This window comes from Paenibacillus sp. FSL E2-0151 (assembly GCF_037993015.1).
GTDB classification, from domain to species: domain Bacteria; phylum Bacillota; class Bacilli; order Paenibacillales; family Paenibacillaceae; genus Paenibacillus; species Paenibacillus amylolyticus.
In genome coordinates, this window is the sequence record NZ_CP150308.1 from 749,730 (window position 1) to 865,072 (window position 115,343).

98 protein-coding genes, 2 rRNA genes, 1 pseudogene and 2 riboswitches (2 of these 103 cut by a window edge) are annotated in these 115,343 nt (G+C 47.0%); of the genes and pseudogenes, 75 read left to right on the top strand and 26 right to left on the bottom strand.

The annotated features are described in order from the left end of the window. The 7 genes from MHI55_RS03595 to MHI55_RS03625 all read left to right on the top strand — a co-directional run. On the top strand, nucleotides 1-1,292 hold the 3' portion of the coding sequence (locus MHI55_RS03595) for a methyl-accepting chemotaxis protein (RefSeq protein ID WP_340388852.1). It extends 454 nt beyond the left edge of the window; only the last 1,292 of its 1,746 coding nucleotides appear in the window; its start codon lies off the left edge, out of view; its stop codon occupies nucleotides 1,290-1,292. 207 nt (nucleotides 1,293-1,499) lie between these two features. Then, entirely contained in the window at nucleotides 1,500-2,177 is a 678-nt protein-coding gene (locus MHI55_RS03600; protein WP_340388854.1) for an NAD(P)H-dependent oxidoreductase, read from the top strand. Between the two features lie 161 nt (nucleotides 2,178-2,338). Beyond that, entirely contained in the window at nucleotides 2,339-2,782 is a 444-nt protein-coding gene (locus MHI55_RS03605) for a MarR family transcriptional regulator (protein WP_340031798.1), read from the top strand. 166 nt (nucleotides 2,783-2,948) lie between these two features. Next, entirely contained in the window at nucleotides 2,949-3,530 is a 582-nt protein-coding gene (locus tag MHI55_RS03610) for an NAD(P)H-dependent oxidoreductase (protein WP_340388856.1), read from the top strand. Between the two features lie 114 nt (nucleotides 3,531-3,644). Continuing rightward, a complete protein-coding gene (locus MHI55_RS03615; RefSeq protein ID WP_017690814.1) occupies nucleotides 3,645-3,956 on the top strand; it encodes a helix-turn-helix transcriptional regulator in 312 nt (103 codons plus the stop codon). A gap of 159 nt (nucleotides 3,957-4,115) precedes the next feature. Further along, nucleotides 4,116-5,150 carry an LLM class flavin-dependent oxidoreductase gene (locus MHI55_RS03620; RefSeq protein ID WP_340388858.1) on the top strand — a complete coding sequence of 345 codons (1,035 nt, stop codon included), beginning with the start codon at nucleotides 4,116-4,118 and terminating at the stop codon, nucleotides 5,148-5,150. 308 nt (nucleotides 5,151-5,458) lie between these two features. Further along, complete coding sequence (locus MHI55_RS03625; RefSeq protein WP_036614215.1) at nucleotides 5,459-6,619, top strand: AI-2E family transporter; 1,161 nt, start codon at nucleotides 5,459-5,461, stop codon at nucleotides 6,617-6,619. A 151-nt stretch (nucleotides 6,620-6,770) separates the two neighbouring features. Here the strand turns inward: MHI55_RS03625 and MHI55_RS03630 are convergent, their stop codons facing one another. Further along, a complete protein-coding gene (locus MHI55_RS03630; RefSeq protein WP_036614212.1) occupies nucleotides 6,771-7,142 on the bottom strand; it encodes a metalloregulator ArsR/SmtB family transcription factor in 372 nt (123 codons plus the stop codon). Between the two features lie 227 nt (nucleotides 7,143-7,369). Between MHI55_RS03630 and MHI55_RS03635 the strand changes: the two genes are divergently transcribed. From MHI55_RS03635 to MHI55_RS03665, 7 genes are all read left to right on the top strand, one after another. After that, the gene (locus tag MHI55_RS03635) at nucleotides 7,370-9,718 is read left to right on the top strand and encodes a heavy metal translocating P-type ATPase (protein ID WP_340388860.1); all 2,349 of its coding nucleotides are present in this window, start codon (nucleotides 7,370-7,372) and stop codon (nucleotides 9,716-9,718) included. 175 nt (nucleotides 9,719-9,893) lie between these two features. Then, nucleotides 9,894-10,280 (top strand): SdpI family protein, encoded by a 387-nt coding sequence (locus MHI55_RS03640; RefSeq protein WP_340388862.1) that lies wholly within the window; start codon nucleotides 9,894-9,896, stop codon nucleotides 10,278-10,280. Between the two features lie 191 nt (nucleotides 10,281-10,471). Beyond that, nucleotides 10,472-10,924, top strand: coding sequence for a MerR family transcriptional regulator (locus MHI55_RS03645; RefSeq protein WP_101315043.1), 453 nt, complete (start codon nucleotides 10,472-10,474; stop codon nucleotides 10,922-10,924). Nucleotides 10,925-11,154: 230 nt separating this feature from the next. Then, nucleotides 11,155-12,375: an MFS transporter gene (locus MHI55_RS03650; protein WP_036614180.1), complete on the top strand. Its 1,221-nt coding sequence runs from the start codon at nucleotides 11,155-11,157 to the stop codon at nucleotides 12,373-12,375. Between the two features lie 18 nt (nucleotides 12,376-12,393). Beyond that, nucleotides 12,394-12,816 carry a universal stress protein gene (locus MHI55_RS03655; protein WP_340388864.1) on the top strand — a complete coding sequence of 141 codons (423 nt, stop codon included), beginning with the start codon at nucleotides 12,394-12,396 and terminating at the stop codon, nucleotides 12,814-12,816. A 246-nt stretch (nucleotides 12,817-13,062) separates the two neighbouring features. Continuing rightward, entirely contained in the window at nucleotides 13,063-14,487 is a 1,425-nt protein-coding gene (locus MHI55_RS03660; RefSeq protein ID WP_340388866.1) for an aldehyde dehydrogenase family protein, read from the top strand. Nucleotides 14,488-14,856: 369 nt separating this feature from the next. Continuing rightward, nucleotides 14,857-15,669, top strand: coding sequence for a TipAS antibiotic-recognition domain-containing protein (locus tag MHI55_RS03665; protein WP_340388868.1), 813 nt, complete (start codon nucleotides 14,857-14,859; stop codon nucleotides 15,667-15,669). A 151-nt stretch (nucleotides 15,670-15,820) separates the two neighbouring features. Here MHI55_RS03665 and MHI55_RS03670 read toward each other — a convergent pair whose 3' ends face one another. Further along, nucleotides 15,821-16,318 (bottom strand): GAF domain-containing protein, encoded by a 498-nt coding sequence (locus MHI55_RS03670; RefSeq protein WP_340388871.1) that lies wholly within the window; start codon nucleotides 16,316-16,318, stop codon nucleotides 15,821-15,823. 185 nt (nucleotides 16,319-16,503) lie between these two features. Between MHI55_RS03670 and MHI55_RS03675 the strand changes: the two genes are divergently transcribed. From MHI55_RS03675 to MHI55_RS03685, 3 genes are all read left to right on the top strand, one after another. Next, nucleotides 16,504-16,800 carry a hypothetical protein gene (locus MHI55_RS03675; RefSeq protein ID WP_036614170.1) on the top strand — a complete coding sequence of 99 codons (297 nt, stop codon included), beginning with the start codon at nucleotides 16,504-16,506 and terminating at the stop codon, nucleotides 16,798-16,800. Between the two features lie 198 nt (nucleotides 16,801-16,998). After that, nucleotides 16,999-17,571, top strand: coding sequence for a GNAT family protein (locus MHI55_RS03680; protein WP_340388873.1), 573 nt, complete (start codon nucleotides 16,999-17,001; stop codon nucleotides 17,569-17,571). A gap of 272 nt (nucleotides 17,572-17,843) precedes the next feature. Further along, nucleotides 17,844-19,349 (top strand): MDR family MFS transporter, encoded by a 1,506-nt coding sequence (locus MHI55_RS03685; protein ID WP_340390569.1) that lies wholly within the window; start codon nucleotides 17,844-17,846, stop codon nucleotides 19,347-19,349. A 424-nt stretch (nucleotides 19,350-19,773) separates the two neighbouring features. On the opposite strand, the gene MHI55_RS03690 is transcribed toward MHI55_RS03685, so the two are convergent. Continuing rightward, nucleotides 19,774-20,235, bottom strand: coding sequence for a MarR family transcriptional regulator (locus tag MHI55_RS03690; RefSeq protein ID WP_017690799.1), 462 nt, complete (start codon nucleotides 20,233-20,235; stop codon nucleotides 19,774-19,776). Nucleotides 20,236-20,582: 347 nt separating this feature from the next. Between MHI55_RS03690 and MHI55_RS03695 the strand changes: the two genes are divergently transcribed. The 8 genes and pseudogenes from MHI55_RS03695 (at nucleotide 20,583) to MHI55_RS03730 (ending at nucleotide 28,362) form a co-directional block, all read left to right on the top strand. Continuing rightward, complete coding sequence (locus MHI55_RS03695; RefSeq protein WP_340388875.1) at nucleotides 20,583-21,914, top strand: MFS transporter; 1,332 nt, start codon at nucleotides 20,583-20,585, stop codon at nucleotides 21,912-21,914. Between the two features lie 207 nt (nucleotides 21,915-22,121). Continuing rightward, on the top strand, nucleotides 22,122-23,471 hold the full coding sequence (locus MHI55_RS03700; RefSeq protein WP_340388877.1) for a hypothetical protein: 1,350 nt from the start codon (nucleotides 22,122-22,124) through the stop codon (nucleotides 23,469-23,471). Nucleotides 23,472-23,520: 49 nt separating this feature from the next. Further along, entirely contained in the window at nucleotides 23,521-24,822 is a 1,302-nt protein-coding gene (locus tag MHI55_RS03705) for a hypothetical protein (protein WP_340388879.1), read from the top strand. A 151-nt stretch (nucleotides 24,823-24,973) separates the two neighbouring features. Next, complete coding sequence (locus MHI55_RS03710) at nucleotides 24,974-25,237, top strand: AbrB family transcriptional regulator (RefSeq protein ID WP_340388881.1); 264 nt, start codon at nucleotides 24,974-24,976, stop codon at nucleotides 25,235-25,237. Continuing rightward, a pseudogene (locus MHI55_RS03715) lies at nucleotides 25,234-25,575 on the top strand (type II toxin-antitoxin system death-on-curing family toxin). The gene MHI55_RS03710 and the pseudogene MHI55_RS03715 overlap by 4 nt, the downstream one beginning before the upstream one ends. Nucleotides 25,576-25,865: 290 nt before the next feature. Continuing rightward, nucleotides 25,866-26,597: an ABC transporter ATP-binding protein gene (locus tag MHI55_RS03720; protein ID WP_036614152.1), complete on the top strand. Its 732-nt coding sequence runs from the start codon at nucleotides 25,866-25,868 to the stop codon at nucleotides 26,595-26,597. A 21-nt stretch (nucleotides 26,598-26,618) separates the two neighbouring features. After that, a complete protein-coding gene (locus tag MHI55_RS03725; RefSeq protein WP_340388883.1) occupies nucleotides 26,619-27,866 on the top strand; it encodes an ABC transporter permease in 1,248 nt (415 codons plus the stop codon). A 112-nt stretch (nucleotides 27,867-27,978) separates the two neighbouring features. Beyond that, nucleotides 27,979-28,362 carry a hypothetical protein gene (locus MHI55_RS03730; protein ID WP_051447349.1) on the top strand — a complete coding sequence of 128 codons (384 nt, stop codon included), beginning with the start codon at nucleotides 27,979-27,981 and terminating at the stop codon, nucleotides 28,360-28,362. Between the two features lie 142 nt (nucleotides 28,363-28,504). Here the strand turns inward: MHI55_RS03730 and MHI55_RS03735 are convergent, their stop codons facing one another. After that, nucleotides 28,505-29,773, bottom strand: a complete 1,269-nt coding sequence (locus MHI55_RS03735) for an NAD(P)/FAD-dependent oxidoreductase (RefSeq protein ID WP_338707706.1) — start codon at nucleotides 29,771-29,773, stop codon at nucleotides 28,505-28,507. A 195-nt stretch (nucleotides 29,774-29,968) separates the two neighbouring features. Here MHI55_RS03735 and MHI55_RS03740 point away from each other — a divergent pair, with 195 nt between their 5' ends. From MHI55_RS03740 to nadE, 3 genes are all read left to right on the top strand, one after another. Then, complete coding sequence (locus tag MHI55_RS03740; protein WP_340388885.1) at nucleotides 29,969-31,663, top strand: ATP-binding protein; 1,695 nt, start codon at nucleotides 29,969-29,971, stop codon at nucleotides 31,661-31,663. Nucleotides 31,664-31,885: 222 nt separating this feature from the next. After that, entirely contained in the window at nucleotides 31,886-32,320 is a 435-nt protein-coding gene (locus tag MHI55_RS03745; protein WP_017690788.1) for a BrxA/BrxB family bacilliredoxin, read from the top strand. A 135-nt stretch (nucleotides 32,321-32,455) separates the two neighbouring features. Further along, the gene (nadE, locus tag MHI55_RS03750; RefSeq protein WP_017690787.1) at nucleotides 32,456-33,265 is read left to right on the top strand and encodes an ammonia-dependent NAD(+) synthetase; all 810 of its coding nucleotides are present in this window, start codon (nucleotides 32,456-32,458) and stop codon (nucleotides 33,263-33,265) included. A gap of 159 nt (nucleotides 33,266-33,424) precedes the next feature. Here the strand turns inward: nadE and MHI55_RS03755 are convergent, their stop codons facing one another. Further along, nucleotides 33,425-34,240, bottom strand: coding sequence for an alpha/beta fold hydrolase (locus MHI55_RS03755; RefSeq protein ID WP_282319487.1), 816 nt, complete (start codon nucleotides 34,238-34,240; stop codon nucleotides 33,425-33,427). Nucleotides 34,241-34,490: 250 nt separating this feature from the next. Between MHI55_RS03755 and acpS the strand changes: the two genes are divergently transcribed. Together acpS and mutY are read left to right on the top strand one after the other, a co-directional pair. After that, the gene (acpS, locus tag MHI55_RS03760; RefSeq protein WP_076216711.1) at nucleotides 34,491-34,889 is read left to right on the top strand and encodes a holo-ACP synthase; all 399 of its coding nucleotides are present in this window, start codon (nucleotides 34,491-34,493) and stop codon (nucleotides 34,887-34,889) included. Nucleotides 34,890-34,918: 29 nt separating this feature from the next. Then, on the top strand, nucleotides 34,919-36,286 hold the full coding sequence (mutY, locus tag MHI55_RS03765; protein WP_036668232.1) for an A/G-specific adenine glycosylase: 1,368 nt from the start codon (nucleotides 34,919-34,921) through the stop codon (nucleotides 36,284-36,286). Nucleotides 36,287-36,596: 310 nt separating this feature from the next. On the opposite strand, the gene MHI55_RS03770 is transcribed toward mutY, so the two are convergent. Next, on the bottom strand, nucleotides 36,597-37,208 hold the full coding sequence (locus MHI55_RS03770) for a superoxide dismutase (RefSeq protein WP_339189937.1): 612 nt from the start codon (nucleotides 37,206-37,208) through the stop codon (nucleotides 36,597-36,599). Between the two features lie 420 nt (nucleotides 37,209-37,628). On the opposite strand from MHI55_RS03770, the gene MHI55_RS03775 reads away from it, so the two are divergent. The 8 genes from MHI55_RS03775 to MHI55_RS03810 all read left to right on the top strand — a co-directional run bounded on the left by MHI55_RS03775 (nucleotide 37,629) and on the right by MHI55_RS03810 (nucleotide 44,685). Then, complete coding sequence (locus MHI55_RS03775; RefSeq protein WP_017690782.1) at nucleotides 37,629-38,054, top strand: GNAT family N-acetyltransferase; 426 nt, start codon at nucleotides 37,629-37,631, stop codon at nucleotides 38,052-38,054. 325 nt (nucleotides 38,055-38,379) lie between these two features. Then, nucleotides 38,380-38,985 (top strand): signal peptidase I, encoded by a 606-nt coding sequence (gene lepB / locus MHI55_RS03780; RefSeq protein WP_340388887.1) that lies wholly within the window; start codon nucleotides 38,380-38,382, stop codon nucleotides 38,983-38,985. A 171-nt stretch (nucleotides 38,986-39,156) separates the two neighbouring features. Then, nucleotides 39,157-41,037 (top strand): tRNA epoxyqueuosine(34) reductase QueG, encoded by a 1,881-nt coding sequence (queG, locus tag MHI55_RS03785; protein ID WP_340388890.1) that lies wholly within the window; start codon nucleotides 39,157-39,159, stop codon nucleotides 41,035-41,037. A gap of 15 nt (nucleotides 41,038-41,052) precedes the next feature. Then, complete coding sequence (locus tag MHI55_RS03790) at nucleotides 41,053-42,084, top strand: HD domain-containing phosphohydrolase (RefSeq protein ID WP_017690779.1); 1,032 nt, start codon at nucleotides 41,053-41,055, stop codon at nucleotides 42,082-42,084. 165 nt (nucleotides 42,085-42,249) lie between these two features. Next, entirely contained in the window at nucleotides 42,250-42,513 is a 264-nt protein-coding gene (locus MHI55_RS03795) for a YneF family protein (RefSeq protein WP_017690778.1), read from the top strand. A gap of 239 nt (nucleotides 42,514-42,752) precedes the next feature. Continuing rightward, nucleotides 42,753-43,346 carry a GTP cyclohydrolase I FolE gene (gene folE / locus MHI55_RS03800; RefSeq protein ID WP_036614134.1) on the top strand — a complete coding sequence of 198 codons (594 nt, stop codon included), beginning with the start codon at nucleotides 42,753-42,755 and terminating at the stop codon, nucleotides 43,344-43,346. A 189-nt stretch (nucleotides 43,347-43,535) separates the two neighbouring features. Next, the gene (locus MHI55_RS03805; RefSeq protein WP_340388892.1) at nucleotides 43,536-44,390 is read left to right on the top strand and encodes a lipoate--protein ligase family protein; all 855 of its coding nucleotides are present in this window, start codon (nucleotides 43,536-43,538) and stop codon (nucleotides 44,388-44,390) included. Nucleotides 44,391-44,460: 70 nt separating this feature from the next. Then, on the top strand, nucleotides 44,461-44,685 hold the full coding sequence (locus MHI55_RS03810) for a hypothetical protein (protein ID WP_036614132.1): 225 nt from the start codon (nucleotides 44,461-44,463) through the stop codon (nucleotides 44,683-44,685). Nucleotides 44,686-44,832: 147 nt separating this feature from the next. Here the strand turns inward: MHI55_RS03810 and MHI55_RS03815 are convergent, their stop codons facing one another. Next, nucleotides 44,833-46,113, bottom strand: a complete 1,281-nt coding sequence (locus MHI55_RS03815) for a Fe-Mn family superoxide dismutase (protein WP_340388894.1) — start codon at nucleotides 46,111-46,113, stop codon at nucleotides 44,833-44,835. Between the two features lie 197 nt (nucleotides 46,114-46,310). After that, the gene (locus MHI55_RS03820) at nucleotides 46,311-47,336 is read right to left on the bottom strand and encodes an alpha/beta hydrolase (RefSeq protein WP_340388896.1); all 1,026 of its coding nucleotides are present in this window, start codon (nucleotides 47,334-47,336) and stop codon (nucleotides 46,311-46,313) included. A 359-nt stretch (nucleotides 47,337-47,695) separates the two neighbouring features. Here MHI55_RS03820 and MHI55_RS03825 point away from each other — a divergent pair, with 359 nt between their 5' ends. Both MHI55_RS03825 and thiC read left to right on the top strand, forming a co-directional pair. Beyond that, the gene (locus MHI55_RS03825) at nucleotides 47,696-48,439 is read left to right on the top strand and encodes an IclR family transcriptional regulator (protein ID WP_017690772.1); all 744 of its coding nucleotides are present in this window, start codon (nucleotides 47,696-47,698) and stop codon (nucleotides 48,437-48,439) included. 149 nt (nucleotides 48,440-48,588) lie between these two features. Then, nucleotides 48,589-48,702, top strand: a riboswitch (TPP riboswitch). Nucleotides 48,703-49,086: 384 nt separating this feature from the next. Next, nucleotides 49,087-50,904 (top strand): phosphomethylpyrimidine synthase ThiC, encoded by a 1,818-nt coding sequence (gene thiC / locus MHI55_RS03830; protein WP_340388898.1) that lies wholly within the window; start codon nucleotides 49,087-49,089, stop codon nucleotides 50,902-50,904. Between the two features lie 531 nt (nucleotides 50,905-51,435). Here thiC and MHI55_RS03835 read toward each other — a convergent pair. The 4 genes from MHI55_RS03835 to MHI55_RS03850 all read right to left on the bottom strand — a co-directional run bounded on the left by MHI55_RS03835 (nucleotide 51,436) and on the right by MHI55_RS03850 (nucleotide 54,785). Next, nucleotides 51,436-52,125: a hypothetical protein gene (locus MHI55_RS03835; RefSeq protein ID WP_340388901.1), complete on the bottom strand. Its 690-nt coding sequence runs from the start codon at nucleotides 52,123-52,125 to the stop codon at nucleotides 51,436-51,438. Between the two features lie 182 nt (nucleotides 52,126-52,307). Beyond that, nucleotides 52,308-52,475, bottom strand: a complete 168-nt coding sequence (locus tag MHI55_RS03840) for a hypothetical protein (protein WP_017690769.1) — start codon at nucleotides 52,473-52,475, stop codon at nucleotides 52,308-52,310. A 467-nt stretch (nucleotides 52,476-52,942) separates the two neighbouring features. Then, on the bottom strand, nucleotides 52,943-53,761 hold the full coding sequence (locus MHI55_RS03845; RefSeq protein ID WP_100526784.1) for a zinc ribbon domain-containing protein: 819 nt from the start codon (nucleotides 53,759-53,761) through the stop codon (nucleotides 52,943-52,945). 73 nt (nucleotides 53,762-53,834) lie between these two features. Further along, nucleotides 53,835-54,785, bottom strand: a complete 951-nt coding sequence (locus MHI55_RS03850; RefSeq protein WP_340388903.1) for a YafY family protein — start codon at nucleotides 54,783-54,785, stop codon at nucleotides 53,835-53,837. Between the two features lie 84 nt (nucleotides 54,786-54,869). On the opposite strand from MHI55_RS03850, the gene MHI55_RS03855 reads away from it, so the two are divergent. The 5 genes from MHI55_RS03855 (at nucleotide 54,870) to MHI55_RS03875 (ending at nucleotide 58,420) form a co-directional block, all read left to right on the top strand. Next, nucleotides 54,870-55,565: a response regulator transcription factor gene (locus MHI55_RS03855; RefSeq protein ID WP_036614121.1), complete on the top strand. Its 696-nt coding sequence runs from the start codon at nucleotides 54,870-54,872 to the stop codon at nucleotides 55,563-55,565. After that, complete coding sequence (locus tag MHI55_RS03860) at nucleotides 55,558-56,646, top strand: HAMP domain-containing sensor histidine kinase (RefSeq protein WP_127550881.1); 1,089 nt, start codon at nucleotides 55,558-55,560, stop codon at nucleotides 56,644-56,646. The genes MHI55_RS03855 and MHI55_RS03860 overlap by 8 nt, the downstream gene beginning before the upstream one ends. Nucleotides 56,647-56,744: 98 nt before the next feature. Next, the gene (locus MHI55_RS03865) at nucleotides 56,745-57,608 is read left to right on the top strand and encodes a M15 family metallopeptidase (protein WP_340388905.1); all 864 of its coding nucleotides are present in this window, start codon (nucleotides 56,745-56,747) and stop codon (nucleotides 57,606-57,608) included. A 28-nt stretch (nucleotides 57,609-57,636) separates the two neighbouring features. Next, nucleotides 57,637-58,197 carry a VanZ family protein gene (locus MHI55_RS03870; RefSeq protein WP_340388907.1) on the top strand — a complete coding sequence of 187 codons (561 nt, stop codon included), beginning with the start codon at nucleotides 57,637-57,639 and terminating at the stop codon, nucleotides 58,195-58,197. Nucleotides 58,198-58,210: 13 nt separating this feature from the next. Next, nucleotides 58,211-58,420 (top strand): hypothetical protein, encoded by a 210-nt coding sequence (locus tag MHI55_RS03875; RefSeq protein ID WP_036614116.1) that lies wholly within the window; start codon nucleotides 58,211-58,213, stop codon nucleotides 58,418-58,420. Between the two features lie 140 nt (nucleotides 58,421-58,560). Here the strand turns inward: MHI55_RS03875 and acnA are convergent, their stop codons facing one another. Continuing rightward, nucleotides 58,561-61,275, bottom strand: a complete 2,715-nt coding sequence (acnA, locus tag MHI55_RS03880) for an aconitate hydratase AcnA (RefSeq protein WP_036614112.1) — start codon at nucleotides 61,273-61,275, stop codon at nucleotides 58,561-58,563. A gap of 362 nt (nucleotides 61,276-61,637) precedes the next feature. Here acnA and MHI55_RS03885 point away from each other — a divergent pair, with 362 nt between their 5' ends. The 14 genes from MHI55_RS03885 to MHI55_RS03950 all read left to right on the top strand — a co-directional run bounded on the left by MHI55_RS03885 (nucleotide 61,638) and on the right by MHI55_RS03950 (nucleotide 77,812). Further along, on the top strand, nucleotides 61,638-62,657 hold the full coding sequence (locus MHI55_RS03885; protein WP_047841417.1) for an amidase domain-containing protein: 1,020 nt from the start codon (nucleotides 61,638-61,640) through the stop codon (nucleotides 62,655-62,657). Between the two features lie 137 nt (nucleotides 62,658-62,794). Beyond that, a complete protein-coding gene (locus tag MHI55_RS03890; protein ID WP_036614110.1) occupies nucleotides 62,795-63,895 on the top strand; it encodes a D-alanine--D-alanine ligase in 1,101 nt (366 codons plus the stop codon). Between the two features lie 30 nt (nucleotides 63,896-63,925). Next, nucleotides 63,926-64,249: a hypothetical protein gene (locus MHI55_RS03895; RefSeq protein WP_036614107.1), complete on the top strand. Its 324-nt coding sequence runs from the start codon at nucleotides 63,926-63,928 to the stop codon at nucleotides 64,247-64,249. 155 nt (nucleotides 64,250-64,404) lie between these two features. Beyond that, complete coding sequence (gene uvsE, locus MHI55_RS03900) at nucleotides 64,405-65,406, top strand: UV DNA damage repair endonuclease UvsE (RefSeq protein ID WP_074093415.1); 1,002 nt, start codon at nucleotides 64,405-64,407, stop codon at nucleotides 65,404-65,406. Between the two features lie 98 nt (nucleotides 65,407-65,504). Then, entirely contained in the window at nucleotides 65,505-66,377 is an 873-nt protein-coding gene (locus MHI55_RS03905; RefSeq protein WP_036614103.1) for an inositol monophosphatase family protein, read from the top strand. A 24-nt stretch (nucleotides 66,378-66,401) separates the two neighbouring features. Continuing rightward, nucleotides 66,402-66,692 (top strand): hypothetical protein, encoded by a 291-nt coding sequence (locus tag MHI55_RS03910; protein WP_340388909.1) that lies wholly within the window; start codon nucleotides 66,402-66,404, stop codon nucleotides 66,690-66,692. A 202-nt stretch (nucleotides 66,693-66,894) separates the two neighbouring features. After that, entirely contained in the window at nucleotides 66,895-68,217 is a 1,323-nt protein-coding gene (locus tag MHI55_RS03915; RefSeq protein WP_340388911.1) for a stalk domain-containing protein, read from the top strand. 250 nt (nucleotides 68,218-68,467) lie between these two features. Next, complete coding sequence (locus tag MHI55_RS03920; RefSeq protein ID WP_076254942.1) at nucleotides 68,468-70,255, top strand: histidine kinase; 1,788 nt, start codon at nucleotides 68,468-68,470, stop codon at nucleotides 70,253-70,255. Beyond that, nucleotides 70,230-71,783 (top strand): response regulator transcription factor, encoded by a 1,554-nt coding sequence (locus MHI55_RS03925; RefSeq protein WP_047841421.1) that lies wholly within the window; start codon nucleotides 70,230-70,232, stop codon nucleotides 71,781-71,783. The genes MHI55_RS03920 and MHI55_RS03925 overlap by 26 nt, the downstream gene beginning before the upstream one ends. Nucleotides 71,784-72,003: 220 nt before the next feature. Next, on the top strand, nucleotides 72,004-73,287 hold the full coding sequence (locus MHI55_RS03930) for a sugar ABC transporter substrate-binding protein (protein ID WP_339189914.1): 1,284 nt from the start codon (nucleotides 72,004-72,006) through the stop codon (nucleotides 73,285-73,287). Nucleotides 73,288-73,426: 139 nt separating this feature from the next. Beyond that, nucleotides 73,427-74,329, top strand: coding sequence for a sugar ABC transporter permease (locus MHI55_RS03935; protein ID WP_047841423.1), 903 nt, complete (start codon nucleotides 73,427-73,429; stop codon nucleotides 74,327-74,329). Nucleotides 74,330-74,331: 2 nt separating this feature from the next. After that, the gene (locus MHI55_RS03940) at nucleotides 74,332-75,171 is read left to right on the top strand and encodes a carbohydrate ABC transporter permease (protein ID WP_017690747.1); all 840 of its coding nucleotides are present in this window, start codon (nucleotides 74,332-74,334) and stop codon (nucleotides 75,169-75,171) included. A 72-nt stretch (nucleotides 75,172-75,243) separates the two neighbouring features. Next, nucleotides 75,244-76,485 (top strand): rhamnogalacturonan acetylesterase, encoded by a 1,242-nt coding sequence (locus MHI55_RS03945; protein ID WP_340388912.1) that lies wholly within the window; start codon nucleotides 75,244-75,246, stop codon nucleotides 76,483-76,485. A gap of 910 nt (nucleotides 76,486-77,395) precedes the next feature. After that, nucleotides 77,396-77,812 (top strand): sensory rhodopsin transducer, encoded by a 417-nt coding sequence (locus MHI55_RS03950; protein WP_340388914.1) that lies wholly within the window; start codon nucleotides 77,396-77,398, stop codon nucleotides 77,810-77,812. A gap of 86 nt (nucleotides 77,813-77,898) precedes the next feature. Here MHI55_RS03950 and MHI55_RS03955 read toward each other — a convergent pair whose 3' ends face one another. From MHI55_RS03955 to MHI55_RS03970, 4 genes are all read right to left on the bottom strand, one after another. After that, the gene (locus tag MHI55_RS03955; protein WP_340388916.1) at nucleotides 77,899-79,056 is read right to left on the bottom strand and encodes a Ger(x)C family spore germination protein; all 1,158 of its coding nucleotides are present in this window, start codon (nucleotides 79,054-79,056) and stop codon (nucleotides 77,899-77,901) included. Further along, the gene (locus MHI55_RS03960) at nucleotides 79,053-80,522 is read right to left on the bottom strand and encodes a spore germination protein (RefSeq protein ID WP_340388918.1); all 1,470 of its coding nucleotides are present in this window, start codon (nucleotides 80,520-80,522) and stop codon (nucleotides 79,053-79,055) included. Before MHI55_RS03960 ends, MHI55_RS03955 begins: the two co-directional genes overlap by 4 nt. Beyond that, nucleotides 80,503-81,609 carry an endospore germination permease gene (locus MHI55_RS03965; RefSeq protein WP_340388920.1) on the bottom strand — a complete coding sequence of 369 codons (1,107 nt, stop codon included), beginning with the start codon at nucleotides 81,607-81,609 and terminating at the stop codon, nucleotides 80,503-80,505. Before MHI55_RS03965 ends, MHI55_RS03960 begins: the two co-directional genes overlap by 20 nt. Before the next feature lie 220 nt (nucleotides 81,610-81,829). After that, a complete protein-coding gene (locus MHI55_RS03970; RefSeq protein WP_340388923.1) occupies nucleotides 81,830-82,765 on the bottom strand; it encodes a DMT family transporter in 936 nt (311 codons plus the stop codon). Between the two features lie 159 nt (nucleotides 82,766-82,924). Here MHI55_RS03970 and MHI55_RS03975 point away from each other — a divergent pair, with 159 nt between their 5' ends. Then, complete coding sequence (locus tag MHI55_RS03975; protein ID WP_340019191.1) at nucleotides 82,925-84,319, top strand: PLP-dependent aminotransferase family protein; 1,395 nt, start codon at nucleotides 82,925-82,927, stop codon at nucleotides 84,317-84,319. Nucleotides 84,320-84,458: 139 nt separating this feature from the next. Here the strand turns inward: MHI55_RS03975 and MHI55_RS03980 are convergent, their stop codons facing one another. Together MHI55_RS03980 and MHI55_RS03985 are read right to left on the bottom strand one after the other, a co-directional pair. After that, entirely contained in the window at nucleotides 84,459-85,778 is a 1,320-nt protein-coding gene (locus MHI55_RS03980) for a glutamate-1-semialdehyde 2,1-aminomutase (RefSeq protein WP_340019192.1), read from the bottom strand. A gap of 130 nt (nucleotides 85,779-85,908) precedes the next feature. Further along, on the bottom strand, nucleotides 85,909-86,952 hold the full coding sequence (locus MHI55_RS03985) for an LCP family protein (RefSeq protein ID WP_036614081.1): 1,044 nt from the start codon (nucleotides 86,950-86,952) through the stop codon (nucleotides 85,909-85,911). 212 nt (nucleotides 86,953-87,164) lie between these two features. Between MHI55_RS03985 and MHI55_RS03990 the strand changes: the two genes are divergently transcribed. Genes MHI55_RS03990 through bcp form a run of 4 tightly spaced genes read left to right on the top strand, consistent with a single transcriptional unit; the run spans nucleotide 87,165 to nucleotide 90,308 of the window. Beyond that, entirely contained in the window at nucleotides 87,165-88,211 is a 1,047-nt protein-coding gene (locus MHI55_RS03990) for an ABC transporter ATP-binding protein (protein WP_036668210.1), read from the top strand. Between the two features lies 1 nt (nucleotide 88,212). After that, the gene (locus MHI55_RS03995) at nucleotides 88,213-89,007 is read left to right on the top strand and encodes an ABC-2 family transporter protein (RefSeq protein WP_036614077.1); all 795 of its coding nucleotides are present in this window, start codon (nucleotides 88,213-88,215) and stop codon (nucleotides 89,005-89,007) included. Between the two features lie 5 nt (nucleotides 89,008-89,012). Further along, entirely contained in the window at nucleotides 89,013-89,798 is a 786-nt protein-coding gene (locus MHI55_RS04000; RefSeq protein WP_036668209.1) for an ABC-2 family transporter protein, read from the top strand. A gap of 45 nt (nucleotides 89,799-89,843) precedes the next feature. After that, complete coding sequence (gene bcp, locus MHI55_RS04005) at nucleotides 89,844-90,308, top strand: thioredoxin-dependent thiol peroxidase (protein WP_340019193.1); 465 nt, start codon at nucleotides 89,844-89,846, stop codon at nucleotides 90,306-90,308. Nucleotides 90,309-90,399: 91 nt separating this feature from the next. On the opposite strand, the gene MHI55_RS04010 is transcribed toward bcp, so the two are convergent. The 6 genes from MHI55_RS04010 to MHI55_RS04035 form a co-directional block, all read right to left on the bottom strand. Continuing rightward, nucleotides 90,400-91,527: an endospore germination permease gene (locus MHI55_RS04010; protein WP_340388925.1), complete on the bottom strand. Its 1,128-nt coding sequence runs from the start codon at nucleotides 91,525-91,527 to the stop codon at nucleotides 90,400-90,402. 99 nt (nucleotides 91,528-91,626) lie between these two features. Further along, the gene (locus tag MHI55_RS04015) at nucleotides 91,627-92,751 is read right to left on the bottom strand and encodes an endospore germination permease (RefSeq protein WP_340019195.1); all 1,125 of its coding nucleotides are present in this window, start codon (nucleotides 92,749-92,751) and stop codon (nucleotides 91,627-91,629) included. 18 nt (nucleotides 92,752-92,769) lie between these two features. Further along, complete coding sequence (locus tag MHI55_RS04020; protein WP_340019196.1) at nucleotides 92,770-93,006, bottom strand: hypothetical protein; 237 nt, start codon at nucleotides 93,004-93,006, stop codon at nucleotides 92,770-92,772. A 6-nt stretch (nucleotides 93,007-93,012) separates the two neighbouring features. Then, nucleotides 93,013-94,215 (bottom strand): Ger(x)C family spore germination protein, encoded by a 1,203-nt coding sequence (locus MHI55_RS04025; protein WP_282319462.1) that lies wholly within the window; start codon nucleotides 94,213-94,215, stop codon nucleotides 93,013-93,015. Nucleotides 94,216-94,235: 20 nt separating this feature from the next. Then, nucleotides 94,236-95,750 carry a spore germination protein gene (locus MHI55_RS04030; protein ID WP_340388927.1) on the bottom strand — a complete coding sequence of 505 codons (1,515 nt, stop codon included), beginning with the start codon at nucleotides 95,748-95,750 and terminating at the stop codon, nucleotides 94,236-94,238. 133 nt (nucleotides 95,751-95,883) lie between these two features. Beyond that, a complete protein-coding gene (locus MHI55_RS04035; protein WP_100526765.1) occupies nucleotides 95,884-96,531 on the bottom strand; it encodes a DedA family protein in 648 nt (215 codons plus the stop codon). A 240-nt stretch (nucleotides 96,532-96,771) separates the two neighbouring features. Between MHI55_RS04035 and MHI55_RS04040 the strand changes: the two genes are divergently transcribed. From MHI55_RS04040 to MHI55_RS04070, 7 genes are all read left to right on the top strand, one after another. Next, the gene (locus tag MHI55_RS04040) at nucleotides 96,772-98,073 is read left to right on the top strand and encodes a polysaccharide deacetylase (RefSeq protein WP_340388929.1); all 1,302 of its coding nucleotides are present in this window, start codon (nucleotides 96,772-96,774) and stop codon (nucleotides 98,071-98,073) included. A 102-nt stretch (nucleotides 98,074-98,175) separates the two neighbouring features. After that, entirely contained in the window at nucleotides 98,176-99,165 is a 990-nt protein-coding gene (locus tag MHI55_RS04045; protein ID WP_076217185.1) for a MoxR family ATPase, read from the top strand. Next, nucleotides 99,162-100,427, top strand: coding sequence for a DUF58 domain-containing protein (locus MHI55_RS04050; RefSeq protein ID WP_340388931.1), 1,266 nt, complete (start codon nucleotides 99,162-99,164; stop codon nucleotides 100,425-100,427). Before MHI55_RS04045 ends, MHI55_RS04050 begins: the two co-directional genes overlap by 4 nt. Continuing rightward, nucleotides 100,414-102,777: a transglutaminase domain-containing protein gene (locus tag MHI55_RS04055; RefSeq protein WP_340388933.1), complete on the top strand. Its 2,364-nt coding sequence runs from the start codon at nucleotides 100,414-100,416 to the stop codon at nucleotides 102,775-102,777. The genes MHI55_RS04050 and MHI55_RS04055 overlap by 14 nt, the downstream gene beginning before the upstream one ends. 379 nt (nucleotides 102,778-103,156) lie before the next feature. Beyond that, nucleotides 103,157-104,695 (top strand): glutamine-hydrolyzing GMP synthase, encoded by a 1,539-nt coding sequence (gene guaA, locus MHI55_RS04060; protein WP_036668199.1) that lies wholly within the window; start codon nucleotides 103,157-103,159, stop codon nucleotides 104,693-104,695. A gap of 306 nt (nucleotides 104,696-105,001) precedes the next feature. Further along, the gene (locus MHI55_RS04065) at nucleotides 105,002-106,660 is read left to right on the top strand and encodes a reverse transcriptase domain-containing protein (protein ID WP_340388935.1); all 1,659 of its coding nucleotides are present in this window, start codon (nucleotides 105,002-105,004) and stop codon (nucleotides 106,658-106,660) included. Next, nucleotides 106,657-107,442, top strand: coding sequence for a hypothetical protein (locus MHI55_RS04070; protein ID WP_340388937.1), 786 nt, complete (start codon nucleotides 106,657-106,659; stop codon nucleotides 107,440-107,442). Before MHI55_RS04065 ends, MHI55_RS04070 begins: the two co-directional genes overlap by 4 nt. 371 nt (nucleotides 107,443-107,813) lie before the next feature. Here the strand turns inward: MHI55_RS04070 and MHI55_RS04075 are convergent, their stop codons facing one another. Then, a complete protein-coding gene (locus MHI55_RS04075) occupies nucleotides 107,814-108,674 on the bottom strand; it encodes a hypothetical protein (RefSeq protein ID WP_340388939.1) in 861 nt (286 codons plus the stop codon). 652 nt (nucleotides 108,675-109,326) lie between these two features. On the opposite strand from MHI55_RS04075, the gene MHI55_RS04080 reads away from it, so the two are divergent. The 4 genes from MHI55_RS04080 to MHI55_RS04095 all read left to right on the top strand — a co-directional run. Beyond that, complete coding sequence (locus tag MHI55_RS04080) at nucleotides 109,327-109,578, top strand: hypothetical protein (RefSeq protein ID WP_340388940.1); 252 nt, start codon at nucleotides 109,327-109,329, stop codon at nucleotides 109,576-109,578. 401 nt (nucleotides 109,579-109,979) lie between these two features. Continuing rightward, nucleotides 109,980-110,079: riboswitch (purine riboswitch) on the top strand. Between the two features lie 171 nt (nucleotides 110,080-110,250). Continuing rightward, nucleotides 110,251-111,627, top strand: a complete 1,377-nt coding sequence (locus tag MHI55_RS04085) for an NCS2 family permease (protein ID WP_076320372.1) — start codon at nucleotides 110,251-110,253, stop codon at nucleotides 111,625-111,627. 770 nt (nucleotides 111,628-112,397) lie between these two features. Next, a 16S ribosomal RNA gene (locus tag MHI55_RS04090) occupies nucleotides 112,398-113,950 on the top strand. Between the two features lie 306 nt (nucleotides 113,951-114,256). Beyond that, nucleotides 114,257-115,343: ribosomal RNA gene (locus tag MHI55_RS04095) — 23S ribosomal RNA — on the top strand (it continues 1,839 nt past the right edge of the window). The 16S and 23S rRNA genes sit together here, the layout of an rRNA operon.

Consider the following 115,343-nt stretch of genomic DNA (forward strand, 5'->3'; position numbering starts at 1 on the left):
ACGATAGTGAAGAGAGAGGAAGAATTAACAAAAGCAGTACAGCGATTGTGGAGACGATCACCCTTTTGAGTGCGCATAACGAAGAAGAGTCAGCCAAGCTCTATGCGGATACACAGGAAGTAATTCAGCAGCGAGCATTGGTGCTCGGTTCGGTTCTTTTGTTTTCACTCGCATCACTCATTCTGATTTCATTTGTAGTGATTCGCAGTATACGCCAACGAATGAAAGCTATCACCCGTTATTGTGAAGAAATAACACAAGGCAACTTAACGGCATCCCTAGATCCGCATCTAACACAGGGAAATAATGAGATAAGTGTCATCGCACGAGCTATTCGTACAATGAGCGATTCCACAACAAATGTCATTCGTGGTGTAGTTCAGGAATCTCATCATATCAACCAGGTTAGCGATCTTACCAACCAGAACATGGCTGGTCTGAATGAACGGATTCGTGAAGTATCAGCTACAGTTGAAGAGCTCTCGGCTGCAATGGAAGAGGCTTCAGCCCATACGGAAAATATGAATCATTCGGCAGCTGAGATGCAACAGGGAGCTGAATATATATCGGAACAGACATCTAAACAAGCAGAATCCGCCTATGTGACCAGCACGAAGGCTGAAAAGTTGAAGCAGGAAGCCCGCGAATCGAGCCGAGCAGCCATAGACATGTATGATCATACGAGTAAGAAGATGACAGAAGCGCTGGAACGTGCAACAGCTGTAGATCAGATTGGTATATTATCTCAGTCTATTTTGGATGTTACGGCGCAGACTAATCTGCTTGCACTCAATGCATCCATTGAAGCTGCAAGAGCTGGAGAAGCAGGCAGAGGTTTTGCGGTTGTAGCAAGTGAGATTCGAAAGTTGGCTGATGATTCCAGACAGGCTGCCGATCAAATTCAGCAGGTCACGGAAGAAGTTATGCAGTCTGTAACCAATCTGTCCTCAAATGCCAAAGAGTTGCTATCCTTTATGTTCAATCAGGTTGGCAAAGATTATAAATTATTGGAGGATACAGCTGAACAGTATTATGTCGATTCTCTTGATCATGCCAATGCCGTTAAAGATCTCAATGCAACCTCACAACAAGTGACTGCCAATATTAAAATACTAGTGGGCTCCATTCACGAAATTGCATCAGCCAGTGAACAATCAGCCGCATCCAGTCAGGAAATCGCAGGACACATGGTCGCTTCTGCTACGCAATCTGTGGAAGTAGTTAAACAATCTGATCAAGTGAAGGATAGTGCATTAAATCTGAATAAGCTGGTTCAAGATTTCAAGATTTAAAAGAAAAGAGTTATAGATAATCCACTAGGCATGTAAGTGCCCAGTGGATTATTGCTGTCTTTCATCCAATACTTACTTTTATAAACCAAGAAACAATAATGTGCGTACTTTTAATTTATACACATAGGTCCTAAACTAATACTTGAGATGAAACCACTTTAACATTATTGTTCAACATAAAAAAAATATAAAAGGACGTGGAGCTCCATGGAAGTTACAGCAAAGTCAAAGACAAAGGAAGACATCTTAAAGGCGTATCATTTCCGGCATGCAACAAAGATATTTGATGATACACGCAAAATCTCGGATGAGGATTTCCAATTTATATTGGAAACAGGCAGATTATCTCCAAGTTCCATTGGACTTGAACCGTGGAAGTTTCTAATTGTACAAAATCCGAACCTGCGTAAGCGTCTGTCCGAAGTCTCTTCCGGCGCTCAAAAGCAATTGGCTACAGCAAGCCATTTTGTTGTTATTTTGGCCCGATCAGATGCCAGTTATAATTCTCCCTATGCGGAGTACATGTTGAAGGAAACAAAGGGAATGCCAAATAACGTATTTGAGCTAACAAGTGAGGCTTATGGAAAGTTTCAAAATAACCAGAAGATTCTGGATAATCCACGATCATTATTCGACTGGGCATCTAAACAAACATATATTGCACTCGGCAACATGATGACGGCGGCAGCTCAGATCGAGATTGATTCTTGTCCAATCGAAGGTTTCAGCCGTGAGGGCGTCCACCTTATTATGGAAGAAGAGGGCTTGCTGGAAAATGGCGTATGGGGCGTCTCTATGATGGCAGCCTTCGGTTATCGGGCAGAGGAGCCCCAGCGTGAGAAGTCCCGACAATCCGTTGAGAAAATCACGCAATGGATTAACTGAATTCAGCATGAATCCAACATGAATTCAAAAAACGATTAGCTAAGATCTAACATTATAGATCAGGATCAAAGTAGAATCGAAACAGCCCGATATTTTCCACATGTTAGCAGGATGGAAAGGGCTGTTTTTCTTTTTTATAAAAAGAACTTGAAAATACATAGATGTCTATGTATAATGAGGTCATGCCTAAATACAACGCAATTGCACTGATTGCAAGAATCAGAGACCATGTCAACAAACGGATTGTACACGAATTGGAACAGCATGAGGTAACAGGGATTGTTCCTTCTCATGGAGATGTATTGATGTTCTTGTACCGGGAAGAGACGCTGTCGATCAAGATGTTGGCTGAACGTGTTCAACGCACGCAACCAACGGTAACGGTACTGGTCAACAAGCTGGAGAAGCTTGGCTATGTTGAACGCAGCAAGAGTGCCGAAGATAGCCGAGTGACGATGATTCGCCTAACCGAACAGGGGAAGCGACTCGAACCGATCTTCCATCAGGTGTCAGAGCAGATTAATGACATCATCTATAGTGGTTTGTCCAATGAACAGTCGGAGCAATTGGAGAGCTTGCTATCCATTATTGTCCGAAAGTTATAATGAATGAACTCTTCTGTCTGCAACCCTTCCAGATTTGACTGGGGTGGAGGCAGAGGAGACCAAATATTTTTTTAATCATATACATAGATATCTATGTATATGGAATGTATCAATGTAACCCCATTTTCGCAATCTAACTCAAACCAAACCTGGAGGGATTCACACCATGAAACATCTTATCGTATATGCTCACCCGCACACAGACAGCTTGAATAACGCAATCCTCAATACTGCTGTAGAAGCTCTCGAAGCTCAAGGCCATGAAGTGGTTGTCCGTGACTTGTACAATCTTGGATTCCAACCCGTACTGACTGAAGCTGACACAGCTTCCATGCGTGCAGGAAAGACACCACAGGATATTGCAACAGAGCAACAGTTTGTTACGGATGCAGAAGTTATCACATTCATCTATCCGATCTGGTGGACAGGTCTTCCTGCCATTATGAAAGGATATGTTGACCGTGTATTCGCCTATGGTTTTGCATATGCAGCAGGTGAAGCGGGAATCGAGAAATTGCTGACAGGCAAAAAAGGACTCATCATCAACACACATGGTACACCAAGTGAAATTTATGACCAGATTGGCATGACTGCTGGACTGAAATTAACTTCAGACGTAGGTATCTTCGATTTTGTAGGTATTGAAGCCGTAGATCATCTGCTCTTCGGTAGTATTGGATACCTGGATGCACCCGCATATCAAGCCATGTTGGATCAGGTTAAACAGACGGTAACGACCAAATTCTAAAATAGATGTTGGTTCCCTATAGAGATTCCATATGATACCAGACCGACTCGATCATGAGTCGGTTTGTTTGTTCATGTGTTTGCAAAATGGATGAAAGGGGGTATAATCGTACCCATGGAACCTATACTTATATTTAAAGCATTATCGAACGAGACACGTAGACAAATCCTGTTGTGGCTCAAAAACCCGGAGCAACACTTCCCACCGCTGGAACTATCTCAGCATCCGGATGGTGGCAAGAACGGAATCTGTGTTGGCACGATTCAACTGAAGGCTGGACTGGCTCAGTCGGTTATATCCAGTTATCTGCTGACTATGCTCAAGGCAGGGTTGCTGCTCTCCGAGCGCAGAGGACAATGGACGTATTATCGGCGCAACGAGGAGACGATACGTCAGTTTGCCGAGTACGTACAGAACGAGTTATAAGCCGGATGCCGGAACGGAAGCTAGGATGCATATGCAGGCAGGGATTCCGTCCGGATGTAAACGGCTAGTTTATGAACACATCACCATATCCAGTTGTGATTTAATTAATCTATATATCTGGATATACAAAAATATAATCATCGAGGAGATTAAACGATAATGACTACAGAAAATACGGCTTCATCCCATAAAGAACATATTAATGACGTTAAGCTTTCCATCCTGGATCTGGCTCCCGTCGTTGTGGGTGCAACACCTGCTGATGCTTTGCGCAACAGTCTCGATCTGGCACAGCATGCAGAGCGTTGGGGATATCACCGTTACTGGGTAGCTGAACATCACAACATGCCGGGTATTGCTTCATCCGCAACTTCGGTTGTTATTGGATATCTGGCTGGTGGAACCAAAACGATTCGTCTGGGTTCAGGAGGCATCATGTTGCCCAACCATGCACCGCTTGTCATCGCTGAGCAGTTCGGCACACTGGAATCCTTGTATCCTGGCAGAATTGATCTGGGACTGGGTCGAGCACCAGGTAGTGACCGCCGTACATCGCTTGCACTACGCAAAGATCTGAACAGTGGGGAAGATTTCCCTGAGCTGTTGGCAGAACTTAGAGCATACTTTGATGCTTCGGCGACATCTTATCATGCACCTGTTCGCGCAGTTCCTGGAGAAGGATTGAATATTCCAATTTACCTCTTGGGTTCCAGTGATTTCAGTGCACGTCTGGCAGGTCAGCTGGGATTGCCGTTTGCTTTTGCCAGCCACTTCTCGCCCGATTACACCCGGATTGCACTGGAAACGTATCGAAACAACTTCCAACCATCTGATAGCTTGAAGGAGCCATATGTAATTGTTGGTGTCAACGCTGTTGTTGCGGATACAGACGAGGAAGCAGCATGGCTGGGTACAACGATGCAACAGCAGTTCCTGAACATTATTCGTGGCACAACGGGATTGGTACAGCCTCCGGCAGAGATGGAAGGCAAATGGACGGATCGTGAGAAAGCTGGTGTGGAGCAGACGCTGAAGGCAGCTGTTAATGGTTCACCAGAAACCGTACGTGGACAGTTGGAGTCTTTCATTCGGCAGACGCAGGCAGATGAGCTGATTATTACGTCGATGATCTATGATCATAAGGCACGTCTGCATTCCTATGAGTTAATCGCACAATTGGCGGGAAAAGCTTAATCTTTATTTTCAGCGTTAAAGCTGGCTTAATGGTAGGGTATAGCTACAAATTTACGGTTCGTCTCCCAGTGAGGCGAGCCGTTTTTGAATAGGGAGAATTTGCAAATGATTCGTGTGGGGCAGAAGACTCATTTTGGGGTAAAATGACTTTACCGGTTTAATTTGAAACGGTTAATCAGCACCATACGTATAAATCCAGAGTGTTATACATATGTTGGCTTGTACAAGGTATTTTTTTCGTGTGTGGGCATTTATTTAGCTTTATAGTTTAGTTTTGATTAAGGGTCATAAGAGAGGACGACACGCCTATGGAGCAACCTGAGCAACCCCGCGTTTGGCCGGAGCGGTTCAAGCGATTTTTTCTTAACAACAAATTTGTTCTATTTCTGCTGATTCTGCTGTTGGTGGGACTGAACGTGATGGTTCTGACCAAAGTATCCTTTGTTCTTCATCCGCTCGCAGTACTCATCAAAACCATTGTGCTACCTATTATTCTGTCAGGCATACTCTACTATCTGCTTAATCCGATTGTGGATGTGATGGAGCGGTGGAAAATTAAGCGGGGCTGGTCCATTCTGATCCTGTATCTTGCGATTGGAGGCATTCTGACCGTTGTAGTGCTGGCAGTCATTCCGGTTGTGCGTAACCAGATTGTGGGGCTGATTGAAAATTTCCCAACCTACAGTGAGACGGTAAAACAGCAGTTTGAGGAGCTTACGGGCAGTAAATTGTTCGGTCAGTTCCAGGAAACGGTGAATCTGAATTCGCAGGACTGGTGGGGAACAATCTCCCAAAAGGCTACTGAAATTCTGAACTCGACCTGGACCAAATTGGGCGGATTCCTCGGAGCTTTCACTGAGACCGTGCTGTCTATCGTAACGGTTCCATTCATTCTGTTCTATCTGCTGAAAGACGGCAAGAAGCTGCCAGCGAAAATTCTGTCTTTCCTGCCGATCAAGAGCCGTACGGGTGCAATGCATGTGCTGGAAGACATCAATCACCAGATCAGTTCATTCATTCGTGGACAGATTATCGTCAGCTTCTGCATCGGTATTCTGCTCTACATCGGTTATATGGTCATTGGTCTGGATTATGCACTGATTCTTGCAATTATCGCATCGTTCACAAGTGTTGTTCCGTATCTGGGACCAGCAATTGCGATTACACCTGCGTTGATTGTGGCCCTGGTTACTTCGCCGGTGATGCTGTTGAAGATGGTTGCCGTATGGACAATCGTGCAGTTAATCGAAGGTAAATTCATCTCGCCGCAGATCATGGGTAAAACGCTGAAAATCCATCCTATCACGATTATCTTTGTCATTCTGACTTCGGGTAATCTGTTTGGAGTCGTGGGCATTCTGCTCGCTGTTCCAGGATACGCGGTGCTCAAAGTATGTGTATCACATATCTTCAACTGGTTTAAGGACAGATCGGGCCTGTACGACCCGAACAAGAACAATCTTTTATAACCGAAGTGGCAAGCTCCAAGAGATAGTTAATCAGAAGATTTAGTCACTTTGTATCCTGTATAAAACGGTACCCTTACCAAGAAGAACCCCCGTCCATCGGCATACAGCCGAGAGGCGGGGGTTCTTCTGCATGAACAAGCTTGGCTGCTGCCTAGCTGTGTTTAATATGTTGGAGCGTTTGCAGGAAAATCTGCTCAATATGAGCATCATCCAGAGAGTAGTACACGGTCTTGCCTTCCTTGCGCCGCTTGACAATCCGCATGTTGCGGAGTGAACGCAACTGGTGTGAAATGGCCGACTGTCCCATGTCGAGCAGAACCGTCAGGTCATGAACACATAATTCCTTCTGTAACAGCGCATCAATAATACGTAGACGTGTGGGGTCGCTGAATGCCTTGAACCAATCTGCCATCTCGGAAGACGTCTCCCGATCTATGAGTGAAGTGCGAATCGTCTGCACGTCGGCTTCAGTACCTGAGCAGGCTGCATCACATTCGCTTGGTGCTTTAACCGGTTGTTCCATTTCCTATCACCGCCTATGTTAACAACTATAGCTCTATTATATCCAAAACCCGCCTAAAGCGAAATGATTACTATTAGCATAATCTGTATGAAAAATCAACAACGATTGTTGACACTCATGTTTAGGCGTGCATATAATAGGGGTAACCAAACATATGAATGAGTGCTCATATATTGAATACAATTGAAATATAACATCGTTTTTGTACTGCAAAGGGGAGAATTCACATGGGAACCGGACAGGAACAGGTGAAAAGGGAACTGCTGCTTGATGGACTGGATTGTGCGAACTGCGCATTAAAGATCGAGAATGGGGTCAAAAAAATTAAGGGCATTAACGAATGCTCTGTCAATTTTGTTACCAAAACACTATCGCTACACACCACTTCCGATATGGATGAACAGGTAGTGGAAGAAGCAAAGCGCAAAGTGCTTCGGCTGGAGCCGCATATTCGCATTTCGGAAAAAGGAAAACACGTGAACGGACATGTGCACACCCATACAGGTAGTGCAGGTGGTGCGCATAACCACAGTCATGACCATGCCGGACATAATCATGGACATTCACATTCACATGGCAAACACTCGCATACTCATGATCACTCAGATTCAGAGGGACACACACATGGTCATGTGCATGAGCACGGAGGTCATGCTGGACATGATCACAGCCATACCCATGATGATGCCCATGCAGGCCACTCACATGAACATGGTGCAGGACAGACAAAAGTGTTACTTGCTCGTCTTGCTGCAGGTTCTGTGCTGCTCGCAGCCGCAATCTGGTCGCCGCTGGAGGGCTGGGCACAGTTTACTCTATATGCGCTCGCTTATCTGATTGCCGGGGGAGATATCGTGCTCCAGGCGTCCAAAAACATCATCCGCGGTCAGGTATTCGATGAATACTTCCTGATGTCCGTCGCTACCTTGGGTGCTTTTGCCATTGGAGAGTATCCGGAAGGGGTAGCGGTCATGCTCTTTTATCAGCTCGGGGAGCTGTTTCAGGGCATGGCGGTTAATCGGTCACGTAAGTCGATTCAGTCACTCATGGACATTCGCCCGGACTACGCGAATATCCTGACGGGTTCGGGTGACGAGACCCGTCGTGTATCTCCGGAAGACGTACGGATTGGTGATCGTATTGTCGTGAAAGCAGGAGAGCGAGTACCACTGGATGGTATCGTTAGAGCTGGGCGTTCCATGGTGGACACTTCTGCTCTGACAGGTGAATCCGTACCTCGTGAGCTGGAGCCTGGAAGTGATGTACTGAGTGGATTTGTGAACAAAAATGGTATGTTGACGATTGAAGTAACCAAAACGTTTGGTGAATCAACGGTATCCAAGATTTTGGACCTGGTGCAGAACGCGAGCAGTCGGAAAGCGAAAACAGAACATTTTATTAGTAAATTTGCTCGTTATTACACACCGGTTGTTGTTATCCTTGCAGCCGTGATTGCATTTGTTCCGCCGTTGATACTTAGTGGTGCAACATTTGCTGACTGGATCTATCGTGCATTGGTCTTCCTGGTTATCTCATGCCCTTGTGCGCTCGTGGTCTCTATTCCACTTGGTTTCTTTGGTGGTATCGGAGCAGCTTCACGTAACGGGATTCTTGTCAAAGGCAGTAACTACCTTGAAGCGTTGAACGATGTAAAAGTTGTTGTTTTTGATAAAACGGGTACACTAACCAAAGGTGTATTCAAAGTAACAGCCATTCGTCCCGAAGGTGGACGCACGGAAGAAGAACTGATGGAGCTTGCAGCCATTGCCGAAGCCAATTCCAATCATCCGATTGCCGAATCCATTCGCGCAGCTTGGGCCAAGGCCATTCCCACGCAAGGTGTGGAAGGTTATGACGAAGTTGCCGGACATGGGATTAAGGTGAGCGTCGATGGTCGGGAAGTGCTTGCAGGCAACGCCAAATTAATGAAGCAGGCGGGTATATCCTATACCACACCAGAGACGGCTGGAACGATAGTCCACGTGGCTGAAGCTGGCACGTATGTTGGTCATCTGATCATTGCCGATGAAGTGAAGGATGACGCAGCCGCGGCCATTCAGGCGCTGAAGAAACTCGGCATCCGCAAAACGGTCATGCTGACAGGTGATGCCAAAGCCGTAGGTGAAGCGGTAGGACGTGAGCTGGGTGTGGATGAGATCTACGCTGAATTGTTGCCACAGGATAAAGTCGAGCGGCTGGAGCAACTGGAAGCTGCCAAATCTGCGAAGGAGAAAATGGTGTTTGTCGGTGACGGTATCAACGATACACCTGTGCTGGCACGCGCCGATGTGGGTGTGGCCATGGGTGGACTTGGTTCAGATGCCGCGATTGAAGCAGCAGATGTGGTCATCATGACCGATGAACCGTCGAAACTAGCGAGTGCAATCCGCATTGCTAAGCGTACACGAATGATTGTGTGGCAAAATATCGCGTTTGCTCTGGGAGTTAAAGCGATCTTCCTGTTACTCGGTGTGTTTGGCATAGCTACCATGTGGGAAGCGGTATTCTCCGATGTCGGTGTCACAGTGCTGGCTGTACTGAACGCCATGCGTGTACTTCGAGTGAAGAATATCTAAGTTTACGAAACGATCCAGGCGGCTCTTCGTATATACGTAGAGCCGTTTTTATATTTTTATGTAGATAAGTCTAACTAGACATTTACACGAGAACGGAGAGGACAGAAATAACCTGAAGAAGCGAAGCTACATCGGAAGGTTATTCTGTCATCGGAGTGTCAGTGTGAGCAGGTCTATGGAAGACAACAGTGAAGGGGAGAACGTTTTGGCAGGAGCAGTAGTAGGGATCATCATCGGAGTGTGTTATTTCATTCTGGGGTTCATGGTGTTCAAAAAACCACCGAAAATGATTAACGGAATATATGGTTATCGGACCCCGCGTGCAATGAGTAATCCCGATTTGTGGGATGAAGCGCAAAGTTACAGCGCCAATCTAATGATGCAATTTGGTGTGATTATTACGATATTCGGCATTATCGGTTTCTGGCTTACAGATGTACGAGCTTTGGTGCTGAGTCTGGTTGCTACAGGATTTTATACGTTCAGACTGTTTACCAGAGTTGAAGGCCGGTTGAAGCAAATGCAGCGTGCACAACAGCAACAGAATGAGCAGAACGTTTAAGGTAAAATGAATGAATAGTGTAGAGAGGAAGACTCGCGTGTGAAGCGGGTCTTTTTTTGTTGAAGATAGAGAATGGAAGTCGATGTTCAACTCGCTAAGACTTTATGTGTAAAAATCTAACGTTGACGTTAACGTTAATATTATATATAATTATGTACATAACATTATAGACATATGGAAGAGGTGAAGGAATGAGTTTATATAAAATCGACGACGTAGCCAAGGAATGTGGTTTGACCAAGCGAACCATTCGGTATTATGAAGAGATTGGTGTCATGCCTTCACCTCAGCGGACAGATGGCGGGACGCGGTTGTACACTCGGGAGGATATCGATTATCTGAAAAAGGTGGTTCGCGCCAAAGAGGTACTTGGATTCTCCCTTCAGGAGTTACATACCTATGTGGCAACAGCAGATGCCTTGAACGAACAACGTTTTGACTACCAGCAGACGACCGAAGTAAGAGAACGGATCGAGAAGCTTACCGCGATGGAAACAACGCTGGATGGTCAGTTGCAACTGATTGAGCAGAAACTTCAGAGCATACATGCCGTACAGACTGAACTGGAAGAGCTGCGTGAACGCGTTCGGAGTGGTATTCAGAAGTTACAGGCACATGATCCGCAGGGTGATGAAGACGGCTAACCGAATTAGCATCTATTTTCAAATAAACAAAACTGTATACACATAATCGCTACATAGAGTGAGCACCATAGTACCTGTGGCGATCCTGTACAAACACCGGATGTTTCGGTGTCATTTGTGCCGTTTTGTTACCTCTAATTCTGAAAATGTATAGAATATTTTCATTATTTTCAAGGTCGTTTTCAAATATAAAGCTTAACCACATAAATTATTCACAGGAGGAATTACGTATGAAAAGAGAGCCATCATTACCGGACGAATTGCCGTCATCACGTGGGGGCCTGTTATCCCAGCCGCGAGCGGTATGGGCGGTTGCCTTTGCATGTATCATATCCTTTATGGGTCTGGGTCTGGTTGACCCGATCCTGCCCGCGATTGCAGATCAGCTACATGCTTCGAAAAGCCAGGTGTCGCTGCTATTTACCAGTTATAACGCTGTAACCGGTGTAGCGATGCTGATTACAGGTGTCGTATCCAGCCGGATTGGTGTGAAGTGGACGCTGCTCAGCGGCATATTGTTGATTATTATCTTCTCATTCCTCGGCGGTACCTCAGACACGGTAGGTGCACTGGTCGGTTACCGTGGCGGTTGGGGACTAGGGAATGCCTTGTTCATCGCAACGGCGTTATCTGCCATTGTGGGACTGTCCACGTCAGGGACAGCCAAGGCAATTATTTTGTACGAAGCAGCACTTGGTCTCGGGATTGCGGTTGGTCCACTGCTTGGTGGTGAGCTGGGTTCCATCTCTTGGCGTGGCCCGTTCTACGGCGTGGCTGTTCTGATGGCGATTGCCTTTATAAGCATTACATTTATGTTGCCCAAGATGGCCAAACCGAAAACACGCAGTTCTTTGTCCGATCCGTTCAAAGCATTAAGTTATCCTTCATTGAAAACATTGGCGATTACCGCCTTCCTGTATAACTTTGGTTTCTTTACCTTGATGGCTTATTCACCATATGTCATGAATCTGGATGAGCACGGCTTGGGTTATGTATTCTTTGGCTGGGGACTGATGCTGGCGATTACGTCGGTATTCGTGGCACCAAGATTACAACGCCGATTCGGATCGGTTCCGTCCATGAGTGTCATGCTTACATTGTTCGCGATTGATCTGGTTGTTATGGCAGTAGGTACGGTGATGGGTTCACCAACTACCGTTATTGTGGCAGTCATTGTAGCGGGGATTTTCCTTGGGATTAACAACACGTTAATTACAACGGCTGTTATGGAAGCTGCACCTGTAGAGCGTTCTGTTGCTTCTGCTGCATACAGCTTCGTTCGTTTCCTGGGTGGTGCACTTGCTCCATGGCTTGCGGGTAAATTGTCCGAGTGGTTCCTGCCGGAAACGCCGTTTTATTTTGGTGCATTAATGGTTCTGGTTGGAGTCGTGGTACTGCTGGTGCGCCGTCATCATCTGCGGGATATCGATTCCGCCATTACATCTCATTAATTCACAGGAGGAATTGCAATGTTGAAACGTATATTGGTTGCTGTTGATGGTTCGGATCATGCTCATAAGGCTTTGGAACAAGCTCTGATCCTGGCTGAAGATATGAAACATCCCGCAAGTCTGTTGATCGTGCATGTGAATCCTGCCATTTCGATCAATGAACCTGCATTGGGTGTTGATCTGGAAGCTCGGATTGCCGAAGAAGGGCAACATATTATAGAACCTGTGACTAATCAGTTGTCCGGGCGTGACATTGCATATGAAACACTACTGATTGCAGGTGATCCCGTTAATGAGATCTGCCGTGTGGCGCGTGAACGAGATTGTGGAATGATTGTGATGGGTACAGGCGGGAAAGGCATGCTCGCAGAGATGATCGTGGGCAGTGTCAGTCATGGCGTGTTAAAACATGCAGAATGTCCCGTCCTGACGGTTAAATAGGTTGTGAAATCCTTTATAATGCAATAGCTCAAGATCGCCACAATGGCTCATCAGGTACGTTACAAGCTATGATTGCCGAATACCGTAGTGGGTTGATGGCACGGAAATAGTGTATAAATAGATTATATAAATTAAACTGAACTTTTACATGAGACAGCGATTGGTGGGTTGTTCTGTCATCGAAGTGGCAGTGTAATATTCTTTTCTCTAGTTCAATAGGTTCTAAAAGGATGGAGGATGCAACATATGAAAAAACAACATCTGTTTATCGGTGGCAAACCCACCGAATCCGTAGATTATAAAACACTTCAAGCACCATACTCCGGGGAAACGCTCGCAGAAGTCTCGTCGGCTTCAGCCGAGGAAGCGGAGGCTGCTATTGCAGCTGCCGTTCAGGCTGGGAAGGCAATGCGCCAGATGCCTGCACATCAGCGTGCAGATATTCTGTACAAGTTGTCCTCCATGCTCGAAGAACGCAAGGAAGAAGCAGCGCGAATCATAGCGCTTGAAGCGGCGAAGCCGATTACCGCAGCGCTGGCCGAGGTTGACCGGACGGTGGAAACGTATCGTTTTGCCGCTGAGGAAGCCAAGCGACTGACCGGAGAGACGGTTCCGATGGATGCAGCCAAAGGTGGAGAAGGACGTATCGGTTATACGATGCGGCAACCTCTAGGTGTCATCGGTGCGATTACACCGTTTAATTTTCCAATGAATCTGGTAGCCCACAAGGTAGGTCCAGCGCTGGCAGCGGGCAATACGATTGTTCTCAAACCTGCGGAGCAGACGCCTCTGTCTTCCTATTACATCGCTAATCTGCTTCAGGAAGCCGGATTGCCGGATGGTGCACTGAACGTGGTGAGCGGTGATGGCAAAACCATTGGTGATGTGCTTGTGGAGCACCCCCGTGTTGCTTATATTACGTTTACAGGCAGTCCAGCGGTAGGGACGAGCATTCGTAGCAAAGCAGGACTCAAACGCGTGACACTGGAGCTTGGGTCGAATGCAGCGGTGATTGTGGATAAGGACGCAGATCTGGACAAAGTGGTTCCTCGATGTGTGACCGGTGCTTTCACGTATCAGGGACAGGTATGTATCTCGCTACAGCGAATCTACGTACATCGTGACATCTCGGAAGAATTCATCCGGCGTTTCGCTGAAGCGGCTAAACAAGTGGTGGTCGGAGACCCGCTGAGCCCGGATACGGTGGTCTCTGCGCTGATTACCTCCAAAGATGTACAGCGTACACTCGACTGGATTGAAGAAGCCAAACAGGCAGGGGCTGAGGTGGCAGCAGGCGGTCAAGCTGAAGGAGGCATTCTTCGTCCAACGGTATTGATTAACGTTCCGCGTGATGCCAAGGTATCCTGTCAGGAAGTGTTTGCACCCATCGTTGTGATCAATACGGTAGATTCCGTTGAAGAGGGTATTGAACATGTTAACGATTCGATATACGGGCTTCAGGCAGGCGTATTTACAAACGATATCCATACCGCCCTCCATGCTGTCGATCAGATTGAAGCAGGCGGAGTTATGATTAATGATATTCCGACGTTCCGAGTGGATCACATGCCCTATGGTGGGGTGAAACAGAGTGGTATCGGACGTGAAGGTGTAAAATATGCTGTAGAGGAAATGACGGAATTGAAATTTGTTATGTTTAACAAAGGGTGATTCTCTTCCATTATTTTACTCAATATACCGTATGCCAATGAAAACATAACCACACACTCCTGTGCCAGAATAATGGCACAGGTTTTTTTATATGAAGATCATGGAAAAAGTTTTCAAAAATACATGCGGATTCTTCGCCGACTGCGGGTTCACATCTGATGAGACGGGTATAACATAGTTAACATACCGCAACATAACTGACCAAACGCCGCTCATATCACCGAAGCATGATGTACCCATCCAGAGCACGAGCGGAATGAAGCGGTACAGCATTGCCGAAAGTCTTATATTCTCTCATTATTCAAATACAATGCAGTATGAATTAAGCCTGAACTCTGGAGTTGCAGGACAGGCAGGAGGTGTATTCAAATGGCATATTCCATGGTTGACGTATCGGGAATGTCAGGCGTAAGTCTGAACGAACTGAGCCAGTATGCGGAGACAGGTCTTCTGAATCCGGCTTTTGGGGATATAGATGAGGACATCTATTATGAAAAGCAGGAATTGCTGAGACTCCAGCAAATCCTTTTCTGTAAGGAAGTAGGTATGAAGGAGAATGAGATTGCCCCGATGCTACGGGATAATCCTCAGGATGTCATACGCATCATGAAGCAGCATCGCATTGATATTCTGGAGAAGGCATTGCGTCTGCATGGATTGATTCAGACACTGGACAAAACGATCTCTCATTTGCAAGGTGAACAGGAAATTGATGAACATGATCTTTATATCGGTTTTGTAAATAAGGGGCGTCACCAGTTGCTGAATGAATCGGGTTTTGAAGCTGTAGTCACTAATAATATGAACCATGTGCAGACAGACGGTGCTCAGAGGTCCGACATCCAATCTTCCAATTCATCCACATTACCTGAAAATCAGGAGTTGAAGTCAAAAGAAGATTATCTGGATTCCCAGGCGAAAATTGATCAAGTTCATCTGGACTTGCAACAGGCCATTGAGGACGGATTGGAGCCCGGTAGTGCAAAAGTACAACAGATTATTGGCAGGCATCTTGAATGGATCAAAGGTTATTATACACCCACCGCTGAGATCTATCGGGATTTGGCCAATCTGTATGTAGAGCATAAAAATTTCCGTCAGATGTATGATGGTTACCACCCGAGGCTGGCTGAATTCCTGCGGGATGGGATGATGATTAAAGCGGAACATGATTTATCCTAGATGCATAAAGTAACATGGGCGAGCAAGAACATGGGTGTGAATCATAATGGATAACAAAGAGCGCAGACCTCTGAGAGGACTGCGCTCTTTGTTATTACGGGTTCTTTATCATCGTGTGTGATGAGACTCCGATCACCTTATTCATCATTTCCTAAAGGGGTATGGTTGCCTCCAACTGCTCTGTGAGCAGGCTTACGGCTTTCTCCAGGAAGACGCGGTCTTCGTCGTCAAAACGGTTTTTGATCGGGCTGTCGATATCCAGCACCCCGTACAGTTCGCCGTTTTTGATAATCGGCACGACAATCTCACTGTTGGATGCTGCATCACAGGCAATGTGGCCTGGGAAGGCATGAACATCATCAACGACCAGGGTACGTTTTTCCGTAGCAGATGTGCCGCATACACCACGTCCCAATGGAATTCGGATACAGGCAGGCAGTCCTTGGAATGGCCCAAGGACCAGTTCTTTTCCATCATACAGATAGAAGCCGACCCAATTTGTGTCGGTCATAAATACATTGAGCAGCGCAGCAGCGTTCGCCAGATTGGCAATCGCACTAGGTTCATCGCGGATCAGAGCACTTAACTGTCCCAGGACGGCGGTGTGCTGCTCACTTCGTGTTCCTTCATAGGAAACAGCTTGAAACATGGTAAATCACCCTCCCGAGCAAAATGGTACTTATTTTCAAGATAGTGCAGAGGATGCGGTTAGTCAAGCGGAGGATTTCGGAAAGGGAAGGGAATACCTGAAGAATCCTCCTGTTTCTCAGCTTCTTACGTGGGGTAATTACTTAGCAACCACGGAGGGCTATAACCCGGGAAGGAGCTTGGCTTATGCATGCAGAGGTACAGAATCTTTTTGTACGGATTCATCTACTATATTTCGCGCAAAATCAGGATTTGAACGTTAGCGAGGCACTGCCCCTATTGGAAGAACGGGGATATCGCGTTGGAGAGCGGGAGATCAAGCAGGAGCTTGAACACCTGACACAGGAGAATTTCCTGACCGCCCACGGGGACCAATGGAGCCTGACCGGGACTGGCATCGAAGAATTCAAGGAAATCACGGCTGTGTTTGGCCGGGTTAGCGATGAATTACTGGGGAAGGGCAAGAAAACGTCCAAAGCTTAAAATCATTAGGACAAGCCATGATTCCGTAATTCACTCAAACTTGAATTGTTCCATACGTACAATAAGACCGGGAGCGACATTGGCCCGGTTTTTTGACGTGTGTGCATGACTGAATAGTTGCCATTCGGCGCAGGTTATGATTAGATGACTAGTGAATATTATGGTCTGCGGAGATAGATCGGATCGGAGTGTCTTTATATGTATAAATGCAAAGGAAGAATTCCCGAAATGGAGACTGCGCGGCTTCGTCTGCGTAAAATGCGTCGCCGGGATGCGGCCCAGATGTTCGCATGCTGGTCAGATCGCGAGGTGACCCGTTACATGAATCTTGCACCCATGATTGGGACAAGCGAAGCGGCGGACATGATTGGGCTGCTCAACCAAATGGCAGGAGAAGAGGATGCGATCCGGTGGGGGATCGAACTCAAAGAAACAGGCAAGCTCATCGGCAGCTGTGGATTCAATACATGGCAGCTTGAAGGCGCATTCCGGGGTGAGATTGGTTATGAGCTGGGACGTGATTATTGGCGCTATGGTTATATGACGGAGGCTTTCTCCGCGTTGCTGCCCTTTGGGTATGAGACCATGGGTCTTAATCGAATTGAAGCGCTGGTTGATCCGCGTAATCTGGCTTCCGGCGAGTTCCTGACAAACCGCGGTTTCACGCGAGAAGGGTTGCTGCGACAGGTGCAACATACGTCAACCGGATACAAGGATATGGTGATGTATTCGATGCTGTATGATGAGTTCCTTCGCAAGCGAGGTAAATAAAAGAGACAATATATAATTGCTTTTAAATTTACACGTAAACGAAGAAACAGAACAAAGCTGGAGAAGCGAAGCGATCGCCTTTAAAGCTTTCTGAAAGAAAGCTACATCGGAAGCATACGCTATCACCGGATTTCTCCTTTAGAGAGGAGAAGAAAAAATCTGGGGATAACAGCGATTGGAAGCTTGTTCTGGTTCGTAGTAGAGGTGTAAATTAACGTACCAATTATATAGAGAATGAAGAGAGAAGGGTTTGTGTGAATGCAACTGGAGGTTTGAAGCGCAGTTTCATCTTGACGGGGCTGTTGCTCGCGACATTTCTGTCAGCGATTGAAGGCACCGTAATTGGTCCGGCAGGGCCGACCATTGTCAGTGAACTGGGGAGTGTACAGCTGCTGAGCTGGATTTTCACCGCATACCTGTTGACGATGGCTGTGAGTACGCCCATTTTCGGTAAAATCAGTGACTTGTATGGACGAAAGCCTGTATTTCTGATTGGCTGTGCCTTATTTTTACTGGGTTCACTCTTGTGCTGTCTTTCGCAGAACATGGAGCAATTAATTATTTTTCGTGCAATACAGGGGATTGGTGCGGGTGCGGTAGTTCCTGTTACATTTACGATTATCGGGGACATCTACGCCATTGAAGAACGTGGCAAAATCCAAGGCTGGATTAGCTCCGTGTGGGGTATTTCCTCTCTGGCGGGACCGCTGCTTGGCGGTTATTTTGTAGATAATCTCGGCTGGCAGTGGATCTTTGGTTTTAATGTGCCATTTGGTCTGCTTGCGATGTGGTTTGTATTTCGTTATCTGAAGGAAGATATCTCTCCGCGTACAGCCAAAATTGACTATGTTGGTGCGCTGACCTTCACGGTGGGCATTACCGCATTGTTGTTTGTCCTGTCGGCGGGTGGGCAATATTATGCCTGGAGTTCGCCGTTGATTGTTGTGCTGAGTGTGGTCGCCGCTCTGTTTATCATTTTATTTTTTGTGGTGGAAAAAAGAGCTCAGGCTCCAATGGTTCCACTACATCTGTTCCGAATTCGGGACATCCGTGTGGCGAATATCGCTGGACTGCTGACCAGTACTTTGATGATCGGCCTGACCAGTTATTTGCCGCTCTGGGTGCAGGGGGTTCGGGGAGGTAATGCGACGGAATCCGGGCTGTTGCTCGCACCGATGTCGGTGGGTTGGCTCATTGGTAGTGTGATGGCAGGCCGTCTGTTAATGAAAATTGGATCACGTATGACCGCATTGATTGGGTTAACCGGTATTGCGATTGGATCGGGTGGACTCTTTCTGGTGGGCGGAACATCCCCGCAGGCTGTGCTCTTTATATTGACCTTTATTTATGGTCTTGGTTTCGGTTTTGCGTTTACGATCTTCACCATTATTGCGCAGTCTTCTGTAGGATATAAGGAGCGTGGCTCCTCTACGGCATTGCACACGTTCATGCGTACGTTGGGACAGACGATTGGTGCAGCGGCTTTTGGCACTTGGTTAAACTATCGGATCTCGACGTTATCCAGTGAACAGAATCTGGCGGAGGCTGGAATTTCGGAGAATGATCTGAATGAACTGCTCGCACCACATACGGATGCTGCCCTATCTGATGACAAATGGGCGCTGCTGCGTAACGTTTTGGAAGGAAGCTTGCATTCCCTATTTGTGATTATGTTTGTCATTGCATTGGTGTCGTGGGTAACGACGCTGGCTTTACGCAAACGTTTAATTGTACCCGAAGATGCAGATGCTCCAACGCAGCCACAAGGCTCAAAGTAAAAAGTAGATATATATACGAAAAACCGGATTCGCCGATGTCAGGCAAATCCGGTTATTTTTGTTGATGGCACACGTGCAGTGGACTAGATTACATCTTCAAACTCAGGCAAGTGATATGTTGGGGGTGTCTGGGCCAAAAGCATTTTGAAGTACAGGCTGGCTGATCCTGGTGAATTGTCCAGACGAATTTCTAAGGAACCGAGGACGTCTTATTTGACCTTCTGCTCGTCTTTCTAAATTGTAAGGAACATGAGACACGTTATTTCCCGAAATCACCTGAAAAACACGTTGTAAACGGCTGTTTATCCAAAGATAGCGTGTGTCAGATTCCTTAAAATGCTGCGAGCGCTTCAGACCCCTGAATAAGACGTCACAGGTTCGTTAGCGTTAGCGCTCCCGCTTTCGACAGGTTTTAAGATACGCTCTAGCTGCTCGCTGATAAACGGTCTGCGGAATGTGCAAGTCTTCCCAAGAGTTCGGACAGCAATTCCTTGTCTTCCTCACTTAGTCCACTTACCGCCCGATCAATCTTCAACGCATAACCTGGATAGATGTCATCCATGGTGCGCTGTCCTTCTTCGGTCAGTTCCACAAAGATGATACGTCTGTCTTGCGGACAATGTTTGCGGTGTAACAATCCTTTTTGCTCCAGCTTATCGATCACATAGGTCACATTACCACTTTGCAGCAGAAGTTGTGCGCCAACCTGTTGAATCGGCTGAGCTCCTTTCATATATAACACTTCGAGTACCCCGTACGCGGTGGGGTTGAAGCCATGCACTTTGCTTCCGGATACAGCGTGTTCATTCACGCTCTTGAATGTCTGGGCCAAGGTGCGGTACAGATGAAGTGAACGTTCGGTTCCGATTTCTTGTAATTCCAGCATGCTGATCCCGCCTTTTCAGATTAGTTTTATAAGTTGAAATGATGAAGAGGGGTCCTCTCCGTTATGCTGTTCATGTAAAAGAGTATTTCAACTTATATGAGTTGGTTAGTTATGTTTGACGATTCAGGTTGTCGCCATGGTTTAATTGTAAACTTCTATTTCTACGAAAAACATGCGATATGTCACAAGATTTGCATTTTTAGCATTTAAAATTTGATCATTCATCATACTGAAAAATCATCCTTCAGATGTCGCTTTTTCTCCGCCTCTGGCAGGAGGTCGAGTCAAGGGTTGCTCTATATAATGAGTTCATACTATGAATTGGAAGATAATGGAGGAGAAGAAGGATGGCAAGTGATATAACGTTTGAAGGACAACGACCGCTGAAGAATAACCGATCTTTTGTAACATTGATGGTGGCACAGGGCATTTCCAATCTGGGTGATTGGCTGCATCTGCTCGCAATTCTGACCCTCGTGGGTATCCGCTGGAATGCAACGCCATGGGAGATTACATTTGTCACACTTTCCGCAGCACTACCCATTCTGTTGACAGGGCCATTCGCAGGCACGCTTGCAGATCGCCTGAACCGAAAATGGCTGATGATTGTAGCTGATGGTGCACGGGTTATCATCGTGGGTGCGTTAATTTTTGCTGATCAGATCTGGCACGTCTACATACTGCTTGTCCTCAAATCCCTGTTTGATGTAATCTTCTCTCCGGCCAAAAACGGAAAGCTGAAGGAAATTGTACCTCGCGAACAGCTTGCCCAAGCTGTATCCATCAGCTCGGTGATCGAACAGATGTCCAAAATTATTGGTCCAGCGCTTGGCGGACTTTTGGTAGCCGCCTTTGGAATTACCTGGTGTTTTGTTCTCGATTCAGCGTCTTTTCTGATCTCCGGCATCATTTTATTGTGGATTCCTGGAACTCGGGTGATCCAAACCGCAATTCATAACGTAACAGAAGTAGAGGAAGAGCCAGCTGGGGATGTTCGCAACCGCTCAAAAGGATCTTTTTGGAAAGAAACACTGGAGGGTATCCGCATGCTTGCATCTCTCCCTCATGTAGGAACGTCTCTGATTTTGCTTGCTTCAGCCATACTTTTTCTGCAATTTGCCGATTCACAGACTGTGGTGTTATTCAGACAACTTCCCGGAATTTCAACTGATCTGCTGGGATGGTGCGTGGCAGCAAGTGGCGCAGGTACATTAATTGCAGCGATGAGTGTACGGAAGTGGAAGCATGCAGGGCATGTTTTGAAAATGGGTCTGGGTACCACACTCATGGGTCTGGTTATCGGCGGAGCCGGAGTTATTGTTGGGATTTGGCCGCACGCCGGGCTAGGTGCCAATCTGTTGTTAGTATCCCTCTTTGCCCTGGCAGGTGTCGGAATTGGGTTTGCAATTGTCCCCTTTCAGATCCTGTTGCAGGAACAGACACCTGAGGCGATGACAGGCAGGGTATTTGGAACGGTAGGCAGCGTGATGACAGCCAGTAATATTATGGGCCCGGTGGTAGGCGGATTTATGGTCACCTCATTTGGTGTAGTGCCGGCTTTTGTCTGTTCAGGCATTTTGCTGACCCTGCTTGGGTTGATTTATTTGATGAAACGTAGCGGGGAAAAAGCCGATCTGAATGGCTCCATTGCAGCCAAGACCATGATTGCAGGTGACTGAAAACAGGCCGGATCTGCTCAGGTTAGAACAGTTAAAATGAAGATTTGAATTTACTTCAAATTTTAAGTTTATGATCGGAAAGCGTTTGAGTAAACGCCTTCACGTTTAATGAGGAACAGGCAGAAATCCCTGTATTGTAATTATTCCTAGGGGAAAACTCATATGACTTGTCCCACCAACGCATTAGCGGAAAGGGGGTGAAGCAACTTGAATGTAAAGTTACCAAAATCGATTGTGCGTCTTGGAAGCATACCACTGGCAATACTTGCCGGGACTTTGATGCTGGGGTTTGGATCGTCACATGTATACGCAGACGAGGCTCAGGTATCTTCTGAAAAACCTTCCAGCGGATTGTCGCTCAGTTTGTTTTCACGTGATTCGGATGGCGGGTTGAACCTGACTCCGTCGGTATCGGTATCCACACCACTGCTGGATGTTGAAGTTCCTTCGATCAAAGCGAATGAATCGACAGGTAAGCTGAGTGTATCTGAGCTAAAAGTAGATACACCGCTTGGATCGGCCGGAACATCAGAGATTGGGATTGATGCGAAGAAGGGAACCGTCGAACTGCCGTCTGTACAGGCGGATACACCGGTGATCAAAGCCGATGTATCAAGCAGTCAGGTGAACCTCAACGAAGGTACAGCTTCCTTGCCTGGTGTTACCGCAGAGGTACCCGATGTGATCAAGGCAGAGATGTCTCCTGTGAAAACAGATCTTCGGCAGGGTAAGGTTGAATTGCCTTCCGTGAAGGTGGATGTACCTGAAGTTACTTCGGTCAATATCTCTTCATCCCGTGTGGATCTGAGTAAGGGAAATGTACAGTTGCCTTCTGTGAAAGCAGAAGTTCCAGTTGTAGACGTATCCGCTGAACTCAATCCTGATCAGGAAAAGGTGGAGATTCCAAGTGTGAAGCTGGAACCGCCTGTAGTCACTCCGGAAAAGCCGACGCTCGTCAAAACACCGAATGTTGAAATTTCCAATACGAGTGCACTCGCAGATCCTGTTTCACCACAGAACAACGAGGAAGGACAGGACGCAATACAGGTTACGGGTAAAGTGATTGAAGTCGCCTCGGAACCAATAGTACGTCCAGAACAACCTGTTGTCCCGCAGGCATTGCCTATGGAAGGAACCGATCTGACGCAGGATTCCGATGTTAATGCAGGTTTGCCTGATAACGAGTTATTCCTCGTAGATCAGATAACTGCTAAACCAGCTGTCACTGAACAAGTGCAGAGTAACAAGGAAGCCGATCTGAAACAAGATAATGCTGATGCAACATCTCCATTGCAACCTCGCACAGAACGACCAACAAGTTGGTCTGTTGCAGCAACTTCTCCCGGAGCAGCTAATGCTTCCGCAGGGACAAACTCCGGTTCGTCCGGTGTAACTGGAGGTGGAGCAACCGCTCCAGCCGCTGCACTTCCGGGAGCAGCAACAGGTCTGGTTACGCCAGATTACGATTTTGCCTTCCGAATGGAACGGCTCGATGGGTTCAGTCAATGGTCACAGGCACCACCTGGGCGGCCGCCGCAATATACCTCTTTCTCTTAGGCAACAATGGCGTTAATTCAACCAAAATTGAGAAGGAGTGTATATAATCATGAAAAAAGTGAATCGTTGGGTAAAATTGTCGGTATTGTCGGGTACGTTGGTGGCTGGATTGCTGGGAGCTTCGCAGGCAACTTACGCAGATAGCTATAGCAGTAACAGCAGTGGTAATCTGGATCTAAATGCAGGTTTGCGCCTGGAGCTGGGATCTCTTCTGTCAGGACACCGTGACACAGGTTACGGTAACCATGGTAGCTACGGAGGTTCATCCAGTGCAACTGGAGCATTGAATCTGGATCTTGGCCTTAATGCCGGCTTATCTTCCGAGAGTATGAACCGTTACAATGATCGTTCTTCTGACCACACAGTTGAGCGTAGCAGTTCTGGCAAGCTGGGCCTTGGCCTCAATGCCAATGTGTCGGGAGAAGGTACAACGATGAGCGACTATTCAAAAGGCGGCGATGATCGGAACGTGAACACCAGCTACGCGAGTGAAAGCCGTGGAGCACTGGGTCTTGGTCTGAACGTGAATGCCGAAGGAGAGAGTGCAGCGATGACTCAATCCGAACGCAACAATAGCGTGAATGACCGTGAGCGTAACGTAAACAGTAGCACTGCGAGCGAAAGCGGTGGCGCACTGGATCTCGGTCTAAATGCAAAAGTCGAAGGAGAGAGTGCAACGATGACTCAATCTGAACGCAATAACAGCGTGAAAGACGGCGAGCGTAATGTGAACAGTAGCTATGCGAGCGAAAGCCGTGGAGCGCTGGATCTGGGTCTGAACGCAAAAGCTGAAGGAGAGAGTGCAACAATGGCTCAATCCGAACGCAACAGCAGCGTGAAAGACAGCGAGCGTAACACTAACAGCAGCTATGCGAGCGAAAGTCGTGGAGCGCTGGGTCTCGGTCTGAACGTGAATGCCGAAGGAGAGAGTGCAACGATGGCTCAATCCGAACGCAACAGTTACGTGAATGACCGTGAGCGTAACGTAAACAGTAGCACTGCGAACGAAAGCCGTGGAGCACTGGATCTAGGTCTTAACGCAAAAGCAGAAGGAGAGAGTGCAACGATGGCTCAATCCGAACGCAACAGTTACGTGAATGACCGTGAGCGTAACGTAAACAGTAGCACTGCGAACGAAAGCCGTGGAGCACTGGATCTGGGTCTGAACGCGAATGCAGAAGGAGAGAGTGCGACTTGGACTCAATCTGAACGCAACAACAGCGTGAAAGACAGCGAGCGTAACGTGAACAGCAGCTATGCGAGCGAAAGCCGCGGCGCACTGGTTCTGGATCTGAACGTGGATGCGGATGCAGAGAGTGAAACTACATCTGTGGTGGAGACAAATCGTTAATATGAGATTTTCACTGTAATATGAAGAAGCAGGGGCTCCGGAACCACTGCTTCTTTTTTTGCATTTCAAAATTCGAAATAATATACAAATTGATAAAAGTTCCACTATAATTGTTATAACAATTAAATAGTATTACTAGAGGTAGTAATGAATGAATAGGGTGAGTAAGATGGAACGAAAAGTAAAGAAATTCGGTAATAGTCTTGGATTAACAATGACAGATGCCTTCAAACAAATTGGTCTTGAGCAAGGCGATATGGTTCAAATCGAGGTAAATCAGTCTAATGGGGAGATTATTATTAAAAAGTCTGCAAAAGTTAATTTGCCTAACGGAATCAGTAGTGATTTTATGGATACATTGGCTGATGTGATGGGTGAATATGATCAAACCTTGAAAGGTCTCAAGGACAGATGATCATGACCCGGTATTTGAGTATTCAAGAGGTTATTGCGATCAACGTCGCTATGATTAAGCGTTACAGTCCTGGAGAGCAGATTGGAGTTAAAGATTCTGGTCTGCTTGAATCTGCTGTGATCTTTCAATCTTTGGGCTAAAACCATCCTTTTCATAATGCTAATAAAAGAACGGCTTTTACCGCATTGGTAATCTTTCTACGTTATAACAATGTGTATCTTAAGATGGATCAAACTTTTGCTGAGGACTTTACTGTTGATATGGTGAACCACAAGTTCACATTTGAACAACTAGTCTCAATTATTCGTACATACTATGTTACTGAAAATGAAATATAATAGTAAGCAATAAGTCATTCATTACTATGATTTATTGCTTTATTTTTTTAAGAAAAGAACAACGTTCAAATAATCAAACACGCATCCCAAAATATATATTTACACGATAACGTAGAGGACAGAAAGAACCTGAAGAAGCGAAGCGTTCGCCTTTATCCCCCGATTTTAACATTTGTGATATTGATTCAAAAAATCGGGGGATAACAGTGATCGGAAGGTTGTTCTGTCATCGGAGTGGCAAGTGTAAATAGTCTTTAGTTCAAGCCCGAATCAGAACAGGAGTGTTCGATATGAAGATAGAGCATGAAGGTACAACTATACAGGAGTCCATATTGGACGTACATATTACAGAGGCAGGATACGAGCCGGGACAATCGACCATACGCAATATTCGAATGAATGTGGCACGAGGAGAGTTGGTAGGTATTATCGGACCCAATGGTGCGGGCAAAAGTACCACAATCAAAACGCTTCTTGGTCTGCTGGAACATGCGAACTATGAAGTGACGATTGGGGGAGATGGTCGTTATGCCTATATCCCGGAGCAACCGGTTTTTTATGAATATATGACCCTATGGGAACATCTTGATCTGGCGGCAGCGGCGTATGAAATGGAGGAAGAAGCTTTTGTTGCAAGAGCGGAGGAACTGTTGGTTCGTTTCGGCATGGACCATGTTCGAAATGATCTTCCGGCCAGTTTCTCAAAGGGCATGCGGCAGAAAATGATGCTGATGATCGGATTTCTGTCTTCACCGGATATCTATATTGTGGACGAGCCGTTCATCGGACTGGACCCTCGTGCAACCAAGGATTTTCTAAAATTACTTGATGATGAACGTCGCCGCGGCGCGGGTGTGCTTATGTCTACGCATGTACTGGATACCGCTGAACGAATCTGCGACCGGTTTATTCTGATTGCTTCGGGCAGATCTGCTGCCGAGGGAACATTGGATGAGATCCGTGAAGTGGCAGGATTGCCGGAAGCCTCTTTGTTTGACTGTTTTGATGTACTGACGTCTTAGATAGAGAGAGGGTGAGAGAGAATGGAGACTTCCCAGCGTTATACCCCACTTCGTTTATACAGACGAAGACGCAAAGAACATTTCAGGGAACAGATGAAAAATCTCAGACTCGTCGTGGATTGGACCGTGTGGGTATATTTGCTTGTTCCGGGTCTGTTCTATCTGATTGGATGGTACACGAGTCTGTGGACCAAACCGCTGCCTGCATGGGCGACAGGATTACCGCTCCCCGTACTGACTGGGCTGATCGACGTGGTTATGCTTACCGGTGGTGTGTTGATATTTGTGGAGGAAGCGGATGTATTGTTTTTGAAATCAAGACCGTTGTGGATGCGAACGCTAATGAGGCAAGGGCTCTACCGGTCCTGTCTGCAACATCTGGGCAAAATGATCCTGATTACAGCGCTGACCGCACCCCTGTGGTCCCGTGTCTATGAGATGTCGAATCTCCAGATAGCACTTATGGCTGTCTGGTTTGGTGCGGTAGCTTCATTCCAAGCCATAACACTACATATGACGAAGGTTCGACATACTGGATGGCGACGCTGGATTCAGATGATCCCTCTCGTCATTGGCATAGGTTACATGACCATTCATGCGACATCATGGATGCATGGACAGACGTGGAAAATCAGTTTTGGAATCGTAATTATCATGCTTCTTCTAATTACAGTTGGACAGATGAGGCTATTGATGAAGGGAACGTTTGAAGGGGATGTGCGGGAGGATCTGCGGAGCAGGCTGCAGCTTACAGCTCTAATGTTAAGCCGGGCGGTGAGCAAGCCGAAAGCCCCACGAACACGGTCCATCATCTTCCGTAAACCGCGTAAACTGTTACGTAATCGTTCCATCGCGAATCGGACAGCGGAGATTGCATTCAAGGCATTTTTCCGAAACTCGGCCACGATGAAATTGTATCTGCAGCTAGGCGGACTATCCATCGCAGCAGTTGCATTACCACCTTTTCCGGTCAATGTCATTGTGTGTGCGTTATTAATCATCATGTTGACGGTGATGTTTTATCGTTCCTGGGATGTTTTTGCCACGTCCGACTATGTTCAGCTTATAACGTATGACACGGAGGCGCTGCATCTTGCAGGTTCAATGATGGTTCGGATGTTGTTTGTCCCGATTGGTATTCTTATGGGATTCACGCTGGGATTGGCTTGGCTCGGCTGGATCGTCGGTATTCTGACAGCTGCAGGTGCGGTGGCCTTCGGACTCTGCGTCTTATCTATTGCCGGATGGGTCCGGCTGACCCGGGGCTAAAGGAATTCCTTTCTAATTCGGAGCATATCGTGCGCTATATCTGCCCATGCTATAGAAGAAGAATCTCATCTATGGATGATGAGAGATTAGCTGTAGCAAGGAGGAAGAGACGATGATGGATAATAGCGAACTACAGGTGCACTTTTCAGACGATTCAGCGTTGAATGCCGCCAGGGCAACCTTGGAGGAATTGGGATATAAGCCGTATCAGTCCGGCCCGCTGGAACTGTACATCCCCACAGATCGCCAAGATCCTCAGTCTGCCGTAGAGATTGTACAATCTCATGGAGGAAGTGCCGTGTTTGCCTCGCAAACGGAAGAACTGGATCAGTTTCAGAATATATCGATTCCGGCTCATCTCGTGAATGAAGACTGGCATGAGGGTTATGCGAGCCAAAACCAGGGAAGCCAGGCTGAGCAAGGCAGACATAACTATAGCGATGACCCGACATACGATGATTCGGCTGATGGATTTTCAGGCAGTGTGAAAGCATAGAAGCATCACAAGCTAAGAGCAGTTCGAGCTAATTTTTCTAAAATGGAACAATGCCCAAAAACCCCGATCGTCCACAATAGTGGATATCGGGGTTTTTGGCATCTGAGCTAATTCATTATCGGGTTAAAAGGTGTAATACCTATTATGATGTAACGTGTTTATATTCAGCTGCATGCATGCCAGCCGTGTATCCTGTGGAGAATGCAGCGGTGATATTATACCCTCCGGTGTAGCCGTGAATATCCAAAACTTCACCGCAAAAGAATAGTCCAGGCAGCAGCTTGGATTCCATTGTTTTTGGGTATATCTCCTTTAAGTGGATTCCTCCCCCAGTAACAAAGGCTTCTTTGAGCGATCTCGTTCCGTCTGCACGGAAGGTAAAAGCTTTCATTAGCCCACACAAGTTGCTTAACATACCTTTGGGGAAATGGTGGAACGTGAGGTCATCGCTGATCTCTGCCCGTTTCATCATTAAGGGAATCATGCGTTCAGGAACCCATGTTTTTAAAATATTTTTGACAGCCTTGCGGGACTCTTGTTCCAATACCTGTTGCACCTGTGCTTCCAATGCACCTGGGGACAGCTCCGGGAACAAATCAATGCTCATAATGACCTGTGGGTTTCCAGACTTCATCTGAACCTTGCGGATAAATTGGCTGCAACGCAGTGCGACGGGTCCGGACACTCCAAAATGCGTGAAGATCATATCCCCGCGATGAGAGATGACTGTTTTTCCTTTGGCATCTACTACGGATAGAGCGATATCCCTTAAAGACAAACCTTGCAGTTCTTTAGACTGAATCCAACTCTCTCCAGACACAATGGGTACTTCGGTCGGATATAACTCCGTTATCGTGTGACCCGCAGCCTCAGCCCAAGGATAACCATCTCCGGTAGATCCCGTTTGGGGTACGGACTTGCCGCCGGTAGCGATGATGACAGAGCGCCCAAGAATGGTTTTACCGGATATCAATTTAACACCTTGTATCTGCTGACCATTCTGAATAATTTCCTTGACCGGTTCTTTGGTGCGAATCTCAACGCCGAGGGAGACAATCTTGCCAACCAGCGCATCCACAACTGTTTTGGCTTTATCGGTTACAGGGAACATTCTGCCGTTGTCTTCTTCTTTCAGGGCAATTCCGAGATTCTCGAAGAAACGCATGATTCCCTGGTTGTCCAAATTTTGAAACGAACTATATAAAAAGCGTCCATTACCCGGAATATGTCGGATGAGTTCATCCGTTTCCTTGGCATTGGTTACATTGCATCGACCTCCGCCAGAGATGCCGAGTTTACGACCCAGTTGATCTCCTTTATCCAGCAGAAGCACGGAGGCTCCATGCTCGGCAGCAGCAACGCAAGCCATCAGGCCCGCAGATCCACCACCAATTACAATGACATCATACATATGTTATTACCCTCTTTTTTCATTGATTTTGTCTGTTTTACGTAAAATGTGTCTACTCCTGGCTTTTTCTGAAATATAATGGAGTTATGAGCAGTTCTATTGTGCAGTCTTAAGGGATATATTGTAATATACTGTCGCCTATGTTTTAATCAGAAATACATGAGGGAATGTGCAGGCAGAGGAGGAGATGGCATTGTGGTTGCGTTAAAGGACATGCTTTTACAAGTACTGCTGGCAGGGTCGGCGGTATTTCTGATTCCCTTATTCCGTCTGGTACTCTCCAAGCGGGCTATTGCTAGAATGGAACATGCCGGAACTGTTCATACCAGTTTTGCTGTGACAAGTGCCCTGAGCATGTTATTGTGTCTGCTGTTTGCGCTCTATGCAAGCCCGGTGGCCGTACCCATATCATTAAGCATCGTACCTGTGATACTTGTTATTTTGTATTGTAAGTCCGCTATAGGCCTAACGCTGTCCATTCTACATATTCTCTTCTATTTTCTTTTTGCGCATCCCTATGATCTGTACGGATTTCTCCTTCATACGGGCATTCTTCTCTATCCTATTGTATGGTTGTCTGCCAAACGATTCAAGCATAATACACCTTCACGCAAAATGGCGATCCTCATCATCCTGATTACAATGGAACTGATTGTAACGAGTCTGTTATGGATCGCATCCCTCCAGAATGAATCCACATACTCTGCGACCTACATGATACTTACAGCACTTGGATATACCGCTGGAGCCATTGTTGCGGGCAGTCTGAGTCTGCTATGGCTGGAACGGATGAAGCACTATCGCGGGCTGGAGCAGCATCTCTCGGAAGTCCACCACCGATACATAGCCGAAACGGAGAAACTTCATCAGATTCTGAACGCAGTGCCTCTCTCCATTGCCACCGTAGATAAACAAGGCACAGTGATATTTGTCAATGAGATGATGGAGCAAACCGCAAGGGAGCAGCTACCATGTACGTCCACGCCTGATCTCATTGGACAGCCTGCCAGTCAATTTGTTGAACAAGGTCAGGCGGATAAGATGGATAAAAGCATTCGCAGAGCCGTCGTTCATGGTGAGATTAGTGGGTTGACCGTTCGTTACGGTGCACACGTATTTCAGTCCCGAACCGTACCGATTTATGCCTTTTCAACAGAGTCTGCGAGAGAAGTTACAGGAGCCATGCTGATTATTCAGGATATCACGGAGCTTGAGATGTTGCGAAGTGAACTGGATAATGTGGATCGTCTCAGTCTGGTGGGGCAGATGGCTGCAAGCATTACGCATGAAGTGCGTAATCCAATGGCGGTTGTACGTGGTTTTCTTCAACTCATGCAGGAGAAGAGTCCAGATTCCCTCGATCATTACTACCGGATCGTCCTGGAAGAATTGGATCGGGCGAATAGTATCATTAATGATTTTCTATCGCTGGCCCAGGATCGGATTGCGGAAAAAGAGGAATCCCAGCTGCATGATATCATTCATGAACTCAGTCCATTGTTGTGGGCCGATGCGAACCTGCGTGGTCAGAGTATTGAACTTATGCTGGACCATAATGTACCGAAGTTGCACCTCAATCCAAAGGAAATCAAACAGGTGGTACTCAATCTGGCCCGTAACGGGATGGAAGCCATGAATGAGAAGGGCGTGCTTACGCTGGAGACGCGGATAGTCGATGACAAAGTGGAACTGTGTGTACGTGACACAGGGCCTGGTCTACCCAGAGTGAAGAAGGAAAAGCTGTTTGAACCTTTCTATACGACAAAAGCCAAGGGAACCGGACTTGGATTGTCCATGTGCCTAAGTATTGTGGAACGACATAATGGAACCATTACTGTGGAATCGGAGGAAGGACAGGGCACGACCTTCAAAGTGGCATTTGAACGTTAGTCATTCAGCATATTTTGCCAGACATTGAGACATAATATTATGGAAGAAGCCTTTCCGCAGGCGGTTTCTGAATCTTGCTTTCATTGCTTATGGATGTATAATAGGAATAGCACATCATTACATCCATAATGTTCGATATGAATGTAACGTTGTTTTGGAGAGTTTATTGGCCTTTAATTTTATCGAGATCATAGAACAACCATTTATAAGGAGTGAAACCGAATGTCGATGTCATTTGATCAATACATGAAAGATATGGTTCAACCGATGCGGGATGATTTAACTCGTCTAGGAATCCAGGAGTTGCGTACTCCTGAAGAAGTGGAAGCAAGTCTTCCGGATGCAAAAGGAACAGCGCTGGTTGTCATTAACTCTGTCTGCGGATGTGCCGCAGGTCAATGTCGCCCAGGTGTGTCCCAAGCACTGCAGCACGATATTACACCGGATCACCTGTACACTGTATTTGCTGGTCAGGACAAAGAAGCAACTGCAAAAGCACGTGAATTCTTTGCACCGTATCCTCCATCTTCACCGTCCATCGCTCTGATGAAAGACGGAGAACTCGTTCACTTTATCGAGCGTCATCAAGTGGAAGACCGTTCTGCAGAGGATATTGCGGCTGATCTCAAAAGTGCATTTGACCGTTACTGCCGTTAATTCCAATAGAACGCCCCGCCCTTCGGATCACCGATGCCGGGGCGTTTCATTTTGGATAGATAAGGTTATTGAACCATTCGGACCTTTCAAGCTGGACATCAAATTTCATTCATTTAGAAACGGGGTGTGTGAACGATGAGTTTGCAACAACAGATCATCGCTGAATTGAAGGTTAAACCAAGCATTAATGAAGAAGAGGAAGTACGCAAGCGTGTTGATTTTCTGAAGACGTATGTGAAAAATGCGGGTGCCAAGGGTTTGCTGATTGCGATCAGCGGCGGTATTGACAGTGCAGTGGCTACGGCGCTTTGCAAAAAAGCGACGGACGAGCTTACGCAAGAGAACAATCAAGAGTACAAAACGCTTGGTGTGTTCCAACCTTATGGTGAACAATCCGATATCGACCACAGCTACGCTGTAGCCAAAGCATACGATCTGAAGCATGTCGTGGAAACCAATATCGAAGATGCAGTGAACGAGATTGCGCTGGAAGTGGAGCAAGGTTTCAAATCCTTGGGTAGCCCACGTCATATGACTCACCAAGGCAAAGGTAATGTCAAAGCGAGAACTCGTATGGTTATGCAATATGCGCTTTCGTTTGAAGAAAACCTGCTCGTTGTAGGTACGGATCACGCTTCTGAAGCCATTACAGGCTTCTATACCAAATGGGGCGACGGTGCTGTGGATATCACACCACTGAGCACCCTGAACAAACGTCAGGTACGCCAGCTGGCAGCATATCTGAACGTGCCACAGGCTGTTTTGGACAAAGCACCATCGGCAGGGCTATGGGAAGGTCAGACGGACGAAGATGAGCTGGGAATTTCGTATGAAGCGAACAGCGACTATCTCGAAGGCAAACAGATCGATCCGGCTGCACAAGAGCGCCTTGAAGCGTTCTATACGCGTACACATCACAAACGCAATGCCATTCCTGGTATCTAATACGGATGAATGAGCATGATTGATATAGGCTGTTAACACCAACATTGAAATAACGTCCCTCTTAGGGAATGCAAAAGAGTCACTGCTCACGCAGTGACTCTTTTGTTATGTGGAGCAAGAAACCGCAAAAATCCAGGTGATTACTATATTAAAGATGAGTTAACTATTCCAGTCTTTGATCTGTTGCAGGGTTTGGGTGATGGCTTGCTCCAGTTGCGGAGTGGTTTCTTTAAATGGATGTACCGTATTAAAGGTGTGATTCCCTTCAGGTACCTGGTGCCATGGGATATCAGGGCGGGCTTGAACCAGTGCGGCAGAACCGTCCCGCAGACGCTGGGGATCTTCTGTTCCCTGAATGAGTGCGACTCGCAAAGTTGAAGAAGCCAAGCGGTCAATGATAGCGTAACGTTTGCTATGCTTGTCCAGGTCTTCCAGAATAGCCACGTCCAGTGGCATCTGCTGGCTTGTTCGTCCGTTAACGACATGGCTACGGCCATGCGTACGCATTTCTTCTTTTTGCTCCGCTGTGAAGAGATCCAGATTGGTTACGCCATTCCAGGAGATGACACCTGCCACCTGCTCGGGATGATCCAGTGCATAGACGAGACTTACGCCCGCACCGCGGCTATGACCAACCAGGTATACAGGAAGTCCAGTGAGTTCAGGTTGTGTAGCCACATGTTCCAATACCAGGGCCAGATCGGCAAGCTCCCGGCTGTAGGTATTCACTGCGAACTTTTCAAGTTCAGAGAATTGCTCCAGATATTCGCCGATACCGTTGTGAGAGAAATTAAAGGTCAGCACATGATGCGTCTGGCTTAGCTGTGAAGCTGCATAGGGGAACATGCCCCAGTCTTTGAAGCCTTTGTATCCGTGAGACAGAACGATAACACCTTGAGCGGGTTGTTGTGCAGGGAAAAAGTCCCCGCGAATGATCGCATCTACGTCAGTGGGCAATTCAAAAGTTATGGGCATTATTCAGACCTCCTAAGAATTTCAGACGATTCCTAATTCATATTTTAGCATATATGGTAATGCGGATAGGTACTCGCTTCTGATCGCCCCTCCTGCTACAATAGAATACGTGTTCGGAGAGTTACGGATCATGTGATTGAATGGAGATCTTTTACAATGCATGTTCAAAAAGAGCGGTTTTCAGTACCAAGAAGATGGGACTTTTTGAATAACCTCTTACAGTATAAAAGATTAAGCGGGTGAAGCGTTGATGATATATGGCATAGGTAATGATGTGCTGGAGATTGGACGTATGCGGAAGCTACTGTCCGGTCGCCATGCGGAAGCTTTTCTGAAACGAATTTTAACGCCAGCAGAGCGGGAGATCGCAGTTCGTCGAGGGAAGCGGATGACGGAGTTTGTATCCGGTCGATTTGCAGCGAAAGAAGCGGTGTCTAAGGCATTTGGCTGCGGTATTGGTGGTGTCATGGGCTTCACTGACATTGAAGTGCTGCCTGATGGGACAGGACGTCCCGTGGCCTCGCTGTCCAGTCAAGCCTGGGAACGTCTGCAGCTGCCATATGATAAGCAATATGACATTCATTTGAGTATTACGCATCAGACGGAATTGGCAGCGGCCTTTGCGATCGTGGAGCAGATGGAAAAGTAGTTAGCTTGGCAATAGGAGAGGACGGAAATATGGGTTTACAGGAACAGAAACAACATTTCAGCGTGAATTTGCTGGACTGGTATATGGTCAACCGACGGGATTTGCCGTGGCGTCGCCACAACAATCCGTATTTCACATGGGTATCGGAGATTATGCTTCAGCAGACTCGGGTCGATACGGTAATTCCGTATTTCAATCGTTTTATCGGGAATTTCCCGACCGTGCAAGCGTTAGCGGAGGCACCCGAAGAGGATGTGTTGAAAAATTGGGAGGGACTCGGTTATTACTCCCGTGCACGTAATCTTCAGGCAGCTGCGAGACAAGTCATGGAGCTGCACGGAGGCGAGATGCCGCAGGACAAGCCGGCTGTCTTTGCATTAAAAGGGGTTGGCCCCTACACGGCCGGGGCCATTCTCAGCATTGCCTTCAACCAGCCGCAACCTGCGGTAGATGGCAATGTCATGCGGGTACTGTCCCGATACTTCCTCATCGATGAGGACATTATGAAGGGCAGCACCCGGGTGTTGATGGAAGAGCTCGCAGGAGAGCTCATTCCGGAAGGGCGGGCGCGTGATTTCAATCAGGCGCTGATGGAGCTTGGCGCGCTGGTGTGTACACCCAAAGCGCCGCACTGCCTGACTTGCCCGGTCATGGAGCAATGTTCCGGCCGCATCGCCGGAAGAGAGCTTACCCTGCCGGTCAAGACCAAGGCGAAGCCGCCGCGCCCTGAGCAGCGGCTGGTCGCGATTGTGGAGGGCCGCGGTGCTCATCGCGGCCAAGTGCTTGTGCGCCAGCGCCCAGACACGGGCCTGCTGGCCCGCATGTGGGAGCTGCCGCATGTGCTCGCGGCGCCCGCCGCAGCCAGCAAGAAGGCGGCGCCGCTGGCGGATGAGCCGGCCATGGCATTGCTGGCCGGCAGTCTGTGGGCGGAAGGCTTCGCTGCCCGCCCGGAAGGGCTGGCTACCCATGCGGAGCATGTGTTCAGCCACATTGTCTGGAGCCTGCAGGTGTACAAGTGTACCGAGCAGGACCAGAGCAGTGAGCTTCCGCTGATCGCAGCGGAAGCCAGAGCCGCCTACGATGCACAGGCGGCAACAAGGGAGGGCACAGCCTCATCATCAGCTGTGTCACCTGAGTCAGACACGACGCATTCATCGGAGCCAGGCACGCCTAATGCGCAGAACATCTCAACATCGCTTAACGATGGAGAGATGTTGATGTCATCATCTGATGTTAGTGACCTAGCGCTGAGCACTCCGACACTGACAGGTAAAGGCGATGGCTTGACCTACCGCTGGATCGGTCCGGAAGATATGGATAAGATGGCATTCCCGAATATCTTCCTGAAGCTGATCAGCAGTTATTTTGCTGGTGCGTATGATCAAGTGAATGATTAAATGGGGGAGCTAACGAACTCCAGAGGTCTTATCATGTGGATATACCACGATTATAAATTCTAACGAACCTGAGTGACGTTATCATAGACAAATCAACCCAAAAGTGCGTATCAAAGCCCGTATCTGGGGAAATAGCTACTCTGAGATTCGTTAGGTTCGCGATACGATGAAATATCGAGCAATAACGTGTCCTGGGTTCGTTAGAAACAAAACACCCATTAACTATAGTGATAGCAAAAAGAGAGCCTGATCACGGTCATGATGACCGAATCAGGCTCTCTTTTATGTTAACTGTTGCATGCTAACAGTCTTATTTTGCAGAAGCGTAACGTTTGTTCACTTCATCCCAGTTGATTACATTCCAGAAAGCGGAGATGTAGTCAGGACGTTTGTTTTGGTAGTTCAGGTAGTAAGCGTGCTCCCATACATCCAGACCCAGAACCGGAGTCAGACCTTCGAAGAGAGGGCTGTCTTGGTTAGGTGTGCTAGTGATGGACAACTTGCCATCTTTACCAACTACGAGCCAAGCCCAGCCGGAACCGAAACGAGTTGTAGCTGCTTTAGCGAAATCTTCTTTGAATTTATCAAAGCCACCCAGTTCGCTATCGATAGCTGCTGCGATATCGCCTGTAGGAGCGCCGCCGCCGTTAGGTCCAATGATTTCCCAGAACAAGCTGTGGTTAGCATGTCCACCACCATTGTTGCGAACCGCTGTGCGGATGCCTTCTGGCACGCTGTCAAGGTTAGCAATCAGATCTTCCAAGCTTTTTTCTTGCAGTTCAGGAGCGCTTTCCAGAGCTGCGTTCAAGTTAGTTACATAAGTATTGTGATGGCGATCGTGGTGGATTTCCATCGTTTTTGCATCGATATGTGGTTCCAGTGCGTCGTTAGCGTAAGGAAGTGCTGGTAATTGAAAAGTCATAATGAAATACCTCCTGAGATTTTAGGTTTTTTTGAAAACAGGTACATATGTAATAATACCCTTGCCACTAATATTAAACCGCATTCGAGCTAATTAAGCAACATTTTTGTTTATTAAGTCCCCCGAGGCGTTGATCTAATGATGGGCCAGAGATAACAAACATATTTTACCCTTTATGCAACTATTTATGTGTTTTCAGGCGTTTAAATAGATGAAAAGATTAATATTCGTATGTAAACGGTTACAATTAAGCGCTTTCAAAAGAAAATGCGTGTTTTATGGAGGAAAGTATGGTTTAATTGACGAAGAAGCGGTATTTTCTCGTTTTTTGTCATTATATGAACATTGGGTTTTTGGTAAAAAGGGATTCCCTTTTTGTAAAAAACCTCATCTAAGCTAACGAAAAGGGAGATTTAAGACATGCACGTTCGTTCCTTTCAGTTGAGTGATGCAAGCCAGATGACGGAGCTTCTCCAGGTTGCACTATCGGAAGAGTGTTATGAGAACACGATGGGCCCGTTTGCCCGTCAATTGTCATGGGATTCTGACCTGATCATGGTTGCGGAAGAAGAGGGAGACCTCGTAGGCGCTTTGATCGGTACGATTGATCACAACCAGGGTTGTATCTACCGTATTGCGGTACATCCAGACTATCGTCGCCGTGGAGTCGGCAAAACACTTGTCGAGGCTATGGAACAGCGGTTCCAGCAGCGTAAAGTCAGCCAAGTATGGGTGGCGGGTGATGAGCACAACAAAGTAGCCATGCCTCTATATGAAGCAATGGGTTACGGTGCCAATCAGATTATGAGCGCTTTCCAGACTCTTAGTATTTTGTCCAAAGCTTAGTTTGCATGTTTAAAAAGAAATAAAAAAAAGATTTTCATTTCATATTAGGCATATCTCTTTAACGTGTAAGAACGTGAGGGATGTGCCTTTCTATTTATATGAGTGTTCTTCACGTCATATTCCTCTGGTTTCCTCATTTTCTAACATACATCGGAGTCTCCGAATTCTATTTAAATTAACGCGATTATCCCGGCTGTATTCACGATAACGAAGGTATTGGTGCTCATAACCAATTGTTTCACTCTCCCAAATGAAGTAGACTGAAAGGGAGTATGGTTACCATGTTACAAGTTTAATTCAACTATTTAATAAATGAGGTGTCCCTTTGAATTCTAATAATCATTCAATGGAACATGTGACTTCCGAGCAACGTAATGAACCGTCAAAGCCTGAACAACCGGGGAAATCATGGGTTGTCGAGCTGTGGGACTGGGTCAAAACGATTGTTGTTGCTTTTGTAATCATGATGCTGCTGAACCTGTTTGTGTTTAATCTGTCAATGGTCAAGGGACAGTCCATGCAGCCGACACTGGTTGAGCAAGATCGTCTTTTCGTCAACAAAATCGTATACCATCTGGGTAATCCTTCCCGATCAGATGTGATCGTACTTCGTGATCCAAGTGAAGGTGTAGAGAAGAAGGATTTTCTGGTGAAACGAATCGTTGGACTTCCGGGAGATACTATTGAAGTTAGGGATCACCATCTATATGTGAACGGCGATCAACAAGCGGAAACGTACACCGATATTGAGGTGCAGGACCCTGATTTTGGCCCAATCACACTAGAGCCGGATCATTTCTTCGTGATGGGGGATAATCGTCATGAAGGCAAAAGTAAGGATAGCCGAGTGTTTGGCAGTATTACATCCGACCAGATTGTAGGCAAGGCTGAATTTATTTTCTGGCCGTTTTCTGAATTGAAGAAATTGTAAAATGCTCACAGGACAACAACTTCAGATTGCATTTTGCGTTAAACCATATAGACTCGTTCCGTTTGAATTCAAGTATGCAAGGCATATATAGAAATTAACGCCTGTCCTCTTACCGTGAGGCGGGCGTTCACTATTTACGGAATAAGTGTCGGAAGAAGAGAGGGAAGAGAAATGACGAGCGTACAGACCGAGGCAGCACAGGATGCCTCCGTATGGGAAAAGTTAAAACAGGAGATCAAGGCAGCTGGCCCCGGACTGGGCATTGATGATATCGGTTTTGCTTCGGCTGATCCCTTTGTTTCCCTGAAGTCGCTACTGGAGCAGTCGCGGGATAAAGGGTATGCTTCAGGTTTTGAAGAGCCGGATATTGAAAAAAGGGTGCACCCCGCCTTAAAAGATGGCGAGCCCGCTTCACTTATTGCAATAGCCGTGGCATACCCATCCAAAATGGTGAATCCGCCGAAATCGGAGCCTGGTGCGTATCGAGGCATTTTTGCCCGTTCGGCTTGGGGTCAGGATTATCATCAGGTCCTGCGTGCAGCGATGGACAAGTTGGTCAATTTTATAAAGGAACGCGTACCTGAAGCCATGATCGAAAGCATGGTAGACACCGGAGCATTGGTGGATCGTGCGGTGTCCCAGCGTGCGGGGATTGGTTTTAGTGCCAAAAACTGTGCCATTATATCACCCAAATTTGGTTCATGGATTTTTCTCGGAGAACTGGTAACGAATATTCCTTTTCAACCAGACACACCTGTGACCGAAGACTGCGGTGAATGTACAAAATGTATTGATGCCTGTCCTACAGGAGCATTGGTGGGGCCGGGGCAGTTGAATGCACAGCGTTGTATTTCTTTTGTAACCCAGACGAAAGGGTTCGTGGATGAAGAATTTATGCTGAAAATAGGCAACCGTCTGTACGGTTGTGATACGTGTCAGATTGTTTGTCCGAAGAACCGGGGCAAGAACTGGGATCACCATCCCGAGTTTCATCCCGATCCGGAGATTGTGAAGCCACTCCTACTGCCGCTGCTGGACATCGGTAACCGGGAATTCAAGGAACGTTTCGGTCAGAGTTCCGCCGCTTGGCGGGGCAAAAAACCGATTCAACGCAACGCCGTTATTGCCTTGGGCAATTTCAAAGACAAAAGTGCTGTACCCAAACTTACAGAAGTATTAAAACGTGATCCGCGCCCCGAGTTGCGGGGAACTGCAGCCTGGGCGTTAAGCAGAATTGGAGGAGAAGACGCCATGAGAGCAATTGGGGAAGCTGCCGCTAACGAACAAGATGGGAACGTACTAAGCATGCTGCAGAAGGCCGAGGAGCGACTGAGTTCGTCCGAGACCTTACCCAAACAGCCACAGGCTGGACAAGTGAGTGAGAAGCAGCCAGAGGAACAGAACAACGAGAACAATGCCTTACGTGCGTTACAACAGGATTTGAAAATGGAAGCTGGGATTGAACCGGGTAGTGAGCAGTCTGCACAGCCTGACAAACCGGAAGCCGCAGCGTGGAAACCTTCAGCCGTTACAGGTCTTCATGGCAAGCCCGTATACTACGATGAGGTACTGACACCGATTGGTACTCTTACGTTATGCGCGACGGATGAAGGGCTGTGTCACATTGATTTTGGCGCCTTTCACGTACGCGAAGCTCATCTGCAACAATGGGCACGCATCTGGATTGGCGAGTATCGATATGAGAAGAATGAAGAGAAGCTCAGCGAAGCTGCAAAGCAGTTAAAGGAGTATTTTGCAGGGGAGAGAAAAACGTTCGACATGCAGCTTGATCGGCTTGGAACACCATTCCAGCTACAAGTATGGCAAGTTCTGTCCGATATATCTTATGGAGAGGCCTCATCACACCAACAGGTTGCGGAAATCATCGGCAGACCCAAGGCTGTTCGTGCAGTTCTGGACGCCATTAGCAAGAATCCGATTCCGATTATTATTCCCTGTCACCGTATCAGTGGTAAAGACGGTACCCTGGTGGGTTATGTAGGCGGTCTGCAAACCAAGGAGCAATTGCTCGCATTGGAGCAGCTATCGTAAGAGCGGGGGACGTTCATGAAGTATGTAAACGTGGAGAGCGTGGAAGCGGGGGAGCTTCTGGGCAAGACGGTATATTCCAGTAACGGCACGGTACTGCTGTCTGCCGGAGTCCAGCTCACCGTATACATGGTCAATACGTTGAAGCGTATTGGCGTGACCATGTTATACATCCAGGATGAAGCGTATAAAGATGTGGATGCAGAAGACATTCTGGATGAAACCACGAAACGGGCAATAATTAATGAAATGAGTGTCACACTCGAATCCATTCGATCCGGGAAAGACTGGAGTCCGAGAAAAGTTGCCCTCAGTATAGAGAAGTTGCTGAATGATGTACTGAACGGGCGTGAAATGCTTGTGCAGCTCACCGATATTCGTACCAAAGACAATGCACAGTATGTTCATGCGATGAATGTATGTTTGTTGTCTTCGGTCATCGGACTGAATATGGGACTCAATTATAATCAACTGAAGGACCTTGCTGTGGGGGCATTATTGCATGATATTGGCAAAGTGGGGGAACCTCCTGGCAGTGGCTCTGCTGCAAATTCTTCGCTGCACCATACATGGCGTGGATTTGAAGTGATTAAGAACAAACGGGAGTTCAGTCTGTTGGTCGCCCATACGGCCCTGCAACATCATGAGCATGTAGATGGTACAGGCATGCCGAGAGGGATCAAGGGGAGTGACATTCATCTGTTTGCGAGAATCGTTAGTGTGGCTAATATCTATGATAATCTCATTAATGGTTTATCCAAGGACAGTTTGATGCCACATGAGGCCTGTGAAGAGATGATGGCGTTGTCTGGTACAAAGCTGGATCGGGACATTCTGATTGAGTTCAACAAGAGTGTATCCGTGTATCCCAATGGTACAGCGGTACGACTGTCCACCAAAGAGACTGGAGTCATTGTGCGTCAACATCGGGGATTGCCCGGCAGACCTGTGATCAGGGTGGCACGCGGAAGTACGCGTTATTCTCTGGATGTGGTTGAAATCGATCTGGCTCAGCATACAACCGTTTTCATTGAAGCTGTCATGACGTAGCTTGTGTGCGGTTCAACTGGAAAATCCGTTTGCTCAAGGCGTGCGGAAATGCTATGATACTTTCAGGAAATCCGCTCTGTGTCAGGTTTGCAACATGTGTGTTGAACATCATGAAGTGACACGGATTATCAGGCTTTTTAGAATGCATACAGAGGTGTCTAAGAGATGGATATTGTTATACCGATTATTACATTGATTGTTGGTCTGGTCGGGGGATTTTTCATCGGGGTGTTCTACTTGCGTAAACAACTTGAGAAAATGCAAAGCAATCCGGACATGCTTCAGAAAATGGCGAAGCAAATGGGCTACAACCTGAATGGTAAGCAAATGCAGCGTGCCCAGCAGATGATGAAGAATCAGCAGCCAGGAGCGAAAATGCCTCAGCCGCAACAGCATCCTGCGCGTAAAAGTTCGGGCCGCCGAAAATAATAGCAGTGAAGTGAATAACTGCTTAAAGTGCGTGTTCAAAAAGTTGGGTTTTCAGTACCGAGAAGATGGGACGAAGCTAGAAATGGAGTAGCGGAGCGTAGTAAACTACGTGAGCAACGGACATTTCGGCTGAATTTCATATTCGACGTTGATGATGCCTTTAGGCATCCATCGTAATCAAAAGCGTACTTTTTGAACAACCTCTTAAAGTATTGTGGTTCGAAAGGAGGCGTTTGGCAGTGGCTGGCGTTAAAGATTATTTGAATTCAAAAGTATCCGACAATCGGGAGAAGATCGAGTATCATGTAGAGCAGATCCTGAAATTGATCGGAGAAGATAGTACACGTGAAGGGCTGCTTGAAACGCCTGCACGTGTGACCCGAATGTATGAAGAAATTTTTGGCGGATATGAAGTAGACCCGCGCGATGTGCTCGGTGTCACGTTTGACGAGAATCATGAAGAACTGGTTATCGTCAAGGATATTGTCTACTACAGTCAGTGTGAGCACCACATGGCGCCGTTCTTCGGCAAGGTGCACATTGGGTATGTACCAAGTGGCAAGATCGTTGGTCTGAGCAAAATGGCTCGTCTGGTCGAAGCAGTAACACGTCGCCTGCAAGTTCAGGAACGTATTACTTCACAGATCGCTGACATTCTGACAGAGGCCGTTGAACCTCATGGAGTTATGGTCGTTGTGGAAGGCGAGCACTTGTGCATGTGTTCCCGCGGCGTGAAGAAACCGGGAAGCAAGACGGTAACGTCTGCTGTACGTGGTTCTTTCCGTGAGAATCCGGCACAACGTGCGGAGTTCTTGTCTTTGATGAAAGATTAAGATCAGGTATGTCCACTCGCTGGACAAGCCTGATGAGTAAGTTCCTTTGGTTTTGGAAGCAGCAGTTTCTAAGCCATAGGATGTGATATAAATAAGCCGTGTTCCCTGGGAACCGGCTTATTTATATATGCCTTGTCATTCCTATATACTGGATACATATGAATTCGTTAAGCCGGAGGTAATGGAACGATGAGTGTACCTTCCCATTCAGATCAACCGGTTCAGCCGGAAAAGGGACTACAGGCAGATCAACAGGCTTCATTGCGTCTGCAAATCTGGGAGACTCCACTCATGCGACAAGGTAGTAGTGTACTCGAAGCTTTTGCTTGGGAAGAAGTTATGTGCAGGCGGGTTGGGGCAGGGCATCTACCTGTTGCACATATATGGAGACACCCAGATGCCTTTGTAGCGGGTCTGCGTGACCGCAGGTTGCCACAGGCTGTAGAAGCGATGGAACAGATTAGAATCCAAGGGACAGCGGTCTGTGTTCGGCCTTCCGGTGGAGCGGCAGTACCCTTGAACCCAGGGGTAGTTAATGTGTCGCTGATTCTGCCTAATCCCGGACATGCCATCAATATTCATGATGATTTCCGGGAGATGGCTTCGATTATTGCCGAGTCGCTAAAGCCGTGGTCGAATCAGGCGCAAACTGGCGAGGTTCAGGGTGCTTTTTGCCCGGGAGATTATGATGTCAGTGTAGGTGGCCTAAAATTCTGTGGTATTGCCCAGCGCAGGCAGGCAAAGGCGTATATCATTACGGCTTTTATCATCGTGGACGGTCAGGGTGATCAATTGGCAGCAGATGTGCGACAATTCTATCAGCATGCAGCAGGCGGGGCGAGTGAAGGATATCCCGATGTTCAGCCTGGCACGATGGCAAGTCTGAAAGAATTGGCAGGTGTACCTTCGGCTGCGGCATATACTGCGGCTTTGGTTCGGACACTGCGAGATCGCTATCCACTTGCGGAGACCAGCAGGGTGCTTAGCGTTGGCTCTGAAGAAGTACGCCTGACAGCTGAGCAGATGAAGCTGCGCTACGATTAACACTTTTTACTAGGGCTTGGAATTGGTTAATAGAGATGATATGATGTGATTTCGGAAGGAGAGTGTTAGGATGGACACATTGAGATATACGTATTTATATGAGGTTGTATCAACAGGCGAAAAATCCGAGTTCAGCCAAATGGCAACAAGCAAGGAAGAGGCTGCTGCACTGATCGTTGCACGTATAGCCGATCTGGAGTTTACAGATGAGTCTGATATCAAGCTTGGCGATCTGATCTCCATTAGCAAACAGGTTGGCGACAACTATGTGGCGTGCGAGGGCTGTGCTTCTTAAGTGAACATTTAGAAATAGGAAGTCTCTCAAAATACAAGCAAGTCTCTTTTTACCGGAGGCTTGCTTTTTTGTCTACACCAAAAGAGATATCTTTCAGTCATTCGGCTGGAGATATCTCTTTTTTCTCTAATCCATCTAAGCTCAAGCTTAATAAGGCGGCCACAACAACTTGCGTGCCGTTTCGTAACGCTCGGCCACAGCGGGCCAGTAGACAACGTTCCACCAATCCTCGATATACTTTTTGCGTTCATTCTGATGTTTCAGATAGTAGGCATGTTCCCACACATCCAGTGGCAGGAGTGGTACGATATCGGACTGGGACAGGTTCTGGTGTTTTTCCGCCTGCAAAATCTCCAAACGATGTGCTCTCGGGCTCCAGACAAGCATCGCCCAGCCACTGCCTTCCACCTTGTTCGCGGCTTCTGTGAATTGATTCTTAAACGCTTCATAACTCCCGAAATCTCGCTTGATCTGCTCTGCGAGCATACCGGAAGGTTTGCCGCCGCCAGCAGGATTCATAATTGTCCAGAAGATCGTATGCAGGTAGTGGCCTGCCCCGTTGAAGGCAAGTTCACGTTCCCAATGTTTGATGAGTTCAAAGTTATTCTTTTTTCGCGATTCCGCCAGCTTCTTCTCTGCTACATTTAGTCCGTCCACATAAGATTGATGGTGTTTGTCATGATGGATACGCATCGTCAGCTCATCAATATGTGGCTCCAGCGCATTGTACGCATAGGGGAGAGGCGGCAGTGTGTGTCCTCCAATGGGAACCGGCTTTTCTTTTACAGGAGGTGCTGTAGAGCTGGGTGTGGCTTGTGTTGTTCCGGTAGAAGGTGGTTGAATGGTTGCGGATTGGATATGAGCTGAACCGGCAGGTGCATTTACATTTCCCTCTGGAGAAGTTGGGGCTTCTGAAGCTTGGCGATGGATGCTTCCTGGCCCTGACGTATGCAGAGCATTTTCCAGAAAAAGTGACGGTTCCGAATCCGTTTCACGCAAGATGCCAGGTTGGCCAAGCGTATCCAATACGCCCAGAAAATACTCCGACTCGCGGATAAAATGCAGAATGAGTACTTTGGCAAGCGGAACAACTTGCACAGCAGCACTTTGCTCCAGAAGAACATACAGCTGTTTGATGAACTCTCTCGATTGCTGCCGAGCTGCCAACACAAGTTGATCGATACAACGAACCATGTAGGGAGCAGGTGGATGGGTTGCGGGCAATAGTTGTTTTAAAAGCTGATTGGCTACTCGCTCACTGTTTGCAAAGATAGCCTCCCATTCCTCCAGTAGCTTGACGTATGGGGGCTCCAGATCAGGAACCAGGGCACGAATGACGAGTGTATGTTCTTTCTCCTGTTCTTTCCAGAAACGGATTTCCTCCAATGTCCGCAGAGGCAGCAGGTGACCATATCCATACCAGTTCATATACGCGAGACCTCCTTTAGAGAAATTCAAAAATGCATAAATAGTTCATATAGGTAACCTAATCCGACAAATGATCTATGCGTTCAGACCATCTGTTCATGCGTCCCAAGAGTATATTCTCCGAGCTTGTTGTCCTATGAGTGCAAAAAAAAAGAGCCCCTGAGGGCTCTGGAAAAAATCCAATGATTGAAATTTGGTTATTGTCCATTATTCGTGTTCTGCACATCGTCACTGCTTGTTTTCGTTACATTACTGAGGAAAGTTGAGACACGGCGCAGATATTCCTTTGGATGCTCCCGGAAGATCAACTCATGATGCGCATCCTGGACAATCCATACATCGGAGTACGGATTGGTCTGGTTGGCGGCGAGTTGCTCCGCAATTGGATAAGGCGCCTTCTCGTCCTCTGTACCATGGATGAAGAAAATCGGGAACGGATAATCTTCCTTTTTCACTTCCTGGTATGGAATCTGTTGTAATCCGGTACCATTCAGAACAGGGAACAACAGTTTCATGATCTCCAGTGTAGGCTGACGCGGGAGATCGATCTGGTTGTGAATATTGTGGTACAGCGTATCTGGCTCCAGCAGGAACGCACTGTCCAGAATCATCGCATCTACTTCCTGCGTAATCAGTCCGGTTTGAAGCGCCGTACCGGCACCCATGGAGAAACCCCAGACAACCAGTTCCTGCGCACCGCGCTGCTTGGCGAACTGGATCGCACCGAGCAATTGCTGTGACTCAGCTTTGCCACCTGTGGCTACAGCTTTGTTCACCTGTGAGGCGAAGCCATAATCGAACATGACCACGTTAAACCCAAGTTGATGGGCATAGTGTGCCAGGTCATACATGGGTACCCATGTTTCTTCACGATTGGCACCATAGCCGTGACTGAAAATAATCGTTTTGCTTGCAGCATTGTCAGCAGGTATATACCATCCCTGCATCGTCCGGCTGCCATCTGCTGCCGGGAACGTGATATCTTCATACTTCATGTTCTTGGCTTGCATCGGATTGGAGAAGACTGGCGCTACCGTTGGATTGGATAATACCCATGCGATATAACCATGCAGTGCAATAAAACAAAACAGTAGAAAAAATACAACGGAGAGCAGCAACGCTACGATAATATGTTTGAACCGAATCAGCCTCGGTGATAGGGAAGAGGGCAGATCGGACACTTTTGTTTGCAGCGGGGCTTCGCTCTGGGATGATTGATACATGAATGCCCCTCCTTTGAAGTTCAGTTGAAGATAACAACGACATGTAAAGAGAATTGCGTCGATTTCAGAGCCTGCTTCAGAGCGATATCTTAATGTAATATATCTTTATCGTATGTTCCAATATAGTCAAAGTCAATTGATTGAGGGCATTTGTTACGCAATTGTTATATAGTTCTTAAGATATATGGGTAACATTACCTTAGTGTGTAAATTACAGGGGATTAAGTCTTATAAAAAGGAAAAATTTACACGTTGGCCTATTTTGATTTTGGCTCTTTTTGGTTTACAGATGAGACCGTTTCTCATATAATTTATGTAACCAAGTTTCATGTGATGAAACATGAGGAGGGCATTATGCCATGGAAGATCGCAAGTTAACCGTCCGGGCTGTGGAACGGGCGCTGGATATATTATTATGTTTTACCACACGCAGTGATCTGGGACTCACCGAAATTGCCAGCCAGATTGGCCTGCACAAAAGTACAGTGCACCGTTTGATGGCTACGCTGGAGGATCGAGGGTTCGTGATCCGCGATGCAGCAACAGAGAAGTACCGACTTGGCATCCGAATCTGGGAGCTGTCAGCTCATATGTCCCGCAGTGATGATCCCGCTATTCTGCTGCTGCCTGCGATGGAGCGACTGAGAGATCGATTGGGGGAGACCGTGAGTCTGTACCTGCGTGACGGCAGTGAACGGATTCGGATTCAGGCTGTGCAAAGTGATCAGGCGATCCGCCGAGTTGCTCCCGTTGGTGTTAGACTCCCGCTGTCTGTGGGGGCTTCCAGCAAAGTCCTGATGGCGTTTGCCACGGACGAGGATCGTGAAGAACTGATGAACGGGCCGGAATGGCCGGTGTTTATTGATCCCGCGGTGTATTTAGCGCAGATGGGAGATATCCGGGATAACGGATATGCCACAAGTTACGAGGAACGTGAGCCGGGAGCTGCCGCGGTATCTGTACCGATTATGGATCGCAGAGGCAATATTGCAGCTGCCCTCTCGGTCTCAGGACCTGTCAGCCGACTTTCGCAGGAGACATTGCATGAATACGCACCTGTGTTGAAGGATGCTGCTACGCAAATGGGGCTCATGTTATCCTGATGTTGAGGTAAGTTTTTTCTCCAATAGAGTTTGATCATTTGGAATATAAAGGTTGTTTTTATGTTCCGGTTGCGCTACTCTGTAATGGACGGCTCAACGGGGCCAGCTTCATTGAATATGAACGGCGGCTTATGTAAGCCGCAACTTATTAACGTTACTGGGGGAGTCCGAATTGTCCGGACTGAGACGGAATCGCATGAGATTCCGGACCCTTTGCACCTGATCTGGATCATACCAGCGTAGGGAAGTAATCGGCGATATGACCACAACCACCACATGATGTGACCCTTGTAGGGCTCCGTTAAGGAGCTGCATAAAGGTGCATTATTGGTGATGGACATAAAAGTCGGTTCCTTCGGGGACCGGCTTTTTTATATACAGGGAACGGGCGATATAGCGCGGATTTTATGGGCCTCTTTTTCGATAACCTGCGGAAGTGGGCTTGGATGAGGAGGGAAGTCTTATAGATCGATGATCTGTGGCAGCCTCCGTCTGTTGTTAACTGTACATGAAAAGTGTCTCCCCTGGTCTGGTGTAGGATCGCTCTTTCTTCTCTGCATTGCGCATGATTTGGGACAGGTACGTAAGCGAGCTAACGATGAAACCAACCAAACAAGCGACGAACACTGAGGAGGAGACAAGCGAACATGAGTACAGGAAATCAAACGGGACAACAAGCGACGGAACAGGGACATAACGATCAGCAGGTGGAAAAAGAAACAGGAGCGGCCGGACGGGTTCAGCCCTTTCCCGGTAGCCGCAAAGTCTACATTCAGGGCTCACGGCCGGACATTGCTGTACCGGAGCGTGAGATAGCCCTTCATGACACGAATACTCCCCAAGGGGTGGAGCATAACGAACCGCTGCGTGTCTACGATACGAGCGGCCCCATGACCGATCCCGAATTTCATGCGGATATCCGTGCAGGTCTGCCAGCCCTGCGCACTCGCTGGATCACAGAGCGTGGCGATGTCGAAGCTTACCAAGGCCGTACAGTTAAACCGGAGGATAACGGACTGAAGCCCGGAGGGAAGAGAGCTGGCGCTGAAGAGTACCCCGGATTACGAGGCAAACCGCTGCGAGCACAGACAGGACGCTGTGTGACTCAGATGCACTACGCGAGACAGGGAGTCATTACGGCAGAGATGGAATTCGCCGCCATTCGTGAAGGCGTGGAACCGGAATTTGTGAGGCAGGAATTGGCAAGTGGACGGGCCATTCTGCCATCCAACATCAATCACCCGGAGAGTGAGCCGATGTTGATCGGTCGTCATTTTCATGTGAAGATCAATGCCAACATAGGTAACTCTGCCGTATCTTCCTCCATTGAGGAAGAGGTCGAGAAGATGACTTGGGCGGTACGATGGGGATCGGATACGGTGATGGATCTGTCCACAGGCAAAAACATTCATACCACCCGGGAATGGATCATCCGTAATTCACCTGTGCCGATTGGTACGGTACCGCTGTATCAGGCGCTGGAGAAGGTGAATGGCGAAGCGGAAGCGCTGACTTGGGAGTTGTACCGTGACACACTCATAGAGCAGGCAGAGCAGGGCGTGGACTACTTTACGATTCATGCAGGTGTACTGCTGCGTTATATCCCGATGACCGCCAAGCGAATGACAGGCATTGTGTCTCGGGGCGGTTCCATTATGGCAGCATGGTGTCTGGCGCATCATCAAGAGAATTTTTTGTACACCCATTTTGAAGAAATCTGCGAGATTATGAAAAGGTATGATGTGGCGTTTTCGCTGGGAGATGGACTTCGTCCAGGCAGTATCTACGATGCCAATGACGAAGCTCAGATGGCGGAACTGGCCACGCTCGGGGAACTGACGCAGATCGCATGGAAGCATGATGTGCAGGTGATGATCGAAGGTCCGGGGCATGTGCCGATGCACAAGATCAAAGAGAATGTGGACTTGCAGATGGAGATCTGTAAAGAAGCACCGTTCTACACACTTGGGCCGCTAACGACCGACATTGCGCCAGGATATGATCACATCACATCCGCCATTGGGGCAGCCATGATTGGTTGGTTCGGCACGTCCATGCTCTGTTATGTTACGCCAAAAGAACATTTGGGCCTGCCCAACAAGGATGATGTGCGGGAAGGGGTTATCGCCTACAAGATCGCAGCTCATGCCGCCGATCTGGCAAAAGGCCATCCACGTGCCCAGCGCCGCGATGATGCATTGTCCAAAGCGCGCTTCGAATTCCGCTGGCGTGACCAGTTCAACCTGTCGCTGGACCCGGAACGTGCGCTGTCCTACCATGATGAGACACTGCCGGCAGAAGGGGCCAAAGAAGCTCATTTCTGCTCCATGTGCGGACCAAAGTTCTGTAGCATGCGCATCACGCAGGACATTCGTGCCTTTGCCGCTGATAAAGGATTATCCGAGAATGAGGCTGTAGCTGCCGGGATGCAGGAAAAGGCCGAGGAATATCGGACACGTTCCTAGGCGCCGGTACAGCGAAAGCTGGGCAATCTGACATCGTTTGAAGGTGAGAATACTGCTATCATGTCGTCTTCTTCATCTTATTGATCAGCGTCCTGATACTTTTTATCAGCATTATGGTTGATTGTCTAGCAGATGTTTAATAAAATGAATGTAAGTAAACACCAATAAGAGTAGCCAGGCCAATGGCTACTCCTGCACAGCATTTGCGGTGGGTATTCCTCCGAGTGCAGCAAGTTCAGATGAAGTGACCCGTCAGGCCGTCAACCTGTGGCGGGTCACTTCTTTTTACGATCGATGTATGTCAGGAGCGCAATAATTAACATCGCGAACACGATTACGTCGTTAAAAGAGAAGTTCATAGGATCACCTCCCACTGGAGGCAAGCCTATTTCCCACCACAAATTGGCTGTACAAAGTGATTATACCATTTGAAATGCTCTTGTTCGAGAGCATTTTTATTTTGCAAAAGGAGTCAATATAGTAGTTTTCACATGTTTTTAGTGATTGTAATACTTCACTCCAAATCAGCCTCTACTGTCGAGCCAGGCCCAAATTCTTCTCCAAATACACCGCAAGCAATGCCAGCGGGCTATGGATTGGAACACCGCGATCTATTGTAACCTGTGCAGCAGCGGGAGCCATAGACAGTTGGGCCGCCACTACCGCTTTACCCGGGTACTGCTCAGCAATCTGCTGTAAGCCTTCTCGTACCGCTTCGAGATACCCTTGCTGATCTCCACGCATAATCAACTCAAATGTCCCAGGGATGCACACCGCTTCCGTCTGAGATGTCTTGGCAACGTGTAGTTGCCCATTCTCATCCTCTTGCTGTAATGTCTGATTCACCCGCGCCATCGTTCCTTCAATGGTTGCCGGGTTGGTGAATGCGATTATGTAATCTCCTGCTACTCGCCGCATCTCCTGCAATAACGGATCATCTATGCCGATCACAGGCACAGGGACCTGTGTGGCTTCCTGCTCCAGTACTGTCGCAAACAGGGTACACGTGACCAGAATGGCATCGGCATGACACTCAGCGATCCATTGGAGCGTCTGGGCTACCTTCTCGCGAACGACAACCTCGGAAAAGTCAGCGTCATGTTTAAGACGGTCCAGACCTGGATCGACGTAATGGACCAATTCAACTTCATAAGGAGCAAGCGTCTCTTCAATTAAGGCGATGTTGGAATAATGAGCGTGAAAACAACCAATGGTGATCATGTGCTAAGTCCCCTTTTACAGTTCGTATATGTCATGGATCTTTTAGATATTTAAACCATTATAGAAACATGCCTGAGAACTGTACAGTCGTTTATTGCTCAACGCCAATAACCGCCCTTCCGCCAAGCTGCGGAAAGACGGTTGATAACCTGACTCGACTAGGGTCGGTCCGGTGTCCATTTTTATCTAAGGGAAGGAGAAGCATTTTTCTTCGCCATTTTTTGTTGCAGAATTTCATGAAAGGATAGACCTTGAGTGTTCTCATTCTCCTTTTTAGGAGCAGTGGTCGCCGTGTTGCGCGGATATTGGTGATGGTACGGGATCATTTGCTGAATAGGCATGCGGATCATCTTGGTTCCTCCTTTGATGCGTTTTTTTGAATTATGTATTTCGACTGGTTACCATGCCAGGTGCGCATATAGGTACATGTGACTTGTTAGACGAAATAAAAGAGTTTAAAGCGTAATTCCAATTGGATTGTAGTGATTTTACCCGGTTTTAAGGAGATGTAAACGTTTTTAGGGAAATTCAGGAGTAAAGGACCTAATATTAAAGGTTTGATATGGGAGGATCGAATCGGTTGTTATGTGAATAGTCCCAATTTTAAGGAAGTCAATGGTACCCGCATATGAGGCATATTATCTGGTTAAATGATGCAAAGCATGCTAACTAACTTGGTACCATGGTCGGGTTGTTTAGGGGATAATGTAGTTCCGGATATAACAAAAAAACTGCCGAGCGAACCCGGCAGCTTGCTTGATTATGAAGAAAGATGCGATGAAACTTTGATTCTGTCTGAGGTGGTATCGTGTTGGTTTTATCTACTTTGGCGAACAGCGATGTATATATCCACTTGTACACTTTCGGGATTCAGGCTGCGTTCATCATATAATTCAAAATCCCCGGTGAACGTACGATCACTTTGTTTATCCCAGGCCCACACGGCTCCCCAGGCTTCGCCAACAACCTCTGCCATCGGTCCTTTTCTGGAAGTGAATACGGCGTAAGTTGCAGGAGGGAGTAAAATGTCGTCCAATCCTTCAGGCAATGATTCGTTCGGACTGACCTCATGCCCTACCAGTATGGTGTATTCTCCGGTTATCCCATCGGTGTAATCCGTGTAACAACCATAGCGAACAACTTCAGGTGCAGGGAGGTGCTCTGAGGCAAAATAATTGTTCCAGAGTCCCTGAATACAGCCTTTGCCACTGATCTCAATGGCGTTGGTTGTGCGGGCGGATACGCCGGCAATACGTTTGCCAGGGAGCGTGACATAACGAACGGGCTGGGCAGAGAACGAATGCTCTGTTGTTACCTGACCAGGATTAGCGGAAGCAGTAGAGTTTTCAGCCAGAGATTCTGTGTGTTGATCCGTTGTATTCGTGCGCCAACGCTTCAAAAAAGGAAGCTGGTTGCGCAGCATCGAACGAGCGGATTCCTCATCCATGCCTTCGTCCTTCAGAATGGCAGTGCACATCTCCGTCATGCCTTCTAGTGACATACCGGGCTGCTCAAACTTGCCCTCTTTGTAACAATAAATACAGTACTCACGGGTTGTGCTTCCATCTGCTTCCGTTCCGAATTGGGCAGGGGTTGTGAGCGGCATTCCGCAGCTTTGACATACAGTAACGTTCATGATTAGTTCCTCCTCATATATGTAGAGATTGAATATATCTGAAGTATACGGGTAGGAACTGGACAGCTGTCTGTCAGGTTTGAGTCGGAGGTATATAATTTTGTACAATTTGCTCCGCGATACGGCAGATTTCATCCCGAATATGCTGAGGTTCCAATACTTCAACGTCCGCGCCGAAGCCCAGAATGAACCCATATAACCAGCCATCCTCGGGAAAAGCAACCTGGCTGATGTAATACCCAGTCCCATCAGGCATGACATTCTCGATCCCAAACCATTCTTCCGCAATATGACGGACGCGAGCATGGAATTTCAAGATTAACCTAGCTTGATTGTCCGGACGGCTCCATTCCTGTTGCCAGGGTCTGTCCTGTGGGTTGATGACTTTACGCTCGAAGTGCTCATTAGCAAGTGTGACATCTTGCATGCGCACAAGCTTGAACATGCGAAATTGATTCCGCTCGTGACAAAAAGCATACAGATACCAGGAATGCTTCTTGAGTACGATGGTATGAGGGTCGGCAGTTCGGTGAGTATGGATACCTTCCGCACTGCAGTAGGTAAAGGTTACGGGGCGTAATTGATCCATACCCTGTTCGATAAGTTCAAGCTTGATTTTCAGCGCTTCGGGATGCGTCCAGGTCGAATAATCCACGATGAATCGATTCGTATTGGCCTGAAAATCGTCATTTTTGGATTCAGGTACGATACTGCTGAGTTTTTCGACCAGAAGCTCACGCGCCGCATTAGCATGGGAAGTGGATACACTGCGCAGTGCAGTGACGATGGAGGCGAGGTCCTTGTCTGTTAATACGTTTCGATCCAGACGGTAACCCTCTGCCAGACCAATCCCACCGCTTGCCCCCTGATATGTCACCACGGGGATGCCTGCTTGACCCAATGTATCGATGTCCCGATAGATGGTCCGGATTGATACTTCGAACATATCTGCCAAGTCTTTGGCTTGTACCCGTCCACGATTGATTAGCAACACCACGATGGCTAATAAACGCTCCAGTTTCATATGTATGGATTCCTTTCATTGGTTTATCTGTTGGATTCAAATATGTTATATTGTTGAGCATCACACATAGGAGTGGAATAAGCAATGAAGCGAATTACGATTCTGATCGCAGACGATGAAGTTGAGATCGCTGATCTGGTTGCTTTACATTTACAAAAAGAAGGATATCATACCATTAAGGCCTTTGATGGGAAGGCGGCGGTTCAAGCTGTTCAGACCCAAGCGATAGATTTGGCGATTCTGGACATTATGATGCCTGGTATGGACGGGTATGAGGTGACCCGTAAAATTCGGGAGCAGCATCATTTACCGATCATTTTCCTAAGTGCCAAAACGTCAGATATGGATAAAATTACGGGACTTGTAATGGGTGCGGACGATTATATGACCAAACCGTTTAATCCGATGGAGCTTGTTGCCCGGGTTAACTCCCAGTTACGTCGTTCTCTCCAATTTAGCCAGTCTGCGCCTGTGCAGAGGTCCATTCTCGAGAAGGGTGGGCTCATCATCACGCCAGATCAACATCGCGTTACACTCTACGGCAAACCAGTGGAACTAACACCGAAGGAGTTTGATATTTTGTATCTGCTCGCGAGCCACCCCAAGCAGGTGTTCAGTGCAGAAAACATTTTTGAACAGGTCTGGGGAGAAGCCTATTACGAGAGTGGGAATACCGTGATGGTCCACATTCGGACCCTGCGCAAAAAACTGGGGGAAGATGTGAATAAGAACAAGTTTATCAAAACCATCTGGGGTGTGGGGTACACGTTTAATGACTAAACGAAGAAGTTTTCGTACAACCATGATTATGTTGCTAGGGTTAAGCATGCTTGCCTCTGGTGCAATTACCTATGGGATTTATAAGCTTATGCAAGCCTATTATTCGGGTGTCCGTGCAGAAGATCAGCTCGCTGAATATCGTCATTTTATGAGAAGTATCGGGGATATCTATTTCTTCCTGATTTTATTTATCCCACTCGCCATTCTATTTTTCTTCTGGTTTACCAAGCCCTACGCGACGTATTTCAAGGATATTTCTACAGGGATCAGGCATTTGGCCAACGGTGACTTTCAGCATCGTGTGCAGATCTCCTCGAAGGACGAGTTAGGTACGATTGCGGAGGATGTGAATTTGGCAAGTGAGAAGCTAAAGGAAGCAGTAGAACGAGGGGATTTTGCTGAAAATAGTAAGGACCAGCTTGTTGTCAATCTGGCGCATGACCTGCGAACACCGCTGACGTCTGTGCTTGGATATTTGGATCTGCTCATGAAGGATGATCAGTTAACGGAGGAGCAGGTACGGCACTTTACGTCGATTGCATTCACCAAATCACAGCGCCTGGAGAAGCTGATTGATGATTTGTTCGAAATTACCCGTATGAATTATGGCATGTTGCCTATAAACAAGACACAGCTGGATCTTAGCGAACTGCTGAAGCAGATGAACGAAGAACTCTATCCTGTATTTGAAAAGAACCAACTAGTCGCCCGACTAAAAATAGACACTGACCTTACGGTCTCCGGTGATGGCGAGCTGCTGGCTCGTGTGTTCGAGAATCTGCTAATTAACGCTGCACGGCATGGCAAGGATGGCATGTACGTAGATATTAATGGATATCGGGATGCAGAACAGGTCATCATTCAGGTGATTAACTATGGCGGACATATTCGTCCGGAGGAATTGCCACATATCTTCGATATGTATTACACCGGAGATCGTGCCAGGACCCCTCAGGAGGGTGGGACAGGCCTTGGACTGTTTATCGCTCGTAATATTGTGGAGCAGCATGACGGTACGATCTCGGCTCAGAGCGACGTGGTACGGACGTTATTCGAGGTTCGTTTGCCCGTCTTCCAATAAGGTTGACGTCAAATTTAAGAAAAACTTTAAAATTGCCCTGCTTTTTCTTTAACTTGTGTTGTCTATCCTTGATGTATGAGGTAAAAGGAGGAACAAGCATGAAAAAGTGGGGCTTTTTGATATGTATCATTTTGATCGGATATATTGTTACGCAATCACCGGGATGGATTCAGCAGAAGGATGAGTTGCCCATCGAGATTCAGAATACGCGTGAAAATCCCGCAGGTTATACCGTATCCGTCACCGGAAACATTCAGGATCAGATATATAAGGGCAATTTGTTACTGGTTGATAAGCAATACCCCGTACACCCGGAAGGAGTTAAATCCGATATTGTATATGTGGCACATGAGGATGATCTGCTTCGTGGATATGGGATACTGGATCAGAAAATCATGTTATCACGACAGGTGGCGCAGGAGTTTCAGAAGATGGTTGAAGCAGCAGGCGAAGAGGGAGTCCGATATTTTCTCGTCAGCAGCGGGTACAGGGACTTTGAAAAGCAGGACGAGTTATATCGGGAAAAGGGTTCAGACTATGCGCTTCCTGCGGGACACAGTGAGCACAATCTTGGGTTATCGCTGGATATCGGCTCGAGCTTGGCTGCGATGAATGAAGCACCAGAGGGTGCCTGGCTGGAAAAGAATGCATGGAAATACGGATTTATTTTACGTTACCCAAAGAATAAAGTGCGCATCACCGGTATTCAGTATGAACCATGGCACTTTCGATATGTAGGGCTGCCGCACAGTGCTGTCATGTATAAGAATAATCTGGTGCTGGAAGAGTATCTCGATATGCTTAAAGAGAAAGAGAACATTACTGTGGAAGTAGAGGGTCAGGAGTATCATATCCGCTATTATCCGGCCACCAGAGACACAACCGTTTACATACCTGAGCAAGGCCAAACTGAAATATCGGGTGATAACATGGGTGGCGTCATCGTCACCGTAAAGAAATAACAGGGCAACACAAGGGAGGCGAAACAACATGAAGCACAACAACCAGAAGAAAAGCAAACATTACATCCTTTGGATTGCCGTTTTCATTATCTATTTATATCTGCTGACTAAGCTGATTCTGTTTAAAGGAAGCCCGGTCGATTTTGGCATCGTGAAGGATCGACTGATGGCGTTCTTGCAACAACCGGATCTGGTCCATACCCGAACCGTCAACCTGACACCATTTCAGGAAATCTCACGAGACTGGAACAGTCTATCGTTACATCGTCCAGGTACAGCAATCCATCTGGTAGGCAATATACTGGCTTTTATCCCGCTGGGCATCTTCATTCCCGTGTTGACGGGTAACAAGTTATTCTCCGGAGTAAAAGTGCTACTGCTGTCTTTGCTGCTCAGTTTGGGTTATGAAGTGACACAGTTAGTGACTGGTATGGGCATATTTGATGTGGATGATTTGATGCTTAATACACTCGGCGGCTTCATTGGATATATTGTTTTCACTATGGCTATGGGTCTGAAAAAGGTGTTGGTGGGAGGAGAATCCCGCGTGACGACGAAAAAGTTAAATTCTAAGGAAAGTCACGTGTAAGGAGGGGAAGAACTTGATTATAATGGCTGTACTATTCATTAGCGCAGGGCTAATATTTCTCGTGTATCCACACAAGGTAACGGATGCTTCGGAAAAACAGATTGCGGAGCGAGTGATCATGTCTAGATGGGTTGGAGGCTCGTTAATTGCTCTGTCGTGTTTATTTCTGATCATGGGCACGATTCAACTGTTAGATCAAGCCTCACATCACATTGGGCATTAAAAGGCAGTTGGCTTTGAAGATTGATTTTTAAACATATCCCAATTATAAAAAGCAAAGCAAGAAAAGCTCCCCGCCACGTGCTGATTGCACGTAATGGGGAGCTTTTTTGTATAACTTCATCACATTAATGATTTATATCATTAAGCTTTTTTCATCATTTGACGCAATACAGTTTGCAGGATACCGCCGTTATGGTAGTAATCCACGTCAACCATGCTGTCCAGACGAGCGATGACAGGAAATTCGAACTGTGTACCGTCTTCACGAGTTACGGTAACTTTCAACTCTTGTCCTGGCTTCACATCATTGCTGAGGCCAGTAATGTCATACGTTTCACGTCCGTTCAGACCAAGGCTGGACCAGCCGTGACCTTCCTGGAATTGCAATGGCATTACGCCCATGCCGACCAGGTTACTACGGTGAATACGCTCGAAGCTTTCTGCGATAACGGCTTTGACGCCGAGCAAGAATGTTCCTTTTGCCGCCCAGTCACGGGAGCTTCCTGTACCATACTCTTTACCTGCGATAACGATCAGGTTCTGTCCTTCATCCTGATACTTCATGGAAGCATCGTAGATGGACATTTCCTCGTCCGTTGGCAGGTACTTCGTGATACCGCCTTCTGTACCAGGAGCTACCTGGTTACGAATACGAATGTTGGCAAACGTACCACGCATCATGACTTCATGGTTACCACGGCGTGAACCGTAGGAGTTGAAGTCTTTGCGCTCTACGCCATGTTCTTTCAGGTACAGTCCAGCCGGGCTGGATGGTGCAATATTACCTGCTGGCGAGATGTGATCCGTTGTTACGGAATCCGCAAGCAATGCCATGACACGTGCAGAACGGATATCTGCGATATCGTTCAACTTGTCGCCAAGCTCTTGGAAGAACGGAGGATTCTGAATGTACGTGGAGTTCGGATCCCACTCGTACAATTCACCTTCCGGTACAGAAATTGAATTCCAACGCTCATTGGCTGTAAATACATTCTCGTACTTGTTGCGGAACATCTGAGCGTTCAGGGAACTTGCGATGGTATCCTTGATTTCCTCGGAAGTAGGCCAGAGGTCTTTCAGGAATACAGGCTCATTGTTCGTATCATAACCGATTGGATCGGTTTCAAAGTCAATATTCACTGTACCCGCAAGTGCATATGCCACAACGAGTGGTGGTGATGCCAGGTAGTTGGCTTTAACCTGTGCATGCACACGGCCTTCGAAGTTACGGTTACCGGACAATACAGCCGCTACGGTCATATCGTTCTCAGCAATAGCTTCGCTCACTTCGTCCGGCAGTGGGCCGGAGTTACCGATACATGTTGCACAACCGTAGCCCGCAACGTTGAATCCGAGTTTGTCGAGATACGTGATCAGGCCTGCTTTTTCCAGGTACTCAGTAACAACCAGGGAACCTGGTGTCAGACTGCTTTTCACATATCCTGGTTTGGTCAAGCCGCGTTCAACTGCTTTTTTCGCCAGTAGTCCCGCTCCAACCATAACACTTGGATTCGAAGTGTTCGTACAACTTGTGATCGCCGCGATCACAACAGCGCCTGCCTTCAGTTCACTGTTGGAACCGTCCGGATGCTTCACAGGTACGGATTGTTCGATTTTCTCATCGCTCAAACCGTAGCCGCCTTTATCTACAGGTGTGCGAATGATGCTGTTGAAGCTTTCTTTCATTTGTGTCAGCTCGATGCGATCTTGTGGACGTTTTGGTCCTGCAAGACTTGGTACAACAGAGCCGAGATCCAGTTCAATCACATCTGTGAATTCAGGATCAACGGTGCTTGAAGTACGGAACATGCCTTGAGCTTTGTAATAAGCTTCAACCAATTCTACCTGCTCGTCAGGACGGCCAGTGTTACGCAGATAGTTCAACGTTTCACTATCAACAGGGAAGAAACCGATCGTTGCGCCATATTCTGGTGCCATGTTGGCTACTGTTGCACGGTCAGCCAGACCGATGTTGGCAAGACCTGGTCCGTAGAATTCTACGAATTTACCAACAACGCCTTTTTTACGAAGCAATTGGGTAACGGTCAGTGCCAGATCCGTTGCTGTTGCGCCTTCACTCAGGCTGCCTGTCAGTTTGAAACCGATAACGTCCGGTGTTACAAAATAAAGCGGTTGGCCCAGCATACCTGCTTCAGCCTCAATACCACCAACACCCCAACCAACAACACCAAGTCCGTTGATCATGGTGGTGTGGGAGTCTGTACCTACGAGGGAATCCGGGAATACAACGGTTTCGCCGTCCACGGTTTTGGTTGCTGCCACGGAAGCCAGATACTCAAGGTTAACCTGGTGAACGATCCCTGTGGATGGTGGAACTGCACGGAAGTTGTTGAATGCCGTTTGCGCCCAACGCAAGAAGCGGTAACGCTCTTCATTACGCTCAAACTCAACTTTGATATTGTAATCAAGTGCATCGTTGGTACCAAAAGCATCAACCATAACGGAGTGGTCGATAACGAGATCGACGGGTACGAGCGGGTTGATCTGTTTTGGATCGCCACCTGCTTTTTTCACAGTATCACGCATTGCAGCGAGGTCAACGACAACCGGTACACCGGTGAAATCCTGCAGAACGATACGTGCAGGGATGAATGGAATTTCCTTGTTATTGTCACGGCCATCTGCCCAGCCGGTCAGTTGTTTTACGTGTTCTTCGGTGATGGCACGTCCGTCGAATTGACGAATTGCTGCTTCAAGCAACACTTTAATGGAGAAAGGAAGCCTGGAAAGATCGCCGTGGCCGTTTTCCTGAAGAGCATCGAGACTGTAGTAGCGGTAAGACTTGCCTCCAACCTCAAGACTGCGAGCGGCGGAGAAATGATTCTTTGCTGACATACATGTACCTCCTTGGGATGTGTCGGTGAGATGAAGAAAACGTTCATTTAGGTGAAGAACAGGCCTTCATCGTTCCGTGTTCTTGTTCGTTAGTTTCATCAGATGAAACGTAATTTCATAATCATAACTTTAGTTTTAAGTATACCGTTTTCACCTCCGTACGTAAAGGTCTTTTTGCCTGATCAAGCAAGCTTTTGGACCGATGAAGGCGTTTTCGTGAAGCGAGCAGGAATAAGATATCTTGTGTACCTGTATTTGCCGAATTTCGGATCTCCCTCCTGAGCCGTGTACATACAACCGAAGACCCTTTCATATGAATAGTAGGAGTTTATATATGCAATGAAATATTCCAGACAGAACTCATGCCAAAGGGGGACACAGGCTTGGAACGGGAATGGAAGAGTGCCTTATATACTTACGTGAACCAGTACAATCGCTGTGAGATCGACTACCGTCCACAGACCAGCGAACGGATCGTTACCGATCCTGACTTCGTGGTGGAACGGGGAGAGCGTATGGCAAGACTGGACGAATGGTATCGTAAGCGGCGCGCCGTGCCTCTTCGCAGCGAGACCAGCGCCAAGCTTGTGCGCACGCTTATGGATGGCCAGGAAGAAGCGGTGGTGGATGTACAATTGTACAGCAGACTGTTCTACGAGAAGAGCGGGATCACCCACCGGGAGGACCGGATTGAGCGGGAGCGGTTAACCTTTCTGCGGCAGAGTGGTGGATGGATCATTGGGCGGGTCGAGCGAGAAGTGCCGGAGCGTCGCCCTGCTGGGGAAGGGCGTCCGTTTCAACAAGCTGATTTTGTACAGGCGATGAATCGGCCGCTGCTGAATCGGGAAGTGTTGGGTCAAGGAAGAAGCTCACGGCAACAGTCATATCGCAGAGATCTGGCGGTTGCCTATGCAGATCGGTGGTGGAATGCGGGGAATCCGGCATTTGAGGAATTTGATGTGGATTGTACCAATTACGTGTCCCAATGTCTCTTTGCAGGGGGCGCACCCATCCACTATACTGGTAGAAGAGAAGCTGGCTGGTGGTATAAAGGGTATGTGAATGGCTCCGAAATGTGGAGTTACAGTTGGGCAGTTTCCAACAGTCTGGAGCGTTATTTGTCAGGCAGCAGCTGGGGGCTGACCGCGACAGAAGTGGAGCGTCCTGAGCAGCTGATGCTCGGCGATGTTATTCTCTACGATTGGGATGGAGATGGACGATTTCAACACAGCACCGTTGTGACCGCGTTTGATGCGGGCGGTATGCCGCTTGTTAACGCACATACGGTTAGCAGCCGTCACCGCTTTTGGGATTACCGGGATTCTTACGCTTGGACAGAGCGGACGGTATACCGGCTTTTCCATATTGCAGATGAGTTTTGATGACGAAAGATTTTCGGGATGCGGTGACGCAGACATCCAGTTCCGTGTAAAATAAGACCAGATAATGCAAGCAGAATAACAAGGGTGCTGAGCATGCAAGCATGACAGCATCAGGCACAGATAATCGGAGGGTACACATGAGTATGGATAAATTAAAAGTAGGCGTCGTGTACGGCGGAAAATCGGGCGAGCATGAGGTGTCGCTGCAAACGGCGTTTGCTGTAACAAACGCATTTGATTATGAAAAGTATGAACTGGTTCCTTTTTATATCTCCAAGCAGGGTACGTGGAAAAAAGGACCTGTCATGCATGCGCCGTTCGCGCAGATTGAAGACTTGAAGCTGGAGCAATCGGCGGGTGGAACGCAGGATGCGCTGAACGCCCTGTTTGGCCGTTTGTATGGCGGAGCAGAAGCGCTGGACGTGATGTTCCCTCTGCTGCATGGTACGTTTGGAGAGGATGGTACCATTCAGGGCATGTTTGAGATGGCGGATATGCCATATGTAGGTGCAGGTGTACTGGCTTCTGCTGGCGGCATGGACAAAGTGGTCATGAAAAAGCTGTTTGCACAGGCTGGCATTGACCAATGTGCCTTTACGTATTTTAACGCGACACAATGGAAGCAGACAGAGCACGAAATGATCGTACAGGTCGAAGATCAGCTGGGGTATCCTTGTTTTATCAAACCGGCAAATCTGGGCTCCAGTGTAGGCATCTCCAAAGCACGTAACCGCGATGAGTTGAAGACAGCTGTCGAGTTTGCACTTCGGTATGACACGAAGGTTGTCATTGAGGAGTTCGTTGAAGCACGCGAGGTTGAAGTCAGCGTCCTCGGCAATGACGAGCCCATGGCTTCCGTTCCAGGTGAGATCGTATCCTCCGGTGAGTATTATGACTATGCAGCCAAGTATATTGATGGTCAATCACAGATGCTGATTCCAGCTCCACTGGACCCAGAGGCCGCAGATCGCATTCGCGAGGCAGCTTTGCAGGCGTTCCGTGCGATTGAAGGTAACGGTATTTCACGTGCCGACTTCTTCATTCGGAAAAATGACGGCGCTTTGCTTATTAATGAAGTCAACACCATGCCTGGTTTCACACCATACAGCATGTATCCACTTCTTTGGCGTGAGACAGGTGTATCGTATGCAGAACTGCTGGATCGCATGATTGAGCTGGCACTGGAGCGTTACAACCGCAAGCAGGCACTGAATTACGAGAACGGCGTACAGGCGTAGCCTGCGACCACAAGATCAGGAGGGATATGCATGGGATTTCAGACTGAATTCAATTCCGTATGCAAGTTCAAGAATGAGCAGGAGCTGTTCGAACTGCTTGAATACGGACGCGGCAAAATGGTCAAACAGGGCTTCCGGGTATTTCCTACCGGCCAGAAAGTGATTGCATACACACCGGATAACGTGGCTGTAGCCATCGTCAAGATCGTGGTTTCCATTGCGGAGATCAACTTCCAGGGGCAAGAGGTAACCGAGGTGGAGATGCAACTCATCCGCAAATTGACTGAGGAAGAATCACGCATTCAGACTGCCCTTGCGGATGAGATGTTCTTTGGGGAGCAAGCACAGGAGTAGTTATTGACTGTAAGTGCGGGTTGGAAGGACGGATTTGCCAGAATACGATTATGGTCACTCTTTTAGGGTAAAACTTGGTTATATACAGTGACGGTACATCCTGACGGCTGAATATGCCGTGCAGGTTCTCCGCCCTAATAGAGAGGAAGAGATTCATGCTCGTACGCTTTGGTTACGTGGCAATGTCCGTGCTTATAGAGAACGCCTCGCCTTCCCGGACCATGACCATGTCGAGTTTTAACAAAATCGATGACAGGGAAGCGGCGATCCGCAAGCTCGAACGGATTGCAGCCGAGAACCTGCACAATACATTACGTTTGCTCAGGCACAACAAGGGTAGCCATATTCATGTATATCGCTTCTCTTCCAAATTGATTCCACTGGCAACACACGAGGACCTGAATGACTGGGACCCGTTCCCGGCGCTGAAGCAGGACTTTGCGGCCATTGGTGATTTTGTGAAGGAAAATCATATGCGTGTGTCCTTTCATCCGGATCATTTTACCGTACTTAGTACCCCCCGCGAGCAAGTTCTGCACAACTCGATTCGCGACCTTCGTCATCATGTTCGGATGCTGGATGCCATGGGGCTGAATGCCACTGCCAAGAACAATATACATATTGGTGGTGCATACGGGGACAAGCCTTCGGCGGCGCTTCGTTTTGAAGAAAACTTTTTGAAGCTGGATCGGGACATTCAGGAGCGGCTCACACTCGAAAATGATGACAAAACGTTCAATGCGCCTGAGACACTTGCCGTGTGCCAGCGCTTGGGATTGCCCATGGTACTTGATATCCATCACCATTGGGTGAACAACGAAGGAGAACAGGCATGGGATCTGTGGCCTGATATTCTAAAGACCTGGCAGTCACCGCTTGCCCAGGCAGATTCACCGGCTGATCAGCCATTGCCACCCAAAATCCATGTCTCCAGTCCAAAGAGTGAGAAGGATCTGCGAGGTCATGCCGATGGTGTGGAGGTAGAGCCTGTGCTCGATTTCTTGCGTCATATCGCAGCAGACACCCCAAGACTTGACGTGATGATTGAGGCCAAACGCAAGGATGAGGCTCTTGTGCAACTGATGCAGAAGCTGGCATTCTATCACGAAGAGGGTGTGGAGTGGGTGGACGAGTCTACCGTCATCATTCATCCGTAGTGCCAAAAGGGGCCTGGGCAACGAGAAACTTTACGACCTGTGGGGCGTATACTTTTAACAAGTATTTCAACTTTTCGTAGATTGATATAGAAAGTAGAGTGAACGCTTTGAATGAGAAGGAAAAGACACCTTATGTCGTGACAAGCAAAAGCTATACTGCCGTTGCCATTAATGCAGCTTCCAAAGCTGGCGAATGGATCAAAAGCCGTCTTGGGACGGTAGCTGAACTTGGCACCAAATATTCACCCCAAGATCTGGTGACCGAAGTGGATAAAGGAGCGGAGCAGATGATCCGCCGCCTGATTCTTACGCATTTTCCCCACCATGCCATTCTGGGTGAAGAGGGCGTCGAACCGGGACCGGAAGCTTCGGCAAAAGCACTGAAAGAGGCTGAGGAAGAAGAGTTCCTGTGGATTGTTGATCCTGTGGATGGAACGACAAACTTTGTACACGGATTTCCGTTTTATTCGGTGTCCATCGCATTGGCTCACAATGGTGAAGTCATTGTCGGCGTGATCTACGACCCTTCCCGTGATGAAATGTTTGTTGCGGAAAAAGGGAAAGGAGCATATGTTCACGGAAACCGGATGCTTGTATCTGGTGAACAAGAACTGGCTCAGAGCCTGATTGCGGTTGGATTCCCGGCAGACACAACCTTTGCGTTGCCACTGAATATGGCCGCTGTGCAGGCGCTTGCTCCGCAAGTTCGTAACTTGCGTGCAGGCGGATCTGCCGCCCTCCATCTGGCATATGTTGCCGCAGGACGTCTCAGCGCCTACACCGAAGTTGGATTGAAACCGTGGGATATTGCCGCAGGTGCGCTGCTGGTTGAAGAATCTGGTGGCAAGGTGACCGATACCATCGGAACGCCTTACCAACTGTCTGTGAATCATGTCGTTGCCAGCAATGGCAAAATCCATGATGCACTGACGGATGTGCTGAAGGAAGCGAAGGCTACCGGCTTGGAATGAAATTCATTATAAGGAGCGAAAACAATGGATGAATCCAAAGAACTGGAACGACGGCTCAGTGATATGCTGACGGAAGGGGACATGGAAGAGTCCGGCGACACCAATCAGCGTGAACGCCAGCTGATTCCTCCCAAATATGAAGTGCGAATCCAGACAGAACGTGATCCAATTGTCGAGGAAACGTTAAAGTACCGGAAGATGGCACGTGAACTGGATGATCGTTATGATCGATATCTGGAGCGAGCTACCGGGAACAAACCGGAGAGCGACAAGGGTCATTTGATTGCTGAAGATTCAGATAAGCCGCAATCTTAATTAATCACAGAACGTCATATCTGAACTTAGTAAATAACAGGCTCCCCTTCAGGGAGTCTGTTATTTCATGTGTGCTCTCAGTAGAGAGGACAACACCTACTTTAAAATGATAGAATAGAGTAACACCAACCTATGTCATTGGAATGACCAATGTACTATATATTAGTGTAATTATAGATTTGCGAGAAGGAGTGCTACCTGAATGAAGCGTAAACGTATATGGGAAAATACAGCTGCCGGTTTAACGGTAAGCATGTTGGCAGGAATGCTGCTCTTTACATCATCTGCATTGCCTGCACACGCGGCTGACACCAAAACCGGTGTATTGCCAGCGGGTACAAACAAGACTTCGCTGACAGCGAAGAAAGATGCAGTAGCCGCAACCAAGGAGTTCCGCATCGTCACATTGGGAGATTCCATAACGGTAGGTTATGAGCCCAACACAAAAGAATTGCCTTATGGTTATGTAGAACGTCTCCAGGAGCAAGGTTTGCTGCATGGACGTACACAGGTGGACAACTACGGGATTGCCGGATTGAAAACCAGTGGTCTGAAAAACTTTACTACTGCAATTAAGGATGGCAAAACGCTGACTTCTGAAGCCATTCAACCAAGTCTTCCTGATCCAAGAGCGGGACAGATCGGAGCCAATACTGCTGCAATCCGTGAGAGTGTAGCACAGGCCAATCTGATTGCAATTACCATTGGGGGAAATGATGTATCTGAGCTTCTCGGTACAGCAGACAAACTGAGTGATCAGGATCTGCAAGCGAAGGTAAAAGAATTACTCGCAACATATACAGCCAATGTAAGTGCAACGATTAATGATATCCATGAAATTAATCCGACAGCTACAATTGTCATCGCCGATCAGTATCAACCGATGCCAGAAGTAGCAGGCAAGGCACTCTATGCCAAACTGATGGAGGCATCTCAAGGTTTCACACAGACCATTGATGGCATTGCAGCACAATTCACTGCTCAGGGTACCGATGTCAAAGTCGCACACGTGGCCAAGGAGTTTGTTGGTGGTGAAGGCACGATGACACATATGATCAAAGATCGTGATTTCCACCCGAACCAATTTGGATATGCGGCCATTGCCGAAGTATTTGCCAAAACAATCTGGGGCGACTACACCAAGCTGACTGCACCTGCGACAGGTGAGCCGATGAACATTATTGTGAGTGGCAAAACATTAAATACTCCGTACAAACCGATTATCCGTAACGGCAAAAACTTTGTGGCGATTCAAGACATCGTAAACGCTGTCGGGGCTACTACGGTGTGGGATAACAAAACTTCAACCGCAACCATTACATATGGAGACCGGAAAGTTGCTGTGAAGATTGGTGCCAATGCTGTGAAGGTAAATGGAGCATCGGTTACTGTGGATACACCTGCATTCCTGAATAAGGTAGGCAAAGAGTCCAAAACATATGTACCACTTGCCATGGTGGCTGAAGGTCTTGGCTTTGATGTGCAGTATGTAGCGAAGCTGAAAACTGTTTTTGTTAACCCGTAAATTGTATTTCATACTTTAACATGATGTTATTCAACAGCCAGAATACCTTGATCTGTTCAAGGTATTCTGGCTGTTTTGTGTTCTTTTTGAGTTGCTGACACAGATGTATACCTTCTCTAATGACCTAAAATGTTGCATAAATATATCTTGTCAGATGACCAATGGATGTGTAAATATGAAAATAACTTACAATAAAACCACTAATGCATAGTATGACAGGCACCCCTCGCAAGCCAAAGGAGCGCTTAGGATGAACAAAATTAAGAACGCTTTCACAACACTGCCGATTCATCACAAAACGATTCTTCTCATCGGACTTTTGATGTTGATCAGCTTTACGTTTTATGCGTCCGTACTCCGATATGTGTTCAGCATCTATGACCGCCAGATCTATGAGAAATCCTCGCAGGTCCTCAATATGTCTTCGGTAGGTATTGAGAATCAACTTCGTGAAATTTCTAATCTCTCCTTCAAGGTGATGTCGGACGAGCCGCTTCAGCAATATCTGCTCCAACTGAAAAAGGCCGAAACGGGTTACGAGAAAAATGGATTGCGTAAAAAAATTACTAACAGGTTAGTCGCATATGCCGGTTCCGAAAAATACGTCTATTCCATGCTATTTATCGATAATGATAATAACGTTATGGCCGCAGGCAATCGGGAGGGAATTTCGGAGTCGAAGCAAAAGGAACTGGTTGCACTGGGACAGCAATACTCGGGCTCCAATGCATGGCATACCAGTGGGGATAAACAGTCCCGACTCTTGTCGGTTCGACAGGTGAAATCCTTTATTGGCGGAGCATTTACATTGGAGGACCTTGGCACACTGATCATCCGCGTCCGGCTGGACCGAATTGTACAGGACCAGATGCAAGAACCGGCTGAGGACTCCCAATTACTCATTACGGATGGAAAAGAAGTGATCTATCCAACAGAATCGTCGGTCAGTGAAGCCGAGATTGAGTCTGAACTGAAGCGTACCCAGCCCTATGGAATTGCCATGTTGGAGCAGGGGAGACACTTTGTAGCTCGTGCTCATTCTTCCTATACGGATTGGACCTATCTGTACACAACCCCGTTTGACCAGATGTTTAAAAAGATCCAGTTTGTCAAACAGTTGGTCACGGTGATCTTCATCATGATTTTTCTGGCGGCGCTTATCATTGGAGCGAGATTCTCTCGCAGTATTACCCATCCGATTGCACAGTTGATCAAAAAGATGCGTAATATCGAAAAAGGCGATTTGGATAAGCTGGAGGAGGCTGCTCTCGGCAATGTTCCGATATCTCCACAGAATGAGGTTGGGCTGCTGCATCGCACATTCAAGATGATGCTTCAACGGATACGTGAATTGATTGATGAGAATTATGCGAAGCAACTGGTGATTCGTGAGACGGAGTTGAAAGCGCTTCAGGCGCAGATTAATCCACATTTTTTATACAACACGCTGGAATCGATTAACTGGCTGGCTAAAGTACAGAAGCAACGACAGATCTCGGAAATGGTTGAGGCTCTCGGATTTCTGCTGCGTAGCTCTGTGAATATGTCCGAGAAGTGGATCACGCTGGAAAGAGAGCTGGACATTGTCCGCAGTTACGTGACGATTCAGCGCACTCGTTTTGAGGAAAGACTGGACTTCGATATGGAGATTGCCCCGGAGGTAGGAACGGCGCGGATACCGAAGTTAACATTACAGCCTCTGGTGGAGAACGCCATACATTATGCACTCGAACCAAGCATTGACCCTTGCCGGATTCGGATTCGGGCGAGAGCAGAGGGAGATAAGGTGATTATTGAAGTTGAGGACGACGGTCCGGGGATGACACCGGAATTCCTGGAACAGCTACACGAAGGACGTATTCAGACAAGAGGACAGGGCATTGGGTTATCTAACATCCAGGAACGAATCAGACTGACCTTCGGTGATGAAGGTGGAATGGTGATGAGCAGCAAGCCCGGATCAGGAACTGTAGTATCGATCAGCATACCTTGGATCAGAGAGGACGATGACGATGTACAAAGTGATGCTCGTAGATGATGAACGTGTCATTCTGGAGGGGATTTCCCAAGTGGTCGATTGGGCCGCGGCAGGTACGGAATTGGTGGGTACAGCGAGGAACGGGATCGAAGCATTGGACAAAATTGGGCAGTCGCGACCCGATATTATTATTACGGATATTTCCATGCCAGGTCTGGATGGTCTCGGACTCATAGAGAAGGCATCTGAAGCATACCCGGGAGTACGTTTCATTATGTTATCCGGCTACAAGGAGTTCGAATATGCCCGCAGAGCGATGCAATATGGTGTGAAGCATTATTTGCTCAAGCCCTGCAACGAGAATCAGATCCATGATGCGTTAACTGAACTGTTACAGGAACATCAGGATGCCCAGGTGAAGGAGCATGTTGCCGGTGAGATGAAACAGCGATTGCAGCGTGTCCTTCCACATGTGAAGGAGCAATTTCTGCTGGAGTTCATGACCAACCGCACCTATGGGCCGGTTGATCTGGAGTATTATCAGGAGCTGTTTGATCTGGAGCTTGAAGAGAACGCAGTTCGGTTACTGCTGTTCCGAATTGTAGACGAACATGATTACAGTCACTTATTTGCGATCAAAAACATTGCCAGTGACCTGCTCCCACATGTCCTGTTAAGCACAACCATTGAAGGCAAACTCCTCATTCTGCTCGCGGATTCAGCTGATCCGGCCGGACTGAAAGAAAGTATTGAAGAGGTTAGGGCTGCATTCACCAGACTATATAAATTGGAAGTGACCGCTGCGCTGAGTGAAGCAGATCGAATGATTCAGTCCCGGCGGTTGTTTCGTGAGGCGTTGCAGTATCTGAACCATCGCTTCTTTATCGGTGAAGGCAAGCTGATTACGAAGAATGATCTGGTACTGGCCGGAGAATGCGACGGATTGCATGTAGAACAGGATGCCGAGCAACTGTGTCAGTTGATCAAATCGGGCAATACCGAGGAAACAGCGGTAGAGGTGGAGCGTCTGTTTGATCTATTATCACGTCAGCAGCTGGAAATCGAGGTGACTCGCTCTTATGTAGTGCAGCTCTACTCGGCGATGGTGCATGTCTGTCCACCTGAGGAGGCAACGGAATTCACCCAGCGTATGGCAGAACTGCCGCATATCGATACGTTATCTGGTTTGAAGTCTTTTGTTGCAAGCAGTACAGCCCGATTAACTTCCGGTTATTACAAAAACCATATCAGTCGCCAGTCTTCTGCCGTGGAGAAGATGATGGATATCGTGGATCGTCATTATGGAGAGGCGGATCTCTCTCTCAATGGAGTTGCCCATCAGATGCTCTATATGAATCCAGATTACCTGGGCAAGATTTTCAAAAAAGTCACAGGAGAGAATTTCTCCAACTACGTGAATCGCCTGCGCATTGAACGCGCATGTGACCATATTCGCAGAGGCGGAGATGTGAAAGTATTCGAGCTTGCTGAATTGTTCGGATTTGGCGGGAATTCACAATATTTCAGTCAGGTGTTCAAAAAGTGGACTGGTATGACACCTACGGAATTCCGCAGAATCGGCATATAACAATGGACTGCCAATCATGTGATTCATGTCTGGGGAGGACGAACAGCGCCGAGAGGGGACTGTTGTCCTCCTCTGTTTTTTGAACCAACAAGACGGTTTTGTGTATTCAACTATGGTCGTACATTTGCGAAAATGACATTAACAAGTTTGTGAAAGCGTTATCAGAAACGAGAAGATAACTCTTTCATACAACCATATCAACATAAAAGGGGAGATTGGCATGGTGAAAAAGGCAATATTCCTGATGATGGCTGCTTTGCTCGTGTTTACAGCGGCATGTAGCTCAGGTGGGGGAAATGAAGGAGCATCTGGAGATGACTCAGTTACCCTGCGGATCGCTTGGTGGGGCTCGGATGCAAGGCATGAATATACACAGAAGGTCATCGACCTGTACAAATCGAAAAACCCGAATGTCAAAATCGACGTGGAATATGCTTCATTTGATGACTACTGGAAAAAGCTCGCACCACAAGCAGCGGCAAATCAGTTGCCTGACATCGTTCAGATGGATATTTCCTACATCAGCCAATATGCACAGAATGGTCAGCTTGAGGATCTAGCGCCTTATCTTGGCAACCAGATCAAAGTGGACGATGTGTCCGAGAATGTTATCAGCACAGGTGTAATTAACGGTAAACAATACGGTGTACCTGCCGGTGTTAACGTTCTGGGCTTCCAATATGATCCGGCATTGCTTAAAAAAGCAGGCGTGGATGCAATCCCTGACAATATGACTTGGGAATCGTACGAAGCACTGGGTAAACAAACCGCAGATAAAGGTCTGTATTTGGATGGAGGGATAGCTCCGGATATTTTCTTCCACTACTTCCTGCGTACCAAAGGATTGTCGCTTTACAATGCGGAAGGAACAGGTCTTGGTTATGATGATGATCAATTGTTTGTGGAGTTCTTCGGACTTATGCGCCGCATGATCGAGCAAGGTGCAGCACCTACGCCGGATGTAGCCAACCAAACCAAAGGCATTATTGAGGAATCAGATCTCGTGAAGGAAAAAGGAATTGGCGTGTGGCAATGGTCCAACCAGTTCGTAGCCTTACAACAGGTAGCGAACCGTCAACTCGAAATCGCCCCAATGCCAGGACCAGATATGGAAAAAGGACTATATATGCAGCCAAGTATGTACTGGGGTGTGACGTCCAACTCCAAAGTGAAGGAAGAAGCGGCTAAATTCATTGATTTCTGGGTGAATGACGTGGAAGCCAACAAACTGATCAAAGGTGAGCGCGGTGTGCCAATTTCAGGAGCAATCAAAGAAGCTATCGCACCTGAGCTGAGTGACGCAACGAAACAAGTCTTTGAATTCGTAGCAGCCATGGAGCCTAAGGCTTCACCAATGAGTTCTCCGCCACCGGTTGGTTCACCTGAAGTAATCTCTTCCCTGGCAGATGTGGTTGAAGAATTGAACTTTGGCAAAATTACACCTGAACAAGCAGCAGAGACATTCCGCAAGAACGCCGAATCTGTACTTGCGAACAATAAATAACAGTTGAATGATGGCTTGCTCGTCCCACTTCAGGGATGGTCGGGAATGGGGCTACTCGCAAATGCGAGGGCCTTTCCCCGTCCAGATGACCGAAGCCAGGATGAGGGAGCAAGCTGATCCATGAAGGAGGTTCGTTCCATTGAGGCAGTATTCGTCGTTACGTAGAAACTTAACTGGATATGCGTTCATAAGCCCGTTTATTATTGGTTTCCTGGGCTTCACACTCATCCCCATGTTTGTGTCCTTATATATGTCGTTCACGAGTTATAACTTGTTCACTTCTCCGCGGTGGATTGGGCTTGATAACTACACCAAAATGTTTTTTGATGACCCGAAATATTGGAACTCGGTCAAAGTGACGTTTCTGTATGTATTCATTGGGGTACCGTTAAGGTTGATCTTTGCCCTCTTCGTAGCGATGGTCCTAAACACTGGCTCTCGTATGATTGGAACGTACCGGACGCTGTATTACCTGCCATCCATAATCGGTGGTAGTGTGGCCGTATCCATTATGTGGCGTAACCTCTTCAGTAATGAGGGTGTTATCAACAGTGCTCTAACGGCAATCGGGATCGGGCCTATAAGCTGGTTTGGTGACCCGAATGCGTCCCTGGTTATGCTCATCTCACTGTCTGTGTGGCAGTTTGGTTCGTCCATGCTGATCTTCCTGGCTGGTCTCAAAAATATCCCTACTGAGATGTACGAGGCAGCAGGTGTGGATGGCGCGAACCCTATACGGAAATTTTTCAGCATCACTTTGCCACTGCTTAGCCCGATCGTCCTGTTCAATATGATTATGCAGACGATTGGAGCATTCATGACGTTTGTACCTGCCTATATTATCTCCAAAGGCGAAGGCGGTCCAATGGACGGTACGATGCTGTACTCTCTATATCTGTTCCGTCAGGCATTTATGTTTAACAACATGGGTTATGCTTCGGCCATGGCTTGGATCATGCTGATCATGATCGGTATACTCACGGTAGCTGTGTTCCTGACATCCAAGTACTGGGTGTTCTACGAATCTGAAGGAGGGAAGTAACGATGGTTTGGAGAAATGTGAAATGGCCCATTTATCACCTGTTCGTTGCAGCTCTTGCCCTCCTAATGTTGTATCCCGTACTTTGGATGCTCTTCAGTTCATTCAAGGAAAGCCGTACGATATTCGTCACAGCGGATACCCTGTTTCCTGCGGAGTGGATCTGGAGCAACTATGTAGATGGCTGGAAAGGCACAGCGGGAAGACCGTTCATGGATTACATCACGAACTCACTTGTAATCGTAGTGATATCTACCATCGGTGCTGTGATATCGTCATCGCTGATCGCTTTTGGTTTTGCCAGACTGAATTTCAAGGGACGCACGTTCTGGTTTTCCTTGATGATGTTAACACTGATGTTGCCACATGACGTGGTATTGGTTCCTCAGTACATCATTTTCACGAAGCTCGGCTGGCTGAATACTATCTTGCCAATCGTTGTACCTACATTCTTCGGAATGCCGTTTTTCATCTTCCTGATGGTACAGTTCATTCGAACGATTCCGAAGGAGCTGGATGAGGCTGCAACCATCGATGGATGTAACAAATTCAGACTGTATATCCAGATTATTATGCCGCTGATCAAGTCTTCTCTGGCGACTGCAGCCATTTTCTCCTTCTACTGGAGATGGGAGGATCTGCTCGGTCCGGTATTGTACCTGAACTCGCCTGATAAATACACCGTGTCGATGGCGCTGAAAATGTTCCTCGATAGCGAATCTGCTTCCAACTGGGGTGCAATGTTCGCCATGTCCATCGTCAGTCTGGTTCCGGTTGTAGCTGTGTTCTTCATCTTCCAGAAACAAATTGTTCAAGGGATGAGCACCAGCGGATTGAAAGGATAAGCCAGATTACTGTATCTTCGTATCTTCGCCCGAATGAACGTTTACGAAAGTTAACCAAGGAGGTTATCGCTTTTGAATAAAGCTCAGGGTAGTCAGGCCGTTGCCATGGAGGCAGCGGCAGAGGGCAAGGCAGTGTCCGTGACCAGCTGGAAGTTTAACTTTGGACCAGACTCGGGAAGAGCAGATGAGACAGGGGATTATCTGAAAGTAACTGCAACAACCGCATATGAGGAACGCGGAGGGTACGGATTCGAGGCAGGATCCCTGGTGTATGAGAAACAACGCATTCGTGATGACGATGTGTCGGATCCCTCGAAACAACATCATAACAATCCGGGGCAGACAACCATGTCTGCCCGATTGCGTTCAGGTTTCTGTATTCCGCTCAAAGCATCGTTCATCGTGGATGTTCCCGACGGAACCTACCAAGTATTACTTGTTGCAGGGGATGAATTGGCTGAGACAGTGACCCGCGTGAAAGCTGGTGAAGGCAGACTTGTACTGCCAACCATTCGCACACTTCCCGGACAATGCGCAGAGGTTAGATTCTCGGTTGTTGTTCGCGGCGGCAGACTTCGTCTGTCATTCTCCGGTCCTGCACCGAGAATTAATGCTTTGGAGATTACTCTTGCAAATCAGACCATGACCGTATTTCTTGCTGGGGATTCAACCGTAACAGATCAGCCGGAAAGTGGATATCCGTATTGCGGTTGGGGCCAGTTATTGCCAGCACAGTTCAAACATGATGTGGCAGTGGATAATCACGCCCAGTCAGGGCGCAGTTCCCGCAGTTTTATTAATGAAGGAAGATTAAGCGCCATTCTGGAGCGAATCAAGCCTGAAGATTTTCTGTTTATTCAATTTGGACATAACGATGAGAAGCCGGACCCTGAACGTGGGACGGACCCATTCACAACATATAAGGAATATTTGAAAAAGTATATCGATGCTGCACGCGAAGCCAAGGCTCGTCCGGTGCTCATCACCCCGGTGCATCGGCGCTATTTCGCGGATGATGGCACATTGACCGATACGCATGGCGATTATATCATCGCAGTGCGTGAGCTGGCAGAAGAGGAAGATGTTCCGCTGATCGATCTGGCTGAGCGCAGCCGTTTTCTGTTCGAGCAGGCGGGCGTTGAAGGCACCAAGGACGACTTCATGTGGGTACTGCCAGGCGAGTATGTGAACTTCCCCTCAGGCGTGGAGGATAACACGCATTTTCAGGAACGAGGCGCCCGCCGCCTTGCCCAGCAGGTAGCAGAAGCCATCCGCGAGTTGCAATTGCAACCGTTGCAGATGTATCTGCGGTAGGTTCATGCCCTTAATAATTAAGCGAGTTAATTAAATAACGAGCCAGCAAAAGTTGCCCAGCGAATAGCGAAGGCAATAAACTTTTAAAAAACAGCGAGCGTAGCAGCGGAGGAGGGCGGAATCGGGTAGAGGGAGCGAAGCGTCCGCCTTTGGAGCGGGATTTCCCCTGCTGAGGGGGAATTGAATAGAAATCCCGAGCCAACAGCGGCCCACAGCCCGATCCGCCCGCCAAAGCGGCTGTCCTGCGAGCTATTCAGGGTTTAAAAGCTGTAGCGAGTTAAACGAAGTAACGAGCCAGCAAAAGTTGCCCAGCGAATAGCGTAGGCAATAAACTTTTAAAAAACAGGCGAGCGTAGCAGCGGAGGAGGGCGGAATCGGGTAGAGGGAGCGAAGCGTCCGCCTTTGGAGCGGGATTTCCCCTGCTGAGGGGGAATTGAATAGAAATCACGAGCCAACAGCGGCCCACAGCCCGATCCGCCCGCCAAAGCGGCTGTCCTGCGAGCTATTCAGGGTTTAAAAGCTGTAGCGAGTTAAACGAAGTAACGAGCCAGCAAAAGTTGCCCAGCGAATAGCGTAGGCAATAAACTTTTAAAAAACAGGCGAGCGTAGCAGCGGAGGAGGGCGGAATCGGGTAGAGGGAGCGAAGCGTCCGCCTTTGGAGCGGGATTTCCCCTGCTGAGGGGGAATTGAATAGAAATCACGAGCCAACAGCGGCCCACAGCCCGATCCGCCCGCCGAAGCGGCTGCCCCGCGAGCCCACAGGTTTTAAGAGTTGCCCCCGCGAATGAGCCCAAGAAATCCCGAGCCAACAGCGGCCCACAGCCCGATCCGCCCGCCAAAGCGGCTGCCCCGCGAGCCCACGCATTTTTAACCTATATTGCACTCGCAAAAAAAAGGAGGATGTATATCAATGACACCTGACCAGACAAAATCAGGCACATCTGCCCGTAAGAATGTTTCAGCAACTACAGGTCACACCTACTGGGTCATTCCGGATGGTTACATTCCCCCGGAGAGCCGGGGCACATTGGAGAGTCATGAGAGCATCTGTGTACTGAACACCAGTGCCACGGATGCGGAGCTGCACATCACGATTTATTTTGAAGACAGAGAACCACTCGAAGGTATGGTCGCCGAAGTGCCAGCGAGAAGGACAAAGCACATTCGCACTGCATCGCTACGATTCGGGGAGCAGTCTATTCCACCGGGCGTGCCTTATGCGATTACGGTTTCGAGCAATATCCCTGTTATCGTCCAGTACAGTCGTTTGGACACGACCCAGCCTGAATTGGCTTTGATGAGTGTCATGGCGTATCCATTAGGATAACTTCCCCAATCGACAGCATGGCTGGAGATGGTAAGAAGCCCCGTAACCTTGCATTCAATGCAGGTACGGGGCTTCTATTTCTTCATTTATTCACTGTATTTATACGTGCTCGCATTCAGGATATCCACGTGAACCTCCACTTTTCCAAGCTTAAAACGTTGGAGTGGATCCGCCCGGTTATAGACTTCCTGTTTCCATAAGGGAAGGTTGTGGCGATATAAGTGTTCCACAAGACCGTATGAATCGATCTTGCGTTCCTTGGTTTTTTCGAACGTATCTCGGATTTGGGATTCGATCTGTTTCTCGGCTTCTTGTTCCATGGCATCTGGAGACCGAGGAGCCCCATGATCTTCGGTGATGGCGCTTTTGACCGTGGTAACCAGATCAAAGGTGATGCCATCACCTTGCTTCTTCGCCTTGATTTTTGTCTTGGGATGATGAAGCAACAAGGTTAAATCAGGAGTTTTTCCACCATTCCCATATACATATAGTGGGTACTGATGTACCCGCTCATAATTTACGTATCGTGTACCATCTGCGTCTGCGCCTGCAACTCTACCCTGACTTGTGCCTTTGGATATCACATAAAATCCATCCATTCTAACAAGGGGGGGCGTTTTATCGCCGTTGAACCAAGTCTCGTTCCTCGTTGACACCGAGGGTAAAAGAACGACAGAAGCGGGTTCCCGTAATCCATCAAGTAGCTGATGGAGCCGGATAGGTTCGTAAGCGGAATGCTGTTTGTATAGTCTCATGGGCTCAAATAATTCAATGGTCTGGGCGGATTGGTTCAACAATGCAGAGGGAGAGAGTACATCCGGAATGTTATGCTCTGTAGCGTAGATCCAGGGTGTATATCTCAATTGGCCTGAATGAAGAAGTGTATTAAAGATATCCTCCAGTCGACCATCCAAGACTCTTTTGGATAAAACAATAGCTTTAACATGAGTCCAGAGTGTTAGCTGCTGTGACGTTTCATACAAGTCGTTAATAGCCATGTTCAGTGTTGTACCCTCGCCCCGTCCAGTCCAGATATCCCTTGTCTCCCGGGAAGTTGGTGTTTCCTGTTTTGCAATACTGGAGAAGTCAATCAGTTGGGCATACGCAATATACTGGTTGTCTACATAGTCAATTCCTATCGCCGTAATGAAGTTTATACTTTGCACCTCTTTGGAATCCCAGCACCCCGTTAGCAGGATCAAGCAGCTTATAAGAAGGCCACTTATGGATACCCATCGTTTCACGGACGTTTCCTCCGGCGGGTAGAATCCTGTGTATGAAGTGCTTCTGGGCGCTTGGTTCTTTTCATGGAAGGTGGCATGGATACGGCCTGAGTGAAGTCTCCGGGAATGTAGGGAGATACAGGTGACAGATAGGATACGCCATAACACTCCAACGATACGAGGTGCACCAACAAGGCTAATAGTCCGATCATAAAACCGAATAATCCAAGAATGGAAGAGATGAGTAACATCCCGATCCGGATATGGGCAGTAGCCCCGCTTAGCACAGTGTTCACGAGAATATAACTAGAGATGACCGAGATCGCTACCGTGACAATAATGGTAGGGGACGTAATCCCGGCGCGAATGGCAGCATCTCCAATAATAAGCCCGCCGACAACGCTGACCGTTTGCCCCAATGCACGTGGCAACCTACGCCCAGCTTCGTTAAATAGCTCGAACATAAAAATCATCAGGAACGCTTCCAGTGTCACCGGCATGGGCAGGCCCATTCGAGTGCCAGCAATCGTTGCCAGAAGAGGCAGGGGAATCTGTTCCACATTGAAACTGGTCAGGCCGATATAGAAGGCTGGGAAGAAACAGGCAATCAGCAGTCCGGATATACGCAAAATTCGTTCGAAAGTAACGATGAAAAAGGGTGTACTTTCGTCCTCCGGAGACTTCAATTGATTGAAAAGTGTAGTTGGTGCGATGACCGCTACAGGAGAACCTTCAATGAGAACGGCAAAACGTCCGTTTAACAGGGAATCAACGACAAAATCAGGACGCTCGGTATTATCTGTAAGTGGAAAGATACTCCGAATCCCTCCCATGACAGCTCGTTCCATGATTGAGGTACCCAGAATGCCATCAATCTCAATCTGATCCAGATTGTGCCGAGCTTCTTTCAGAATGTCTGGATTGATAATATCTTTTACATATAGAAGTCCAATGGCTGTCTGGGTACGACCGCCTTTGACATATTTCTCATAACACATCGAAGATGTTTTCATTCGTTTGCGTATAAGGGCCACGTTGGTAGTGAGTTCTTCGGTGAATCCATCGCGCGGGCCTTTAACTGATGTTTCAATAGCTGATTCTTCTGGACTGCGTCCCGGGATATCAGCAATATCCACACTGCAGGACTGCACACCATTGCCGAAAATGATCAGTAGTTGTCCACTAAATATCAACATATTAAGCTTGTTAGTATCTGTGAGGTCATCCAGCGGATTCAATGTTAATCCCAGTTCTTTAGGATGTGATTCCTCAATGATCAGAGAGTGCTTTTCCAGACGAGGAATAATAAATTGGTTAATTTGTTTACCGTCGACGAGACCGTCGCAATAAAGCAGAATTACGGGCTGATCCGATTCATCTTTGACAGGAAAGGTCTGAATAACGACATCTGCACATGGATCGAACTGCTCTTTCAAAGAGGCAAGCAGTGTTTCATGGGACGTGGTGTTAATCGCTTGATGCTCCATGATGTTTCCTCCTCTGATGGCGTGAATGGATAAAGGCAACCGTCGTCGCGATAATCGCAAGTCCGCTCAGATATACGAGATTGAACGGGAATATGTATTCGACCAGAAGCTTTTCGAAGGTCATATCATCCAGAGGGTATAACATGATCAGAATAAAGAAAGCACCTAATGAGATACAACTGATGAGTCTTCTGGTGGAGCTCTTAATATTCCATATTTCTACTACAATATACATGGCGAGACTAATACGGGTGAACGAGCCTGCGAGCCACTGGTAGATGGAAAAGAAGTCGGTCTGGGCGATGTATTTGCCCAAGGAGGCGATTCGCCATTCTTCAAAGGCGGGATATCGCATTTTGGCAGCCTCAAAAGGATCAAATTCCACAATCGCCCCGATGAGTGGGCCGACTGTCAGTCCCACAAGAATGAGTGCGAGCATCAGATACTGCCATACACGTATACGTTTGGTGAGGTGAGGCTGGATATACCAGATGAACAGCAGTTCAAACATGCCTGCAAGACTGTAAATCATGCCATTCAGCACTGGATGCCAGCCATGTTCTAACACAGGCAGTAGACGACTGTAATCCTTATATTGAGTGTTCACAATGGCAACATAGAAGCCCAGCAGTACCACCAGTGGAAGGATCAATCCTGCCGTAAATGCCAGTGAACGAATACCTTTATACGCAGCGTAGGCACAGAGAGTCATCAAAGCAATACTGGTTACCAATATTGGCGTTTCTGTCAGGTAATTTGTTTTGGCCCAAGTCGTGGTTTCGTGCAGGGTGAAATAGATTGCGCTCAGAAAAAAGAGACTGTTACCCACTCGAAAGAACAGACCGATAGGCTTGCCGAGACGGGATGTTAACCATTCATGCAGGGTTTGATGCTGGAGGAAACGAGAGACATAGGCGAGCATTAGCGCAAATATCAGAAATGGTCCGGCTGATAACAGGACGGAAATCCAAGAATCCCTTTTGGCCGCAGCCAAAAGGGCAGGAATAATCAGAACATGGCTGATCAAGCCAACGGACAACATGATCAACATCATAGCTTGTAAAAAAGAAGGTTGTGTTCGTTTCATGCTGAGGGGTCCCCTTTTCCCAGTAGACTGTCCTCAGCAGTGTTAACGTGATTGGAGCGCTTCATACCGTCAGTCGAAATAACGAATACCCATGGCTTCTTTTACCTCTAAGATCGTTTCCCGAGCCGCTCTCCAGTCAAAATGCGGGGGTTGGGGAGGATGGGAGCGTATAACTCGTTGAACCGGCGAACCAACTTCCGCGCTGTCTCAATATGGGGAATCATGCTTGTATCCCACTGACCAGCCTATGTTTGCGACCGCTCATATTGGTGCCAAGCACACCGGCGATAATTAACAATGCACCAATATAGTGATGGCTACCCACTGGTTCATGCAATATCCATGCACCTCCTACGATGGAGATGAGCGTGGACAGATTGCTGAATACACTCATTTGCGAAGCCTCCAGATGAGTAAGGGCATAGCTCGCAAGCAGGGTAGAGATCATGGTGGAGAGAATTGCCAGATAAGCGAGTGCACCCAGATAGGATGTATCTCCAAGCGGTTTGATGTAGTCCATCATGGAGCCGTTGGACGCATGTCGGATCAGGGAAGCGGCGTTAAATACAACACAGCCAACCATCAGTGTGACCCAGGTTAATTCCATTGGTTTATACTTCTGGGTTAATGGTCTTGCAAGCACACCATACCCTGCAAAACAGACCGTGGATAGTAGCAATAATGCAATACCCTTCAGGTTACCTATAGACATGCCACTTCCTTGCATTATGAAAATAAAGACCACTCCGGCGACAGACAGTAGCAGGAACAGCTTCTGCATCGTTGATGTACGTTCTTTCAGGAAAACTGAAGCGAGAACGAGTGTGAATACAGGGGCCATAGCCTGAATAATTCCGGCTTCCGATGAGTTGGAAGAGACAAGTCCAAAGGCTTGAAAGGCAAAAAATAAGACGGGAGATAAAAGCCCCAGTGGAATGATGCGCCACATATCACGAAGGCTCAGTCGGATTTTGATCCAGCCAAAAATGACAGGAATGCTGACAACGATCAGCGACAGCGCGAATCGGTGGGCAAGCACATCAATGGGATGTGCAACAGTGACGGTCATTTTAACAAATAAAAAAGATAGACCGATAATAGCTGCGTACAATACAGCTGCGATATAGGCGTATCCCCGAGTGTGTGTTGTGTTCATGAATGCTCCTCCAATACAGTAGTCATAGCGCTTTATCTTTCATTATCCTGAATTATGTCAGGTTCAAGGCATGTGCTGGCCTTATTCAATATACTGCCAGGTGCATCGTGCTACAATAGATAAAAGGTTAAACTGTATCGGTACAGTTGTTGGAGAGGGATGGGTGCATTGAGAAAATACGAAGTGATTGCCGAAGCGTTAAAGCAATGGATTCAGGAACAGATGCAGCAGCAGGATCGTCGCCAGTGGGCTGATAAGGGCATTCGACTGCCAGCAGTTCGAGTTGTAGCAGAACAATATCAATGCAGTGTAAGCACGGCTATTCGTGCATATGAGTGGCTGGAACAGCGGCATTTGGTGTATGCCATACCTCAATCCGGTTATTATGCCGTACAGAACGGGACAGGTGCTCAGGACATGGACTGGCAGGGAACGTTGGACTTTGCTTCAGCTGCTCCCGATCCAAGGGTGTTCCCTTATGCAGACTTTCGTCACTGTGTGGATCAGGCGATGGAGAAGAAGCAGGCAGAGTTATTTATGTATGGCACGGATCAGGGATTACCTTCGCTTATTCTGCTGTTGCAGAAGCAGTTTGCGGATTATCAGGTGTTTGCGAGAACGGAGCAGTTTTTTATCACGTCAGGTGTGCAACAGGCACTGGCTGTACTTGCATTGATGCCTTTCCCCAATGGAAAGAGAAAAGTACTGCTTGAACTACCGACCTATCATAATATGCCCTCCCTACTGAGTGGATTAAATGTGCCGATTGCCGGTGTGAGACGTGCTCTGGACGGGCTGGATTGGGCATCACTTGAACGTCAGTTCGCTGAGGAAGATATCAAGTTTTTCTATGTCATGCCGCGCTTTCACAATCCGATTGGCACATCTTTGACTGTTGCTGAGAAAAAGAAACTAATCCGGCTTGCACAGCGGTACGATGTCTATCTGGTGGAGGACGATTATCTGGCTGATCTGGAGGACAATACGAAACAGGACCCGCTATGGTCCTATGATACCGAAGGCCGGGTCATCTACCTGAAGAGTTACTCCAAAATTTTGTTTCCAGGTCTGCGCATTGGTGTAGCTGTTCTGCCCTCACCACTAATTCAATCTTTTGGGGCTTACAAAAAAATGCTCGATATCGACACTTCTGTTCTGTCTCAAGCTGCTCTGGAGATCTATGTCCACAGCGGAATGTTTGCTCATCACAGGAAAGTGATTCGTAACCGCTATGCTGCCCGGATGCACACGGTGCATGAGCAACTGGACTCATATCCAGACTTTGCTCCATTTATGGACGCTCCTCGAACAGGAGGGGAGCATACCGTATTACCTTTAGCGGGTGATATGCCGCTTCGTGTTCTGCTGTCCCGGCTTCAAAAGCGCGGAGTCATCGCTGATACGACAGAACGGTATTATCCGGAAGGTACATATCAGGTGCATGAGGATCAAATGCTGCGATTGAACATCTCCAATGTGCCGAAGCAGCGAATCGAAGAAGGGATACAGAAGATCCGGGAGGAAATTTTGAAACTTCAGATCAGGCAGAGATAAGGTGAAGAATCGGAGTGTTGTCCGTAAATAACAAAAGGCGTCCACACAAGTTAATCACTTGTTGGACGCCTTTTCCATGAGTTGTTATCCATCTACAATACAAGCTTGTACGCTACATGGTAGATGGAAATAATCTAATTTATTCTTGAGCCATCGCTTTGAAGGAAGCTTCTGCGGCTTCCAATGTAGCCTGAACATCCTCGTCTGTATGAGCCGTGGTCAGGAACCAGGCCTCATATTTGGATGGAGCCAGGTTAATGCCACGGTTCAGCATGTGACGGAAGAAGGAAGCAAAGAGCTCTCCATCCGTGTCTTGAGCATGATCATAATTCGTAACCGGATGGTTACAGAAATGAGTGGAGAACGCACCGCGAATCCGGTTGATCGTCAGTGCAATCCCATGACGGTCAGCAGAAGCTTGCAGACCCGCTGTCAGGTCGATGGCAAGACGTTCCATCTCTTCATATACACCCGCGCCTTGCAGGACCTCCAGACATGCGATACCAGCCGAGATGGATGCAGGGTTACCAGCCATCGTTCCCGCCTGATAAGCCGGCCCAAGCGGAGCAACCTGCTCCATAACGTGTTTGCGTCCGCCGTAAGCACCGATTGGCAGGCCGCCACCAATAATTTTACCAAGAGCCGTCAGATCCGGTTCAATCTCCGCATGGTTATCGAGTCCGGCATATGTCTGTGTAGAACCGTAATGGAAACGGAAAGCCGTAATGACTTCGTCATAGATAACCAGGGAGCCGTTGGCCCGTGTCATGGCACAGAGACCTTCCAGGAAGCCAGGCTCCGGCATAACCATACCGAAGTTCCCAACGATCGGCTCAACCATGACCGCGGCAACATCATCACCCCAGCGCTCCAAAGCATCCTTCAGGGCTTCCAGATCATTGTAGGGCACAGTAATGACTTCTTGTGCAATACTGGCTGGAACTCCCGCACTGTCAGGAATTCCGAGCGTGGACGGGCCTGAACCGGCAGCTACAAGCACCAGATCGGAATGACCATGGTAACATCCGGCGAATTTTACGATCTTGTTGCGTTTGGTGTAGGCACGAGCGACCCGAATCGTAGTCATGACCGCCTCCGTACCGGAGTTTACAAAACGAACTTTATCCATGGAAGGGATAGCTTCCTTCAACATTTTGGCTAGCTTGATCTCAAGTTCAGTCGGGGTACCGTACAGCACGCCATTTGCCGCTGCTTCCGTAATGGCCTGTGTAATATGCGGGTGGGCATGTCCTGTAACAATTGGACCGTAAGCGGCCAGATAATCAATATAACGGTTGTCATCGACATCCCAGAAGTGGGCCCCTTGGGCTTTTTTCATAAATACAGGTGCACCACCACCAACGGCTTTGAACGAGCGTGAAGGGCTGTTAACACCTCCTACAATATGCTCAAGTGCTTCTGCGTATAGAAGTTCGGAACGGGAACGTGATGTATTCATAAGATAACTTCCTTTCGTAATTCAAAATATGATAAAGAAACAAACCACAGAAAGATATGATGATTTTCTCATAATAGTATAGCCGGGCACAACGAGAGGGCAGCGAATGGCTGCCCTCTGCATGTGTAGATTACTGAGCCGGTTGCTCTGACTTCTGATCGTCACCACTGGCTGTTTTATCTTCGGTGCTGGTTGTACTATCATCCGTTGTAGCAGGCGGGTGAATAATATCCTGAATATGCTGCTTCAATTTCTCTTCATTGGTAACCGTCAATACTTGCGCACCGCCTGCTGTACGTTCTTCTTTCAGCAGGTTCATTGGCGGAATCTGCTCACTGCCGTTCATGCTGCTCTGGTATCCGAGTCCACCCAGCTTCCACATATCGGAAAGCGTGAGATTTGTATCTACGTAAGGATTAACCTGTTCCAGAATGGCAGGCAGTTTGGCAATGGTAGTTGTTGACTGCATTTTCGCTGTTACAGCTTTCAGCAACTCACGCTGACGTTCGGACCGAGCGAAATCCGACATGGCATCATGACGGAAACGAACGTACATGAGCGCTGTCTCGCCATCTAGGTGCTGATATCCTTTTTTGAGATCAATATCGTATTCGTTATTGTCTGCTTTACTTGTATAGTGCATGTCTTTCTCCACATCAAAATCAACACCGCCAACGGCATCCACCAATTTGATGAATCCCTGGAAATCCGTATACACATAATACTGTACAGGAATGCCGAGCAGGTCGCCGGCAGCTTGCATCGCTGCATTAGGGCCATGGGTGATAGCGGTGTTGATCCGCTCCTTGCCATATCCGTCAATATTGACGTAAGTGTCGCGCAGAATGGAGAACAGATTGATTTTTTTGGTCAGTGGGTCGAGCGATACAACCATCATGCTGTCGGAGCGAGGAACTTCACCTTTTTTCAATCCACGTGCATCGACACCCATAACGAGAATATTTACCGTTTCTGAGCCTTCCCATTTTGGTGGGTCAGGCGTATTTACTTTCTCCACATTTTCGATGCCTGCAAATGGTGAATCGTCGCCGTCCTTTGCCAAACCGTCCAACTGATTGAGAATAGAACCGAAATAATATGCCGATGCTCCTCCAATAATTAACACGAAGGCGGCAAGAGAAATCCATATGGTTCTCTTCGTCTTTCTGGTCATGCTAGCTCTCCTTTGTATTTGAGATGAAATAAAAAAACGAGTTCGAGTATTCAAGTAAGAACTAGTCGGAGCTTTCCGAACACGTCTTTTCCCAACATAAGGGCAGGACGCGGCTCCAGACTATTTTAAAGCTTGCTGAATTTTGACTGATACCATTATAATTTCTTTTTGGGCTACAAGCAATTTCAACAAAATCCAAGTGAGGTATAATCATGCTGGCGATTGATGTCAAAGATTTGCGCAAGTCGTTTAGCGTCCAGAAAAGCCGAGGTGGGCTGAAGGGCGCGTTTCAGGACCTGTTTGCACGTCAATACCAAGAGGTATTGGCTGTAAATGATATTTCGTTTCAGATTCCGCAGGGTGAAATATGCGGATATATTGGGGAGAACGGTGCCGGTAAATCAACAACGATCAAGATGTTGACCGGCATTTTGGTGCCTACTTCAGGGCAAATATCAGTTGGTGGATATGTTCCGTATCAGGAACGGGAGAAGTTTGTACAGAATATCGGTGTTGTTTTTGGTCAGCGCAGTCAATTGTGGTGGGATATTGGCGTTATCGAATCCTTCCATTTATTGCGCAAAGTATATCGTGTCGGAGAGGTCGATTTCCGCAAACGGCTTGATGAACTGGTTGAGCGGTTGCAGCTTCAGGACCTGCTAAGCCGTCCGGTACGGAAGCTCAGTCTCGGTCAGCGCATGCGCTGCGAGTTAGTGGCAGCCTTGTTGCATAATCCAAGTATTGTTTTCCTGGACGAACCAACTATTGGTTTGGATATTGTGGTGAAGTCGGAAATTCGGGATTTCTTGAAAGACATGAACAAGGAGCATGGAACGACCATACTGCTCACAACCCACGATTTGCAGGACATTGAGGCACTGTGTTCCCGGGTCATCATGCTTGATGCAGGCAACATCATTTATGATGGAGGTCTGGATCATCTCAAGTCCCAGTGGGGTAAGGAGCGGGAGATCCGCTTCAAGTTTGGTTCAGCTCACAACATCAGTCAGATGGAGGAATGGACTGCTGCGTTGCCTGTACGTTGGACGGTTGAGAATGAATTGTCCGCATCCGTATGGATTCCGCTGGAACTGAACGTTTCGGATGTACTCGGACGTGTCGTTGGACAAGCCGATATTACCGATATTCAGATTATCGAGATTAACACGGATGAGATTGTGCGCAGTATTTACCAATCCGGTTCCGCCGAGCGTCCCGAGATTGTGGGAGCAGGGAAAGAAGCGGTGGGTGTATCCTGAGATGAATAGTGCATTTATTGATTTTATGCGCATCCGTTTTCTAACGATGCTGGCATACCGGGTGAATTATTACTCCGGCATTTTGATATATACGCTGAATATCGGCGTGTATTACTTTACCTGGCAAGCCATTTACGGTAGCAGTGGTGAACTCGGCGGCTTCACGGCAGCACAGATGACCACTTACATCGCTGTATCCTGGATGGCACGTGCCTTTTACTTTAACAACCTGGACCGGGAGATTGCCGCAGATATACGGGATGGCTCCATTGCGATTCAATTCATCAGGCCGATCAATTACGTTATGGTCAAAATGATGCAGGGTCTTGGCGAAGGTATTTTCCGCTTCCTGCTGCTCATGATTCCGGGGATGCTCATTGCCATTCTGCTGTTCCCGGTTGAATTGCCTACGGCGCCATCGGCGTGGATTGGCTTTCTCGTCATGCTGTTCTTCAGTTTCCTCATTAATTCCCAGATTAATGTGATAACGGGACTGGCGGCATTCTTTGTGGAAAACAATGAAGGCATGATGCGTATGAAACGCGTCGTGGTTGATTTGTTCTCCGGTCTAATCATCCCGATCAGCCTGTATCCAGGCTGGATGTCTGCGGTGATGAAAGTATTGCCTTTTCAGGCCATTACGTATCTGCCCGGTTCCGTCTTCACTGGAAGAGTGGAAGGTACCGCCATCTGGAGTGTACTCGGTATTCAGGTGTTCTGGTTTGCCGTACTGCTGCTTCCGATGGTATTGATCTGGCGTAAGGCGCGCAAGCGTCTGTTCGTGCAAGGGGGATAACAGATATGTACTATATGGGTCTGATCTGGGAATATTTGAAGAATTACATGAAAACACGACTCACGTACCGTGCTGATTTCTGGGTGGAGATCCTATCGGATCTGCTGTTCCAGGCAACTAACCTGATCTTTATCTTTGTGGTCTTTCGCCATACGGATAACCTGGGCGGCTGGAGTGAGAGTGAAGTGCTCTTTGTTTATGGATATTTTATGGTGCCCTATGGCATCTTCAGTTGTTTTATCAATCTGTGGGGATTCAGTGAGCGGTACATCGTCAAAGGTGAGATGGATCGGATCCTGACACGTCCTGCACATAACCTGTTCCAGATATTGCTTGAAAATGTAGATCCGCCTGCACTCATGGGTTCGTTTATCGGCCTGATCATCATGATCTTCAGTGGCGCAGAGATGGGTCTGATGCTGGAGTGGTGGCATATCCCTGCCTTGATTATTTTGGCACTCAGCTCAGTCATGATCTATGCCGGCATCTACACCACATTGACTTCACTATCCTTTTATTCGGACGCGCCAACAGGTATCCTGCCGTTGATGTATAACATTCAAGGATATGGACGCTACCCGGTAACGATCTATAACCGTGCTATTCAGGTGCTGTTAACCTGGATCATTCCGTTTGCCTTTGTGGGGATCTATCCCGCAGCGTTGTTCCTGGAGAGGTCCGAGATGCATCGCATGGCGCTGCTTACACCTGTGATGGGATTGGTGTTTGGTTCGATGGGCTTGCTGTTGTGGAATTTTGGCGTGAAGCGGTATCGCGGAGCAGGTTCATAATAACGCCCTATAGCATTTCATGGGGGAGATTAGGGAGGAACTGACATGACGTTAAATGTAGGCGAATTGGCACCGGATTTTGAGCTTCCGTCCAGTACGGGAGAATCAGTAAAGCTTTCGGATTACCGCGGACAGCGGGTACTGCTTTATTTTTACCCCAAGGATATGACCTCGTCCTGTACGCAACAAGCTTGTGATTTCCGGGATCGACATGCTGAATTTGAAGGGCTGAACACGGTCATTCTCGGAATCAGCACCGATCCGATGAAACAACATGACAAGTTTATCGCCAAATATGGACTGCCTTTCACCTTGTTGTCGGATGAAGAGCACGTTGTAGCCGAGCAATACGGTGTATGGCAGCTGAAGAAAATGTATGGCAAGGAGTACATGGGTATGGTTCGCTCCACTTTTCTGATTGATGAAGAGGGGATATTGATCAAGGACTGGTCCAAAGTTCGGGTCAAAGGACATATCGAGGCTGCGCTTGAGGCTTTGAAGACATTGTAATTAATGATTTAGACATGTGTGAATAAATACATCTTAACCGTTTCATCATTAAAGGCTGTGCTTCGCGGAATTTACCGTGAACACAGCCTTTTTAGGTGGGCAATCGTTTATGATTGGTTGAATTGTTCTTGCTCTTGCCCGAACGAAGCCGATGCACAAGCAGTAGGAATAGCGGAATAATAAAGCTTACCGTGATATCCCAATCCACCCAAGCGGGCATGATCGTATTGGTGTAGAAAATGACATTGGGAGAAATCAGTACAGCTAACGCGAATAATAACATCGCTGATGGCAGGATGAGAGGTTTATATGTCTTTAACCGAAATAGCTGAGCTGTTCCAACGACAAAGGAGAACATATACAGCAGACTCTTGAAATAGGTAGCAATTAACCAAGCGGTCGCCATGAACGCCTCAATTCGCTCAAAAAAGTTGCCGATATTAATTTTTTGGGACAGGGTATAGGAGATGTAGATGTCATGCTGTGTCAGAAAGGGGCCAAATATCATCAGTGAAATGACCAACAATGTGGTTAGCAACAGCCCTCCACATAAAGTAGCGAGTAACATGTCCCGTTTGATGTGAGGCCCGGACATCACATAAGGAAGAACCATGGTGATCACGATTAGTTCACCAAAGGAAGTGAAAGCCCCTCTAATGACAGACTGCATCAGATGAAGCCAAGGGGTGTCCAAGTAAGGCTGTAGATTTGAACTGTCTACTTTGGGCATCAGCCCCAGAAATAATAGAATCATAAATGCAACAACGATTGGAGTCAGCATTTCACTACTTGCTCCTATTGTATGCAAGCCATGCATAAGCCCCCAGACCAGAGCGCACATAAGGATAATTAGAATGACCCGGATGGGGGTCTGAAGGTAGATCTGTGTGGTCATAAAGTCACCGACTTCACGGATACATATGACAGCGCCTATGGCGAAATAAAATAGATATGCAGCTGCCAAAACAGACCCTGCCCACCGGCCAAGTATTTTTTGGCAGATTTCAATAAGGGAAAGATCAGGGTGCGTCTGATGAAGATTGTATAGCACCCACATGATGAGCATGCCGATCGGTTGACCGATAAGAGAACAGATCCATGCATCCTGTTTACCGGAAGCAGTAACCACGGAGGGGTAGAGTAGAATCATGTCCCCAATCATGACGAGAAAGGTAAGGACTGCAAATTGCCTAATGGTGATTTTCTCCTTAATTAACATAGACACCGTTCTCCTTCTCTATATTCAGCATGGATGACTTTCATGGATGGACTCCATTTTTCCATCTATACCAGGCTCCTTCCCCGAAAAAATTTGTACTCATTTTTGTGAGGAATTGTTTGGAGTAACCGATGATGTTCTGTAAGACTTAAGCAATTGTATCAGCAGGAGACAACCCGGCAGAATGATCCCCAGTGTAGTATCCCAATCTACCCAATATGGAACAATGGTGATCACGATAAAAGTAATGCTTGGTGAGATCAGATTGGCTAATCCGAACACAAGTATGGACGCAGGGAGTACCAGTATCTGATACTGCTTAAGCTTGAACAGTTCCGCACAACCAACAATAAAGGCGTATAAGTATATCATCGCTTTGAAGTACGTAGAGATCAGCCAGGAAGAAGCCATAATCGCTTCAATACGTTCAAAAAAGTTCCCAATACTGATTTTCTGGGACAAAATAAACGAAGCATATATGTTATGTTGCGTAAGAAAGGCACCCAAGACCAGCAACGATATGGTAACGAGTGTTGCCAATACCAAACTACCTAGGCCAGCTGCAATAATTACGTCCCGTGTTCGATGAGCCTGCTTGGCAACATAGGGCAGTATCATCATGATGGGAACGACTTCACCGATTGGATATATAATGCTTACCAGAATGCCTTGCGAGATAGAGACAACACCCGTATCACTTACTGGCTTCAAATTTCTGATATCAATCTGAGGAAGCAGGCAGACTGCAAGAACGACAATAAACACAATAACGACGGGCATCAGTAGTTCACTACTTCGCCCCATCGCCTCTAATCCATGAGACACTCCCCAGGCAATCACGATGACGAACATCAGAATGATGATGCGAAGGGGAGTGTACGGGAAGATTTGAGTGGTCATGAAATCGCCGACTTCTCTCGTATGTGTGGAAGCGCCAATAATGAAAAAGAACAGGTAGAGGCAGGAAAAGAAAGTACCTGGCCAGAACCCTAGAATGCTTCGTGCCATCTGCACCAGATTTTTTTCTGGGTGCATGCTACATAGCTTCAGGAACATGGCCATCAGTGCCATCCCCAGAGGAACGCCTATAAAAGCGCAAATCCAGGAGTCTTGTTTGGCATAGGACGTGATGACCGAGGGGTAGATCAGCATCATATCCCCGACCACCATCATAAAGATGAGCGTGGTCAATTGTCTTGTTCCAAGGCGCCCCTGTTCCAGCATAATGGTCCTCTCCTTTTTCTAGGTTCCCGTCAGATGTGCCAGGAATTGATTAACAGGTTCATAGATCCACATGATGATATAGAGCGGACTGGGGAAATCCCACAGGTTGGCTGCAATCACACTGAACCCTGTGGCTATGACGAGCATTCCGCTGTACACTGCTGTTTCCCTCCATTCCTTGCGACGGATGAGACTTGGAAGATCAACCAAGCCTACAAGGCCCCCTATGACAATGACAGTAATTGTAATTAACATCCGGTCTCACTCCTTCAAATCCTCCTTGAATGAATCATCCAGTGTACCTACACGTTTGATCTGTGCATTGGCTTCATATTTAACATCCAGATTCTCAAAATATTGATCCCAATCCTTCTCAATCTTTTTGAAAAATTTAGGATCGGCATGATAAACTTCCTGACCGAATCCAAAAATGTCAATATGGAACTTTCGCCGCACTGAATTCACGGATTTTTCCATCAGTTCTATCAATCGCTCCTCACTGTCCTTTTCCAACTCTTTGAGTGTTTTCATCGAACCAATTTTGATTCCACACTCTACTGCACCAATGGAAGATACATTTTTAATTTTGATGTGGATCACAGGTTGGTCATCAATGACCTTTGCTTTTCGTTGAGTCTTGGTGCGAAGGGTTTTAAAAGTCACATTTCCTCCTTTTCGGCAAGGCAGGTGACCTATGGTAGATACGACATTGTCGCGGATATAGTTGTACCCTTTGGATTCATCTTCCGTTAACCAGCCAATCAGTTTGTCTTTTTTGAATACACTCAATCCTGTTGAAACTAGACGAGCTTTGGACTTAATCGTCGCAATATTGTCTTTGCTTCCGCTTCTCTCTGAATTTCCAAAAACCTCTACACCAGTGATTACGGGTTGTATTCCGGAAGTAAGCATATATTCCATCAACTGATCACCGGTTACAGTCGTTGTAGGAGACCAGGTCTTGGCAGACACGTCCAGGGAATTAAATAACTTCTCTGCAGGTAAATTCTCTAATGGAGTAAGTGTGTCCAATATCTTGGAAGCTGTAGTATTTCGAGCAACCATAACGTAATAATCGGGCCGGACAGTAGGTTCTCGCATTAATGCTTCCATAACATCGTAGATGCCCTCTTTACGGGCATATTCTTCACTGAACACCAGTACACGGATATGTGCCATGAATATACGGCGTGGGCTTGTCTCGGTCAGCTTTTGAATCGCTTCAAACAGCGTGGGCGCAGATGCTTCGTACAGCGTGACAGGAGTGCCATTGCCTCCCCCTGATTTGGAGGATACTTCATTCGGCACAACGACCTGAGCGCTCACTTTAATCAAATCGCCATCCTTGTCTACACCAAGACCCAGCATAATGCCAAGTTCATTCAGCTCCTGGCGATCCCAGCATCCGGTAAGGAGAGGGAGTAGGAATGCAATGCATACAATTAATCGGAAGCACTTGTTCATACGTTGTTCTCCTTACCGAATTAACGCTTCGTTTTTTTTGTGGTTTGTCTGGTTTTGTTCGGTGTACCCGTAGAGAGTGGCCGTGTTTTCATACGGGACCAGGGTACACGAAACAGCGTATCCTTCAGATCTTTCTGAATGAAAGGTGCAAAGGGGGACATATATGGTACGCCAAAAGAACGCAAGCTGCACAGGTGTGTAACCGTAATGAGCAGAACAATTAGAATACCGTAGAATCCAAAAGCTGCCGCGAGAATCATCAATACAAATCGCAAAATTCGGACAGAGATAGACAGTCCATTCTCTGGAATGACATAACTGGATATGGCCGTTATGGAAACGATAATAACCATTGCTGCGGAGACAACTCCTGCATCTACGGCGGCTTGGCCAATGACCAGTGTTCCGACAATGGAAACGGCCTGACCGACCGTTTTCGGAATACGTATACCTGCTTCTCGCAAAATTTCATAGGTCAGTTCCATCAGTATGGCTTCAATGAAGGCGGGGAAAGGAACGCCTTCACGCTGGGCTGCCAGACTGATGAGCAGGTTGGTCGGCAGCATTTCCTGGTGAAAGGTGGAAATGGCAATATAGAAGGATGGGGCTAGTAAAGCGATAAAAAAGGACAGATAACGAATCAAGCGAATCAATGTGCTGATATCGGCCCGTTGATAGTAATCCTCCGGCGATTGGAAGAAATGCACGAACAAGGCGGGAACCAGCAGCACAAAAGGCGTACCGTCCACGATGATGGCTACTCTACCCTCAAGCAAAGCAGCACAAACCGTATCTGGACGTTCACTATTGTAAACCGTGGGGAATAAAGTTCTGGTTTTGTCTTGTACAAGTTCCTCGATATATCCACTCTCAAGGATACTGTCGATATCGATCTCATCGAGTCTTCGACGCAGTTCTTTTACAATCTCCTGATCCACGATATGTTCCAGATAGAGCACAGCCACTCGGGTTTTGGTAACCTGACCTATTTCTCTTTCTTCGATCCAAAGATGAGGATTACGGATTCGTTTGCGGATCAATGATGTGTTGGTACGTAGGTTTTCGTTGAAGCCTTCCATAGGCCCCCTAACGACGGTTTGGGAGACAGGTTCTCCAACGGATCGATCTTCCCAGCCTGCTGCACCAATCTTCAATCCTCGTACAGATCCTTCAAGCAGTAAGATAGCTGATCCCGAAAGAAGTGCATTCATTACTTCATCCATATCATCAACCAGCAATACATCACTGGCGATCAAGATATCATTCTGGAGGTAGCTGAGATGTTCATCGTCTGCAGAGAATTCAGGGAGATCACGCTTTTGCAATAATGATTCCATAATGGAGTGATTCAGGATCTGCACATCCACTAATCCATCAATGTACAACATGACTGCAGGCCATTTATGTAAACACTGGAGAGGGCGCATCATCAAGTCGTTGCTGTTCCCCATCACTTGCTTGCAGTATTCCATATTTTCGCTTAAATCCGGAGAGATTTGCCTCTGATCTTGGCGTTCCAGCGACGATTCACTCATGCCTTCACCTCCCTATACACCCTATATTTTCAAGTTAGTATGACCTGGATGAATTCGGATTATCACAAAAAAAAGGAGCTGCGATTATTCGCAACTCCTTGCCTGCTTATTATAGATGGACTTTTGTCCGAATTTACTTTTGTCTTTGTCGAACAGGGGCTGGCTTGGATACGGTGGATCTTGCTGCCCATGCTTTGCGGTAACGATAGAACACGGCTGCGATGAGCAATAGGCCGATTCCTCCCACGATATATGCTGCATATTGATGAGCCAGATGGAATACGGCGTTCCACTGGGGGCCAAATATTTTGCCAATGCCCAGAAACAATACAACCCAGAACAGTGCGCCTGAATAGGCGTAGAGAGCGAATTTGCGAAAGGGAACAGCGGCTATGCCCGCGAAATACCCGGTGAAATGCCTTACACCCGGAATGAAATAACCGATGAAGATTAAGGCATTACCATACTTGGCGAACCACTTTTGCGTTTTATCGAGCTTGTCCTGCTTCATCAGAAACCATTTTCCGTATCGTGTTATAAAGGGCAGTCCTGCTTTGGCTCCAATAAAATAAGTGATGGTCATGCCAATCGTTGTTCCCAGAAAAGCCAGTATGGTGAGGATTCCGAAGTCCAGATGCCCCTTGTAGGAGAGAAACCCTGCGTAAGCCATCGTTGTTTCACCAGGAAAGGGAAGTGCGATGAATTCAAGCAACAAGCCAAAAAACAAAACGCTGTATCCGTAGGACCCAAACAGATGTTGGATCTTCTCAAGCAATTCCAATAGATTTCACTCTCCTGAATACGGGGTGGGAGCATGAATACTCTCCAAGGTGTTTTAATGTGTTCTGCCTGTTCATTATGCTACCTAATCTGAAGCGAAGAATCAATCAGGCTACATAGCAAATTGTGAAAAAATATTAAACAAAATCACGTCTTTTTTCAATGTAGCCTCCATATAATTCTAACAAATCTGCTGAAGTCTATCAGCAAATTACTAGAGACGGTGGAGGTCGATTCATAAATGGTACAGAGACCGGAATTCAGAATCAAGGAAAATGGGGGAAACTCTGCAACAACCATACATATGTTTTTAGCTGGACAGTGGTCTGTCATTCTCATGCGTATTGCGATACTGTTATGTGCATTTGCTGTATATGCAGGCACGGCTTATGCATCTGCTGCTTCCGGCTCAGGTGATCCAATCCCGGAAGATAAGAATATTCAAGACAAGGTAGTTTATCTGAGTTTTGACGATGGACCGGGTAACCATACCCGTGAAGTATTGGATATTTTGCGTAAGGAGAAGGTTTTGGCTACATTTTTTGTACTGGGTGAGCAGGCAGAACGTTATCCCGAGTTAATCCGTGGGCTTGTGGAGGATGGACATGCTTTGGGCAATCATACGTTTAATCATCAATATGAAAAGCTGTACAGTGATTTCAAAGTGTTCTGGAAACAGATCAAGCAGACAGAGGAAGTGCTGGAGCGTATAACCGGTTTCCGTCCGAATCTGGTGCGAGCACCAGGCGGTACATATGGACACTTTGACCAGAGTTATTTTGATTTGCTCCAACTGGGTGGATACACCGTCATGGACTGGAACGTCGATAGTGGAGATTCCAAGCGTAAAGGTGTTCCGGCCAAAGAGATCCTCAGCAATTCGACCAAAGTACCTGCGGGAGCACGTTCGGTCGTTGTCCTGATGCATGACGGTGGTGCACATGCTGAAACGGTAAAAGCACTTCCGGGTATTATCAAATATTATCGTGATCATGGATATCGTTTTGACACCATAAAGAGTACGGATCAACCAGTTCAATTCCGTGTACATCCAGATGGTAAGTATAAGGCCCGCAAGGCGCCAGGAAAGGCCTGGATCGCAGAGCATGTAGAAGCGAACGCGACGTTATGGCTTGCAAGCAAGAAGCTGAAGGTAGAGGTGGGCTTGGCTGCAGCTACCTTGCAACCGGGCGAGTTCCGCATGGAGGGGCAGCGAATCATGGTGCCATTGCGTACTTTCATGAAAAAATTCGGGGGCAGCACTCGCTGGGACTCTGAAACAAGGACGGCCATAGCAGTATGGAAGGAAAGAACGATTCATGCAGACAGTGTGAGTGGAACACTGACTACAACCGGGGCAATTGAAACGGGAGCAGTACAGAGTCAAGGTGGAACCATCTGGGTTCCGTTACGTGAGCTACTGGAGCAGATGGGGTTGAGGGTGAATTCCTTAACCAGTAATGAAGCAGAGTGGACGGTAAAGGCGGGCACTTCCAGATCTATTTCGGCAATGAACAACATATTTAAGTATAAAATGATCTGAAGAAAGTCATTCTTGCAGGACTATTCTCTCTACTTCCGGGCAACACTGAATCATAGATTACTATGGTTCAGGAATGCTGATGAATGGAAGGAGATCAGAGAAATGTCTTATATCCGAATGGAACATGAACATGCTGTTGAATTGTTAAACAGGGTCATGAAGCGTGTTGAGAGTGTGATTATTGGCAAAAAAACAGAGATTCGTTATGTCCTTACCGCAATGCTCAGTGGAGGTCATGTACTTCTGGAAGATGTGCCGGGTACCGGGAAAACGATGCTAGTTCGTGCCGTTGCTTCTGCACTGGACTGCTCCATGGGCCGGATTCAATTCACGTCCGATGTCATGCCGGCAGATGTTACGGGCACTTCAATCTATCATCCACATACAGCTGAATTCAAGTTTCGGCCCGGACCCGTCATGTCCAACGTTGTCCTGGCTGATGAAATAAATCGCGCTTCACCACGCACTCAGTCTGCCCTGCTGGAGGCAATGGAGGAACGACGTATTACGGTTGATGGCACAACCTATGCCTTGCCACGCCCGTTCTTTCTGCTGGCGACACAGAACCCGTTACAGTTTGAGGGTACGTACCGTCTGCCTGAAGCGCAGCTGGATCGATTTATCATGAGAATTGGATTGGGGTATCCCGATCCGGAACAGGAATTGGAATTGTTAACCCGCATGCAAGGTAGAGAAGCGCTTGATGAACTTCGCCCTGTTCTGCTTGCTGAAGAGGTCGTAGCCATGCAGCGTGAAGTCAAACAGGTACATGTTGATCCGGTCGTTAAACAGTATCTGGTGGCCGTTGCTGTAGCCTCTCGCAGCCTTCCGGCGGTCAGATTGGGCATCAGTCCGCGTGGAACACTGGCCTGGATGGCTGCGGCGCAGTCATTTGCCTATCTTCAAGGGCGCAGTTATGTCATTCCGGATGATGTGAAAGAGGTAGCTGTGCCTGTCCTTTCCCACCGTATTCAATTGAAGGCCCAGAATAGAGCGGAGGTTTGGGGGCAAGTGCAGGTCATTGAAGAAGCATTGTCATCGGTCCCGGTACCTGTACAGATGGCATCACAGGGAAGGGGACGGAGGCAATGACTGCGCTGGGACAACGGATTGTGAGTGCTGTCTTGGTGGTGGCTTTTGCTTCCTTGTATCAGTGGCATGGGGGCAAAGCGGCGTTGTTTCTATCCGTTATAGCTTTCTTGATGTTCACAGGAGGTCTGCTTCTCCATTGGTTCAGACCCCGGCGTATTCACATCCATCGGAAAATACACACGAACCGGATTGAGGCAGGTGAGCAGGTACGGGTTCTTGTCGAACTAGAATTCAATTGCCGTATTCCATTGTTATGGATCGTTCTGTGTGAGAACACACCTGCAGGTGTTCATCGCAAATTGATTTTCCCGGGAACACGGCGACAATTTTCCTATCAATATGAATGTTCCGGGTTACGCAGAGGAGTCTACAGATGGGATACGGGCAGATTGTACTGGGGTGATATGTTTGGCTGGAATACCCTCTCCGCAGAGACCGCGGGAGGTACCCCCTTGATTGTTGTTCCTCAAGCAACAGCTTGGGGGAAGGGTGATTCGGTAGAATTCGCAGCGATGATTGAAGGGACTCTGTCAGAGCGAAGAAATAGCCAGGGTAACCGTAGCCCTGAGTTCCGTGAATATCAGCAGGGTGACCCACTGGGACGAGTTCATTGGAAAAGTACAGCCAAAACGGGAAAACTTCAGACCTTTCTGCCTGATACCACGGATCTGGCTTCGCTCGGCATCCTTGTGTATGAAGGCGCGTCAGGTTATGACGTAAAACAACAGGAGAACATGGATGCACCTGCTTTTGAACGAGTGGTTCGTGCAGCTGCCCGCTGGATTCATACCGCTGAACGGGATGACATTCCTTATCATCTGTGGATGGAAGGCGGCGATAAGAACTATGATGCACAAGATCAATGGCAACATGGGCCGTTCCATGCAGATGATGAGAATCATGGACTGGACAAGTTAGCGGGGGCACGAATATCCAAAGCACAATCAGGCTCTGTTTCGCTTCGAACGGAGATGCTGGATGGACTAACGAGCGGGTCGCCAATTGTGGTTCTCACAGGTAAGATGGATCAGGTTCTGGCCGAATGGATCATAACTGCAATCGGGTCGGGTTATCGTGTAGAGGTGCAATTGACTGAAACAAACCAGGACCAATTAGGATCAACGGATAGATTGATGAATGGATTGGGATATGACAGCTTAAGTTTGGAGCGGCTTCGTCACAGCGGGGTGCCGATCCACGCGGTTACAGACGTTGCGTTATCTTCATTGGGAAAGGTGGAGGTAACGGATGTGGGAGCGTAATGGTAACCAGCAACCCAATTCCACTGTGGCCGACTTAGAGTCAACGGACCGTACGAGAATGGAATCGGCCTATTCCGTCTATAAAGCTGTGAACCAGAATTCTGTGACGGACTTAAAGGATGAGGGATATGTTAGCGTACCTGTCCTGTACAAAATTTTTATTTCGGCCATTTTACTTATACTGTCTCTGGAGTGGATATATCCGGTTACATCATCAGATCAGCAGGGCAGTGAACGGTTCTTGTCGGTAATGGCGGGATTAACGGGAGCATTGTTGCTCGCGGGGTTAATTCGTACAGGATGGATCACTGGAGTGCTGATCCGATTATTCATTGCACTCGCTGCTTTATGTCTGATGTACGGAGGAAGTGATCCTGTCCGTTGGGCGGTTGCATACCCGGGAATACTTTCAGCGGATATGGACACGTTTATAAATAACTGGCGATTTCACTCGATTAGTACAGAAACGAGAGGTTTGTTCATGATGTGCGGCTGGAGCATGCTCATGGCTTCTGTGCAATCCCTAGTATTGTTACGTCGAAGCGTTATGCTGTTTGGCAGTGCAACGCTGCTTTATTTGCTTTTGCTTGAATCCTTTGCGGGGCTGGATGTGTATGCTTCTGTAATAAGGTCTGTCCTATGGACTTTTCTTATTCAGGCTCTGCTCCAGCTATTACGTCTCAATGGAGGAGTCACTACTCCGAGTTATCGCGGCAGCCCCTATGGCCGTTGGAGTGCAGTAACTATCGTTGTTTCCGCAGGTATGGTGCTTCTCTCCGCGTTACCTGGCCAGTTTACTTCCATTCCTCAACCGGAACGCATATCTTTGGAGCAGATGGGTGAACGCCTAGCTCGCTGGGCAGGTTATACACAGCACAGTAGTATCCCTGCTGCAACGGCAGTCACGGGATATAGCACAGCGGACGCGCCTATGGGAGCACCGTTAGTGCAGGGCAACTCCATCTTTTTTATAGCGAAGAGTCCAAAAGTGACGTATTGGCGAGGGGAGACCCGTTCATATTATAACGGTAGTACTTGGAGTGATCCGGGTCAAAGCTTCGAAACGGCAAGTCCATCCGGAATGCTGCGTGCTGATGGTTGGGAGAATCCAACCTATTGGAGTCGCATTCGCCAAACCGTCACGATGCAGCGAGAGTGGAAAGGACCAAATCCACTTTTTACCGGGGGCATACCGGTTAACGTATCGTTCCAGGATAAGAACAAGGATAATCAGGAAAACATGTTTTCTTTGCTGTCTAATCGCGATTCGGCAACATTGTGGCTCGCGAGCTCAGGGGACGATAAGATAGTTAAACATTATTCGGCAGATGTCATGATTCCTGTCGCAACACCTGAACAGTTACGTCTGCTTGAGGAAACGAATAAAAGGAAAGATCCGGCAGCCATTCGGAGGGATTATCTGCAATTGCCTTCATCACTCCCTGGTCGAGTGCAGACGCTTGCCAAGGAAATCATTCAAGGCAGTGAGACCCGGTATGACGCTGTGCAGGCCGTCAAGACTTATCTGGCTGCTCATGCCGAGTATACGTTGGATACCCGTATGCCACCGCGTGGAACCGATTTTGTGGACGATTTTTTATTCGTCACCCGGCAGGGGTATTGCAATCATTTCTCCACAGCTATGATTGTGTTGCTGCGTGCAGAGGGCATCCCCGCACGCTGGGTTAAAGGTTTTGGCCCCGGAGTTGCTGACCCGGATGTGCCCAGTCAGTATGTGATTTCACAGGGAGATGCACATTCCTGGGTAGAAGTGTATTTTCCTGGTGCAGGCTGGATGCCGTTTGAGGCCACGCCGGGCTTCACCATGGCGCAAGGCGCGGGCGAAGATGCCACAGCACTCGCCGGGCCGCAGCCTGTTGCGGAGACTCCGCCGTATATGAGCGGCGGATTGGGTTACGCGGGCGCATGGTTGCTCGCCCGCGCACGGGCCATTGCCGCGGAGCCATGGCTCGCGGCAGCCCTTGTGGCAGCGGCCCTGTTGGGCGCCGCTGCTCTGGTCCGCATGCGGCGGCTACGCCCCGCGCTGCGGTTAGGGCTGCTGCTGGCGTGGCCACGCAGCAGCTTTCCAGACCGCGAGCGGCTGCTGCGTGCCGCCGCTCCGGTCTGGTCCGCGCTCGCGCGCCGGTACGGCCCGCGGCCGCCGGGTATGACGCTGCGTGAATATGCAGCGTCACCGGCTTTGGCCGCAGGCGCGGACGGCGCGGACATCGCGCGGTTTGCAGCCGACTGGGAACGGCTGCTGTACGGGCCAGACCGTCCGCTGCGCGCGGACAGTCTGAACTTCCTGCGCCGGGCACTTCGTTTGGCCCGGCGGTTGCAGGCGTTGTAACACCAGGATGTTACAACGTTACACCAAAGATTCGAAGCAGCTGCCATACGGTCGCTATCGCTTTCCAAAAAAGCTTGGCCACTTGGGGGCAGATGAAGATCACCATTGGCTGGCGCATTGTTATCTAAATGCAGCGTTTGGTTTACGCTGCATGCCATACATAAGACGCCTTTCGCGCTGCGCTGCGAACGAGGCGTCTTTCCACGATCATACACTTGAACCAGCATCTTGCTGCCAAGCTTTTCTATTCGGAATTTCATATTTAGAGGCATTTGGTAATCCTGTTTTGATATGTCGAAAAAAGGAGTTTCGCCTTTCCTTGACGGTATGTTTTGTCGTTGCGTATAATTAGTTTCATTGAATTGAGGGAGGCACGGTTATGAATAAACAGAATGAAATTGTAGTTGTCCTTGATTTCGGGGGTCAATACAATCAGTTAATCGCCAGAAGAATCCGGGATCTTGGCGTATACAGCGAGCTTTTGCCGTATAACACACCGGCGGAAAAGATCGCAGAAATAGCACCAAAAGGAATCGTATTTTCGGGTGGTCCGTCCAGCGTATACGCTGAGAATGCTCCACACGTGGACCCAGGTGTCTATGACCTGGGCTTGCCAATCTTTGGTATCTGCTACGGAATGCAGCTTATGGCCCAGCAGCTCGAAGGTAAAGTAGAACGTTCCGAGAAGCGAGAGTACGGTAAAGCAGACCTTGAGTTTGCCGCTGGATCTACATTGGCAAAAGGCATTGAAGGCGAACATACGGTATGGATGAGTCACGGTGACCACGTGGTTACACTTCCTCCAGGTTTCAAACTGGATGCAGGCACGGAAAGTGCGCCAATCGCTGCCATGAGTGACGATGAGCGTAAATTGTATGCTGTTCAGTTCCATCCGGAAGTACGTCACTCTGTTCGCGGTAACGACATGATTCGTAACTTCCTGTTCGAAGTTTGTGGTTGCGAAGGCAACTGGACGATGGAGACATTCATCGATGACACGATCAAAGACATTCGTGAAAAAGTTGGCGACAGTAAAGTACTGTGTGCGCTTAGCGGCGGTGTAGATTCTTCCGTTGTAGCTGCGTTGCTTCACAAAGCCATTGGTGATCAACTGACATGTATGTTTATCGACCACGGTCTGCTGCGCAAAGGCGAAGCAGAAAGTGTAATGGAGACGTTTGTCGGCAAATTCGACATGAAAGTTGTCAAAATTGATGCTCAGGAGCGTTTTATGTCCAAGCTGGCTGGCGTGGATGATCCAGAACAAAAACGTAAAATCATCGGTAACGAGTTTATTTACGTATTTGATGAAGAGTCCAAGCAGTTCGATGATTTTGCATTCCTGGCACAAGGTACACTGTATACGGACATCGTAGAAAGTGGTACAGCGACTGCACAGACCATCAAATCCCACCACAACGTGGGCGGTCTGCCTGAGGACATGAACTTCAAACTGATCGAGCCACTGAGCACGTTGTTCAAGGATGAAGTACGTAAAGTCGGTACCGAGTGTGGCTTGCCGGACGAAATTGTACACCGTCAGCCGTTCCCTGGTCCGGGTCTTGCGATCCGTGTGCTTGGTGAGGTTACCGAAGAGAAACTTACCATCGTTCGTGATTCAGACTACATCCTGCGTGAAGAGATTGCCAAAGCCGGTCTCGACCGCGAAATCTGGCAGTACTTCACAGCCCTGCCTAACATGAAGAGTGTCGGCGTTATGGGTGATGCACGTACGTATTCCTACACTGTAGGTATCCGTGCTGTAACATCCATCGACGGTATGACTGCGGACTGGGCACGTATCCCTTGGGATGTGCTGGAGAAAATCTCCGTACGGATCGTTAACGAAGTTGATAACGTAAACCGTATCGTCTATGACGTAACTTCCAAACCACCTGCAACAATCGAGTGGGAATAGGGTATAGACTCTTAACGATAGATTATAAAAAATGCTCTTTTATCTGCGGTATTTCGCAAATAAAAGGGCGTTTTTTTTCTGGGAAAATGAAGGCCTTAATTAAGGTTAAGATTAGAGAAAGAAATAATGTTCTTCTCCTGTAAAGATTGTGATACGATGTCTGATCATCTGTGTTAGAATTAATTTAATATACACATGAATAAAGTATGTAACTTTTTCGGAGCTATTTATCTTCATAGTATAGAATCTCTACTGAAAAAGATTTGATTTACTTTAATTTAAAATCAAAGGACGGTCATCTCTTTTATGATCATTAATGACAAAAACTTTATTAAGCAAGTCGACATTGCTTTTTGGAATAAGGCTACAAAAAATGTAGCTTTTAAAGACGTTATTAATTATAAAGATATTAAACGTAAGCCCTTTCTAGAAGATATATGTAATCAAATTAATAATTTCGGTTACAATTTTTCTAAACCAAACTATTATTACTTCCCAAAAGAAAAAGGAATATTGAGAAAAGTTAAATCTTATTATATTTCTGATCTGGCTATCTTTTATTATTGTGTGAAGTTAATCCAAGGGGAATTATATGAAAAGGTATCAGAAAATGAGAAAGTATTCGGTGCTTTCAAATTTACCTCTATAAATTCTTCTCATGTAGTATCACATAGTGAAAAGCTTGTTTTTTCTTCTGAAGGATACGAATCATTTCTTGATAAAGAAAGTTTTGTGTTGGAATGGAAAGAATTTCAACAGAACGCCAAGGTGGCGGCAAATAAAAAGTATGACAAGTATGTACATATTGATATTTCACACTTTTATGATGATATTAACCTTGATATTTTAGAAAAGGAAATTAGAAATGTTGTTAATGACCATTCTGATGTAATAGATTTATTATTTTATTTTTTAAAATATTCTGATAAAAGAGACCTTAGATACTCCCCTAACAATGTTGGCATTCCTCAAGAAGAAATAGGTGACATGTCAAGAGTTTTAGCAAACTTTTATTTGGCTACATTTGATACAGAAATTCTCAGTTACCTTCATGATAATTTTCATAAAGCTGACTACGTTTACATGAGATATTCTGATGATATGTGGTTTTGTTTTAATGGGGATGATGCTGATGCATATAATTTAATACAGAAAGTATCTTTATTGTTAGGAAAACTTAAATTGCACGTGAATGATAAAAAAACAAGTATTACAAATAAAAAAGGATTTGTGAAACATTGGTATTTTCTTGATTGGAACAAAATTGAGAAAAATTGGAGTGAGAAAGATTATGTAAAAAATATGTTACATAAGTTATTAAGTGCTAAAGAAAAACATGGAAGATGGGCATCTATAACAAAATATCTTCTGAAAATGGTAACCTCTTCGCCTAAAAAATATCTTCCTTTATATACTCAGGCGGACGCGGAGCAGTTATTAAATTGTTTTATAGAGAATCCTGTACTTGCTGAGAGCTTAGAAAATACTCATAAAAAATTCTTGACCGAATTGCTGAAACAGTATAGTGATTTATTCCAGATGATTACTGATTATCTAAATAGTAAAAGTAATATATATCCTAATTTGGAGTACTTCTTTCTTGAAGTTGTTTCACTGGTACCCAATACAATATCAACACCTACAATAGATTTTATGACAGAGTTTTATTTGAATTCTGCATGTACTAAAGATTGGCATTGGTATTCCAGAGCAATCTGTATTAAATATTTTATGAAGAGAACCTCAAGAAATTGTTTTTCTTCTACACACAAAAATGTGTATAGAAGAATAATAACTAGGATGGGTGAATATTGCTATACTGATAATCAAACCGAACGAAGATATATGATGTATTTCCTGCATATATACGGGAAAGTGAGAGGTAAAAGAATTCTTGAGGATAAATTCACTTACACAGGTGATCTGCAATTTATAAGATACTTAAAAGGAGAGAAATTAAGGTGAAGGGTAGTTGGATATTCTTTTTTTCAATATTAGTAGTTTGTTTTTTATTATCACTAGTTGGGAGCTTTTCTAATTTTTTTGCTTCAATCTCAACAAGTATTATTGCTTCTGTAATTATTATTATTGTTAGTTTTGTTTTTAAAAATTATGGTAAAATCAATCTTTACCTGAGATCCAAATTTATATTAAGGAATAAATATATAAGAGTCTCTATATCATATCTGTTCAGAATTAAAATAGATCAAAAATATTTTTTGGTTAAGGGAAATCGTATATCTCAATATGCTCCTGTTGGAGGTGTTTATAAAAGATATGTAGATTCACTGGGTATTTTCCGTGAATTGGAAGTCCTTGATGATAACCTGATACCAATAGATAAAAGTAGCAAAGACGACTTGCGTGTTAGGGTAAAGGGCAAATACTTAATGGAATTCATTAGCTGGTTTGAAAAGGGGCACAATCGTGAAATATCAGGAGAAAGAGAATTTTATGAAGAATTGATCTTATCAGGAATCTTACCAAAAGAAAAATTCCCCTATATAAATTATAGTCTAATCAAACGTAAGATCGATAGAATACGTTTTGATGAGCATGTCAATAGCGATCAAATATTAATTGCAGATATATATGATTTGAATCTTACTACAGAGCAACTAGAGGCTTTTAGAGGACTGGTAACATCTTCAGACTTATATAGTTTTGAAACTGAGGATAGTATTAATCGCTTAGGTGCAGATAGAAAAAATTTACCTATAGGTAGGCACACAAAGTGGACAATATAAGTGGAGAACGTGAAACGTATCGTCTATCCCATAACATCCAAAACTACCTGTAACGATCGAGTGGGAAGGGTTTGGGAATGATAATGACGTTAGTGACTGGTATGCTGATACATAAGTGATCCAGCGATTGCGTTGCTTATGTTACATATACAACTGCAAAGAGGTCATAAAAACTCTCTTCTATTTGCGTTATTTCGCAGATAAAAGAGAGTTTTTATGATATTAATAATTATTAGAAGGAACACATGACTCAATAGCAAGATAATAACGGATAGAACTGAGTAGTATTTAACAAAAGATATAATACGCTAAAATGTAGGACTATCTAGAAGCTAGGATAAAAAAAGTAAATTCTAATCATTTCCGAGATATTATTGTTCATGTGCGTTATATGCGACTAATCCGAGTAGATTCATCCCATTTATAGTAAAGTCATCTCCTTGAAAAACTTGTAATTCATAATGACTTCTATCTTGAGATAAACGAACTTCTCCAATACCAATGAAAATAACATCCTTGTGCTTAACTATATATTTAGTTATATGATGAAATAATCCTTCAAAGTTAGGGCTATTTGCACGGAAAGCTTCTTCAAATACTACCTTGAGTTGTTTTTTCTTTCTAGAAACAGATATAATAACTTTTTTTCCATCTTCACTTACTTCGTCAACATATCCTGTAACACATCTATGTTTTCCGTTATCTGTTTCTTTTAAAACATCAACATCTCTTTTTAAAACAGGTCGACTTCTGAAACTTACGCCTGATATCTCGTTCTCATCAATTCCATTAACAGTTACAATATTGATTTTTGGTCCACTACTGTCGCTATGGGTTTTCGGACTACTATTATTTCTTGATTTTTTTCTCTTAGCTCGCATGTCTTCAACTTGTTGTTCTGACATACGAGCAAGTTCTAAAGCTTCTTTTAACACTCTTCTCCTTTGTTCATCCTTCATTTCGACATTTACTTCTTCTGCGCTTCTACCTGCTTTAATACCTTGACGTACAAATTCGTAGTCACAACCGCTTATGTGGTCATCAAGTTTCCAAGTTCTGAACTGTGCTGGTTTAGTCTGTACAAAAACTAGCTTCGCTTTGCAATTATTTGTTGGACAATATAAATTAGTTTTATACTTTTCTCTGTAAGAATCAATGTCGATATCGGAAACATATAGTTCTTCGCCTAAAACATCATCATTTTTTCTATAAATAGCAACAGGTATAGACATAATAGTATCCACCTCACAAATATTTATAAATACTTTGCTTTGTTGACGATACCGAACCTAATATTATTTCAATTGATACCTATAACTCATACCATTATAAGCCAAATGTCCTATTTTGACGATACATGTAAAAAATGTTTTTATTTTGAAAGGACTTGTTCTAGTGTTGTTTTAAACATTCCTCATCATGTGATGTATTTGTAATCAAATAAATAATCTGTCCTTAAATATATGACTCATATAAAAAAAGCTTGGGATTGTATAAAACCGGATAGTAAAAGCGCAATTCACTATCAATATTGCATAAGTTTAATTGTGTAAGCTTAGTAAGGATAGAGGACCAGCAGTATCTAAACGAGTACGCCCAATCTCAAAAACTTTGTTGAATTGTAGCGTATTTTCTTGAAGAATATAATTGTGGAGAAAATTTTAGGGTAATTAAAGAGCGCTATTCAGCAGAAAGAGGGAATTGGGATGAGAGCGATTGGTCGTATACATAGAGCCGTTTTGTACAATTTCTATTAAAGACTACTTTACATGAGTATTCAAAATTAATTCCATTTTAAAGTTCACTTCATGATCCTTTCAGGTCGGGTCTGTACAATAAGTACATACTAAGAGCTGTATGGCTACTGAAAGGAGAATTGAATGTATGCGTAAAACCGACTATATGAGCAAATGGAAGATGGGCATTGGAAGTGCGTTTCTGATGGTGATGCTGGCAGGATGCGGTTCAGGTATGCAAGATCTGGCTTCCGGTTCGGGGGACTTTCCATTTGTGAACTTAGAGGCAGCGGATGCTTCTTCCGATCAGTCCAGCAACCATGAGTTATCCTCTGACTCAACAACAAACACAAATCAGGAACAACAAGATATACAGGATACTCCGCAGACAGAGATTTAATTAACATAGGACTGATCCGGTAAAAAGTAGTTCCGGCGTATGTCGCAAGTTGCTCCATATACCTAATGAGTTTAAGTCTTCGGAATACGAGATATCGTTATTCCTTGATCATCATTCACCTGATTGCTAAAACGCATCAGAAATATAAGCTAGCCTGATTAGAGCGCTTCTGCTCTTTGATCAGGCTAGCTTTTTATGTTATCCTGCGGAACTTTCAGTCTGAAAGAATGGACATATCCCATTGAGATCTCATCCAAAAAAGCGTATTTAATTGGGTTGTAAACCGCTGAACTGGTTCAATCTGTTAAATAATACGAACGATATTCTAAAAGGGTGATATTAATATTCGTTTTTCTCATTGACAAAAACATACTGCCCTCCTAAAATAGTGATGGGAAACAAACAAATAGCGCATACTTATTCGTATAATCCTGGGGATTGGCCCGGGAGTCTCTACGAGATCACCCTAATGATCTGGCTACGAAGAGGAGAAGGCTAAGCACATGAATTCTACATGATTGCGGGGACATCACGCACATTAGAATTTTTTTTGTTCTTAGTAAAGGCATCATGCCACTCCTTGTCAGCTGAACCCTGGGTGAAGAATCTTCATCAGGGTCATTTGTCGTTTTTCAATATGGCTTCAACATCTCTAAGGGGGAGTTAGTAATTATGGATCGTTTCTTTAAATTAAAAGAAAACGGAACAAACGTTAGAACGGAGATTGTTGCGGGTCTCACTACGTTTATGACAATGGCTTACATTCTTTTTGTAAATACGTTGTTCTTGGGTCAAGCCGGTGCGGGGATGTCGGATAATGCAGTATTCTTTGCAACAGCCGTCGGCGCCGGATTAATGACTATTATTATGGGATTGTTTGTGAATATTCCGATCGCACTTGCACCAGGTATGGGGCTGAATGCGTACTTCATGACTGTCGTTCTAAGCTCGAATGGAGCGATTACTTGGCAGGCTGCTCTTGGAGCGGTATTCCTTTCCGGTATCGTGTTCATTATTTTGACCGTGACGAAGATTCGTCAAATGCTGCTTGTAGCAGTTCCACAGTCGATCAAAATGGCCATTACGGTGGGTATCGGTCTCTTTATTACCATTATCGGTTTCAAACTTGCTAATCTCGTTGCTGTAACAGTCAATGTTGCACCAGACGCAGATCTGAGTCAGCCGATTCCTGGTAGCAGTTTTAACTTGTCATTGGGCAACTTTATAACACATCACGATGCATTGCTGGCCCTGATTGGTTTGCTCCTTATTGCTATTCTGATGGTCATGCGTGTCAAAGGCGCTCTGCTGATCGGGATCGTAGCAACAACGCTGATTGGTATTCCGATGGGAGTTACGAATCTGAGTGGTCTTTCAGGCGCAAGTTGGTTGCCTAATTTCAGTGATCTGGCGGTTGGACAGCTGGATTTGAAAGGTGCCATCAGTCTCGGATTGTTCGAGATCATCTTCATCTTTACCTTCGTTGAATTGTTCGACACGTTTGGTACGATGGTAGGTACTGCAACACGTATGGGGATTATGAAGGATAAGAAAAAAGGCGAGAAAACGATCGGTAAAGCGATGCTCGTCGATGCAGTTGGTGTCAGCGCAGGTGCTGCACTAGGTACAAGTACCATTACGGCATACGTTGAAAGTGCTTCAGGTGTTGAGGCAGGTGGACGTACAGGACTGACTTCGGTAACGACAGGTTTGTTGTTCATTTTGGCCCTATTTATCGCACCGCTTGCGCTGGTTGTTCCATCCGCTGCGACGGCTCCGGCATTGATCATCGTGGGTGTGCTTATGATGAGTCAAGTGCGCAGCATTGAGTGGGATGATTTCCTGCAAGCTTTCCCTGCATTCCTGACCATTGTATTGATGCCTTTCACAGGTGGAATCGCAAACGGGATCTCCGCAGGTATCGTATCTTATGTGATTCTGGCGGTGTTCAGTAACTTGGTTACAGAGCGTAAAGTGAAAATTCATTGGCTTATGTGGATTTTGGCGCTCATTGTAGTTTGCCGATACGTATTTATTGGCGGGGAGTAAGCGTACATTAGGTTTAATGAAGAATACGGAGATAAGTTTGATACCTTATATATGAAAGAAGCGGAAGCCACGGGATTTAAACCCGGAGCTTTCGCTTTTTTTGTATTCTTTTCTTGAGCAAAATGAATTTCAAAAATGTTTTCCTTCTATATAGAAGGAATGAATATAATGATCTATGATCTGTTGGTTGTTTATCCAATGAAATGATCGGTTAATAAGTTCTATAACGTGATGAGTATGTACTGTATACAACTTGATTTCTCTATAATTGGATTAGGAATAATATGAAAACCCTTTTTGCGTATGTGAGTAAATTACTCCGATCATTAAAGTTAGTGCGCAGATGTATCATTTAGCTGGTTATAAGGAGATACTTGTTAAAAGGTCTATAGGGTACTCATTTTATAATAATTTAATGTTTATCTAAAAAGACTTGCGTTTCATAACTGTACATGGTATATTCTATTTCCGGCCAAAAAAACACGGTTTACACGGTGCGGCAAGCGAATGAAATAAGCTTCGAAAGAAACTTAAAAAAAGAGCTTGCAAAGTTGGTTCGGACATGATATTATATAAGAGTTGCTGAAGAGAACAACATTCGGTAACAAAACGAGTTTGATCTTTGAAAACTGAACAACGAGTGAGTAAACATTCTGCTTGCAGAATGAACGCGAAAGTCTGAAACAAGCCTTGGCTTGAATCGACTGGAGCACAAATGAGATTTTTAATCTCGTCAGATTCAAAATGAGCTTATCGCTCTTTTCAATACTTTATTGGAGAGTTTGATCCTGGCTCAGGACGAACGCTGGCGGCATGCCTAATACATGCAAGTCGAGCGGAGTTGATAGGAAGCTTGCTTCCTTGATACTTAGCGGCGGACGGGTGAGTAACACGTAGGCAACCTGCCCTCAAGTTTGGGACAACTACCGGAAACGGTAGCTAATACCGAATAATTGTTTTCTTCGCCTGAAGGAAACTGGAAAGACGGAGCAATCTGTCACTTGGGGATGGGCCTGCGGCGCATTAGCTAGTTGGTGAGGTAACGGCTCACCAAGGCGACGATGCGTAGCCGACCTGAGAGGGTGATCGGCCACACTGGGACTGAGACACGGCCCAGACTCCTACGGGAGGCAGCAGTAGGGAATCTTCCGCAATGGGCGAAAGCCTGACGGAGCAATGCCGCGTGAGTGATGAAGGTTTTCGGATCGTAAAGCTCTGTTGCCAGGGAAGAACGCTTGGGAGAGTAACTGCTCTCAAGGTGACGGTACCTGAGAAGAAAGCCCCGGCTAACTACGTGCCAGCAGCCGCGGTAATACGTAGGGGGCAAGCGTTGTCCGGAATTATTGGGCGTAAAGCGCGCGCAGGCGGTCATTTAAGTCTGGTGTTTAATCCCGGGGCTCAACCCCGGATCGCACTGGAAACTGGGTGACTTGAGTGCAGAAGAGGAGAGTGGAATTCCACGTGTAGCGGTGAAATGCGTAGATATGTGGAGGAACACCAGTGGCGAAGGCGACTCTCTGGGCTGTAACTGACGCTGAGGCGCGAAAGCGTGGGGAGCAAACAGGATTAGATACCCTGGTAGTCCACGCCGTAAACGATGAGTGCTAGGTGTTAGGGGTTTCGATACCCTTGGTGCCGAAGTTAACACATTAAGCACTCCGCCTGGGGAGTACGGTCGCAAGACTGAAACTCAAAGGAATTGACGGGGACCCGCACAAGCAGTGGAGTATGTGGTTTAATTCGAAGCAACGCGAAGAACCTTACCAGGTCTTGACATCTGAATGACCGGTGCAGAGATGTACCTTTTCTTCGGAACATTCAAGACAGGTGGTGCATGGTTGTCGTCAGCTCGTGTCGTGAGATGTTGGGTTAAGTCCCGCAACGAGCGCAACCCTTATATTTAGTTGCCAGCATTTCGGATGGGCACTCTAGATAGACTGCCGGTGACAAACCGGAGGAAGGTGGGGATGACGTCAAATCATCATGCCCCTTATGACCTGGGCTACACACGTACTACAATGGCCGGTACAACGGGCTGCGAAATCGCGAGATGGAGCCAATCCCAACAAAGCCGGTCTCAGTTCGGATTGCAGGCTGCAACTCGCCTGCATGAAGTCGGAATTGCTAGTAATCGCGGATCAGCATGCCGCGGTGAATACGTTCCCGGGTCTTGTACACACCGCCCGTCACACCACGAGAGTTTATAACACCCGAAGTCGGTGGGGTAACCGCAAGGAGCCAGCCGCCGAAGGTGGGATAGATGATTGGGGTGAAGTCGTAACAAGGTAGCCGTATCGGAAGGTGCGGCTGGATCACCTCCTTTCTATGGAGAATCGTTTCCTGCAACGGAAACATTCAAATATGCAGCTTAGCTGCAAAACACTCACTCGTTGTTCGGTTTTGAGAGCTCAAACTCTCAAACAGCTTGCTTTTGCATGGAGCTTGTTCTTTGAAAACTAGATATCGAAACGAAACAAACGCGAATTAGAACATTCCTTTTTAGCTGAACTTGTGTTAAACAAGTTTCAATAAAAACGGTAGATTGCACGTACGATGGTATCGAATGGGAGCGACTTTTGGCTTTGCGCAAGCAAAACAAGGGAAGCGAGCAGTCGAAACCGGAGCACGAGGTTAAGCTACTAAGAGCACACGGAGGATGCCTAGGCGCTAGGAGCCGATGAAGGACGTGGCGAACAACGAAACTGCCTCGGGGAGCTGTAAGCAAGCTTTGATCCGGGGGTGTCCGAATGGGGAAACCCAGCTGGGGTAATTTCCAGTTACACCTAACTGAATACATAGGTTAGTGTGAGGCATACCAGGGGAACTGAAACATCTAAGTACCCTGAGGAAGAGAAAACAATAGTGATTCCGTCAGTAGCGGCGAGCGAACGCGGAGAAGCCCAAACCAAAGAGCTTGCTCTTTGGGGTTGTGGGACGTCTCACATGGAGTTACAAAGGAACCGGTTAAGCGAAGAGGTCTGGAAAGGCCCGCCAAAGAAGGTAAAAGCCCTGTAGTTGAAAGTTGGTTCCCTCCGAGACGGATCCCGAGTAGTGCGGGGCACGTGAAACCCCGTATGAATCCGGCAGGACCATCTGCCAAGGCTAAATACTTCCTAGCGACCGATAGTGAAGCAGTACCGTGAGGGAAAGGTGAAAAGCACCCCGGAAGGGGAGTGAAATAGAACCTGAAACCGTGTGCTTACAAAAAGTCAGAGCCCGTTTTAGGGGTGATGGCGTGCCTTTTGTAGAATGAACCGGCGAGTTACGTTCCCGTGCAAGGTTAAGGTGAAGAGCCGGAGCCGCAGCGAAAGCGAGTCTGAATAGGGCGACTGAGTACGTGGACGTAGACCCGAAACCGGGTGATCTACCCCTGTCCAGGGTGAAGGTGCGGTAACACGCACTGGAGGCCCGAACCCACGCATGTTGAAAAATGCGGGGATGAGGTGGGGGTAGCGGAGAAATTCCAATCGAACTCGGAGATAGCTGGTTCTCCCCGAAATAGCTTTAGGGCTAGCCTCGGAAAACAGAGTCGTGGAGGTAGAGCACTGATTGGGTGCGGGGCCCGCAAGGGTTACCAAGCTCAGTCAAACTCCGAATGCCATAGACTTACTTCCGGGAGTCAGACAGTGAGTGCTAAGATCCATTGTCAAAAGGGAAACAGCCCAGACCATCAGCTAAGGTCCCCAAGTGTGTGTTAAGTGGGAAAGGATGTGGAG

Excerpts from the sequence above, each read along its gene's own strand:
- guaA (WP_036668199.1), top strand. The coding sequence starts at position 103,157 with ATGAATAAACAGAATGAAATTGTAGTTGTCCTTGATTTCGGGGGTCAA.
- acnA (WP_036614112.1), bottom strand. The coding sequence starts at position 61,275 with ATGTCAGCAAAGAATCATTTCTCCGCCGCTCGCAGTCTTGAGGTTGGA.
- MHI55_RS03705 (WP_340388879.1), top strand. The coding sequence starts at position 23,521 with ATGAAAAAAGTGAATCGTTGGGTAAAATTGTCGGTATTGTCGGGTACG.
- queG (WP_340388890.1), top strand. The coding sequence starts at position 39,157 with ATGACGAGCGTACAGACCGAGGCAGCACAGGATGCCTCCGTATGGGAA.
- MHI55_RS03670 (WP_340388871.1), bottom strand. The coding sequence starts at position 16,318 with ATGTTTCAAGCTGTTTCCTATGAAGGAACACGAAGTGAGCAGCACACC.
- MHI55_RS03735 (WP_338707706.1), bottom strand. The coding sequence starts at position 29,773 with ATGTATGATGTCATTGTAATTGGTGGTGGATCTGCGGGCCTGATGGCT.
- MHI55_RS03820 (WP_340388896.1), bottom strand. The coding sequence starts at position 47,336 with ATGTATCAATCATCCCAGAGCGAAGCCCCGCTGCAAACAAAAGTGTCC.
- bcp (WP_340019193.1), top strand. The coding sequence starts at position 89,844 with ATGACGTTAAATGTAGGCGAATTGGCACCGGATTTTGAGCTTCCGTCC.
- MHI55_RS03825 (WP_017690772.1), top strand. The coding sequence starts at position 47,696 with ATGGAAGATCGCAAGTTAACCGTCCGGGCTGTGGAACGGGCGCTGGAT.
- MHI55_RS03840 (WP_017690769.1), bottom strand. The coding sequence starts at position 52,475 with ATGATCCGCATGCCTATTCAGCAAATGATCCCGTACCATCACCAATAT.
- MHI55_RS03730 (WP_051447349.1), top strand. The coding sequence starts at position 27,979 with ATGATGGATAATAGCGAACTACAGGTGCACTTTTCAGACGATTCAGCG.
- mutY (WP_036668232.1), top strand. The coding sequence starts at position 34,919 with ATGGGTTTACAGGAACAGAAACAACATTTCAGCGTGAATTTGCTGGAC.
- MHI55_RS03960 (WP_340388918.1), bottom strand. The coding sequence starts at position 80,522 with ATGGAGCATCAAGCGATTAACACCACGTCCCATGAAACACTGCTTGCC.
- MHI55_RS04075 (WP_340388939.1), bottom strand. The coding sequence starts at position 108,674 with ATGTCTATACCTGTTGCTATTTATAGAAAAAATGATGATGTTTTAGGC.
- MHI55_RS04050 (WP_340388931.1), top strand. The coding sequence starts at position 99,162 with ATGACTGCGCTGGGACAACGGATTGTGAGTGCTGTCTTGGTGGTGGCT.
- MHI55_RS03725 (WP_340388883.1), top strand. The coding sequence starts at position 26,619 with ATGGAGACTTCCCAGCGTTATACCCCACTTCGTTTATACAGACGAAGA.
- uvsE (WP_074093415.1), top strand. The coding sequence starts at position 64,405 with ATGCTCGTACGCTTTGGTTACGTGGCAATGTCCGTGCTTATAGAGAAC.
- MHI55_RS03985 (WP_036614081.1), bottom strand. The coding sequence starts at position 86,952 with ATGACCAGAAAGACGAAGAGAACCATATGGATTTCTCTTGCCGCCTTC.
- MHI55_RS03650 (WP_036614180.1), top strand. The coding sequence starts at position 11,155 with ATGAAAAGAGAGCCATCATTACCGGACGAATTGCCGTCATCACGTGGG.
- MHI55_RS03910 (WP_340388909.1), top strand. The coding sequence starts at position 66,402 with ATGGATGAATCCAAAGAACTGGAACGACGGCTCAGTGATATGCTGACG.
- MHI55_RS03850 (WP_340388903.1), bottom strand. The coding sequence starts at position 54,785 with ATGAAACTGGAGCGTTTATTAGCCATCGTGGTGTTGCTAATCAATCGT.
- MHI55_RS04065 (WP_340388935.1), top strand. The coding sequence starts at position 105,002 with ATGATCATTAATGACAAAAACTTTATTAAGCAAGTCGACATTGCTTTT.
- MHI55_RS04015 (WP_340019195.1), bottom strand. The coding sequence starts at position 92,751 with ATGCTGGAACAGGGGCGCCTTGGAACAAGACAATTGACCACGCTCATC.
- MHI55_RS03755 (WP_282319487.1), bottom strand. The coding sequence starts at position 34,240 with ATGCCCATAACTTTTGAATTGCCCACTGACGTAGATGCGATCATTCGC.
- MHI55_RS03930 (WP_339189914.1), top strand. The coding sequence starts at position 72,004 with ATGGTGAAAAAGGCAATATTCCTGATGATGGCTGCTTTGCTCGTGTTT.
- MHI55_RS03675 (WP_036614170.1), top strand. The coding sequence starts at position 16,504 with ATGCATGCAGAGGTACAGAATCTTTTTGTACGGATTCATCTACTATAT.
- MHI55_RS03965 (WP_340388920.1), bottom strand. The coding sequence starts at position 81,609 with ATGAAACGAACACAACCTTCTTTTTTACAAGCTATGATGTTGATCATG.
- MHI55_RS04080 (WP_340388940.1), top strand. The coding sequence starts at position 109,327 with ATGCGTAAAACCGACTATATGAGCAAATGGAAGATGGGCATTGGAAGT.
- MHI55_RS03970 (WP_340388923.1), bottom strand. The coding sequence starts at position 82,765 with ATGAACACAACACACACTCGGGGATACGCCTATATCGCAGCTGTATTG.
- MHI55_RS03835 (WP_340388901.1), bottom strand. The coding sequence starts at position 52,125 with ATGATCACCATTGGTTGTTTTCACGCTCATTATTCCAACATCGCCTTA.
- acpS (WP_076216711.1), top strand. The coding sequence starts at position 34,491 with ATGATATATGGCATAGGTAATGATGTGCTGGAGATTGGACGTATGCGG.
- MHI55_RS03895 (WP_036614107.1), top strand. The coding sequence starts at position 63,926 with ATGGGATTTCAGACTGAATTCAATTCCGTATGCAAGTTCAAGAATGAG.
- MHI55_RS03635 (WP_340388860.1), top strand. The coding sequence starts at position 7,370 with ATGGGAACCGGACAGGAACAGGTGAAAAGGGAACTGCTGCTTGATGGA.
- thiC (WP_340388898.1), top strand. The coding sequence starts at position 49,087 with ATGAGTACAGGAAATCAAACGGGACAACAAGCGACGGAACAGGGACAT.
- MHI55_RS04085 (WP_076320372.1), top strand. The coding sequence starts at position 110,251 with ATGGATCGTTTCTTTAAATTAAAAGAAAACGGAACAAACGTTAGAACG.
- MHI55_RS04020 (WP_340019196.1), bottom strand. The coding sequence starts at position 93,006 with ATGTTAATTACAATTACTGTCATTGTCATAGGGGGCCTTGTAGGCTTG.
- MHI55_RS03950 (WP_340388914.1), top strand. The coding sequence starts at position 77,396 with ATGACACCTGACCAGACAAAATCAGGCACATCTGCCCGTAAGAATGTT.
- MHI55_RS03810 (WP_036614132.1), top strand. The coding sequence starts at position 44,461 with ATGGACACATTGAGATATACGTATTTATATGAGGTTGTATCAACAGGC.
- MHI55_RS03940 (WP_017690747.1), top strand. The coding sequence starts at position 74,332 with ATGGTTTGGAGAAATGTGAAATGGCCCATTTATCACCTGTTCGTTGCA.
- MHI55_RS04045 (WP_076217185.1), top strand. The coding sequence starts at position 98,176 with ATGTCTTATATCCGAATGGAACATGAACATGCTGTTGAATTGTTAAAC.
- MHI55_RS03600 (WP_340388854.1), top strand. The coding sequence starts at position 1,500 with ATGGAAGTTACAGCAAAGTCAAAGACAAAGGAAGACATCTTAAAGGCG.
- MHI55_RS03980 (WP_340019192.1), bottom strand. The coding sequence starts at position 85,778 with ATGAATACATCACGTTCCCGTTCCGAACTTCTATACGCAGAAGCACTT.
- MHI55_RS03665 (WP_340388868.1), top strand. The coding sequence starts at position 14,857 with ATGGCATATTCCATGGTTGACGTATCGGGAATGTCAGGCGTAAGTCTG.
- MHI55_RS04030 (WP_340388927.1), bottom strand. The coding sequence starts at position 95,750 with ATGAGTGAATCGTCGCTGGAACGCCAAGATCAGAGGCAAATCTCTCCG.
- MHI55_RS03615 (WP_017690814.1), top strand. The coding sequence starts at position 3,645 with ATGGAACCTATACTTATATTTAAAGCATTATCGAACGAGACACGTAGA.
- MHI55_RS03690 (WP_017690799.1), bottom strand. The coding sequence starts at position 20,235 with ATGCTGGAATTACAAGAAATCGGAACCGAACGTTCACTTCATCTGTAC.
- MHI55_RS03625 (WP_036614215.1), top strand. The coding sequence starts at position 5,459 with ATGGAGCAACCTGAGCAACCCCGCGTTTGGCCGGAGCGGTTCAAGCGA.
- MHI55_RS03775 (WP_017690782.1), top strand. The coding sequence starts at position 37,629 with ATGCACGTTCGTTCCTTTCAGTTGAGTGATGCAAGCCAGATGACGGAG.
- MHI55_RS03860 (WP_127550881.1), top strand. The coding sequence starts at position 55,558 with ATGACTAAACGAAGAAGTTTTCGTACAACCATGATTATGTTGCTAGGG.
- MHI55_RS03645 (WP_101315043.1), top strand. The coding sequence starts at position 10,472 with ATGAGTTTATATAAAATCGACGACGTAGCCAAGGAATGTGGTTTGACC.
- MHI55_RS03805 (WP_340388892.1), top strand. The coding sequence starts at position 43,536 with ATGAGTGTACCTTCCCATTCAGATCAACCGGTTCAGCCGGAAAAGGGA.
- MHI55_RS03610 (WP_340388856.1), top strand. The coding sequence starts at position 2,949 with ATGAAACATCTTATCGTATATGCTCACCCGCACACAGACAGCTTGAAT.
- MHI55_RS04025 (WP_282319462.1), bottom strand. The coding sequence starts at position 94,215 with ATGAACAAGTGCTTCCGATTAATTGTATGCATTGCATTCCTACTCCCT.
- MHI55_RS03710 (WP_340388881.1), top strand. The coding sequence starts at position 24,974 with ATGAATAGGGTGAGTAAGATGGAACGAAAAGTAAAGAAATTCGGTAAT.
- MHI55_RS03815 (WP_340388894.1), bottom strand. The coding sequence starts at position 46,113 with ATGAACTGGTATGGATATGGTCACCTGCTGCCTCTGCGGACATTGGAG.
- MHI55_RS03995 (WP_036614077.1), top strand. The coding sequence starts at position 88,213 with ATGAATAGTGCATTTATTGATTTTATGCGCATCCGTTTTCTAACGATG.
- MHI55_RS03655 (WP_340388864.1), top strand. The coding sequence starts at position 12,394 with ATGTTGAAACGTATATTGGTTGCTGTTGATGGTTCGGATCATGCTCAT.
- MHI55_RS03770 (WP_339189937.1), bottom strand. The coding sequence starts at position 37,208 with ATGACTTTTCAATTACCAGCACTTCCTTACGCTAACGACGCACTGGAA.
- MHI55_RS03630 (WP_036614212.1), bottom strand. The coding sequence starts at position 7,142 with ATGGAACAACCGGTTAAAGCACCAAGCGAATGTGATGCAGCCTGCTCA.
- MHI55_RS03620 (WP_340388858.1), top strand. The coding sequence starts at position 4,116 with ATGACTACAGAAAATACGGCTTCATCCCATAAAGAACATATTAATGAC.
- MHI55_RS03745 (WP_017690788.1), top strand. The coding sequence starts at position 31,886 with ATGTCGATGTCATTTGATCAATACATGAAAGATATGGTTCAACCGATG.
- MHI55_RS03855 (WP_036614121.1), top strand. The coding sequence starts at position 54,870 with ATGAAGCGAATTACGATTCTGATCGCAGACGATGAAGTTGAGATCGCT.
- MHI55_RS03605 (WP_340031798.1), top strand. The coding sequence starts at position 2,339 with ATGTCTATGTATAATGAGGTCATGCCTAAATACAACGCAATTGCACTG.
- MHI55_RS03845 (WP_100526784.1), bottom strand. The coding sequence starts at position 53,761 with ATGAACGTTACTGTATGTCAAAGCTGCGGAATGCCGCTCACAACCCCT.
- MHI55_RS03890 (WP_036614110.1), top strand. The coding sequence starts at position 62,795 with ATGAGTATGGATAAATTAAAAGTAGGCGTCGTGTACGGCGGAAAATCG.
- MHI55_RS03640 (WP_340388862.1), top strand. The coding sequence starts at position 9,894 with ATGGAAGACAACAGTGAAGGGGAGAACGTTTTGGCAGGAGCAGTAGTA.
- MHI55_RS03990 (WP_036668210.1), top strand. The coding sequence starts at position 87,165 with ATGCTGGCGATTGATGTCAAAGATTTGCGCAAGTCGTTTAGCGTCCAG.
- MHI55_RS03920 (WP_076254942.1), top strand. The coding sequence starts at position 68,468 with ATGAACAAAATTAAGAACGCTTTCACAACACTGCCGATTCATCACAAA.
- MHI55_RS03885 (WP_047841417.1), top strand. The coding sequence starts at position 61,638 with ATGCCAAAGGGGGACACAGGCTTGGAACGGGAATGGAAGAGTGCCTTA.
- MHI55_RS03870 (WP_340388907.1), top strand. The coding sequence starts at position 57,637 with ATGAAGCACAACAACCAGAAGAAAAGCAAACATTACATCCTTTGGATT.
- MHI55_RS03680 (WP_340388873.1), top strand. The coding sequence starts at position 16,999 with ATGTATAAATGCAAAGGAAGAATTCCCGAAATGGAGACTGCGCGGCTT.
- MHI55_RS03975 (WP_340019191.1), top strand. The coding sequence starts at position 82,925 with ATGGGTGCATTGAGAAAATACGAAGTGATTGCCGAAGCGTTAAAGCAA.
- MHI55_RS03865 (WP_340388905.1), top strand. The coding sequence starts at position 56,745 with ATGAAAAAGTGGGGCTTTTTGATATGTATCATTTTGATCGGATATATT.
- MHI55_RS03660 (WP_340388866.1), top strand. The coding sequence starts at position 13,063 with ATGAAAAAACAACATCTGTTTATCGGTGGCAAACCCACCGAATCCGTA.
- MHI55_RS03695 (WP_340388875.1), top strand. The coding sequence starts at position 20,583 with ATGGCAAGTGATATAACGTTTGAAGGACAACGACCGCTGAAGAATAAC.
- MHI55_RS03915 (WP_340388911.1), top strand. The coding sequence starts at position 66,895 with ATGAAGCGTAAACGTATATGGGAAAATACAGCTGCCGGTTTAACGGTA.
- MHI55_RS04055 (WP_340388933.1), top strand. The coding sequence starts at position 100,414 with ATGTGGGAGCGTAATGGTAACCAGCAACCCAATTCCACTGTGGCCGAC.
- MHI55_RS03720 (WP_036614152.1), top strand. The coding sequence starts at position 25,866 with ATGAAGATAGAGCATGAAGGTACAACTATACAGGAGTCCATATTGGAC.
- MHI55_RS03790 (WP_017690779.1), top strand. The coding sequence starts at position 41,053 with ATGAAGTATGTAAACGTGGAGAGCGTGGAAGCGGGGGAGCTTCTGGGC.
- MHI55_RS04040 (WP_340388929.1), top strand. The coding sequence starts at position 96,772 with ATGGTACAGAGACCGGAATTCAGAATCAAGGAAAATGGGGGAAACTCT.
- MHI55_RS03925 (WP_047841421.1), top strand. The coding sequence starts at position 70,230 with ATGTACAAAGTGATGCTCGTAGATGATGAACGTGTCATTCTGGAGGGG.
- nadE (WP_017690787.1), top strand. The coding sequence starts at position 32,456 with ATGAGTTTGCAACAACAGATCATCGCTGAATTGAAGGTTAAACCAAGC.
- MHI55_RS03795 (WP_017690778.1), top strand. The coding sequence starts at position 42,250 with ATGGATATTGTTATACCGATTATTACATTGATTGTTGGTCTGGTCGGG.
- MHI55_RS04000 (WP_036668209.1), top strand. The coding sequence starts at position 89,013 with ATGTACTATATGGGTCTGATCTGGGAATATTTGAAGAATTACATGAAA.
- MHI55_RS04010 (WP_340388925.1), bottom strand. The coding sequence starts at position 91,527 with ATGTTAATTAAGGAGAAAATCACCATTAGGCAATTTGCAGTCCTTACC.